This window comes from Bacillus sp. ISL-47 (assembly GCF_018613175.1).
Classification (GTDB): domain Bacteria; phylum Bacillota; class Bacilli; order Bacillales; family Cytobacillaceae; genus Cytobacillus.
In genome coordinates this window covers 698-116,040 of record NZ_JAGGQS010000001.1, presented here as the reverse complement: position 1 = coordinate 116,040, position 115,343 = coordinate 698, and the positions used below count along the sequence as shown (strand labels likewise).

119 protein-coding genes, 1 other RNA gene and 1 pseudogene (1 of these 121 cut by a window edge) are annotated in these 115,343 nt (G+C 40.4%); 36 read left to right on the top strand and 85 right to left on the bottom strand.

Features of this window, described 5'->3' with window-relative positions; translation table 11 throughout:
* From J7I93_RS00605 to nagB, 4 genes are all read right to left on the bottom strand, one after another.
* Positions 1-591, bottom strand: partial view of an LbetaH domain-containing protein gene (locus J7I93_RS00605; RefSeq protein ID WP_214987772.1) — the 5' portion only. 108 nt of this gene lie to the left of the window's left edge; only the first 591 of its 699 coding nucleotides appear in the window; the start codon lies at positions 589-591; its stop codon lies beyond the left edge, outside the window.
* A 363-nt stretch (positions 592-954) separates the two neighbouring features.
* Positions 955-1,131 (bottom strand): aspartyl-phosphate phosphatase Spo0E family protein, encoded by a 177-nt coding sequence (locus J7I93_RS00600; protein WP_214722495.1) that lies wholly within the window; start codon positions 1,129-1,131, stop codon positions 955-957.
* 29 nt (positions 1,132-1,160) lie between these two features.
* Positions 1,161-1,898: an SIS domain-containing protein gene (locus J7I93_RS00595; RefSeq protein WP_214722494.1), complete on the bottom strand. Its 738-nt coding sequence runs from the start codon at positions 1,896-1,898 to the stop codon at positions 1,161-1,163.
* A gap of 17 nt (positions 1,899-1,915) precedes the next feature.
* Positions 1,916-2,653, bottom strand: coding sequence for a glucosamine-6-phosphate deaminase (nagB, locus tag J7I93_RS00590; protein WP_214722521.1), 738 nt, complete (start codon positions 2,651-2,653; stop codon positions 1,916-1,918).
* Between the two features lie 366 nt (positions 2,654-3,019).
* Here nagB and nagE point away from each other — a divergent pair, with 366 nt between their 5' ends.
* Positions 3,020-4,396, top strand: a complete 1,377-nt coding sequence (gene nagE, locus J7I93_RS00585; protein WP_214722493.1) for an N-acetylglucosamine-specific PTS transporter subunit IIBC — start codon at positions 3,020-3,022, stop codon at positions 4,394-4,396.
* A gap of 50 nt (positions 4,397-4,446) precedes the next feature.
* Here the strand turns inward: nagE and J7I93_RS00580 are convergent, their stop codons facing one another.
* Positions 4,447-5,145 (bottom strand): class I SAM-dependent methyltransferase, encoded by a 699-nt coding sequence (locus J7I93_RS00580; protein WP_214722492.1) that lies wholly within the window; start codon positions 5,143-5,145, stop codon positions 4,447-4,449.
* Positions 5,146-5,504: 359 nt separating this feature from the next.
* Here J7I93_RS00580 and J7I93_RS00575 point away from each other — a divergent pair, with 359 nt between their 5' ends.
* A complete protein-coding gene (locus tag J7I93_RS00575; protein ID WP_214722491.1) occupies positions 5,505-5,780 on the top strand; it encodes a YqhV family protein in 276 nt (91 codons plus the stop codon).
* 128 nt (positions 5,781-5,908) lie between these two features.
* On the opposite strand, the gene ssrS is transcribed toward J7I93_RS00575, so the two are convergent.
* Positions 5,909-6,105, bottom strand: a non-coding RNA gene (gene ssrS / locus J7I93_RS00570) — 6S RNA.
* Between the two features lie 141 nt (positions 6,106-6,246).
* Here ssrS and J7I93_RS00565 point away from each other — a divergent pair.
* Positions 6,247-6,744 carry a CBO0543 family protein gene (locus tag J7I93_RS00565; RefSeq protein ID WP_214722490.1) on the top strand — a complete coding sequence of 166 codons (498 nt, stop codon included), beginning with the start codon at positions 6,247-6,249 and terminating at the stop codon, positions 6,742-6,744.
* 214 nt (positions 6,745-6,958) lie between these two features.
* Here the strand turns inward: J7I93_RS00565 and J7I93_RS00560 are convergent, their stop codons facing one another.
* The 5 genes from J7I93_RS00560 to J7I93_RS00540 form a co-directional block, all read right to left on the bottom strand.
* Entirely contained in the window at positions 6,959-7,468 is a 510-nt protein-coding gene (locus J7I93_RS00560) for a hypothetical protein (protein ID WP_214722489.1), read from the bottom strand.
* A gap of 116 nt (positions 7,469-7,584) precedes the next feature.
* Positions 7,585-8,466, bottom strand: a complete 882-nt coding sequence (locus J7I93_RS00555) for a LysM peptidoglycan-binding domain-containing protein (protein WP_214722488.1) — start codon at positions 8,464-8,466, stop codon at positions 7,585-7,587.
* Positions 8,467-8,754: 288 nt separating this feature from the next.
* Positions 8,755-11,115, bottom strand: coding sequence for an FdhF/YdeP family oxidoreductase (locus J7I93_RS00550; protein WP_214722487.1), 2,361 nt, complete (start codon positions 11,113-11,115; stop codon positions 8,755-8,757).
* 544 nt (positions 11,116-11,659) lie between these two features.
* Positions 11,660-12,922, bottom strand: a complete 1,263-nt coding sequence (locus J7I93_RS00545; protein WP_214722486.1) for an L-lactate MFS transporter — start codon at positions 12,920-12,922, stop codon at positions 11,660-11,662.
* A 529-nt stretch (positions 12,923-13,451) separates the two neighbouring features.
* Positions 13,452-14,306 carry a glycerophosphodiester phosphodiesterase gene (locus tag J7I93_RS00540; protein WP_214987768.1) on the bottom strand — a complete coding sequence of 285 codons (855 nt, stop codon included), beginning with the start codon at positions 14,304-14,306 and terminating at the stop codon, positions 13,452-13,454.
* Positions 14,307-14,574: 268 nt separating this feature from the next.
* On the opposite strand from J7I93_RS00540, the gene J7I93_RS00535 reads away from it, so the two are divergent.
* The 4 genes and pseudogenes from J7I93_RS00535 to J7I93_RS00520 form a co-directional block, all read left to right on the top strand.
* Positions 14,575-14,748, top strand: a complete 174-nt coding sequence (locus J7I93_RS00535; protein WP_214722484.1) for an aspartyl-phosphate phosphatase Spo0E family protein — start codon at positions 14,575-14,577, stop codon at positions 14,746-14,748.
* Between the two features lie 79 nt (positions 14,749-14,827).
* Positions 14,828-15,289, top strand: a complete 462-nt coding sequence (locus J7I93_RS00530) for a CBO0543 family protein (RefSeq protein ID WP_214722483.1) — start codon at positions 14,828-14,830, stop codon at positions 15,287-15,289.
* A gap of 441 nt (positions 15,290-15,730) precedes the next feature.
* Entirely contained in the window at positions 15,731-15,898 is a 168-nt protein-coding gene (locus J7I93_RS00525; RefSeq protein WP_214722482.1) for a hypothetical protein, read from the top strand.
* A 15-nt stretch (positions 15,899-15,913) separates the two neighbouring features.
* Positions 15,914-16,243, top strand: a pseudogene (locus J7I93_RS00520) (thioredoxin domain-containing protein); the annotation flags it as partial.
* A gap of 41 nt (positions 16,244-16,284) precedes the next feature.
* Here J7I93_RS00520 and J7I93_RS25005 read toward each other — a convergent pair.
* The 11 genes from J7I93_RS25005 to proB form a co-directional block, all read right to left on the bottom strand.
* Complete coding sequence (locus J7I93_RS25005; RefSeq protein ID WP_222500599.1) at positions 16,285-16,377, bottom strand: putative holin-like toxin; 93 nt, start codon at positions 16,375-16,377, stop codon at positions 16,285-16,287.
* A gap of 238 nt (positions 16,378-16,615) precedes the next feature.
* Positions 16,616-17,077, bottom strand: coding sequence for a hypothetical protein (locus J7I93_RS00515; protein WP_214722480.1), 462 nt, complete (start codon positions 17,075-17,077; stop codon positions 16,616-16,618).
* Between the two features lie 12 nt (positions 17,078-17,089).
* Complete coding sequence (locus tag J7I93_RS00510; protein WP_214722479.1) at positions 17,090-17,872, bottom strand: hypothetical protein; 783 nt, start codon at positions 17,870-17,872, stop codon at positions 17,090-17,092.
* Positions 17,873-18,071: 199 nt separating this feature from the next.
* Positions 18,072-19,310, bottom strand: coding sequence for an ATP-binding protein (locus J7I93_RS00505; protein WP_214987765.1), 1,239 nt, complete (start codon positions 19,308-19,310; stop codon positions 18,072-18,074).
* A gap of 144 nt (positions 19,311-19,454) precedes the next feature.
* Positions 19,455-20,543 (bottom strand): TDT family transporter, encoded by a 1,089-nt coding sequence (locus J7I93_RS00500; protein ID WP_214987763.1) that lies wholly within the window; start codon positions 20,541-20,543, stop codon positions 19,455-19,457.
* 119 nt (positions 20,544-20,662) lie between these two features.
* Complete coding sequence (gene pdxA / locus J7I93_RS00495) at positions 20,663-21,667, bottom strand: 4-hydroxythreonine-4-phosphate dehydrogenase PdxA (RefSeq protein ID WP_214722476.1); 1,005 nt, start codon at positions 21,665-21,667, stop codon at positions 20,663-20,665.
* Positions 21,654-22,961, bottom strand: coding sequence for a four-carbon acid sugar kinase family protein (locus J7I93_RS00490; protein WP_214722475.1), 1,308 nt, complete (start codon positions 22,959-22,961; stop codon positions 21,654-21,656). The genes pdxA and J7I93_RS00490 overlap by 14 nt, the downstream gene beginning before the upstream one ends.
* Before the next feature lie 13 nt (positions 22,962-22,974).
* Positions 22,975-23,967, bottom strand: a complete 993-nt coding sequence (locus J7I93_RS00485; protein ID WP_214722474.1) for a 2-keto-3-deoxygluconate permease — start codon at positions 23,965-23,967, stop codon at positions 22,975-22,977.
* Positions 23,968-24,184: 217 nt separating this feature from the next.
* Complete coding sequence (locus tag J7I93_RS00480) at positions 24,185-25,882, bottom strand: sigma-54-dependent Fis family transcriptional regulator (RefSeq protein WP_214722473.1); 1,698 nt, start codon at positions 25,880-25,882, stop codon at positions 24,185-24,187.
* Positions 25,883-26,632: 750 nt separating this feature from the next.
* A complete protein-coding gene (locus J7I93_RS00475) occupies positions 26,633-27,862 on the bottom strand; it encodes a glutamate-5-semialdehyde dehydrogenase (protein ID WP_251025668.1) in 1,230 nt (409 codons plus the stop codon).
* Positions 27,862-28,983 carry a glutamate 5-kinase gene (gene proB / locus J7I93_RS00470; RefSeq protein ID WP_214722472.1) on the bottom strand — a complete coding sequence of 374 codons (1,122 nt, stop codon included), beginning with the start codon at positions 28,981-28,983 and terminating at the stop codon, positions 27,862-27,864. Before proB ends, J7I93_RS00475 begins: the two co-directional genes overlap by 1 nt.
* Before the next feature lie 493 nt (positions 28,984-29,476).
* On the opposite strand from proB, the gene J7I93_RS00465 reads away from it, so the two are divergent.
* Positions 29,477-31,150, top strand: coding sequence for a ribonuclease J (locus tag J7I93_RS00465; protein WP_214722471.1), 1,674 nt, complete (start codon positions 29,477-29,479; stop codon positions 31,148-31,150).
* Positions 31,151-31,204: 54 nt separating this feature from the next.
* On the opposite strand, the gene J7I93_RS00460 is transcribed toward J7I93_RS00465, so the two are convergent.
* The 8 genes from J7I93_RS00460 to J7I93_RS00425 form a co-directional block, all read right to left on the bottom strand.
* The gene (locus J7I93_RS00460) at positions 31,205-31,663 is read right to left on the bottom strand and encodes a S1 domain-containing RNA-binding protein (RefSeq protein ID WP_214722470.1); all 459 of its coding nucleotides are present in this window, start codon (positions 31,661-31,663) and stop codon (positions 31,205-31,207) included.
* Positions 31,664-32,130: 467 nt separating this feature from the next.
* Positions 32,131-33,096, bottom strand: a complete 966-nt coding sequence (locus J7I93_RS00455) for a bile acid:sodium symporter family protein (protein WP_214722469.1) — start codon at positions 33,094-33,096, stop codon at positions 32,131-32,133.
* A gap of 135 nt (positions 33,097-33,231) precedes the next feature.
* Complete coding sequence (locus J7I93_RS00450; RefSeq protein WP_214722468.1) at positions 33,232-34,848, bottom strand: ABC1 kinase family protein; 1,617 nt, start codon at positions 34,846-34,848, stop codon at positions 33,232-33,234.
* Positions 34,849-35,079: 231 nt separating this feature from the next.
* Positions 35,080-35,652: a hypothetical protein gene (locus tag J7I93_RS00445; protein ID WP_214722467.1), complete on the bottom strand. Its 573-nt coding sequence runs from the start codon at positions 35,650-35,652 to the stop codon at positions 35,080-35,082.
* Positions 35,653-35,963: 311 nt separating this feature from the next.
* Positions 35,964-36,722 carry an alpha/beta hydrolase gene (locus tag J7I93_RS00440; protein ID WP_214722466.1) on the bottom strand — a complete coding sequence of 253 codons (759 nt, stop codon included), beginning with the start codon at positions 36,720-36,722 and terminating at the stop codon, positions 35,964-35,966.
* A gap of 158 nt (positions 36,723-36,880) precedes the next feature.
* Positions 36,881-37,021, bottom strand: a complete 141-nt coding sequence (locus J7I93_RS00435) for a hypothetical protein (RefSeq protein WP_214722465.1) — start codon at positions 37,019-37,021, stop codon at positions 36,881-36,883.
* A 536-nt stretch (positions 37,022-37,557) separates the two neighbouring features.
* Entirely contained in the window at positions 37,558-38,370 is an 813-nt protein-coding gene (locus J7I93_RS00430) for a hypothetical protein (RefSeq protein ID WP_214722464.1), read from the bottom strand.
* A 35-nt stretch (positions 38,371-38,405) separates the two neighbouring features.
* The gene (locus tag J7I93_RS00425) at positions 38,406-38,750 is read right to left on the bottom strand and encodes an avidin-fold protein (RefSeq protein WP_214722463.1); all 345 of its coding nucleotides are present in this window, start codon (positions 38,748-38,750) and stop codon (positions 38,406-38,408) included.
* A 174-nt stretch (positions 38,751-38,924) separates the two neighbouring features.
* Here J7I93_RS00425 and J7I93_RS00420 point away from each other — a divergent pair, with 174 nt between their 5' ends.
* Genes J7I93_RS00420 through J7I93_RS00410 form a run of 3 tightly spaced genes read left to right on the top strand, consistent with a single transcriptional unit; the run spans position 38,925 to position 42,066 of the window.
* The gene (locus tag J7I93_RS00420; RefSeq protein WP_214722462.1) at positions 38,925-39,488 is read left to right on the top strand and encodes a biotin transporter BioY; all 564 of its coding nucleotides are present in this window, start codon (positions 38,925-38,927) and stop codon (positions 39,486-39,488) included.
* Positions 39,489-39,521: 33 nt separating this feature from the next.
* A complete protein-coding gene (locus J7I93_RS00415) occupies positions 39,522-40,976 on the top strand; it encodes an AMP-binding protein (RefSeq protein ID WP_214722461.1) in 1,455 nt (484 codons plus the stop codon).
* Positions 40,972-42,066, top strand: a complete 1,095-nt coding sequence (locus tag J7I93_RS00410) for an acetyl-CoA C-acyltransferase (protein WP_214722519.1) — start codon at positions 40,972-40,974, stop codon at positions 42,064-42,066. The genes J7I93_RS00415 and J7I93_RS00410 overlap by 5 nt, the downstream gene beginning before the upstream one ends.
* A gap of 501 nt (positions 42,067-42,567) precedes the next feature.
* Here the strand turns inward: J7I93_RS00410 and J7I93_RS00405 are convergent.
* The 6 genes from J7I93_RS00405 to J7I93_RS00380 all read right to left on the bottom strand — a co-directional run bounded on the left by J7I93_RS00405 (position 42,568) and on the right by J7I93_RS00380 (position 47,788).
* Positions 42,568-43,686 (bottom strand): NAD(P)/FAD-dependent oxidoreductase, encoded by a 1,119-nt coding sequence (locus J7I93_RS00405; protein WP_214722460.1) that lies wholly within the window; start codon positions 43,684-43,686, stop codon positions 42,568-42,570.
* Between the two features lie 152 nt (positions 43,687-43,838).
* Positions 43,839-44,423, bottom strand: coding sequence for a DUF6944 family repetitive protein (locus tag J7I93_RS00400; protein ID WP_214722459.1), 585 nt, complete (start codon positions 44,421-44,423; stop codon positions 43,839-43,841).
* A gap of 20 nt (positions 44,424-44,443) precedes the next feature.
* Positions 44,444-45,034, bottom strand: coding sequence for a DUF6944 family repetitive protein (locus tag J7I93_RS00395; protein ID WP_214722458.1), 591 nt, complete (start codon positions 45,032-45,034; stop codon positions 44,444-44,446).
* Between the two features lie 203 nt (positions 45,035-45,237).
* Entirely contained in the window at positions 45,238-45,783 is a 546-nt protein-coding gene (locus J7I93_RS00390; RefSeq protein ID WP_214722457.1) for a GNAT family N-acetyltransferase, read from the bottom strand.
* Positions 45,784-46,218: 435 nt separating this feature from the next.
* Positions 46,219-46,665 (bottom strand): hypothetical protein, encoded by a 447-nt coding sequence (locus tag J7I93_RS00385; RefSeq protein ID WP_214722456.1) that lies wholly within the window; start codon positions 46,663-46,665, stop codon positions 46,219-46,221.
* A gap of 34 nt (positions 46,666-46,699) precedes the next feature.
* Positions 46,700-47,788, bottom strand: a complete 1,089-nt coding sequence (locus tag J7I93_RS00380; protein ID WP_214722455.1) for a threonine aldolase family protein — start codon at positions 47,786-47,788, stop codon at positions 46,700-46,702.
* A gap of 153 nt (positions 47,789-47,941) precedes the next feature.
* Here J7I93_RS00380 and J7I93_RS00375 point away from each other — a divergent pair, with 153 nt between their 5' ends.
* Positions 47,942-48,160: a hypothetical protein gene (locus tag J7I93_RS00375; RefSeq protein WP_214722454.1), complete on the top strand. Its 219-nt coding sequence runs from the start codon at positions 47,942-47,944 to the stop codon at positions 48,158-48,160.
* 35 nt (positions 48,161-48,195) lie between these two features.
* Here J7I93_RS00375 and J7I93_RS00370 read toward each other — a convergent pair whose 3' ends face one another.
* Positions 48,196-49,200 carry a LysM peptidoglycan-binding domain-containing protein gene (locus tag J7I93_RS00370; protein WP_214722453.1) on the bottom strand — a complete coding sequence of 335 codons (1,005 nt, stop codon included), beginning with the start codon at positions 49,198-49,200 and terminating at the stop codon, positions 48,196-48,198.
* A 221-nt stretch (positions 49,201-49,421) separates the two neighbouring features.
* Between J7I93_RS00370 and J7I93_RS00365 the strand changes: the two genes are divergently transcribed.
* Together J7I93_RS00365 and J7I93_RS00360 are read left to right on the top strand one after the other, a co-directional pair.
* Positions 49,422-50,162: a hypothetical protein gene (locus J7I93_RS00365; protein ID WP_214722452.1), complete on the top strand. Its 741-nt coding sequence runs from the start codon at positions 49,422-49,424 to the stop codon at positions 50,160-50,162.
* A 94-nt stretch (positions 50,163-50,256) separates the two neighbouring features.
* Positions 50,257-50,640 (top strand): VOC family protein, encoded by a 384-nt coding sequence (locus J7I93_RS00360; protein ID WP_214722451.1) that lies wholly within the window; start codon positions 50,257-50,259, stop codon positions 50,638-50,640.
* 163 nt (positions 50,641-50,803) lie between these two features.
* Here the strand turns inward: J7I93_RS00360 and J7I93_RS00355 are convergent, their stop codons facing one another.
* The gene (locus J7I93_RS00355; RefSeq protein WP_214722450.1) at positions 50,804-51,805 is read right to left on the bottom strand and encodes an LLM class flavin-dependent oxidoreductase; all 1,002 of its coding nucleotides are present in this window, start codon (positions 51,803-51,805) and stop codon (positions 50,804-50,806) included.
* 212 nt (positions 51,806-52,017) lie between these two features.
* Between J7I93_RS00355 and J7I93_RS00350 the strand changes: the two genes are divergently transcribed.
* Complete coding sequence (locus J7I93_RS00350; RefSeq protein WP_214722449.1) at positions 52,018-52,485, top strand: hypothetical protein; 468 nt, start codon at positions 52,018-52,020, stop codon at positions 52,483-52,485.
* Between the two features lie 49 nt (positions 52,486-52,534).
* Here J7I93_RS00350 and J7I93_RS00345 read toward each other — a convergent pair whose 3' ends face one another.
* Positions 52,535-53,488 (bottom strand): DMT family transporter, encoded by a 954-nt coding sequence (locus J7I93_RS00345; RefSeq protein WP_214722448.1) that lies wholly within the window; start codon positions 53,486-53,488, stop codon positions 52,535-52,537.
* 278 nt (positions 53,489-53,766) lie between these two features.
* Here J7I93_RS00345 and J7I93_RS00340 point away from each other — a divergent pair, with 278 nt between their 5' ends.
* Positions 53,767-54,750, top strand: coding sequence for a polysaccharide deacetylase family protein (locus J7I93_RS00340; protein WP_214722447.1), 984 nt, complete (start codon positions 53,767-53,769; stop codon positions 54,748-54,750).
* Positions 54,751-54,992: 242 nt separating this feature from the next.
* On the opposite strand, the gene J7I93_RS00335 is transcribed toward J7I93_RS00340, so the two are convergent.
* The 5 genes from J7I93_RS00335 to J7I93_RS00315 all read right to left on the bottom strand — a co-directional run bounded on the left by J7I93_RS00335 (position 54,993) and on the right by J7I93_RS00315 (position 59,705).
* Positions 54,993-55,223, bottom strand: a complete 231-nt coding sequence (locus tag J7I93_RS00335; protein WP_214722446.1) for a hypothetical protein — start codon at positions 55,221-55,223, stop codon at positions 54,993-54,995.
* A gap of 229 nt (positions 55,224-55,452) precedes the next feature.
* On the bottom strand, positions 55,453-55,662 hold the full coding sequence (locus tag J7I93_RS00330; RefSeq protein ID WP_214722445.1) for a hypothetical protein: 210 nt from the start codon (positions 55,660-55,662) through the stop codon (positions 55,453-55,455).
* 36 nt (positions 55,663-55,698) lie between these two features.
* Positions 55,699-57,531, bottom strand: a complete 1,833-nt coding sequence (locus J7I93_RS00325; protein WP_214722444.1) for an LTA synthase family protein — start codon at positions 57,529-57,531, stop codon at positions 55,699-55,701.
* Entirely contained in the window at positions 57,518-59,116 is a 1,599-nt protein-coding gene (locus tag J7I93_RS00320; protein WP_214722443.1) for an aminotransferase class V-fold PLP-dependent enzyme, read from the bottom strand. Before J7I93_RS00320 ends, J7I93_RS00325 begins: the two co-directional genes overlap by 14 nt.
* Positions 59,117-59,126: 10 nt before the next feature.
* Positions 59,127-59,705 carry a glycerol-3-phosphate acyltransferase gene (locus J7I93_RS00315; RefSeq protein ID WP_214722442.1) on the bottom strand — a complete coding sequence of 193 codons (579 nt, stop codon included), beginning with the start codon at positions 59,703-59,705 and terminating at the stop codon, positions 59,127-59,129.
* Between the two features lie 539 nt (positions 59,706-60,244).
* Between J7I93_RS00315 and J7I93_RS00310 the strand changes: the two genes are divergently transcribed.
* The 3 genes from J7I93_RS00310 to J7I93_RS00300 are packed head-to-tail and all read left to right on the top strand — an operon-like array spanning position 60,245 to position 62,829.
* Positions 60,245-60,991, top strand: coding sequence for a metal ABC transporter ATP-binding protein (locus tag J7I93_RS00310; protein WP_214722441.1), 747 nt, complete (start codon positions 60,245-60,247; stop codon positions 60,989-60,991).
* Entirely contained in the window at positions 60,991-61,848 is an 858-nt protein-coding gene (locus tag J7I93_RS00305) for a metal ABC transporter permease (RefSeq protein ID WP_214722440.1), read from the top strand. The genes J7I93_RS00310 and J7I93_RS00305 overlap by 1 nt, the downstream gene beginning before the upstream one ends.
* Before the next feature lie 36 nt (positions 61,849-61,884).
* Entirely contained in the window at positions 61,885-62,829 is a 945-nt protein-coding gene (locus tag J7I93_RS00300) for a metal ABC transporter substrate-binding protein (RefSeq protein WP_214722439.1), read from the top strand.
* Positions 62,830-62,930: 101 nt separating this feature from the next.
* Here the strand turns inward: J7I93_RS00300 and J7I93_RS00295 are convergent, their stop codons facing one another.
* Complete coding sequence (locus tag J7I93_RS00295; RefSeq protein WP_214722438.1) at positions 62,931-63,656, bottom strand: ZIP family metal transporter; 726 nt, start codon at positions 63,654-63,656, stop codon at positions 62,931-62,933.
* A gap of 145 nt (positions 63,657-63,801) precedes the next feature.
* Here J7I93_RS00295 and J7I93_RS00290 point away from each other — a divergent pair, with 145 nt between their 5' ends.
* Complete coding sequence (locus tag J7I93_RS00290; RefSeq protein WP_353050244.1) at positions 63,802-64,185, top strand: metal-dependent transcriptional regulator; 384 nt, start codon at positions 63,802-63,804, stop codon at positions 64,183-64,185.
* A 397-nt stretch (positions 64,186-64,582) separates the two neighbouring features.
* On the opposite strand, the gene J7I93_RS00285 is transcribed toward J7I93_RS00290, so the two are convergent.
* Positions 64,583-64,987, bottom strand: coding sequence for a hypothetical protein (locus J7I93_RS00285; protein ID WP_214722436.1), 405 nt, complete (start codon positions 64,985-64,987; stop codon positions 64,583-64,585).
* 637 nt (positions 64,988-65,624) lie between these two features.
* Between J7I93_RS00285 and J7I93_RS00280 the strand changes: the two genes are divergently transcribed.
* From J7I93_RS00280 to J7I93_RS00260, 5 genes are all read left to right on the top strand, one after another.
* The gene (locus tag J7I93_RS00280) at positions 65,625-66,437 is read left to right on the top strand and encodes a hypothetical protein (RefSeq protein ID WP_214722435.1); all 813 of its coding nucleotides are present in this window, start codon (positions 65,625-65,627) and stop codon (positions 66,435-66,437) included.
* Between the two features lie 193 nt (positions 66,438-66,630).
* Positions 66,631-67,143: a sigma-70 family RNA polymerase sigma factor gene (locus tag J7I93_RS00275; protein WP_214722434.1), complete on the top strand. Its 513-nt coding sequence runs from the start codon at positions 66,631-66,633 to the stop codon at positions 67,141-67,143.
* Positions 67,144-67,226: 83 nt separating this feature from the next.
* Complete coding sequence (locus J7I93_RS00270) at positions 67,227-67,445, top strand: DUF1659 domain-containing protein (RefSeq protein WP_214722433.1); 219 nt, start codon at positions 67,227-67,229, stop codon at positions 67,443-67,445.
* A gap of 44 nt (positions 67,446-67,489) precedes the next feature.
* Positions 67,490-67,708 carry a DUF2922 domain-containing protein gene (locus tag J7I93_RS00265; RefSeq protein ID WP_214722432.1) on the top strand — a complete coding sequence of 73 codons (219 nt, stop codon included), beginning with the start codon at positions 67,490-67,492 and terminating at the stop codon, positions 67,706-67,708.
* 84 nt (positions 67,709-67,792) lie between these two features.
* Positions 67,793-67,930, top strand: coding sequence for a YvrJ family protein (locus tag J7I93_RS00260; RefSeq protein WP_048010265.1), 138 nt, complete (start codon positions 67,793-67,795; stop codon positions 67,928-67,930).
* Between the two features lie 79 nt (positions 67,931-68,009).
* Here the strand turns inward: J7I93_RS00260 and J7I93_RS00255 are convergent, their stop codons facing one another.
* A complete protein-coding gene (locus J7I93_RS00255) occupies positions 68,010-68,999 on the bottom strand; it encodes an ornithine cyclodeaminase family protein (RefSeq protein ID WP_214722431.1) in 990 nt (329 codons plus the stop codon).
* Positions 69,000-69,127: 128 nt separating this feature from the next.
* Complete coding sequence (locus tag J7I93_RS00250; protein ID WP_214722430.1) at positions 69,128-70,408, bottom strand: NAD(P)/FAD-dependent oxidoreductase; 1,281 nt, start codon at positions 70,406-70,408, stop codon at positions 69,128-69,130.
* Between the two features lie 462 nt (positions 70,409-70,870).
* Here J7I93_RS00250 and J7I93_RS00245 point away from each other — a divergent pair, with 462 nt between their 5' ends.
* Positions 70,871-72,388: a sodium-dependent transporter gene (locus J7I93_RS00245; protein ID WP_214722429.1), complete on the top strand. Its 1,518-nt coding sequence runs from the start codon at positions 70,871-70,873 to the stop codon at positions 72,386-72,388.
* Positions 72,388-72,495: a MetS family NSS transporter small subunit gene (locus tag J7I93_RS00240; RefSeq protein WP_214722428.1), complete on the top strand. Its 108-nt coding sequence runs from the start codon at positions 72,388-72,390 to the stop codon at positions 72,493-72,495. Before J7I93_RS00245 ends, J7I93_RS00240 begins: the two co-directional genes overlap by 1 nt.
* A 66-nt stretch (positions 72,496-72,561) precedes the next feature.
* Here J7I93_RS00240 and J7I93_RS00235 read toward each other — a convergent pair whose 3' ends face one another.
* The 3 genes from J7I93_RS00235 to J7I93_RS00225 form a co-directional block, all read right to left on the bottom strand.
* A complete protein-coding gene (locus J7I93_RS00235; RefSeq protein WP_214722427.1) occupies positions 72,562-73,884 on the bottom strand; it encodes a flavin monoamine oxidase family protein in 1,323 nt (440 codons plus the stop codon).
* Between the two features lie 114 nt (positions 73,885-73,998).
* Positions 73,999-75,417 carry an amino acid permease gene (locus J7I93_RS00230; RefSeq protein WP_214722426.1) on the bottom strand — a complete coding sequence of 473 codons (1,419 nt, stop codon included), beginning with the start codon at positions 75,415-75,417 and terminating at the stop codon, positions 73,999-74,001.
* 72 nt (positions 75,418-75,489) lie between these two features.
* A complete protein-coding gene (locus J7I93_RS00225; protein ID WP_214722425.1) occupies positions 75,490-76,587 on the bottom strand; it encodes an aromatic ring-hydroxylating oxygenase subunit alpha in 1,098 nt (365 codons plus the stop codon).
* 479 nt (positions 76,588-77,066) lie between these two features.
* Here J7I93_RS00225 and J7I93_RS00220 point away from each other — a divergent pair, with 479 nt between their 5' ends.
* Complete coding sequence (locus J7I93_RS00220; RefSeq protein WP_214722424.1) at positions 77,067-78,257, top strand: CdaR family transcriptional regulator; 1,191 nt, start codon at positions 77,067-77,069, stop codon at positions 78,255-78,257.
* Positions 78,258-78,326: 69 nt separating this feature from the next.
* Here the strand turns inward: J7I93_RS00220 and J7I93_RS00215 are convergent, their stop codons facing one another.
* Positions 78,327-79,493 (bottom strand): NAD(P)/FAD-dependent oxidoreductase, encoded by a 1,167-nt coding sequence (locus J7I93_RS00215; RefSeq protein ID WP_214722423.1) that lies wholly within the window; start codon positions 79,491-79,493, stop codon positions 78,327-78,329.
* 192 nt (positions 79,494-79,685) lie between these two features.
* On the opposite strand from J7I93_RS00215, the gene J7I93_RS00210 reads away from it, so the two are divergent.
* Entirely contained in the window at positions 79,686-80,948 is a 1,263-nt protein-coding gene (locus tag J7I93_RS00210) for a CdaR family transcriptional regulator (RefSeq protein ID WP_214722422.1), read from the top strand.
* A 169-nt stretch (positions 80,949-81,117) separates the two neighbouring features.
* On the opposite strand, the gene J7I93_RS00205 is transcribed toward J7I93_RS00210, so the two are convergent.
* From J7I93_RS00205 to J7I93_RS00165, 9 genes are all read right to left on the bottom strand, one after another.
* On the bottom strand, positions 81,118-81,414 hold the full coding sequence (locus J7I93_RS00205) for a hypothetical protein (protein WP_214722421.1): 297 nt from the start codon (positions 81,412-81,414) through the stop codon (positions 81,118-81,120).
* Positions 81,415-81,777: 363 nt separating this feature from the next.
* On the bottom strand, positions 81,778-82,035 hold the full coding sequence (locus J7I93_RS00200) for a hypothetical protein (RefSeq protein ID WP_214722420.1): 258 nt from the start codon (positions 82,033-82,035) through the stop codon (positions 81,778-81,780).
* A 72-nt stretch (positions 82,036-82,107) separates the two neighbouring features.
* Complete coding sequence (locus tag J7I93_RS00195) at positions 82,108-82,383, bottom strand: hypothetical protein (protein WP_214722419.1); 276 nt, start codon at positions 82,381-82,383, stop codon at positions 82,108-82,110.
* A gap of 486 nt (positions 82,384-82,869) precedes the next feature.
* A complete protein-coding gene (locus J7I93_RS00190) occupies positions 82,870-84,351 on the bottom strand; it encodes an aldehyde dehydrogenase family protein (RefSeq protein ID WP_214722418.1) in 1,482 nt (493 codons plus the stop codon).
* A 26-nt stretch (positions 84,352-84,377) separates the two neighbouring features.
* Positions 84,378-85,553: an LL-diaminopimelate aminotransferase gene (locus tag J7I93_RS00185; protein WP_214722417.1), complete on the bottom strand. Its 1,176-nt coding sequence runs from the start codon at positions 85,551-85,553 to the stop codon at positions 84,378-84,380.
* Positions 85,554-86,133: 580 nt separating this feature from the next.
* Positions 86,134-86,658, bottom strand: a complete 525-nt coding sequence (locus tag J7I93_RS00180; RefSeq protein WP_214722416.1) for an NAD(P)H-dependent oxidoreductase — start codon at positions 86,656-86,658, stop codon at positions 86,134-86,136.
* Between the two features lie 50 nt (positions 86,659-86,708).
* Complete coding sequence (locus tag J7I93_RS00175; RefSeq protein ID WP_214722415.1) at positions 86,709-87,356, bottom strand: SDR family oxidoreductase; 648 nt, start codon at positions 87,354-87,356, stop codon at positions 86,709-86,711.
* A 50-nt stretch (positions 87,357-87,406) separates the two neighbouring features.
* Positions 87,407-87,841, bottom strand: a complete 435-nt coding sequence (locus tag J7I93_RS00170; protein ID WP_214722414.1) for a MarR family winged helix-turn-helix transcriptional regulator — start codon at positions 87,839-87,841, stop codon at positions 87,407-87,409.
* Positions 87,842-87,996: 155 nt separating this feature from the next.
* On the bottom strand, positions 87,997-88,326 hold the full coding sequence (locus J7I93_RS00165) for a winged helix-turn-helix transcriptional regulator (RefSeq protein WP_214722413.1): 330 nt from the start codon (positions 88,324-88,326) through the stop codon (positions 87,997-87,999).
* A 165-nt stretch (positions 88,327-88,491) separates the two neighbouring features.
* Here J7I93_RS00165 and J7I93_RS00160 point away from each other — a divergent pair, with 165 nt between their 5' ends.
* The 3 genes from J7I93_RS00160 (at position 88,492) to J7I93_RS00150 (ending at position 90,608) form a co-directional block, all read left to right on the top strand.
* On the top strand, positions 88,492-88,989 hold the full coding sequence (locus J7I93_RS00160; protein WP_214722412.1) for a lactoylglutathione lyase family protein: 498 nt from the start codon (positions 88,492-88,494) through the stop codon (positions 88,987-88,989).
* 15 nt (positions 88,990-89,004) lie between these two features.
* Positions 89,005-89,985 (top strand): zinc-binding dehydrogenase, encoded by a 981-nt coding sequence (locus tag J7I93_RS00155; RefSeq protein WP_214722411.1) that lies wholly within the window; start codon positions 89,005-89,007, stop codon positions 89,983-89,985.
* A 464-nt stretch (positions 89,986-90,449) separates the two neighbouring features.
* Positions 90,450-90,608 (top strand): hypothetical protein, encoded by a 159-nt coding sequence (locus J7I93_RS00150; protein WP_214722410.1) that lies wholly within the window; start codon positions 90,450-90,452, stop codon positions 90,606-90,608.
* Between the two features lie 329 nt (positions 90,609-90,937).
* Here J7I93_RS00150 and J7I93_RS00145 read toward each other — a convergent pair whose 3' ends face one another.
* The 15 genes from J7I93_RS00145 to J7I93_RS00075 all read right to left on the bottom strand — a co-directional run bounded on the left by J7I93_RS00145 (position 90,938) and on the right by J7I93_RS00075 (position 104,980).
* Complete coding sequence (locus tag J7I93_RS00145) at positions 90,938-92,578, bottom strand: thiamine pyrophosphate-dependent enzyme (RefSeq protein WP_214987755.1); 1,641 nt, start codon at positions 92,576-92,578, stop codon at positions 90,938-90,940.
* 252 nt (positions 92,579-92,830) lie between these two features.
* Positions 92,831-93,598 (bottom strand): IclR family transcriptional regulator, encoded by a 768-nt coding sequence (locus tag J7I93_RS00140; protein ID WP_214722409.1) that lies wholly within the window; start codon positions 93,596-93,598, stop codon positions 92,831-92,833.
* A gap of 482 nt (positions 93,599-94,080) precedes the next feature.
* Complete coding sequence (locus tag J7I93_RS00135) at positions 94,081-94,416, bottom strand: DUF1904 family protein (RefSeq protein WP_214722408.1); 336 nt, start codon at positions 94,414-94,416, stop codon at positions 94,081-94,083.
* 137 nt (positions 94,417-94,553) lie between these two features.
* On the bottom strand, positions 94,554-95,627 hold the full coding sequence (locus tag J7I93_RS00130; protein WP_214722407.1) for an NAD(P)/FAD-dependent oxidoreductase: 1,074 nt from the start codon (positions 95,625-95,627) through the stop codon (positions 94,554-94,556).
* Complete coding sequence (locus J7I93_RS00125) at positions 95,628-95,966, bottom strand: (2Fe-2S)-binding protein (RefSeq protein WP_353050243.1); 339 nt, start codon at positions 95,964-95,966, stop codon at positions 95,628-95,630. It abuts the gene before it with no gap.
* A gap of 24 nt (positions 95,967-95,990) precedes the next feature.
* Positions 95,991-97,070 carry an NAD(P)/FAD-dependent oxidoreductase gene (locus J7I93_RS00120; RefSeq protein WP_214722406.1) on the bottom strand — a complete coding sequence of 360 codons (1,080 nt, stop codon included), beginning with the start codon at positions 97,068-97,070 and terminating at the stop codon, positions 95,991-95,993.
* The gene (locus J7I93_RS00115) at positions 97,060-97,383 is read right to left on the bottom strand and encodes a (2Fe-2S)-binding protein (RefSeq protein WP_214722405.1); all 324 of its coding nucleotides are present in this window, start codon (positions 97,381-97,383) and stop codon (positions 97,060-97,062) included. Before J7I93_RS00115 ends, J7I93_RS00120 begins: the two co-directional genes overlap by 11 nt.
* A gap of 16 nt (positions 97,384-97,399) precedes the next feature.
* Positions 97,400-98,200 (bottom strand): ABC transporter permease, encoded by an 801-nt coding sequence (locus J7I93_RS00110; RefSeq protein WP_214722404.1) that lies wholly within the window; start codon positions 98,198-98,200, stop codon positions 97,400-97,402.
* On the bottom strand, positions 98,197-99,114 hold the full coding sequence (locus J7I93_RS00105; RefSeq protein ID WP_214722403.1) for an ABC transporter permease: 918 nt from the start codon (positions 99,112-99,114) through the stop codon (positions 98,197-98,199). Before J7I93_RS00105 ends, J7I93_RS00110 begins: the two co-directional genes overlap by 4 nt.
* A 6-nt stretch (positions 99,115-99,120) precedes the next feature.
* Positions 99,121-100,197 carry an ABC transporter ATP-binding protein gene (locus J7I93_RS00100; protein ID WP_214722516.1) on the bottom strand — a complete coding sequence of 359 codons (1,077 nt, stop codon included), beginning with the start codon at positions 100,195-100,197 and terminating at the stop codon, positions 99,121-99,123.
* A 15-nt stretch (positions 100,198-100,212) separates the two neighbouring features.
* Positions 100,213-101,298, bottom strand: coding sequence for an ABC transporter substrate-binding protein (locus tag J7I93_RS00095; protein ID WP_214722402.1), 1,086 nt, complete (start codon positions 101,296-101,298; stop codon positions 100,213-100,215).
* 220 nt (positions 101,299-101,518) lie between these two features.
* Positions 101,519-102,238, bottom strand: a complete 720-nt coding sequence (locus J7I93_RS00090) for a GntR family transcriptional regulator (RefSeq protein ID WP_214722401.1) — start codon at positions 102,236-102,238, stop codon at positions 101,519-101,521.
* Between the two features lie 336 nt (positions 102,239-102,574).
* The gene (locus J7I93_RS00085) at positions 102,575-103,084 is read right to left on the bottom strand and encodes a hypothetical protein (protein ID WP_214987752.1); all 510 of its coding nucleotides are present in this window, start codon (positions 103,082-103,084) and stop codon (positions 102,575-102,577) included.
* Between the two features lie 263 nt (positions 103,085-103,347).
* Complete coding sequence (locus tag J7I93_RS00080) at positions 103,348-103,869, bottom strand: MarR family winged helix-turn-helix transcriptional regulator (RefSeq protein WP_214722400.1); 522 nt, start codon at positions 103,867-103,869, stop codon at positions 103,348-103,350.
* A 232-nt stretch (positions 103,870-104,101) separates the two neighbouring features.
* Positions 104,102-104,980 carry an endonuclease/exonuclease/phosphatase family protein gene (locus J7I93_RS00075; RefSeq protein WP_214722399.1) on the bottom strand — a complete coding sequence of 293 codons (879 nt, stop codon included), beginning with the start codon at positions 104,978-104,980 and terminating at the stop codon, positions 104,102-104,104.
* A gap of 589 nt (positions 104,981-105,569) precedes the next feature.
* Between J7I93_RS00075 and J7I93_RS00070 the strand changes: the two genes are divergently transcribed.
* Positions 105,570-105,770, top strand: a complete 201-nt coding sequence (locus tag J7I93_RS00070; protein WP_110063125.1) for a cold-shock protein — start codon at positions 105,570-105,572, stop codon at positions 105,768-105,770.
* 202 nt (positions 105,771-105,972) lie between these two features.
* Here J7I93_RS00070 and J7I93_RS00065 read toward each other — a convergent pair whose 3' ends face one another.
* From J7I93_RS00065 to J7I93_RS00040, 6 genes are all read right to left on the bottom strand, one after another.
* Positions 105,973-106,743 carry an alpha/beta hydrolase gene (locus J7I93_RS00065; RefSeq protein ID WP_214722398.1) on the bottom strand — a complete coding sequence of 257 codons (771 nt, stop codon included), beginning with the start codon at positions 106,741-106,743 and terminating at the stop codon, positions 105,973-105,975.
* A gap of 416 nt (positions 106,744-107,159) precedes the next feature.
* Positions 107,160-107,852, bottom strand: coding sequence for an LrgB family protein (locus J7I93_RS00060; protein WP_214722397.1), 693 nt, complete (start codon positions 107,850-107,852; stop codon positions 107,160-107,162).
* Positions 107,824-108,222: a CidA/LrgA family protein gene (locus tag J7I93_RS00055; RefSeq protein WP_214987751.1), complete on the bottom strand. Its 399-nt coding sequence runs from the start codon at positions 108,220-108,222 to the stop codon at positions 107,824-107,826. The genes J7I93_RS00060 and J7I93_RS00055 overlap by 29 nt, the downstream gene beginning before the upstream one ends.
* A gap of 226 nt (positions 108,223-108,448) precedes the next feature.
* Positions 108,449-108,796 carry a hypothetical protein gene (locus J7I93_RS00050; RefSeq protein ID WP_214722395.1) on the bottom strand — a complete coding sequence of 116 codons (348 nt, stop codon included), beginning with the start codon at positions 108,794-108,796 and terminating at the stop codon, positions 108,449-108,451.
* 362 nt (positions 108,797-109,158) lie between these two features.
* A complete protein-coding gene (locus J7I93_RS00045) occupies positions 109,159-109,611 on the bottom strand; it encodes a hypothetical protein (protein ID WP_214722394.1) in 453 nt (150 codons plus the stop codon).
* Between the two features lie 25 nt (positions 109,612-109,636).
* The gene (locus J7I93_RS00040; protein ID WP_214722393.1) at positions 109,637-110,080 is read right to left on the bottom strand and encodes a DUF2243 domain-containing protein; all 444 of its coding nucleotides are present in this window, start codon (positions 110,078-110,080) and stop codon (positions 109,637-109,639) included.
* Positions 110,081-110,410: 330 nt separating this feature from the next.
* On the opposite strand from J7I93_RS00040, the gene J7I93_RS00035 reads away from it, so the two are divergent.
* From J7I93_RS00035 to J7I93_RS00025, 3 genes are read left to right on the top strand one after another with little or no spacing between them, the layout of a single operon-like run.
* Positions 110,411-111,064, top strand: a complete 654-nt coding sequence (locus J7I93_RS00035) for an ArsR/SmtB family transcription factor (RefSeq protein WP_214722392.1) — start codon at positions 110,411-110,413, stop codon at positions 111,062-111,064.
* A gap of 20 nt (positions 111,065-111,084) precedes the next feature.
* Positions 111,085-111,813 carry an MBL fold metallo-hydrolase gene (locus J7I93_RS00030; protein ID WP_214722391.1) on the top strand — a complete coding sequence of 243 codons (729 nt, stop codon included), beginning with the start codon at positions 111,085-111,087 and terminating at the stop codon, positions 111,811-111,813.
* A 48-nt stretch (positions 111,814-111,861) separates the two neighbouring features.
* A complete protein-coding gene (locus tag J7I93_RS00025) occupies positions 111,862-113,103 on the top strand; it encodes an MFS transporter (protein ID WP_214722390.1) in 1,242 nt (413 codons plus the stop codon).
* 88 nt (positions 113,104-113,191) lie between these two features.
* Here J7I93_RS00025 and J7I93_RS00020 read toward each other — a convergent pair whose 3' ends face one another.
* The 3 genes from J7I93_RS00020 to J7I93_RS00010 all read right to left on the bottom strand — a co-directional run bounded on the left by J7I93_RS00020 (position 113,192) and on the right by J7I93_RS00010 (position 114,972).
* Positions 113,192-113,371, bottom strand: coding sequence for a hypothetical protein (locus J7I93_RS00020; protein ID WP_214722523.1), 180 nt, complete (start codon positions 113,369-113,371; stop codon positions 113,192-113,194).
* A 104-nt stretch (positions 113,372-113,475) separates the two neighbouring features.
* On the bottom strand, positions 113,476-113,739 hold the full coding sequence (locus tag J7I93_RS00015; RefSeq protein ID WP_214722389.1) for a hypothetical protein: 264 nt from the start codon (positions 113,737-113,739) through the stop codon (positions 113,476-113,478).
* A gap of 372 nt (positions 113,740-114,111) precedes the next feature.
* Complete coding sequence (locus J7I93_RS00010; protein ID WP_251025666.1) at positions 114,112-114,972, bottom strand: cupin domain-containing protein; 861 nt, start codon at positions 114,970-114,972, stop codon at positions 114,112-114,114.
* Between the last annotated feature and the right edge of the window lie 371 nt (positions 114,973-115,343).

Here is a 115,343-nt window from a genome sequence, read left to right as displayed (position 1 = left end):
TCTCTGCACTTCTTTTGCGAATTCAGCATCATTTTTTGGAACACCTGAAAGAGAATCGGCCTTAACTTGGGTATCAATGGTGGCTCCCGGCGGAACGAAACTATGTGGCCTTAATTGGACTCCATTCGTCACCACAGCATTCGTTGAGATAAATGACCCTTCCCCTATAACGGCGGAATAAACGATTGCTTGAAAACCGATAAAAACGTTATCCTCTATTAAACAAGGACCATGTATTAACGAGCCATGCGTACAGCTCACATTTTTTCCTATATAAATAGAATATTTACTAGCGTCTTTTTCTACATATCGGTTTTTCAAGCCATGGACAATGACACCGTCCTGAAGATTTGTCCCTTCACCAATGTAAAAAGGACTCCCTTCGTCCGCGCGAATGCTGACAAATGGTGCAACAAATACATTTCTTTGTATGGTTACATCACCCGCCACATAGCTGTACGGACTTAAGTAAGAGCGTTTGGAAATCCGTGGCCAAACCTGATTTGGATTAAATGCTGTTGAGGGGTTTGAGCTGATGAAATAACTATATAAATTCATTGGCCCGGCTGGCGGATGAACATGATAGGACATACAACCACTCCTTTCAGACATCTTTAGAAAAGATATGCAGAAAAACACCTTCTAAGCACCTTGCTGATTGGGCGGCGACTAGTATACCAGTTCGTTAGAAACACACCTGGAGGAAGGTCCGCACATGACAAAATGGTCCCGAACTTGAAGTTTGAGACCATTTTCAGGTTAAAATATTGGGAATATCTTCACTGATTTGATCGTTTCATTGATTTGTTCGTAAGTTTCTTCACTTTGTTCGTAAGCTTCAGACTTTTATTCGCAAAACTTCACAAGTTCTTTTGCAAGTTTTTACCGTTTATTCGTAAAGTTCACAAAGGCAGCAACATCTGCATGCCGTTTATACAGGTAATGCGTCTCCTTTTATTTTGGAAATGCAGATGGAGTGTTCTCCTTATGAGTTGCATTTTTTTGTGCATAAAAAATTAGCTCATCCAGCTTCTGGCTTAGTTTCAAGGTTTGTCGATCTGCCATGCCATTAGAATTTATACTCTCAATCATTGCTTGCCTGGCTTCTTCAATGGCTTGAATTATGTTCATATTCGTTATCATCCAATCACCAGCCACAGTTAACCTTCCAGAATTGGAATCCTCTTTTTATACTTTTCAACCAGTTTCCGATTATGGTCTTCCGCTCCATCGACATTTCCGCTTTTGAAGATAGGTGGATCAAAATTATTTTTAAGCATAATCTCAACCGCTTCCACCATTACGCTATTCACAATTGCCAGGCCGGCAATCGAGGAAGCGGATCCAAATCGGGTTCCCATGGAAGGATCCTTCAATAGTGCATCTCCGGCTTCAATATGATTGTCAATGACAAGGTCTGCCGTATTATATAAGTATTTTCCGCTGCTGTGGCGAGAGGCTTGAGTTTCAGCATAGCGCGGGGAGGTTACAGTAATCACAAAAGCTCCCTTCGCTTTTGATCGTTCTGCCACATCGATTGGAACTGGATTTCTGCCTGATGTAGAGGCAACGATTATCACATCATTGGCTTGTATATCAACATTTTGCATAAAATGTTCGGCAAAATCATTCTGTTTTTCCAGAGTAGAGGACCGGACTGCGCCTTTATGAAGCATTAAATCCTCAATTAAAATAGGGTTGATGGGAGCAAGACCTCCTGCCCGGTAAAACAGCTCTTCCCCGAGCATATGGGAATGCCCGCAGCCAAAGACATGGACAATCCCATTGTTTTGGATGCATTCCGCAATAGCCTTTGCAGCTTTCTTCAAGCTTTGTTCTTCATCTATTTCAATTACATCCAATAGCCCTCTAATTTCCTTCAGATATTGTTCAAGCATAATCAAAAACCCCCTGTTTACACTTTCACTCTAGAAGCAGAAAGTGCGGCTTCATCGGCGATCAATTTTACATTGGGATGCAGCATAAGAACAGACGCCGGAAATTGTTCATCTATATCTCCATACAAAAGCTGCTGGACTGCTTCACTTTTTGATTCTCCGGATACAAGCAGAAGGATCTCCCTGCTTTTCATAATTGTTGAGATTCCCATTGTAATCGCCTGGGTTGGTACCTCGGTTATATCTGAAAAAAATCTTGCGTTCGCTTCCCTTGTGGAAGGAGCTAAATCAACAATATGAGTTTTAGTGGAGAACGGTGTTCCTGGTTCGTTAAAGCCGATATGGCCATTGCTTCCAATACCCAAAATTTGAAAGTCAATGCCGCCATGGCTTTCGAGCAGCTTTTCATAGTTTAGGCATTCCTCTTCCATATCTTTGGCAATTCCGCTTGGAATGTTCGTTTTTTGCTTTTGGATATCCAAATGGCCGAATAGATTCGAGTTCATAAAATGGCGATAGCTGTTGCGATTTTCACCACTCAGGCCGATATATTCATCCAAATTAAATGTAGTAACCTTCTTGTAGGATGTACCGTTATGAAGGTGGTCTTGTATCAGGTTCTTATATGTTCCAACAGGGGTTCCCCCGGTTGCCAAGCCCAGCGTAATTTCAGGATTTTGGCGGATTTTATTAATGATATGATCCGCTGCTGCTTTGCTCATTTCTTCATAGTTTTTCACTTTTAATATGTTCATCATTCATTTTCCTCCTTGCTAAGCCTGTTTAAACTATCTTCTGTCCAAGTTGTATGGTTAATCCCTTTAAAAACTTTTCAAATTACTCTGGCTTTTGTATATATCTCCATATTTTTAAACAAGATAAAAAGATATCATCCTTTTACGATATGTATCGTATCATCATTCAGTATAGTTGTCTATACCAATAATGCGTTTATTAGTAAAGCCGACAAACTGTTTTTATATGTTAATGAAATTTTTCTCTAAATTTAATAAATAATTTCTTTAGAATTGGTATAGACAACTATATTAATATTTTGGTATGATAACGACAGTTCGATAAAACGCTTTCTTCATTTTACTTTTAATAAAGGAGAGATACACATGTTAGGATTCTTGCAACGAATTGGTAAGGCACTGATGCTACCTATCGCTGTTTTGCCTGCTGCTGGCCTTTTGCTTCGTTTTGGACAAGAAGATTTATTAGGCATAGAATTCATCGCTAATGCCGGTAATGCTATATTTGCCAATCTGGCATTAATTTTCGCAATAGGGGTTGCAATGGGATTTGCAAAAGACAATAACGGCGCTGCCGCCCTATCTGGAGCGATCGGCTTTCTAGTTTTAACAGAAGGTGCAGCTGCGATTGATGAAAATATCAATATGGGTGTGCTTGGCGGGATTATTGCTGGTATTATTGCTGGATTATTATACAACCGCTTTCACGATATTAAGCTTCCTGAATGGCTTGGATTCTTCAGCGGACGAAGATTTGTGCCGATTATCACATCTGTTACGATGATTCTTCTGGCAGCCATTGCCGGCTTTGCCTGGCCTCCTATCCAGGGTGCCATTGATGCATTGGGGAACTGGATTATTGGATTGGGTGCTGTAGGATCAGGACTTTTCGGATTCTTAAACCGTCTGCTTATCCCTTTAGGCCTTCACCATGTATTAAACAGTCTGTTTTGGTTCCAATTTGGGGAATTTGAAGGGGTTAATGGGGATATCGCCCGTTTCTTTGCTGGAGACCCATCAGCGGGTGCCTATATGACTGGATTCTTCCCTGTTATGATGTTTGGACTGCCGGCAGCTGCTTTTGCCATTATCGCTGCGGCAAAGCCGGAAAGAAGAAAAGCAGTCTCCGGGATGTTTATCGGTCTGGCCTTAACCTCTTTCCTTACAGGGATCACAGAACCGATTGAATTTTCATTTATGTTTATAGCTCCCCTGCTTTATGGAGTTCATGCCGTGTTAACGGGATTATCCATGTGGGTTACCACGTTATTGGGAATTCGCGATGGGTTCACCTTCTCGGCTGGAGCGATCGATTTTGCCTTGAACTTTAATATTGCCGAAAAGCCTGTTTTACTGCTCGGAATCGGTGCCATCTATGCGGTCCTGTATTTCGTCATTTTCTATGGATTAATTAAAGCGCTTAACCTGAAAACACCTGGCCGCGAAGAAGAAACAGAGGACGAAGTGGTTCCAGAAGCAGCCGCTCCTGAAGGAAGTAATAAATATGAACGAATGGCAGCCCATTTTATTAATGACCTTGGCGGAAATGAAAATATTACTTCTATTGATAACTGTGCGACTCGCTTGCGCCTGAACATTAAGGACATGGAAAAAGTTCAAGAAAATGCTCTGAAATCTCATGGTGCAAAAGGCATAATGAAACTTAGCAAAACGAATTTACAAATCATTGTCGGAACAGAAGTTGAATTTGTTGCCGATGCTATGAAGAGGAAAAAAGACTAAAGGCTTTCATTAAAAAACAGTGTCCATTTCCGGACACTGTTTTTATGTTCTCATTTAATTCGCATCAAACAGGCCCATAAGAAATCTTCACCGAACACTTCACTAGGCTGCTGGATTTTTTTCATCCGCCTAAACTGCATGATATCAAACTCCTCCATAAAATTAGCTTTGAGCCTCTCTTCTGAATAGCCAATGCCTCTCTTTAGGCTGCCGATCCGGTAAACATCCCAGTCCGAAGTACCCAATGCCCCATCTGTGTTAAAGCAAACCAATCCAAACTGTCCACCTGGTTTCAGTGCTCTTTTTAGGATTGCCCGATACGTCAGGCGGCGGTGCGGCGGCAAATGATGAAACATTCCGCAGTCATAAATAAAATCATATGTATGAGGCTCATATTTGAAGTCAAACAAAGAGGTGCAGACAAAGTTAACATCAATTTCCGCCTCAAATGCCCTTTCTCGAGCCCAATCTATTGCTTTTGCCGAAAGATCAATGGCATCAACCCTGGCTCCATTTTGGGCCATAAAGATAGCATTCCTGCCCGGCCCGCGTCCTAACTCCAGCACTCTTTGCGGCTTCAGTCCATTTTCCACATACTCAGCCAGGTTCTCATCAGGCCCTTTCACCTTGAAAAAAGGAATGTCTCTCTTGCGATCTTCATAAAAACTCTCCCAAAAGGGCTTTGGCTCTCTTAAAAAATCATCCAGCATATCCAATAAATCATCATAACTCAAAATATCTTTCTCCATCGCGTAACCCCCTTGCCTTTTATTGTACTAAAAACGGCAGAACCACTGATTACAGCCAGGTTAAAAGCAGGTTATTTTTGGAAAAAAACAGACGCCAAATAACTAAAATTTTCCTCCTAGACATCATCCAAGCAGGAAAATTCTTGTTTGAAAAAGTTTCGAAAGGAATAGCTCCACTTTGATTCAGAATGTCTTCAGGAGCATCTCATGCTGTTTTAGACTTTCCTGCAAATTACACCTTGTAACATTTGTAACATGTTTGAAATATAAGGAATTTTTCAAAGATTTTACGGAAACTTGTCCTTTGAATGAGTGGTGGGACATATAATGATTGACAGGATGGTCTAGGAGGTAAAAATATGTTTATTTTTCTCGATAAGGCGATTCTGGCCATGGCGCTTTTGCGTCTGGTTTCAGGAAGCCTTGAAATCTTTGTTGCCCTTTTAATATTAAGAATAAATGATATAGAAAAAGCTTTAATCATGAACAGCTCACTTGCCCTGATTGGTCCGCCTGTTCTCCTTTTAACGACTGTAATCGGGCTTACCGGAATGGCTGACAAAGTTTCACTTGCAAAAATATTGTGGGTGCTGGGTGGAGTCGGCTGCATCATCTATGGGGTAAAAGGAAATTAATCAAGGTTTGCTTCTCTAAATCAGAACAGAGGAAAAGGAATGGAAATGGGAAGTATGATCTCAACAATTATCAATTGATAAATACTAAAAAACCAGCCCCCGATTGGAAACTGGTTTGAGAACAATTGTATGTAGCCGCTCTTGCCGTAACTGGTTATAAGAAAGTTTTAAACCACCACTTCTCAAAGTGGGTGTTTGCAAAAACATTCCTGCCTGTCCTCCTTGTCGTATAGACGGAGGCTTGTCATTCCTGTTTCGATGTTAAACTCCCTATTACAGCTTAAAGGTTAAAACTTTATTATGATTACGTACAATGCAGCTTGTTTTATTATAATAAAATAATTTTATCATTAATTCAATAGTAATAATTTCCTGAATTTGTTTCACTTAAGCTAATTAAAAAATTTCCTACAAAATCTCCTTAAAATGGGACAGAATAACCCTTATAAGATAAGGGGGATTTAATTTGGGCAGGAAATTTGAAAGAAGTGTTTTGCGGTCATTACTCGTTATTGGGATAGCATTGTTTTTTAACCTTATCAGAAAACCCCCAATAAAGGACTGGCTTCTAATCTTCTTTTTAAAAAGCTATATCGCCACATTTCTTGATAATCTACTGGTACGTAAAGGATATCTGAAATATCCGGTCAATTTGTTTAAAACATTTGATGTCAGCGTATTGTTCAGTTATCTAATTTTCCCTATAACATGTGTTTATTTCAATCAGATAACCCGACATTCCGGCATCAAGGATATTTTGATAAAATGCCTGCTTTTCAGTGCTCCGTCTGCGATAGCAGAACACTTCCTTGAGAAAAAAACACAATTAATTACATACAAAAAATCTTGGAATTCCTTTTATAGCTTTACATCCATTGCAGCCACATTCTTAATGACGCGTGGAATAATGGGGCTGATCCGGAAATCTTCTGAAAAAGAAAGCAGCAGCAAAATGAGAGAATAAAAAAAGCTCCAGGATCTTTGTTTTCTGGAGCTTTGGCCGTTAAGAAGAGATATATGAGAATCACGTTGCCGGTGATGCCGGAAGCGAGGGGCTTAATTCCTTTATCTGTTAACGGCAGGGTTTGGGTTCAATATCTCCGGAAAGAATCAATTTCATGGTGTATATGAATATGCAGCCAATAATAAATTGTGTGTTTCAGAAAAATGCTTTTTCCCTATGAGGTCTTCGTATCTTTCCCGAAAGCTGGCGGTGTGGCCTTCCTAGCCAGCACACCTCCATCATAAAACTTGCCGTATTCTTTTACAATTTTTGTTGCCTCCGAAACTGTGGGGATTGTTCCGTTTGTTGAATAAGTCAGGTAATAGGTTTTTGTATTTTTCCGGTGAATCACCCAGCCGAAAAATTTCATCGCAAAACCGTGGTTATTCCTATTACGGAATTGCGGCATAGACTTTCCATCCCAAACGGTCATCGTCTGGCCGGTGCCTCTGCCTTTTTTCAGCTCCCCGATCAACTCTGCATAAAGAAGCCCTGGCGCTTTTTTCATCTGGTTCATCACCATCAGCGTTAAAATATTATTGATCGCTAGCTGTACAAAATTTAATCCCTCGCCTCTTGTGAGGGAAATAAATGTTTTCTCCGGAAGCTGTTCCGGCTTTTCGCCCAAAATTAAAGTGCCAAATCCCCCGTCTTCCTTGTTGGATGTCCATTTTTTTGGTTTCATTTAAAATGCCTCCCATTAGTAAAAAAGACCTAAGTTTATTAATATTCTTGAAGGAGGAGCCGTATTCCTTTTTTTACAAAAGAAAAGTCGGAGGCTCTGGTACCTCCGACTGGCTATTAGCGATAAATTAGATTGGTTAACTCCAAAAATTGAACTGTTGAGCCATCGCGATCTATTCGCACTTTAAGTTCATGATTATCAAGCTGGTAGGTTAACTCCTCGCACTTTGCTGATTCGTAGCAAATGACAGCCTCCGTTTTGTTTACCTGGCCATATTCCTCTATAACCTGTTCCTTCGTAAATGGCATGGCCGGAAACATCCGTTCGCTTAGATATTCCGGATAAACGGCCAGACTGCCAATGGTGCCATCCTTCATATTCTTGGTCACCCTGACTCCGGCTCCATCATTTTGGTAATAATAACTTTCAATATTCAAATGAGTTTCCGTCTTTTTCGGCTCGCCCATTCTGAATTTTATGTCTTCATAAGCATCACCAGGTGCTAAGCCAAAAATTTGAAGCGGCTTTTCAGCGAGAATGTAAGCATCTTTAATGCCTGCTGTCTTCACTGCCTTTAATTGCTTCTCGGCATTCTTTTTATTCTTAAAAGCACCTGCCTGTACGCGGTAATGCGTTTTGCCTTTTATGACTATCGTGCTTAAGCCTGCTGGGAGCTCTTTTTTCTGCAGTTGAGAAACCCGGTTTACTGCATTTTCTTTTTTACTAAAAGAGCCAGCCATAATCTTATGGTATACATCCTCATCCTCTGAAAGAATCAGGCGCTGCCCCGGATAAATGGTGGTGCCATCAAGATGATTAAGCTCTAAAATACGGGCTACACTCATATGATACTTTCTTGCAAGTGCATAAAGAGTATCTCCTTTCTCAACCACAACCATCTCTTTATCTGGGCTGTGATCCGCCATAACTGCTCCCCCTGAAAAAATAACCGCCAGAGAAATAATACCTGCTGAAAAAATCTGTTTGATTTTCTTCATTATTTTCACCTCACTACAATAGACGAAGGGAAATATGCGATGTCGCAGAAGGACAAGCCTATTTTTGGATATTGTTGGATTTTTGGGTTAACGCCTAAATACGTTGAATTGGATATTTGCAATATGGATTCTGGAAAAGAGCAAACTTTTATGCGTGCTCTTTCGGATAACTGGATAATACCGTATAAACAAACCGATTTAGAGAATTCACACTAAAGCAGATTAAAAATATATAATGCAGATAAAATCCCATAAAAAAAGAGATGGCCCAAAGCCATCTCTCCTCACTTATGCAGGTGCATCAATGTCGTCATCAGCAATATGTTTTTCATTATATTGAACATCTTTCCGGGCATTGTATCGGTCTGCTTTTTCCAGGGTTACAGTGATATTGTAGTCTGGAATTCCGGCGAACTTTTCGTAGCGTCCTCTTGGCAGTAGGAAGTTTCCTTCCGGGAAGTGGACTTCGACGTTGCCGCGGGCGATGTCGACGAACTTGGCTCTTCCCTGGAATACGCCAAAGCCATTATAGAGCACAATTCCTTCGCCTTCAGCGATGCTTAGATCCTGTGCATCTTCCTCGTTCATCAATACGTCATAGCGGCCGGCACCATTCAGCGGGTCTACCTCTTTGTACACCATAGAGTTAAATTGCTTTCCGCGGCGTGATGTAACGATGAACTGGCCTTCTTTTTTGCCAAGGTCAGGAATATCTACCGTAATCAAATGGCCTTTTCCATCCGGAGTCGGGCATATCCCATCCTCACATAACCAGGCGCCGCCCCATTGGAAGACATCCCCCGCTTTCTTCAGATGCTGAATGCCATCATAGCTTGGATTGGCCAGCGCAATTTCTTCTCGGATTTCCTGTGCATTTTTAAAATCAACCAAATGGGCTGTCTCAGGCTTTACGCGTTTTGCCAGATCAATATAAATCTTCCACTCTTCACGGGCTTCTTCCACCTTGTTCTTATTCCCCTCAATTTCAGGGCTAAAGTACACCATTCGCTCTGTCGAGGTAGAAGTACCGCCGCCCTCTTGCTCATATCGGGTTTTCGCAGGAAGAACGATAACGGCTTCCTTAGCGTCAACCAAAGTGGAAGTATTTAATATAATATCCTGGTGGACACGGATATCCAGTTCTGACAATGCTTTTTCAATAAAGTCCGGATCCGGCATCGTTTCAAGGAAATTACCGCCGGAAAGATAGTAAAGCTTAATTTTGCGCTCATGATCTTCAGGCAGCATAATGTTTTCCAATGTTACTCCAACAATATCCCCCTGCCATTTTTGCAGCTCAAAGCCCCAAAGGTTTTGGATGCGGGTAAAATTGTCTCCGTAGAAGTCTCCGCCAGGAAGAACGAACGGATCCGCACCCATTTCTCCGCTGCCCTGTACAGATGAATGGCCACGGAATGGCATTAATCCGTTATGCTTTCTGCCAAGATGGCCGCGAAGTAATGCAAGGTTGGCAACCTGTGAAATATTATCTGTTGCAAAAGAATGCATGGTCAAGCCAAGTGCCCAGGCATAAACAGCATTTTTACTATTTGCCAATAGCTCCGCAAGCTCAATAATGCGCTCTCTGCTTACTCCGGATGATTCCACAATGTCATCCCATGATTGTTCCTTCACCTTCTGCTTTAAATCCTGATAGCCGTTCACATGCTCATTCACAAACGTATGATTAATCGCAGAGCCGTACTGCTGCCTTTCCATGTCAAACCAGTGCTTCATGATCCCGTGCATGAACGCAATATCTCCGCCAATGTTTACCTGATAAAAGTCATCCGCAATTTTGGTGCCGAATAACGCGGACTCCGGGTTCGAAGGAATCCAGTATTTATCCATCGCAGGCTCTTTATAGGGATTTACGACAATGATTTTAGTGCCGTTTTTCTTCGCCTCAAGCATGTACTTGGATGAAACAGGCGAGCTGTTGGATGCTACGCTTCCCCAGAATAAGAGGACGTCCGTTCCAATCCAGTCCAGGTAGTTTGCTGTTGAAGCTCCTACCCCGATTGAACGCTTCAAAGCCGTTTTTGAAGGAGAATGGCAGATGCGGCTCGCGTTATCTATATGGTTAGTGCCAAGGAAGCGAGCTACTTTTCCGGCCACATAATACGACTCATTCGTGATTCCGCGGCTTGTCAGGTAAAATGCATACTGCTTCGGATCAAGCACCTTCATTTTTTCGGCGATCATAATCATCGCATCATCCCACGTAATTCTTGAGAATTTACGCTCGCCTTTCCTGCGGATCATAGGATACGGAATGCGCCCCAATTTACGAAGTTCCGTGCTGTCATATTTTCTTAACTCATCAATATCCGCATGCAGAATTTCAGGTTTGATTGCACCAGCTGTATTCAACCGAAGAACGTTCAATCTAGTCGTACAAACATGCGGCCCTTTCAAAGTTTGATCATAAAGTCCGGAAACGCCAAGCGCACAGCCGTCGCAAACACCTTTTGTTAAAATATTGGTGGCATAGCCGAGGTTATCTTTGTTTTCCCAAAGGATTTTTGCTGTGTCTCTCATATGCTTTGGCTTAATTTTACCGAGCCCAAATGGCACAGGGCTTACCCAATGCTTTGGATCTGGCATAGCCTTTTTCTTCTGTGGCCCTGGATGTATCGTCTTTCCCACGCGTAACACTCCTTAGATTTAATGCTAGTCCTACTATTTTTATAGAGAAAACTCTCTCTGAATTCTCGATGGTTAAATTAGCTTTTTACTATTGTATATGGGCTAATAGTGCAAAAATAACCCATCTGCCCTGATTAAAAAGAAAAACCACCGCGAAACAGCCTCTAAAAGAGATGCGGATTCTTCGGTGGTTAGTCTTTAGCAGGATCGCTGCCAAGTGCCAGACCTGGTTGTGTAATCATAAAAGGCTGTTTTCTAAAAGAGTGTTGTTTTTGAATAGTTTATAAGACATAAACAAGGTTGGGTGATTGGAGCGGAAGGGGCTCGATCCTCGAAAATGCATTCGCATTTTCTTCGTGCGGTGAATATTCGAGGATGCTTATTCAAAGTCCTGCGGGAGCAGCGGGACAGGTGAGACCCCACAGGCGCGTGCGCCGAGGAGGCTCACCGCCCGCCCCGCGGAAAGCGAGCGCCCTGTAGCGGAAATCAACCACTACTCTATTTTTATTAAATACAACAAAGTTTGCGAAAACAGCCTTGCAAATTAACTTGCTAATCGCTCATTAGCTTCATTTTGCTTGCGCAATTTTTTAATATCAAATCGAATTAGAATGGAAACGACTAATGCTACAACAAAAAGTCCAGCAAAGGTTGTTAAGCTTGAAGCATAGCTTCCTGTTGAATCCTTCATCCATGCAGCGAACATTGGACCTGCCAACCCGGCTGCAGCCCATGCTGTAAGGATGTATCCGTGGATCGCGCCAAGCTGCTTCGTTCCAAAAACATCCCCGATGAAGGCCGGGATGGACGAAAACCCTCCACCGTACATCGTGTATACAATGGCCAGCATAATTTGGAACAGCATGGCTTCTTTTGTGTGAGGCAATAGCAGAAATAAAGCAATCTGTGATACGAAGAAAATCGTATACGTGTTCGGGCGGCCAATATAATCGGAGATGGATGCCCATGCCAGGCGTCCCAATCCGTTGAATATGCCCAGCACACCAACAAGTGTTGCTGCTTCTGCTGTTGTTAATCCAATGCTTTCCTGTGCCAAAGGCTTCGCGGCTGATAAGATGGCAATCCCGCAAGTTACGTTAATAAATAGCATAATCCATAAATAGTAGAAGCGGGATGTTTTGACAGCTTCATTCGCTGTTAACTGTGCCAAATCCTGTTTGATTTTGATTTTTCCAGCTTTGGCTTTTTCCTTCATGCCCTCTGGTGCCCAATCGGCAGGCGGCCGTTCTAAGTATAAAGAAGATAATGCCATGATGATTAGGTACGCGGCACCTAGAATATAGAATGTATTAGCCGTACCGACAGATTTAATAAGTGTGTCCATAATTGGGCTTGCTACCGCTGCGGCGAAACCAAATCCCATAATCGCTAGGCCCGTTGCAAATCCGCGGCGGTCAGGGAACCATTTTACCAGTGTGGATACTGGAGCAATATAGCCCACTCCCAAACCGATTCCACCCAGTACGCCATAGGTTATGTACAAAAATGGCAAGGAACCAAGGTTGACTGCAAGACCGGCGCCCAGCATACCTGCTCCGAAAAATCCTGCTGCCAGCAGTCCCGCTTTTCTTGGACCATGTTTTTCGACGAAATGCCCCAGAAAGGCTGCAGACAAGCCTAGAAATAAAATCGCCAAACTAAATGTTAATTGTACCTGCTTGGATGTCCAGCCAAATTCCTCAATCAATGGATTGGTGAAGTTGCTCCAAGCGTAGACGGATCCGATTGAAATGTGGATCCCCACGGCGGAAGCGGCAATCAGCCACCGATTTTTTGTCTTTTTCACTTCTCTTCCCCCTCAATAAATAGGCTCTCCCCTTTAAAAAGAACCTTGTGAAGCTCAATCCCTGTGGTTATGTATGTAAAACGATTACAGGAAAAGTTTCTTGAAATAAAAAAACCGCCAATCTCTCCGGCATTCACACTTTTGTGTGTGCAGAAGAAAGATTGACGGTTAGGATCAAGCAGGATTCGCTACTTAAGGACCAACAGTTAATCGTTTTCATATCTTGTGACACTTTAACCGACGACAGGTTCGCTATCTCAAATCAAAATGTGACAGATTTATGAACTTAACTTCAAAAAAATCATATCACTTTAAAAAAACTTGTTCAAGCCCTTTTTAAAACTTTGCTATATCAATTTTACACTATTATGGTGTTGGGAAAAGAGTTTCATACTTTTATACCGCGAAGGAGCTTATATTCTGTGTATTTTATTTGCAACTTCCTGGACCTATAAGACTGGAACTCTTTCTCATAAGCACTATTTAAGTGCCAATAACCCCGGAGAAAAATCCCCGGGGCCATTCTCTATTATTTCCCTTTCTTCACTTCATGAAGCAAATCAGGATAGTTTGTAAACATACCCGTTACTCCCCAGTCAATTAGCTGCTTCATTCTTTCCTTTTCATTGACTGTGTAAGGGTGCAATTCAAGTCCGCTGTTCACGACCTTTTGTACATATACTTCATTCAGGTAAGTATGGTTCGGTCCAACACCCATTGCATATTGCTTTATTTCCTCAATTTCTGCGTCGGTAATCGCTGCATTCGTTTTATAAGAGATTAATTGAACAAGTTTAATAGATGGATCTAAATCATGCGTCACTTTTAGGCTTTCAGCACTGAATGACTGAACAAGAAGTTTTTCTTTGTTAATATCATACTTGTCGACAAGGCGGATAAGCTCTTTTTCCATGCCTGGGTACACATCCGGCGACTTTGTTTCTATGTAATAGCTCTTATTTTTGCCGAACTTCTGAAAAACCTCCTCAAGTGTTGGCACCTTTAACCCTTCATATTCCGGTTTAGCAAATGACGGATATTTTTCATTAAACCAGCTGCCTGCATCCAGCTCCCGGATTTCTTCAAGGGTAAAATCTTTTACGAGCCCCGTACCATTTGTAGTGCGGTCAAGCTTCACATCATGCATCGCAATGAGCTGTCCATCTTTCGTCATTTGCAGGTCAATTTCGATATAATTACCATGCATTTTTTCACCCATTTCGTAGGAAGGCAATGTATGTTCTGGTGCATAAGCAGACGCCCCGCGGTGCGAAACATTCACGATTTCTTTATACTTATCTTTTGCCATCACCGCTCCTCCCCCAACAGTAGCACTAAGCCCAATTACAACTGTACCAATTACTGAAATCATTTTCTTCTTCAAATTCCCCATCTCCCGTCTCTTAATTTGCTACACATTAAGAATAGAGATGAAGTGTTAAGCCGGTTATAACTTATTGTAAAATGTGGAAGAATAATAGATTACAAGAATATTAATACAAACAAAAGGTCCTAGTGCATCCTTACCAAATGGCTTCTGTTGTTGAAAAATGTAATGTTTTTATAAGTTTTGTCGAATCCGTTTATTTGCTGGTTAATTTGTCGATAATAGAATATAGTAATTTATCAATCCCGGATTAGGAGCCGAATATATGACCACGACTTCGACTACTATTAAAAAACTTCATATTGAAATCGATGATCTGCGCAAAAAGATGATTTCTGTAGGAAAAAGAAAGGGATTGTCACATCCAGAAACGCTCATGTACAGTGAAAAGCTCGATCAGCTAATCTATAAAGTACAGCGAAGCAAATACATCCTCTAGAGAATCCCATCATTTACATAACCCATTGTAATAAATAAGCCCAAAAACGCACACTCTTATGATAAGGAGTGTGTTTGTTATGACTGCACGTATAATCGTGATAGCCGGCATTATTTTTGGAATCCTATCTTTTCCTACCTTGTTTAAAAAACCTTCTGCTAAAACGTGGCTGCCATTATTTTTAGCCAGCTGCCTGGTCAATTATTTTTTCGACAGTGTCCTTGTCAGAACAGGGAAAGTGAAATATCCGATCAGGCTATTTCCTCGTCTGACAAAAATAAATATTGCCTATGACTTTTTTGTCTGCCCCTATTTATCCATTTGGTATTGCCAGTCCACCTTGAAAGCCAGCTTTCCAGAAATTCTGAAAAAACTTATATTATTCAGCTTGCCTCAAGGACTTTATGAAATCTTCCTTGAAAAGAAAACGAATACACTGCAATTCCAAGAAAGCTGGAAATGGTTTCACTCTGTTCTGCTTGTATTTCTAGTTAAAATTATCACAAGAATCATGCTAATCCTCTTCGCGAAAAAAGTGTGAAGGTTCTGCGATTGAACTAAATTTGAGGAATTTTGGATCAAGTTTCTATTACCTATTACAAAGGCTGTTTTCGCAATCTTTGTTGCTTTTTAAATTAGTAGTGAGGAGTGGTTGATTTCCGCACCAGGATGCTCAAGCTTCCGCGGGGCGGGCGGTGAGCATCCTCGGCGCACAATGCCTGTGGGGTCTCACCTGTTCCACTCCTGCCGCTGGAGTCTCGCACCTTGCGCTCCAATCAACCAAATATATTCATCGATTTTTTTATTTGCAAAATCCATTTAATAACAACCAGAAGAGCCTTTACAAATTACCTTCTATTTATATCTAGTCAAGTACCCTCTTTACCCTTAAGGTAAAAGGCATCTTAGTTGAGAAATGTTAAAAAGATTGCCATAATGATAAGAGCATTTACATAAAACTTTACAAGGAAATGGAGATATTATGCGAAGAAAACTTATGCTTTTAATGGCAATCGTTCTTCTTGTCCTGACGGCCTGCGGCCAGGATCAGGCCGAAGATCCGATTACCTTAAAGGATCAGAACAGCAATGAAGTGACTTTTCCGCAGGACAAGCCAGCTCTTTTCTTTTTTATCACCACCTACACCTGAGGACTCTGCCAGCAGCAACTGGTCGAGTTGCATCAGAACATGGGTAAATTAGAAGGCATGGACGTGAACATGTATATCGTCAGCAATGATCAGCCCGAGCAGCAGCTTGAGCTATATAATGCGCTTGAAGAAGAAATGGGCCACAGTCTTCCATTCGTATCAGATCCTAATATGGAATTGATTGAACGGACGGATATGAAAAATGGCGACACCGCTTTCAGAGGATACGCCTTAATGGATACCAAAGGCAACATCGTGTTCAATACGGTCAATGACCATTGGGGAGAAGAAATCGACAAAACCGCTAAAGAAATAAAAGAGGAATACGAGGAGCTTTCAAAATAATGAAGGCACGGAAGAAGAAAAAACACGCTTAGGCAGCGTGTTCAAGAATCCCTGTCTCTATCTGTAAATTGAAGCATGGCGATTACAAACATACCGAAACTGATCATCAGAGATAACACTTCAAAGGTACCCATTTATACATCGCCTCCTTACCTTCAGCCTTCCCGGAACCAAACTTGTCCTATACTCAGGAAAAGTTCCTAATTGGAAATCCGTACGAAAGGCCTATAGGAAACGAAAAGAGCCTAATGAAAAGGGAACGCATTTAAATACAATTAGAAAAGGGTTTAGAATTTAATCTAAGCCCTTTTTTAATTTCATAATTCCGATACCCAGCTCTTGGACTTTGGATCTTCCTCCTAAAGGCACTGATCAACCTGTTACTCTTGCCACTCCTAAGGCCAAATGCTGCCACAATATTTCTTCTACTTTTTCTGCTAGCTCATTTGGGCACTCAATCACTAACACGACTTCTGAACTTTTTCCTTTTACAACCCCAGTTCTTTTATGTACGACTTTAAAAATAATATAATCGATGATAAAACCAAGAATAAAGCCAGCTGCCGCTCCAATTAAACCCCAAATAACCGGACCCCAGTCCAAAATGAAACCAACACTAGCACCAACTACAGAAAAAGCAGTTCCTAAAGCTGCACCCTTATCAAACAAACTAATTCCATCTGCCCGATGAAGCGTATCAAATAGCCTTCTTTCTTCGACTCGATTAATCAGTGGGACTGCAAGAATCTTCTCCTTTGTAATCCCTATTTTTTCTATATGTGTAATGGCTAACTCCAGATACCCTGAGTGCTCAAAAGTGGAAAAGATCTGCAAGTTTTTTTCACCTCAACGGCTGTTTTCCGGGATTTTGACACGATACTGCTGATAATGTTCTCTAAGATACTTTCTTTGTTCTCCCTCGAATAGTTTATTGTTTTCTACTGTATTCACGTAAGAATCATATATGGAAAATCCAAAATGTGAAGGGATAAACATAAACCATTGCGGGTCAATCACCTTCGTAGCTTGGCTAACATCTCCTAAAAAAAGCAGCTGAATAGCGACTAATACTTTAGAAAAATAGACAAAAACCACCATAAAGCCCATAGTGAAGATCGCAGTCAATACACGGTGAATATAAAGCTGACCCAGTCCTGGCGTAAAAAGTGACCATAATACAGCCATAATGGGTCTTCGTTTATCTAAGTAATTAATTTCAAATGCACCGATTGCATACGAATTAAAAGATGCATTTTCCCGTTCAGCCAGCATGAATACCTTGTTCATATCAACCGAAGTTCGATAGCTGTCCCAGATCGCAAAAATATACACAGGAATGTACAATAGGAGCCATCTTGGTTCCAGAACCTCCTTGGTCATCTCAAATTTCCCGGTAAAAGAATAAACCATAGCGAGATTTAATTTAGCCATACTATTAACGAGAATTTCCCAGAGGAAAAGTGCATACCCTCTTAAATATTTCGATAAAAGGAGATGGCCAAATCCAGGAAATGCAGCTGACCACCAAGCAATAATATAAGGATTTCGCAAATGCAGCTGAGTAGTTCCAAAAGCACTTACATGTGCCTTAAATCGGCGTTCCTTATTGGTCGAATGAAAATTATCCATTAGGTTCTTCCTCAATTGTTTCTCTTTGACTTTTTATTATCTTCTGCTATTTTAGTGGAAATATGTAACAAAGAGAGATTCTGGAACATGACGAATATACAAATAAAGCGCCTGCCCCAAACTGTGTTGCTAGCTCCACAGCAGGATTAGACGCTTGATTTTGTATTTCCTTAACCGATTTTATAAATTTACTATCTTGTTAAATTTGAACTTGTATCGCATTCCCATCATTGAAAGACCGCTGCTCCCCAGGCAAAACAATTTCAATTTTTGTCCCTTTCCCCACTTCGCTGTCTATTGTCAAGCGGCCATTATGGTTTTCGATTATTTTATAGCAAATCATGAGACCCAGCCCAGTGCCCTTCTCTTTTGTGGTATAAAAAGGTTCACCAAGGCTTGAAATTCGGTCTTCTGGAATGCCAACGCCCTGATCAGTAAATTGAATGGAAACGGTGCCGTCTGTTTTTTTCTTAACTTTGATTTCTATTTGTCCGCCAGCAGGCATAGCTTCTAGCGCATTTTTAATGATGTTAAGAAAGACTTGTTTTAGCTGGTTTTTTTCACAAAGGATCAATGGCAATTCCTCATCATATTCAGCAAAGATTTGGACATTGTTCATGATTGATTGGGTATTGCTCAGCGTAATTACTTCGCTGATTAGTATTCTTATATTTTGGGCTGAAAAGATATCTGCCGTCGGTTTGGCCAATACAAGAAATTCACCAACAATTTCATTTATCCGGTCCAGTTCTGATAGCACAATATCAAAGTATTCTTCTTTTTGGCTGCTGGACTTAAAAAGCTGTACAAAGCCTTTAATCGAAGTTAGCGGATTTCGGATTTCATGTGCGATGCCAGCAGCCATTTGACCCAGTAGCGCAGTTTTCTCTGATTTTTGAAGAAGCTTTTCTGTTTGCTCTTTTTTATCAGAAATATCTGTCCCTATGGATAGCACAGCCTGGTTCCCTTCAAAATCTACATATAAGGAAGAAACCTCAACATATCTCATTTTTCCATCTAACCGCTTAATCCTATATTCTGTATCGTTCAGGAGGTTTTTTTCTGTTTTTATGTGCCGGTATCTCTCCTGAAAGCGGGATAAATAATCAGGTTCAATAAAGTCCATAATCGGCCTTCCGATTAATTGGTCCTTCTTTTCAACTCCAAGCATAGAAACGGCATCCGAATTTGCATATAAAATGTTAAAATCCTTATGTATAAGAACGGCAACCGGCATGGATTCCAATAACAATTTATAGCTATTTTCACTTTCTCTGGCTTTTTTCCCATAGTATCTGCTTTTGTCAAATTGCCATCCTACAAACCAGGCAATGACGGTGAAGATGAAAAAGTCGATCGTTACAAATGCTTTACCAGAAAAAATGGATTGATAGGAAGTAAACAATATAGAAATAAGCACAAGTAAAATTTGACCCATTCGATTCCTCATAAAGTTCATTAAGTCCTTTTTTATCATTTTCCTATTATATTAGCATCAAATCACCTAGAAGAATATAAATTCTGAAAAAATCCCCTCCAAATAAAAAGAACCTGCCCGGTTAAATAGCGGGAAGGGTCTTTTTCACATAGATGAATTGCTTTCATTCGAGATTTGACCAGTAGTTTGATTGGGGCTTTTCTTTAAGTTTTGTAAACTCAGAAATAGCTCGATTAGGAAAAGTGCAAGGATCATCCAAATTCCCAGATGTAAAACAGCTTCCTTCATACTTAATAGAGTGTTGCTTTCGATAAAATAGGTAAAGGTAAAGAACATGGCAAAAGTAAAAATCCGGCTCCATTGGGTGACATCATACGTGAAGACACCTTTTTTTAAGCCATAGAGCCTGATCCGTTTCATTAACCTTATGCTTTCAATGGATTCGACAAATAGGAAAACAATCAAAGTACCTATCCAGAACCCCGCCGCCGTTTGCCCGCTTACCAGACCGGACTTAATCATGGCAAGCCCGGTTATGGATAATGCCCCATGAAGAATACAATTCGTATTATTCCAATCTTCAGTCACTGACCAATGGCTTGTTGAATAGCGCTTGAACAAGCACAAGGCACTAATGATATAAAAACTAAACCCAACTATGATGAGTAGGCCATTCATGTATGCAGGTACATGATCGTTAATAGTATTAAATAGAAGAACGAGAGATTGTGTGCTTACTGTAGTTAGAAGCAAGATTCCGTGAACGCGGTTGATCATTCCAGAACTTAAGATCTCAAAAATACTTTTAATGCTGATTCCCACATAATACATCCATAACCCAACATTCAAAAAGGCAAGAGTATCAACCAAAAAACTACTCCCAAATTGCTTAAAAACAATGATTCCGCAAATAGAGGTCCCTCCCACCCAGGTTCCTATGCCAAATCGATTAATCGGATTGGCATAGTGGATATTTTTAAATTCCCCTTTTATAATCGTCATGCTAAAAGAAAATAGAAAGGCTATCCACAAAGCCAAATCCAACATGCTAAGCAGTTTGCCAAATCCGCTCAAAAAGAAAGAGACACCAAAAAAATTCAGCAATACACCCTGGGTCACAATCCCTAGAGCCATTACAGCTGCCATGGTCGAGGTACTGATATACATTTTTCTGGATACGATAAACAAAACAGCCAATAGGCAAAAAAGAGCCATTAAAGAAAAATAAAACACTATTATCACCGTAAAAAACAGACTTTTATACCATTATATCACTTACGCAAACTATTGCGCCAACTCCCAAAGGTATACGAAAAACCCATCCAAAATGGATGGGTTTCTTTAAAATCCGATTACTTCTTAGGAGCGAGTTCTACTGCCTGACGCATCGCTTCCATTAAGCTTTTTTCGTCTGCTATCCCTTTTCCAGCAATATCAAAGGCTGTACCGTGGTCCACACTTGTACGGATGATCGGCAGCCCAACTGTGATATTCACACCTGCATCCAAACCTAAAACTTTAACAGGTCCATGGCCTTGATCGTGGTACATCGCTACAACAATATCAAAGTCTCCGCGGACAGCTCTAAAAAACAGTGTATCTGCTGGAAGCGGCCCGATTGCATGAATGCCTTCTGCCTGTGCTTTTTCCACACCAGGTACTACTTTTTCTTCCTCTTCCCCATATCCAAACAGGCCATTTTCACCTGCATGAGGATTGATTCCGCAAACAGCGATTTTAGGTGATTCGATCCCTGCTTTTTTCAGCGTGTCATGTGCCAGCTTAAGGACATGGTAGACTCTTTCAGGGTTAATCATTTTAACAGCATCAAGGATGCCAACATGTGTTGTCACATGGATGACCCTTAAGTTCGGTGCAGAAAGCATCATGGAATAATCTTTTGTATTGGTCAAATCCGCTAAAATTTCTGTATGGCCCGGATACATATGGCCGCCCTTTTGCAATGCTTCTTTGTTTAAAGGTGCTGTACAGATAGCATCGATACGGTTTTCCTTCGCCATTTCGATCGCTGTTGCCAAGTATTCAAAAGCAGCATGTCCGGCTTCCGGAGATACCTGGCCAATTGGAAGATCGGCAGGCAGAAGGTTTAAATCAAGGCAATGTACAACCCCATGTTTATAGGAGAGCTCATCCAGCTGCTCTGCCTTTACTGCTTCAATATGAAGCTCGCTGTTAACAAAAGACTTAGCACGCTCCAGAATTTTACGATCACCAATGACAAGCGGGTTGCTGATTTCATACATTTCAGCGTATGCAAGGCTTTTTAAAATAATTTCCGGTCCGACACCTGCTGCGTCCCCCATTGTGATGCCTACTACTGGTTTAGTTTGACTCATTGTACTCAACCTTTCTTGTCATGTAATGTATAGCGTTCACCAGGGATTGCTCGTTTCCAAATCCGCCGGCTTTTGTTACTGCCCAATAATTTTTATCCTTACTGCACAATCGTCCAAAAGGAAGTCCCGGTTCCACTTCCGAATGAAGCTCCATTTCATGTATACCCAATTCCAGACAAGCTGCTTTTGCTATATCTCCGCCTGTTAAAATCAGTCCGTTCATTTCCGGGAAGCGAGTTACCAGTTCGTTTGCAATTTGCCCCAGTCCTGTGGCAATTCTTTCGCCTATCTCTTTTCCCGATAAACAAAGTGCTTCACCGGCTGCCCTTGCTGCCTGGCGATTTCGATCAGATGAATCCACATAGACAACAAAATGGTCTTTATCCAAGTTCTGTTTCATGCCGCCAATGAATTCTTTCATATCAATTGTATTATTCACCAATTGAACAGGATCGATTTCTGCAAAATAGGACTGTTCAAGTTCTTTTATTTGCGAAAGCTGTTTTTTTGTTACCTGAGATAAACTTCCAGAGATCGTTAGAGTTTTTTCAACGGTTACTTCGACCTGATCACTTTCGCACTGGGAAGTTAGTTCAAGTGCTTCCGGTAAATATTCAACTAAAGCGCCAGATCCAGTCCATATGATTTTTTTCTGCAAACTTGAGAAAATCTCAGCGATTGCTTGCAGATCCTCTTCCCTTTCACTGTCGCACACAATCCACTTTTTCCCCTCAGAAATGGCTTTTTCAATAAATTCTAAAATCAGGTTTTTTTCACCGCGAAGCAATTGAAGGTCAAGCAAAGCTGAATCTTTTCCTGCACGTTTTTTTAACATATCAGGCAAATAGCTTTCCGTTACAGGTGTCTTCGGATCTCTTCCAAATTCTGTGTCAGTGATCAGTACGCCATTTACATAGTGATGGCCTGAAACCGTCGTTCGATTCATTTTTGGAAATGCCGGAGCAATCACGATGATGTCTGGAAGATATACCTTTTCAAGCGCTGCAAGCTCTGCGGGAATATTTCCTCTCAATGTTGAATCCACCTTTTTATAAACATGGCCATAGCCCTGTTCAAAAAGAAGAGAAGCAGCTTTTTCCACTGCTTCATATGCTTCTTCCTGTGTTTTAGCGCGGCTATCGGTATCAACAATTAAGACGTCAGGATTGGATTGTATATTTTTCTCTGTAATATCCATTACCACAGTTGCAGTCAGCCCTTTTTTCGCCAGCTGTACTCCTGAATCATTTGCACCCGTTAAATCATCCGCAATGATGCCAAATTTTTTCAACACAAGAACCACATCCTTAGCCATTAACTTTCATTATGTTACCTTCTTTAAATTCGTAGCCTTTTCTCTCTAGACGTTTAACCAGGAACGCTATATATAGAGGAAGCAGGATCGCTGTTGTAACAGTGGATGCCGCTACTTGGACTGTCGCCAGGTCCGCATACTGAGCAAAACCTGCACTTGCTGCCGCAATGGCCGCTGGTGTTGCTACAGCATTTCCGGCAGTTGACCCTTCAGCTGCACCTACGATTGGGTTCCACTTAAGCGCTTTGAACACTAGATATCCAGCAGTACCTGTTACGAATACGGTTAATAGACCAAGAATAATACCTGATAATCCGCCTTCAACAATTGCACCAAAGTCAATTCCCATACCCAGGGCAAAAGCGAAGAAAGGAATTAGCATGGAACTTCCTTTATCAAGGAACACGCGCATTTCTTCATCCAAGTTACCTAAAACCATCCCAACTAAAATGGGAAGCAATACAGCGATAAATGATTGAAATGAGAACATTCCATCAACAAAGCCCATTGCACCAAAGATCGATAGGGCTACCATTGTCAAGAAAGGTCCGTCATTTAGAGCAAGCAGTGAATAGGCTGCGCGGTCTTCCTTGCTTCCGTACTGTCCTACAAGTGCAACGAACAAGCCTCCATTACTGTTTGTCATGGCGGCAATGATCGCAATCGGGGCCAATCCCAGCCATAACCCATTCTCGCCTGCGAACATGTAAGCGATTAAACCAAAGGCCGCACCAACTACCCATTTAGTGGCTAAAAGAGTTGCCCCTTTTCCAACTGAAACCCCAAAAGATTTCACGTTAATTTGAGCACCAGTACATAATAGGAATAAAGCAATTAACGTAGAGGCACCGTTTACAAACAGTGCTTCAGTGAAGTTACCTATGCGAAGTAAATTAGGAGCAAAGGTATTTAGTATTGCTGCAATTAGCAACGGCACAACCATCATGCCGCCAGGAATTCGCTCAAGAGTTGCTTTGATCTTCATAATTTTAACATCCCCTTTATTTATGTTTCAATTTTAAACATTACTGAAAACGATTACAGTTTTATATTAAACGCTTTCAATGCAAAATTCAACACTTTTTTCAGGGTGATAGTTTGGTATTTTTTATCACTCTTAAAATTGTTGCATTTTAAAACAATTATATCTGGACAATTCCATTAATTCATTAGTTATAACTCCATAAAAAAGAAGCTGAACATTATTGTTTCAGCTTCCTCCATAATGTAGAACGGTTGATGCCAAGCCGTTTAGACACCTTTGTTTGATTTTGGTTTTCCTCTTCCATCACGGCTTCAATAATACGTTTTTCAATTTGATCAAGAGTCCCCGATAACAATCCTTCTTCAAATTGAGCTGGACGCTGCTGCTTTCGTTCCAGCTGCTTAGCAACTGAATCCTTCCGAATCGTATATTCCTTTTCAGCTTTTACAACGTCATACAGAAAGGTTTTTAATTCTGCAGCGTTCCCGGGCCAGTGATATTGTTCCAAAAGTTCAAAGGCTTCTTCCTTAATCTTTATAGCAGATGTTCCTAATTGCTGATGAAATCCTGCGATAAAATAAGCAGTCATTGGTCTAATATCCTCCTTGCGTTCGGTTAATGAAGGGATATAGACACGATTCACTTCGTCATCAAAAATGATGGCATGAAAATCTTCAGTTTCACCATAAAGGGAAAGAATGACATCTTTTCCCTCCTGAGTCCATTGTTTACATTGCTTTAGCAATTCTGCCCGTTCTTTGAGTGAGATTTCTTCGGCGCCATCAATAAAAATGGTTCGGGTGTCTTCATCAAATGCAACAGGCATCTTCACATTTTCCTCTGCATGGATGGACGCGAATAACCCGTTTCCCTGGTATCTTAAGTAATGAATATACCGCGCTATTAAACCTTTTCCTGTACCCGCGGATCCAATTAAAACCCAAAAATTGCGGGAACTGCCTGCAGAAACTGACGCCAGACAATCCTTCATGGCCTCACTTTCTTGAATGATCATAGGCAGCTGCGGCACCGCCTCGATCTTCAGGTTAGAAGAAGCCTGTTTCTCACTTTCAAGCTCTGAAATAAGGAACTGAGTAAAGCTATCCTCTCCTATTTTCAAATGACAAACCCTTATTTTTAGATCTTCTCCATTTGTGCCCTTCATTGTCACAACAGAGTCAGGGCTCTCTCTCCGATGAACCAAGGCTCCTAACTGGCTGATTTGGATCGGAGGCGAGGAGAAAGTATTCCATTGCTCAAATACTTTTTCTCCCTGGCTGTCTGTTACTAAAATGTTTTCTGTGTTTACCTTAAGGAGTGTCTTAAGTAGCTCGTTTTCCATTTGCTTTTTTCTAAAAGAATGATATACCGACTCCACTTTATAAAACGCATCAAAAATAGCTTCTCTGCCTGACTGAATAAGAATTCCCTCAAGCCCAAATTTAGCTGCGGCTTCTACTGTAACCACATCACCCATAATTAGTTCAAAGCCCTTGGATTTCAGATCAAAGACCAGTGATTCAACTTCCTCTTCCTTCGCTACCGTGAAGACCTCAATTCCGATCTCCAGAATATCAGTTATCGTTTTTGCACCGAGCGTAATGTTTGAGAACCCCACAATGGCCTTTTTGCCTGGAAAATCATTGGCCAGCGTTAACACGCGGAGCATATCATATCCGGATAACTGGACATCAATAACAGGAATATTTGTCTCCTGCTCAATAAGTTTTGCTGTACCGCCGCGGCTGATAATCATTTCAGTACCATCTGTCTCAGCATTTTTTACATATGGAAGAGCATCTCTTAGATTTCCAATTTCAATTTTAATATCCAAATCATCTTCTTTTCCTCTGCATTCCTCTATTAAAGGAATCATAGCGGGATAAGGAGCAATAAATAACGTTTTTATCTTCATCACATTCACCTGAATTTATCTTACCATTCATTTATAGGACACACCAATAAAAATAGGAGAGACTTCTTTAAGCTTTATTGCAAGGCTCTGTAAAATGGGCCTGTTGATTTCCGCTGCAGGATGCTCAGCGCCTGTGGGGTCTCACCTGTCCCGCAGCTCCCGCAGGGCTTTTAATAATCAACCTCAAATAATCAACTCACGAAGGAAATGCAAATGCATTTTCGCAGGATTAGCACCTTCAGTTCCATTCAACTTCTTTATTAACTATCTACAACCTTTTAGAAAGACTGTTTTTAATAGATTTGTTTCACTACAAACTTTGCCCGTTGATTTCCGCTCCAGGCACTTGCTTTCCGCGGGGAGGAATGAGAGCCTCCTCGGCTTCGCCTGTGGGGTCTCTCACTTCCCTCACTTCCCGCAGGAGTCAAGCGCCCTACGCTACAATCAACTCAGTTGGTTAAACTTAGTTAGCAGTTGAAAAGCAACAAACTTTTTACGAAAAGAGCCAAAACGAAAAGGCCCAGAAGAGAAATCAATCTTGACCCTAGACCTAATGTTAAAAAAAATCCGTTAAAAGGCAAATATATGTCCATATCCTCACTACCAGCCTGGAAACATTTCTTACAAGCTGCGAAATTATATGTCTGCATTAAAAATTTTAACCGCATTATAAAATTTTAATAATGATTCTACCTCTCTAGCTCTTCTATTTGCCACAGCCAATACTTTTTTCTAAAAAGCAAAAGGCATTTACTTCACTTGCCCGTTCCCCTTGATGATATACTTGGTCGATGTTAAGGCCTGCAGTCCCATTGGTCCGCGGGCATGGAGCTTCTGGGTACTGATGCCGATTTCCGCGCCGAATCCGAACTCGAATCCATCTGTGAAGCGGGTTGAGGCATTGTGATAAACGGCGGCAGCGTCTACTTCATTTAAGAATCTATCAACATTCTCCAGGTTAGAAGACACGATGGCTTCAGAGTGCTTGGTACCGTACCGGTTAATATGCGAAATGGCCTCATCTACATTGTTCACCACTTTTAAAGCGACTTCCAAGCCAAGATATTCTGTCGCCCAGTCTTCTTCGGTGGCCGGAATGATCCGCTTTCCCTGAACTCTCTCATCACCATGAATGGATACTCCTTTTTCCTGCAGGGCAGCCACAAGCTCAGGCAAGGCTCCCCATTCTTTTTGAACCAGAATCGTCTCACATGCATTGCACACTGACGGACGCTGTGTTTTCGCATTAAGCGCAATGTTAATGGCCATCTCCTTATCAGCACTTTCATCAATAAAAACATGGCAGTTGCCTGCACCTGTTTCCAAAACAGGCACGGTCGAGTTTTCCACGACTGTTTTAATCAGCTTTGCACCGCCGCGCGGAATCAGCACATCAAGATATTCATTCAGCTTGAACATTTGGGACGCTGTTTCCCGGCTGGTATCCTCAATCAGCTGGACTGCATCAACAGGGAGATCGCTTTTTTCTAATGCATGATGAATGACCTTAACAATGGCTTTATTAGAATGAATCGCCGTTGAACTGCCGCGCAGCATCACAGCATTTCCGGTTTTTAGACATAAACTTGATGCATCGACCGTTACATTGGGACGCGCTTCATAAATCATGCCGATGACACCAAGCGGAACGCGGACTTGTGAAATCGAAAGTCCATTCGGCCGCTCCCACTCTGTCAAAACCTCTCCAACGGGATCATTCAGTTCTGTCAATTGAATCAATGCATCAGCCATATCCTGCAATCTCGCTACATCCAATCTCAGCCGATCGAGCAAGGAATCATTCATGCCGCTTGCTCTTCCACCAGCAAGGTCCTTTTCATTTTCCTCTAAAATAAAATCCTTCTCCTTCATCAGCTGGCTGGATATCAGCTTAAGTGCATGATTTTTCTGCGAGGTTGTCATTTTCGCCAGTAAAGCTGCTGCTTTCTGTGCTTTTTCCCCTTTTTGAATTAATTCCATTATCTCGTCTCCCTCCTTTGTTGGCTTACCCATTGGTCGCGGTGGATGACCACACTGCGGTGACTATTGGCAATCTGCATGGCTTCAGCACTCGGCAGCCCTTTAATCTCGCTTAATTCATCTGATGAAAAATTAACCTGGCCTCTTCCGATGATATCTCCCTTCGGACCAACAACCTCCACCACATCATTAACCAAAAAATGGCCAGTAATGTTCGTGACACCGGCAGGCAGAAGGCTTTTTCCCTGTCTTAAAATTGCTTGCGCAGCACCCTGATCGACTTCAATTTTTCCGCTTGGAACTGAATGCAGCGCCAGCCACTGCTTTGATGTCTTTACACTCGCCTGTGCAGGATTGCCGATATAGGTTCCATCCCCTTTTCCATTAAGAATTTCTTCCAGCTTATCTGGTCCGCTTCCTACCCCGATAAACACCTGCACACCCAAAGCCAATGCTGTACGAGCTGCTTCAAGCTTCGTCGCCATCCCGCCGGTTCCCACTTTTGAATCTGATCCCGAAGCAGCCTTCATCATATCCTCCGAAATTTCAGCGATAAAGTTGTATTTTTTGGCCTGTGGGTTATTGCGGGGATTTGAATCATAAATGCCATTCACATCAGTCAAGATCATTAAATGCTGTGCCTGAACCAGACCGCTGACCAAAGCCGACAGCATATCATTGTCCCCGAACGCTAATTCTTCCACTGAAACAGAATCATTCTCATTGATAATCGGCAGGACATGACGCTTCAAAAGCTCAGACAATGTGGCATTGGCATTTTGATATTGCTCCTTATGAAGGAAATTCTGTCTAGTCAGCAATAATTGCGCGGCAACAATGCCATGTTTTTTAAATTCCTCTGTATAACCCTGCAGCAAAAGTCCCTGACCGACTGCAGCTGCTGCCTGCTTTCCGGCAATGGTTACCGGGCGCGACGGATAGCCAAGGTCGGCAAAGCCTGCCGCAACAGCTCCTGATGAAATTAAGATCACTTCATGCCCGAGTTTCTTAAGCTGGGCAAGTGCTGCCACATGCTCCTGAAGCTTCTCAATGCAAAGACCGCCATTCGTATTCGTCAGTGAACTGCTTCCTATTTTGACCACTATTCTTTTCTTTTTCATCTTTTTCCACCACCCAATCAAATAAAAAAGCCCTCCTATCCCTGTAAAAAGGACGGAAGAGCTTTGTCTTTCGCGGTACCACCTTGATTGGCACTTAACACACGAGTGCCCGCTTTAAAACTCCTTTAACGCAGGAGAACGGCCAGGTTTTCCAGGCAGCTCTAGGGGTAGGTTCAATAGTTTTGCAGGCTGCAGGATCTTTCAGCCGGTGAATCCTGCTCTCTTCTTGCCTGAGTTCTACTTACTGGTTCCCTGTCATGACTTTTTCTTTATTCATGCGTTCCATATAATTAGAAATATTATGCATCCTGGTGACTTTTATGTCAATAAAAACTTTAGCACTTCAACGTAAGTTATCTTTTTAATATTTTGTGAAAGGGTTAGCGAATATAAGTAATAATAGTTGCAGAGACCTCCCAATCTAATCAATTTCTTATAAACCTCCCCTAATCGGGAATGCTAAGAAAAATCATTCGAGTGGGAGGACCTGCATATGAAGTCAAACGGAAAACAATTATCCATATTTTCTCTTGGCGGCATTAATGAAATTGGTAAGAACATGTATGTGATTGAATATGGCGACGATATCATTGTGATTGATGCCGGGGGAAAATTTCCGGATGAAAGCTTGCTGGGAATCGATTTAATTATCCCTGATATTACCTATCTGGAGGAAAACAGGGACAAGATCCGCGCTTTGATCGTTACGCACGGACATGAAGATCATATCGGCGGGGTTCCTTATTTGCTGAAAAAGATTAATATGCCGATTTATGCGACCCGTTTTACGCTTGGTTTGATTGAATTAAAGCTGACAGAGCACCGGCTGATTGGAGATTCAGACCTTGTCAGCATCGATTCAGAATCCAATCTCACCTTTGGCGAAATCGGCGTGAGCTTTTTTAAAGTAAACCATAGCATTCCCGATTGCCTCGGAATTGTTTTTCAAACACCAGAAGGCAGTGTCGTGCACACCGGGGACTTTAAATTTGATTTAACTCCTGTGAATCAGGAGCATTCGGATATTCATAAAATGGCGGAGATTGGCCGAAGTGGCGTCCTGGCTCTTTTATCTGAAAGCACCAATGCGGAGCGGACGGGATCGACACCAACTGAACAGATAGTCGGGGAAAATATTGAAGAGGCCTTCATGAAAGCTCCCCGAAAAATCATCATCTCTACTTTCGCTTCCAATGTGAGCCGTGTTCAGCAGGTGGTAGAAGCTGCGATTAAAACAAACCGCAAGCTGGTGCTGCTTGGCCGCAGTATGGTGAATGTGGTGGATGTGGCCATTGAGCGCGGGTACTTAAATGTTCCCGATGGAATGCTGGTCGACCCTAAAGCAGCCATGCATTTGCCCCCTGAAAAAGTATGTATTCTTTGTACAGGAAGCCAGGGAGAGCCGATGGCTGCGTTATCGCGTCTATCAACTGGAAATTACCGCGATGCAGAGATTCATCCTGAGGATACGGTTATTTTAGCCGCATCTCCTATTCCAGGAAATGAGCGGGATGTTTCGAAAATCATTGATAACCTCTTCCAGCTTGGCGCAAGAGTGATTTACGGTTCCGGAAGCTCTACGGGCATGCACGTTTCAGGCCATGGCTACCAGGAGGATTTAAAGCTGATGCTTACCTTGATGATGCCAAAATATTTTATTCCCATTCACGGGGAATACAGAATGCTGCATCACCACCGTTTGCTGGCGGAGTCTGTGGGCGTGGAAAAAGGCCATACTTTTATCATAAAAAATGGCGATGTTGTTGATATCGTAAACGGAGCTGCCCGGCAAACCCGGAGGATCCCTGCAGGAGATACCTATGTAGATGGTGTGGGGGTTGGAGATATTGGAAGCATTGTGCTGCGCGACCGCAAGCAGCTTTCCGAGGATGGCATGATTGTCATTGTGTTAACGATGAGTAAAAGTGAGCGGAAAATGATTTCGAGGCCTGACACCATTTCGCGCGGCTTCGTGTATGCAAGAGAATCAGAAGACCTGTTAAGAGAAATTAACCGGCTTGTCGAAAAAACAGTGAACGAACTGCCGGAACAGGATAAAAGCCAGTGGAATGTCATCAAGCAAAGCATCAAAAAATCATTGGGCCAGTATTTGTTTACCCAAACAAAACGGAAGCCCATGATCCTGCCTATCATCATAGAAATCTAAACGACAAAGAAGGCAAGCCTGTAAACGGGCTTGCCTTTATCTAAAGGGAGCTGACTAGCCGCGTCTTCCGCCTCGGCCGCCCCGCTTTGATTCAGTGTTGCGCTTCAATGAAGAAATATTTTCTTCACTCGCTTTTAAAAACTTAGCCATCTTATCTTCAAAGCTTTCTTTCGGTTTGAAGTTTCCCTTTGACCGGAAATCTCTGGAACCGCCGCCGCGGCGATCATCTCTTCCCTGGCGCGGAGGGCGCTGTGAATAAGATGAAGTTTGTCCTTCAGGTCTGTCTACTGCTTTTTTGATGGAAAGGGCAATTTTCCCTTCCTTCTCACTAAGCACCTTTACAGTAACCTCGTCGCCTACTTTCAAATGGTCATTTACATCTTTAACATAGCTGTCCGCTACTTCACTGATGTGAACAAGACCTGTTGTACCTCCAGGCAATTCAACGAAAGCTCCAAAATTTGTAATGCCTGTTACTTTTCCTTGTACTTTACTGCCTATTTCGATTGACAAAAAACTTCCCCCTCAGTAATGTTAACAACGACTTATTATAACTTTTTTTCGAGATAATTTCAAATTCCGAAAATAAGCCTATTTGCTTAATAATACTCCATATCTCCTCGATATTCTACCCGCTTAAATTATAGATAAATCATATTTTCGCCCTATTTTTATTCAAAATAACGAAAAAAAGCATATTTGTTCTTCTTTTTGGCATGCAAAATGGCTGTTTTGGATAAAAATCGTTATTTATGTGCTGAAAGCTCCCATTTAATTACAAATAAAAAAATTTTTTATGCGGAAAGCAAGGATTTATGTGCGGATAAAAAAATTTATGTGCGGATAGCACTTTTTTGAGGCCAATACCAAATTTTCTGTGCCGATTTTACTTCTCATCTGTGAACGGAACAAGAGCCAGTTTGCCTGGCTCCTTCCCGCCTTCCCTGCCCCTTAATAGAAAATTGATAGATGATTGCTTATTAAACGGAATGCCCTTCCTGCAGCAGTTCTCTGCTAAAATGCCGCTTGATGATCACACCAAAAAGAGAGGCCAGTACTTGCTGAAATAACATGCCGAGTACGACCGGAACGGCAACGGCCGGCGGAAAATATGTGACCGCCACTACTGCACCTATGCTGATATTCCTCATTCCTCCATTAAATGTGACAGCCACTGTGGTTTCACGGTCATACTTTAACAGATTACCGATCATAAAGGATAGTAAGTAACCCATGAAGGCAACAAAAAAGACAGTGATGGCGATTAGGATTAATTTCAAGTTAACCTCTATTAAATTAGGGGCAACGACTGCTCCGTTAAGCATGACTACAATGGCCATTCCCAGTTTTGAAAATGGGGCGAGACGGCTGCTTAAAATTAAAGCACCCTTCCCTTTCGTAACCTGGTTTAAAATCATACCCAGGAAAGAAGGCAGCACCACCATCCAGAAAAGTCCAGTCATCATCGGTAGCACATCAATGTTTACTGTGGTCTGAAAAAATACCGATAGGGTCAGCGGAACAATAAACGGAGATAAAAAAGTATCTATTAATATGATAGATAACGTTAACGGAATGTTTCCTTTATAAATAGACACCCAAATGAAACTCGAAATTCCTGTTGGAATCGCCATTGCCAGCACCAGGCCGGTAATGGTGTAGGGATCATCTCCAAAGGCCAAGTGACCCGTGCTCCATGCGAAAAGCGGCATCAGGATATGCAGCGTAAAGACGATGAGAAAGAGCGGTTTCGGATGATGAAGTATTTGTTTTAGTGAACTGAAATTGGAGTTTAGACTGCCGGAAAACGTCATAAAAGCAAAAACCCATGGAATGATATAGGAATAATCCTTAAGATACCCAGCCAGCAAAACACCAAAAAACACACTTGTTGGAGTGATCAACGGCATCATTTTTTCCAGTTGTTTATTTAATTTATATAGCACGATGATGACTCCCTTCTTCTCTGCCGATGCCATAAAAAAAGTTTAATGACTTAACTAATTATTTTACCATAATATACAGCTGGATTCATCATGCAAAAAAAGAGCCAGAATACCTGACTCTGGCAAATTCCGCTGTTAACGCCGTTTTTCCGGCATATATTTAAGCCATTTTCCCAACTTATAACTGAACACCCCATAGCCAGCCGCAGCAAATACCGTTACCCCCAACGAAAGCTGCAATATCAGCCCGTCTGTCAAATAGTAGCCCGCACCCGCTCCGGCTGCTCCCAGCATCATTAGTTGAAAAAGCTGCTTCTTGCGATTTTCATAGATTGTAAATTGAAACGCTCTTCTCTGCTCGATTTCCTTCAGCTGCTCCATTTTTCGCGGTGCGTCTAAAAATTCTGCAGCAGTGTGAAAAAATTTAAATAGTGGCTGCGACTGAATAACCCTCCAAATAAAGGACCATTTGTTTCCCTGTGTATTCAGCCATTCCATGAAGACAGGTTTCCCTGAATGAAGCAGTTCTTCCTCCGGTGCGAGATTTCGAACAATTCCTTCGATCGTGATAAAAGAACGTCCGAGGAAAACAAATCGGGTTGGCACTTGGACCGGAAGTGCAGCAATTAAATCATTTAGTTCCAATTTTAGTGCAACTAAGTCCATCTCTTTTAATTGGGCAGAATCAAATGCCGTCCATTCAGCCAAAAGTTTTTCAATCGTTCCTGTATTTGCTTCAGGCAGCAAGAATCCTAATTGGGATAAGCACTCGACAGCTTTAGAATGGTTCTTGGCGAGAAAGCTTTCGATCAAGCTTTGAAAAGCCGCAGCATCCTTTTTGGAGATTTCACCTGCCATTCCAAAATCAAGGAGAACAATGCGCCCCTCCCTTGATACAAGGACATTGCCTGGATGTGGATCGGCATGAAACATACCGGGCTCAAGCCATTGCGGCAGAAACACTTCCAGGAGACGGCGTGCCAAACCCTGCCGTGATATCTCCAGCTGTTCTACTGCGTGTTGATCCATGAGCCTTTTTCCTTCCACCCATTCCATTACAAGCACTTTGGACGTGCATAATTCAGGATAAACGGCAGGAATCCTTACAATATCCCTGTCTTTATAGCGTTCCTTAAAATAAAGGAGCGTTTCTTTTTCCTTTGTAAAATCAAGCTCCCGCTCAATGACCTGCTTTAACTCCTGAAACAGCATCTTCAGATTTATAAACCCTTTTGGAATCGGTACAAAATGATCTGCAAACCAAATCAGTATGCTTAAAGTCCGAAAGTCTGTCTGCACGATTGATTGAATCTCCGGACGCTGAACCTTGATGGCTACAGCTGAACCATCCTGCAGAACCCCTTTATAAACCTCTCCAATCGAAGCTGATGCAATGGCATCTTTTTCGATGGCCAGCACCTTCCTGGAAAGCTCTGATCCCCATTCATTGTTCAAAATCCCGTGGATCTTGCTCCATTCAGAAGCTGGCACCTGATCTGTCAGATCTTGAATTTCCTTAATAAATGCATCTGGAAGCAGGTCAGAACGAATACTAATGAACTGGCCAACCTTAATAAGCAGCCCTTCCAATTCGAAAAGCGTATGCCGAACTCTTTTCCCAATGCTGGACCACAGCTGTTCCCATTGTGTCTCAGGCTTCCGTGTCCACTTATACCAATAAATTTGCACAAAAATACGGAATGCCAAAGAAAGCACTTTATACATGCGAGACAATTTATTCTTCGTTTTCATCCGATCATCTCATTCCCCGTAAATGATGAGTGTTATATTCTGCAAAAACGTGATTTATTCCTTTATACGAAGGTACGGGTATTAAGTTTCAAATCTAATCCAGCCTTGATAGTGGATTTAGGCAGCTTAAAAAGCTTTATCTATCTTATAAATCCGTCCCCAAAAGGATTTATCCGTGCTTTTGATCTTTCTATAGAAAAAAACATGCCCTTATAATAGGACAAGCTATTATTAATACCCCGACATGACATAAACTATGGTAAATATAAATAGGATGATTCCAAATAAACTGCCTATCACAATGCTCTTAAGATTCATTTTCCTGGTATATCCCTTAAAATCAGATTTGGCTCGGGCATCATCCACCTTCCGGCTATGCAGAATATAGCTTATGTTCATGACCACCAGCATGCCTGCAGCAAGAAAAAATAGATAAGTAAGATCAAATTTAACAAATTCACCTGTTCGATTCAGAACGTATGCATTAAAAAATAGTAAGACACTCATGATAAAACTCCAAATACTCCTAGACTTCCGCTGTTTTTCCCATTCACTGCCCATTCTTTCTTTTTCGTATATGGCAATCTGCTCAACGACTGAAAAGAAGGATTTAGTGGAATTGCGTTTTACCCATCCCACAATAGCTTGAATCAATATGATAACTCCGAGGAAAAGAAACATTTGGGTGAATGTGATATCTATGAAACTCGTTACAAAGTAACCAATTGTTAAGAAAAACAGCAGGGATCCATTTAAAAAGTGGATCTGCTTGATTCTCAGACTCTTTGATTCAGATACATTCATAAGCCATCCCTCCCTCTGTTAAAAAAATAAATAATGGAGCTTGCCATTTTCAGCCCGATTTTATCAGGAACAATATAGTATTATTTTACAATTAAGAAAGGAATGAATGCTACCCTGAATACCAGATCCGCCATATTCAACAAACTCCCATCTCGAGCTGGTTATTCACACGCTGATTAAATTCAAACAGAGCGGTGAGGATATTTAGAAAAGCAAATCCGTCTCAGTGACCGATATTATATAAAGTTCATCTGTACGATTAATTTTCACCTACAAAAAAAGCCTGCCATAAAAAGGACAAGCCGGTTGCTTTAAGTAAAAACTTCTATTCGCATTTTCTGAATATACTTGTGCGTCTTTTCAATAATTTTCTCCTTATCATAATCCATTGATGCAACATGATAGGAGTTGTGAAGCGGTACAACTTCCTTCTGATCAGATCCAATATGCTCAGCAATGTAATCCGTACATGCTGCAGGAACCACATGATCTTCAATGGATTTAAAGCAAAGCACCGGATTTTTAATAGCGGGCAAAATGGCGGAGGTTTTTGCCATTATCTCCTGCAATTCATGAATCGAGCGAATGGAAACTTTCCCGTACGTTACTTCCTTTACCCCTTCACGTTTAATATCAGGTGTTCCCTCATTTAGATATCGCGGACTTGTCTTTCCAATAAGATCGTCATAGGAGGGTACTTTTAAGGCAGCATTTATTAATACCAGGCCCTTTATTTCAGGATATTTTTTCGCCAGCCAAAGGGCAAGGGCACCGCCCATCGATTGTCCCGCTACATAGACAGCTGAACACCGTTCTTTTAAAAATAGATAACCCTTTTCCATTTCAGCAAACCATTCCTGATGGGTCGTCTTTTCCATATCCTTATAATGGGTGCCATGGCCTTTAAGCCTTGGGGCAAAAACCGAATACCCAAGCTTTGCAAATGACTCTCCTAAATAACGGACACTCTGGGGAGTCCCAAGAAAACCATGTGTGAGTAAGAGACCGACCTCATTGCCTTCTAAATAAAATGACTCCGCACCGTCCATAACTGGGTAAAATTCTCTCATCACATTGTTCCTCCCTCAAAAAAATTATTAGATACATTATATTACCTACTATTCCGACCTGTCAACTTGTATTTATATTAAAAAAATTGTACCGCCAACACTTCCTTTGGCGATACAAAAGGGTAAAAACGAATTGAGCTCGCTAACTACCTAAAGAGTTATTGTCCTTGTGCACCATTAGAGGTCACTCTTCGTACATGATCCTCTTCAAAGTTGTTTTTTCTGGCAGCTTCCACTTTGTCTTCTACTAATTTCTTCTGGTCCACTTGACCTGATGGTGTATTATTTTTCTTTGACACGGAAAAAACCCCCTCTATCGTTTTTTTATTACCCACTTATTTTGATTTATTTTGTTGAAAAATAAACATGAATTAAATTAAGGCTGTTTTCGCAAACTTTGTTGCTATAATAAGAGATTAACGGTTGATTTCCGCTCCAGGATGCTCGCTTTCCGCGGGGCGGGCGGTGAGTCTCCTCGGCGCGCAGCACCTGTGGGGTCTCACCTGTCCCACTCCTCCCGCTGGAGTCTCGCACCTTCCGCTCCAATCAACCAACCTTGGTTATCTCTTATCCCCCTGTTCAAAACAACAATCTTTTAGAAAAGAGCCTTCATAAAAAAACCTGCCCTAAACTGGACAGGTTTTCAAATCGCCTTCGATCCCTTCATATTAAAAGGTTTAACATAATATTCCTTGATTTCTTGCCTATACTACTAAGGAACAATTGCTTACAATCAATAGAAAGGCATTGTTTGTTAATGCTCTTTGCAGATTATCAATGATAAAAGCACCATATTTCTCTTTTGTTCTAAAATACGGTGTCCATCTGATCTTATTTATTCATAAAATACAGCTTCACTGATTTCCAAAAAGTCTTCAATTATTTTCAATACCTCTATAATTTTTATCCAAGCTAGTCCATTCCCCAATTCATTTGCATGAGCGAGTTCATCCCGCAAGCTGCGGATTTCTTTTGCAATCGTTCTTCCGGCTGTCTTGGATGGAACAGAGAAAATGGTTCTTAATTTCTCATCCTCCACGAATACTAAATCAAGCTTATCGCTAATCTGCAAACATTCGACCAAATTTAAGTCCTCATTCTTCTCCACTTTGTTCTTATAAAGCTCCACGGCTTTTTCCAATCTTCCCGGGCTTATAAGCTTTTTCCAGCTCTGACCAGGATAGTGAATAGTAATGATTTCACCAAGCTTCATTTCCAATAAAGTAATATAGCCAAAAATAATCATTCTTACGGGCGCTTTTTGCAAATCAGAATACGTAACAAGCTTGGTTACCCTGGCTTTCTCAAGGATGAAAACACGTCTGCTGTTCTTTAATATATGAAGCAGATGAATGAGAGGCGTAGAATCAGAAATCAGATCCTTTGAGGTAAAGCTTTTCATATATTCCTTTACAGGGCCGGCCGACAATGTATCACGTTCAATAAAGCCGGCGATCTCATTGCCTCTTTTTACACCCAGTACATCAAAATGAGTTCTGAACATTTCTTCCTTAATGGAGATGGCATCATCTTCCTCTTCACAAAACTGTATAGATTCTGCAATGCTGCTTACAGTGATGTTTGTCTCAAATAGATCCTTTAAGCTTTTGTATGAACTGAATTGAGCTGCTTGAAATAGGTTATTCATCTTACCCCTGCCTTTCTGTTATAAGCTGGACCCTTTTAATTGACCGTTTCTTCAATAACGGAACTTCCTTCAGCAGCGTCAGCATCTAACCATTGCCACTTCTCGTACAGTCTAATTCGCCCGTCTGGTAGAACTTCAGGGGCAGAAATGCATTTTCCGCCTCTAATTTCATGCTTGTTGTTCACGTGGTTGTATCTAAACTCAAGGCAGCCATCCTCTTTTGCGATGCCAATCAAAGTACCTTGGATAATATCGCCCCCACTATAAGTTGCTGAGATAATCTGTCCTTCTTGTTTATAAGTAAAAAAAGTCTTGGAAGATACTTCTCCATTAGCTGTATTTTCTATAGAAACAAATTTTCGGCCATTGTAATTGATCATTTTTATTTTCCTTTCTCCCGCTAAATTTTACTAAATTATATCATTTTTTAAAGAATTTTAACCGCCTGTACCTTTTGGATTATAGTAAACTCATTTTTTTATCAGGTTGACAATTAGTTGTGTTAACCATAAAATAAAAACAGTTAACCTACTATTCTGAATGGGAGAGGTATTATGAAAGTTAAAGAGATTACATATGTAGCTTTATTTGCAGCTGTGATGGGAGCGCTTGGTCTGGTTCCGCCGATCATGCTATCATTCACACCCGTTCCGATTACATTGCAAACACTGGGCGTGCTTTTGGCAGGAGGTATTCTAGGCGCCAGACTCGGCGGGATCAGCATGGCTGTCTTTCTTCTGCTTGTGGCTGTTGGCGCTCCGCTGTTATCAGGCGGCCGCGGTGGAATTGGTGTTTTCTTTGGTCCAAGTGCCGGCTATTTAATTGCCTATCCGCTAACTGCATACTGTGTAGGATATTTGCTGACGCGCTTCCGTACGTTAAAATTGAAGAATGTGTTGCTAGTTAACCTGACTGTCGGCATTTTCCTTATCTATGTTTTTGGGATTCCTGTACAAGCATTCATGATGAATATTCCGGTGCTTGATGCTGTAAAACTGAGCCTCGTTTACATTCCAGGTGATGTGTTAAAAGCGACACTCGCATCCCTGCTAGTGTATAGACTGCAAAAGCATCCAGTCATTAACAAGCAATTTTCAAAATCTTTAGAGACACTATAAGTGTCTCTTTTTCATAAGGAGAGGAAAAGATCTTTGGCAAACATCACATCTTCAATGAAAGAATTTGCACAGCAATTCCCGGAAAAAACGGCGATCAACACGAAAAACCAAACACTCACCTATAGAGATTGGCATATGCTAGTATCCAAAACGGCTAACTGGCTTTACTCCTTTTCCTTTGCAAAGAAAACAATCAGCTTTCTTTTGCCAAATGGGATTCCGTTCTTGCAGTTATTCGCCGGGGCTTCCATGGCTGGCTGGACAGCGGTGCCTTTCGATATTAAATGGAAGACTGCAGAACTGGAAAAACGATTGGCGATTTCGTGCCCTTCCATAGTGGTAACAACCAGGGACTTTTACCATCAGGTTGCACACCTGCACCCGTTTGTCCTGATTTGGGAGGATTGCCTGGAGGAACTCAGCAAAAAATCTCCTGCTTTGCATACTCCAAAAGATGATAACACCCCTTTTTATATGGGCTTTACTTCTGGAACTACGGGAGATCCAAAAGCGTTTATCCGCTCCCATAAATCCTGGGCTGCCAGCTTCCTTGTGAATCAGCATGATTTTAAAATGAACGAAGAGGAACACGTCCTGATACCAGGCTCTCTCATACACTCTCACTTTCTGTATGGAGCAATCAGCACGCTTTGTACAGGCGGAACTGTTCATCTGCTTGAAAAATTCCATGCAGCACAGACACTATTACTGATTGAAGAGAGGGAAATCACAGCACTTTATGTGGTTCCTACCATGATTGCCGCCATTTTAAAAGAAGATAGAGTAATAGAAAAGCCAATTAAGATCATCTCCTCCGGTGCGAAGTGGGATAAAAATTCCAAGCAAGCCATCGGCAATGTTTTCGATCAATTGACGATGATTGAATTTTACGGTGCCAGCGAACTCAGTTATGTAACCTATTTAACAGACGATCATAAAGCTGAATCAGTCGGCAAGCCCTGCCACGGAGTCGAAATTGAAATAAGAGGCGCAAGCGAAAAGCTGGAACCCTATGAAATTGGCAAAATATTTGTAAGAAGTGACCTGATTTTCGACGGTTATCTCCATCCGGAAACAAAGACGGCCCAAACCATACAGGATGAAGAGGGCTGGGCAACGGTTGATGATATGGGTTATCTGGATGAAGAAGGCTATCTATACATTAGCGGCCGGGAAAAAAATATGATTTTGTACGGAGCCATTAATATTTTTCCGGAAGAAATAGAAAAAGTACTTGCACAGCACCCCTCTGTTGAAGAAGTGGCCGTCATAGGTCTCTTCGACCCTTACTGGGGACAAATTCCAGCAGCTGTTATAAAAGGGAAAGCTTCCACTCTTGAGTTAAAAAGGTTATGCAAAAACCATTTAGCAGCCTATAAACTCCCGCGCAAATGGTTTTTCGTGGATGAAATGCCCTACACAACAAGCGGAAAAATTGCGCGAGCCAAGCTTAAGGACTCGATTGAAAGCAAGGTGATTACCCATTAAGAGAGCCGTCATTGTAAAAGCAAAAAGAACGCCGATTGGAAAAATCAACGGTATATTCAAGGGCTGCCAGCCACATGAGCTGGCTGCACCTCTTCTGAAACATTTAGCACAAGGGCTGGAAGAAAAAATAAATGACGTCATTTTAGGAAACGTAGTCGGCCCGGGAGGAAATATTGCCAGACTATCTGCGCTGCAGGCAGGACTGCCGGTTTCTGTTCCCGGTTTGACATTGGACCGCCAATGCAGTGCAGGGCTTGAAGCCATCCGAATGGCGTGCTATTACATACAGGGAGGCGCCGGTACATGCTACATCGCCGGCGGAACTGAAAGCACAAGCACCTCCCCATATCCTTCCAGGTCCCGTTTTTCTCCTGATCAAATCGGTGATCCCGACATGGGTGTGGCTGCAGAATACGTAGCAGAAAAATATAGAGCCTCCAGAGAATCTCAGGATGAATATGCACTCTTAACTTATGAACGGAGCTGGGATGCTTTTGAACAAGGGCAGCTTGCCGAGGAGATCTGCCCTATAGAAAATTTCATCCTGGATGAGGAGTTTTACAAGAAAAGGAAGATGGAAGCACTGATAAAAAGAGCAAAGCCCATTTTCAAGAAAGACGGTACAGTTACCGCCGCCAATAGCTGTGGAATCCATGATGGTGCCTCAGCTGTTCTGGTCATGGAGGAAGAAGCCGCACGAAGACATGGGTTAAAACCTATTTTACGGTTTGCAGACAGTGAAGTCGCAGGTGTACATCCCCATTACCCGGGATCTGCACCTGTCCCTGCGATACAAGCTATTTTAGAGAGAAATTACTTAACTATCGATGATATTGATTTGATCGAAATCAACGAAGCCTTCGCATCAAAAATCGTTGCGTGCTCAAGCGAGCTTTCAATTTCATATGAAAAGCTAAATGTAAACGGAGGCGCTTTAACAATTGGCCATCCTTATGGGGCTTCAGGTGCCATTATGGTCACTAGATTGTTCTATGAGATTCAAAGGAGAAAATCAGCAAAATACGTACTTGCTGCAATTGGCAGCGGGGGCGGAATTGGTGTGGCTTTGTTGTTTGAAGTGGCAGATTGAACACGAACGAATACATTACCTGACACTTTTCAAAAAACTGTAACAGCTATTTAACCAGGAATAAAAGCTTTAACGTCAAAACGTTATGGCTTTTTTCCTGGTTTTTATCTTGTCATTAAAATGGCCTGTCTCTTGTTATATTGTTTGAAGGGGAAATAATATTGAAAGCAGCCTTCAAACTGGATTAACAGGCCGCTTTCGCAGATGGAATAATTTAATTAAATTGTGAACTTTACGAAGAAACCATTCAAACTTGCGAACAAATTCGGGAATTTGCGAAGAAATCATAAAAACTAGCGAATAAATCTCGGCAGGCTTTCAATTTTAACTAGCGCTTTGTTTTCTAAGCAAAAGGCTTACTCTCTGCACATTAAAGTGCGCATTAAGACAAAATAGCACAATATTAGCAACTGCTAGCACTATGCTATTCGACAGATATCATCCTCCATCAACAAGATATCACGTATTCTTGCCTATATCGCACCATTCGATCCTCCGGCGTTAGCTATACTTAAACATATAGTATTTTTCAAACGCTCGTTTCAACAGATGCGGGAAAATACCGCTTATGGTTCCTTTTAAAATCCCATTATCGTTTAGTTTATTTAAGATAAGCATAGCACCTTCATTTCCAAGCTCTGTTAAAAAGAGCTGTTCATGCTGATAGGATAGCAATGGTTCATGATTTAATTGTTTAACAATATTTTCTGCAGCAAGTATGCCTTGCTGTTCAGCAGCCCTTCCAGTTTTTGCACCCTTTATATCATTTGCATCGCCTACAACAAAAACATTGTCCCATTGAACGGACTGAAGGGTTTCCTTTACAGGGAGAATTCCATGATCATGCTTGAACCCTTTGGATGAAAAGACGAACTCTTTCCCTTTATAGGGCGGAAGTATGTGAGTAAAAGAATAAGGCAGATGTTTCCCATTATTCAAATATACGTGGCCCCCTCTGATCTTCTTAACAGAAACATCGCAATACCACTTGATTTGTTTTTTAGCCATCAACTCTTCAATCCTTGCTGTTCCCTTTTTGCCTTTTCCTTCAAATAACTTCTTTTCATATGTAAAAAACGTAATCGGGCATTTAATATCCTGCTTATTTAAAAAAGCATCTAACTCAAAGAGAAACTCATAGGCAATCCCTTGGTTAGGGTTCCCTTGCGCAATGCCTATAACAATGGGTTCATTCTCTGTAAGCTCTTCTACCTTTTTTCTGGTCTTAAGAGCAGATGAAATCGTATAAACAGAGGAACTCTCGCCTTCTAAACCTTTTATTCTCCTCCAATCAGGAGAAGCGCCTGAAGCAAGAATTAAGAAATCGTAATGAATTATCTCGCCATTCTTACATAAAATATAATTTTTTTTTGGCTTAATGGCTTGTACACGATTTTCTATAAACGTTATATCCATCTTTTCAAACGTTGGGCGGAGCGGGAAGGTGAACCTGTCAATAGAGTGTTTATGAAATGGCAGCCATATCAGGGATGGGCGAAAAACAAATTGAGGGTTGTCAGAAATTATGAGGATTTCATGTTGAGAAGGATTTAACTTTTTTTGAAGCGTCACTGCTGCATTAAGCCCTCCAAAACCGGCTCCAATTATAACAATTCGCAAAAGAATCACTTCCAGCTTTTTATATAGAAACAGTTGAGGTATTTGAATGCCTTTGAATCCAGAAATATTAATTCACATGTTCGTTCAAGTTTTATTATGAACATCTTCCAGAATAAGTATGACGCCTAATTGAAAAAGTCATATCGGTTGAATTAATCAGCATCTCTTTTGTTTATGGCATAAGCCCCAATAGATGCCCCAATAAATTCTAACCAGCCGCCGGTCGCAAGGAAAAGCCTTTTGTGTAAGCTCATCTCATCTCTGATAAGAATACCCGCCGAATCAAGCATGGTTGCAATCGAAATGAGACTGCTTCCAAGCACCTCAAGATTATTAAAATAATCGCCTTCCCTGTTTGCTGCCCCCTCTGCCTCCAATGCTGCTCCGATTGATTGGACAGAGCTCCCTAATGCATTAATTCTGGTTGCCGAAGCAGAAGGGTTAACGATCTCTAAATTGACTGCAGCACTGTTCATTGTATTCCCGCCTGCTTGGATAAAAGAGCCAATGATACCATAAAAATGTGATTCCTCTTCTGTATTCTCAGTTAATTTTATTCTCCCAAAGCCTTGAAGGCTGTTTCCCAGTGCTTGCACTGCATTCCCATCACGTATTAACTTTTTATTGAAATCATTTAAATCAGAACCTTGCACCGTTTCTCCTAGTGCTGATATGAGGGTGCCTATAACCAAAAAATAAGAGCCAATTGAAAGGTATTCTTCTCCCTTAAAATCCATGTAACTCTCCTTTCATATGGCTAAGGTACTGATGGCGCATCCTTTTCTTGACTTTCTTCCTTAAGCTGGCCAATGACGGATAAAACAGATCCGACTGCCTGAATCCAGCTCCCGATAATAATCACTTGATCAGCGCTTCCTCCTGAATCGTCAGTCCGCTTTTCCCTGAGATTTATCGTACCGCCAATCGCTTGAAGTGAATTTCCGATCGATTGAAGTAAATTTCCATATATATTATAGAGCTGCCCAGCAGCAGTCGGATCTTCAAACTCATCACCCAGGGCAACCGCCCCGCCCAGGGCTTGAAGCCAATTACCCGTAATGACTAACTTCTCTTCATTCTCATCCTCTAAATTCAAAACTAATCCCGCAATCACTGTACTATTTCCTGCAGCCTGTATTTCATTGCCGAGTTTCTCAAGAGATGGCTCACCTTGCCCGCTTGCTTCAAGTGCGTTTCCTGTGGCTTGCAGAGTGTTCCCAACGATATCCAGCCCTTTAAAAAAGTCCACAATTCTTACTGACTGAGCTGGGGTGCTTGCGATAGCTGAAAGGATTGTGCCTATCGCAGCAATAACGGAACCAACTATCTCTTGTATTTGATTATCCATAACATACTCCTTAGTTTTGTATGTTAAATTATATTCAAGACCGTTACGCGCCGATACGAACGGAAAAACCATAATCAACACAATCGTTATTCGCTGTCATAATATTGATCCATATAGAGGGAGTTCCAACCTTGGAAAAATGAAAGGAATTATACCAGTAAATGCAATGAAAAAAGCTGCTTATGGCAGCTCTTAGATTTTCATTATTCAATCAACCTTCCCATTAAAATCGTATGATAATAATTTCCATCAGAAAGCTTCTTATCATTTTTTAAAATGCCTTCAACCTCAAAACCCAATTTTTTATAAAGCTTAATAGCCTTATCATTTGTTTCGAGAACATTCAAAGTCATCTTCTTCGTTTCATTTGAGTCTGCCCAATGAATAGATTCTTTTAAAAGGTTCTTGCCAATCCCGTAACCCCAGAATTCTTTTAATACACAAACGCCAAATTCCACTTTATGCGCACTTCTTTTTAGCCTGCTCCCTTCACATCTTGAAAAACCTGCAATTCTTCCATCCGCTTCAGCAACCAGAAATAGATTCACATTACTCTCTGTATCAGCATTGATGATCTGTTTAAAACCTGCTTCATCTATGTATGCCTCGCCTGCTTCTCTGTCCATGTTTTCCGTTTCCCCATCGATTTGCACCCTTACTTCAGATAAACTCTGGGCATCTTCCTGAGTGGCAGACCTTATCTTGTAATGCAGATTATGAATATAGTATTCTTTTTCATTTATGATCATTTTAATTCCCTTTCCCCTTCAAACATCCTAAGTCAAAGGCTCTTGTCTTTAACGTCTTACTGTGTATTTCCTGCACTTTGATATGATAAAAACCGCTATTTTTTATAAATAAATAATGGTTATTCATATATTAACCTTTTAGCCCTTTTCATCAGAAGGGTATAATAATAGCTTAAAGAGCATTATATCCAACTAAAGGTATGGCACTAGGCAATGAAAAAACTATTTTTTAAGAAGGCTGTTTTCGTATAGTCTTTTGCTTTTAAACTAGGAGTGAGTATGGTTGATTTCCGCTCCAGGATGCTCGCTTTCCGCGGGGCGGGCGGTGAGCCTCCTCGGCGCACTGCGCCTGTGGGGTCTCACCTGTCCCACTCCTCCCGCAGGAGTCTCGCACCTTCCGCTCCAATCAACCAACCTTGTTTATCTCTTATACCCCTATTCAGAACAGAATCTTTTATAAAGGCCCTTTCTAATAACAAGCATCGTTTTTTCATTAATCTCCACTTCATTTATATCAAAATTATTTATAAAGATGGTTTGTTCGTGCTCTTTATCTTCTGATTCTTCCCCTACCCAGCATGTGTACAATTCGCAATATTCTTCTTCTGTCAGATAACGGTCCAGGAATTCGCATAATGCCAGGAATGCTTCTTGACCTTCAATATGTCCCTTTGGGCAATCTTTTTTGTAATATCGATTAAACCATATGGTTCCGTATTTATTTGAGGTTACCTCAAACACATACTTCGTAGAAAAGTGTTTTTTTACCAGATCTCTCATCTCTTTATCTGAAAAGAAGTCCCCTATTTGGATGTCATCATCATTTTTTTCTGCATTAATTGGCAATTTAAAATTGCAGCCCAAATAATTGACTAAACTCATTTTTGTTACTCCTTTTTTAGAAATGATCACAGGTTTACAATTGCTTCATCACTTCATCAAGCTGCTGGAATAATGTATTAAGCATTTCCTTTGGCACATTTTCATAAAGATCACCCAAGCTTACTTCAAAATAACATGTATGTTCATCAATTTCTCTTAAATAACCTGAGATGCCAACACCCGTTCTCTCATGAATTTGAATGAGGGCATCCTCCACCTTCTCTTTCGGATGATGGAAATGAACATGAAACATGTTAGAAACAGGTATCATCGGTAATGTAGTGATATCATGGCAAGAATTGTAGAGCTTGGCGAGCTCCTTAGCCGCTTCATAATACTGTCCCATTTTATTTTTGCGTTTTTCATAATAGTAATCTGCTGAAAGGATGTACGGATACAAGCTAATCAAATCACCGCCATACCGCCTTTTCCAGATTTTCGATTGGCCAATAAAATCTTTATTTCCAGCGAGTATGGCACCAGCAATGCCCCCAACCCCTTTATAAAACGACATATAGACGCTGTCAAAAAGAGCACTGATTTCAGCTGCCGTTTTCTGGTAATAAGGCAGTACCTCCAGCAAACGGGCTCCATCAAGATGCAGCTTGATTCCTTTTTCACGGCAAAGCTTCGAAATTTGTTCCAGCGTTTCAAAGCTCGGCAAATGTCCGCCGATTTCCCGCTGAGGCAATTCAAGCAGCAAGCAGGCGATGTTTTCCCCCATTTCCTCTACATCCTTCAGCTCAATCACACGTGTTTTGTCAGCAAGCAAAATCGTTTCAATGTTATGTAATTTTTTCAAACCATCTTCTTCGTGAATTTCTAAATGACTTAATGGATGATACGCTACTTTAGCTGCCCCCATTTCATCACACCAAATACGCAAAGCAATCTGCTGGGCCATAGTTCCGCTTGGGAAAAAAACAGCCGACTCCTTTCCAAGCAAAACAGCCATCTTTTTTTGAAATTCTTCAATGACTTTTCCTTCTCCATATAAATCACTTTCCAAATTTTCTTCAATATCTCGAAAAGCGGTTTTCAGTACTCCAACATTACGTGTTCCATGGCCGGCCAATTGATAGTTTGTTTCCTTAAAGGACATGAATAATTTTGTACTGGTCATTATGTATGCACCTGTCTTCTTTGAGAATTATTAGATAGATAATTTAACTATATCATTTTTTCGTTTTATCAATAGGTCTAATTTTCACCCCCTTCCTATATTTTATAGAAAGGATACATTTTCCTTATTCTATAAGAAATAGGTGAGATTAGTATGTTTATCGTTTATTACTTAGAAGGCAAAAATATCTTATTAAATCAATTGCGGAAAAATGTGCCAGCTGAAGGAGAAGAAGTTAAAATTAAAGGACGAAAAGGGAAAGTTACAAGCGTTAAAACCACAGATGATCATAAAGTCCATGTGCAAGTGATATTGGAAAGCGTTAATAAAAATAAAGTGGTACTGGATAATTCCAAAAAGAAAAAGAGATAAGCAAAAAACCCGCATATGCATGCGGGTTTTGCTTTTTAACGCATAGTTGCTCTGATTTCCTGCATTTTTTGTCTTACTAATGGATAAAAGTTACTCTTGGCGCTAGCAGTAGAGTTTCCACCGAAAAAATCAGTGCCAGGACAAGTTTTAACAGCATGTCCGTGACTGTTGTCCAATATTCTTTCACCGGAATTAATATCCCACCAATGATGGTAAGTGATACTATCAACTGAAGGAGTTAATCCATACTTCAGCATAAGCAAAGCTGTGACCGTAATAATGGTTTCTCTTTGTTCTGCCGTCATATGGCTCTCATCAAAATTCCCAAGATTTTCTATAGATAAAGCATCGGCTTCATTTTTATGCATCGCCTCTTTATTTTGCAGACCAAACGAACCTTCTGGAGCAATGTTAAAAGGCCTTCCCACTGCCACTTTTCCATCTGGGAACGTGGTTAACTGCTGGCTGATCATACTCCAGCCCATTCCTTCAACATGATATTCTTCCATACCCTTCATAAGGTTAAAATGATTGGAACCATTAAATTGCTTGTATGATGGCTGATACGTATGGTGCTGCTGTATTTTTGCCACTTTCCTCGTGAATTTTTGATTAAAAATCCAATCTCTGAATTCCTCTCTTGTCATAAGAACATATTTGCCTTGCATCGCAAGCTTCTTCGGTGGAATTTTTAATTTTTGACCGACATACAACTGATTTGATGTCAGCGTATTCGCTGATTTGATTAACTGAACAGTAGAACTAAAGGATTGTGCAAGATTCCAAAGTGTATCCCCGGGAGCAACCTGGTACATAATTGGAACTCTTAACTTCTGGCCTGCTAATAGAAAATCAGACTGCAGCCCGTTCATTAATTTAAGGTCATTAGCCGTAGTTCCATAGGTATGAGCAATTTTCCATAAATAATCCCCTGCCTTTACTTCGTAAATATTCCGGGGATTATTTTGTGCATGAACAGGCGACAAATTTATTTGAAATAATAACATCAAACTAAATAAAAGAATCGGGAATCTCTTCATTTTTCAAATCCTTTCATTAGCATCAAAAGTTAGCACTCATTTTCTTTATATTTCAACATTATTATTTTTTTAATACGAACGGAAAATATTCTCGTTATTTATTGTTAATTTTCAGTCGAAAAATTTTCATTACCCTGAACCTGATGGTTATCATGCATGATTTCCCCTGCCATTGGGTATCCCTGAATTAATAACTTAAAAATGCTAAAAGGTGTGGGTTTATGTATAACAAGTACTACTCAGAAATAGCGGTTCCAATCAAACCGCCCTATGGATTTCAGCCAACTGACAATAATGAAACAGACTTTACCTTCGACCGCGAAGACCGGTTCACCGATTATCAGATCGAGAAAAATAACAAGTCCTATGAAATCAGCTTGGATGATCAGGGACAGTGGTATTTTTTCAAATCCTTTGTCTGCAACTCGCTTGATGAGCTGAAGCTTTCAAGGCAAATATTCAGGCCGTCTTATTTAAAAAACGAGGATTTACAGCTTGTGGATTTGATGCAGGATTTGGATATTTCCCCATTTTACGAGGGACATGATAAAGCATATGGGCATGTACTCTCCCTGGTGCCTGAACTTGATTCCGTTCCGGCATTCCGTCAGGCCAGGCTTGCCAACTATGATGGTACAGACGATCCGACCATTATCAAAAAGATTCACTATATCCAAAACGAATATAAAGGTGAATGCACACGGTTTATTTCCGGCTTTGAAACCCGCTCTTTTGCGACGATTACTGAAAATGAGTATTATGCAAAGGAGATTCACCAGCCATACAATGCCCGGAATTACCTGAAGCTGTTCATCTATTTTTCCAGATATAGCATTCTTCCTTCACAGCAAATGATGCCTCGATTCCTTGCGAATCTTTGGGCCTCGACACAGAGCATGAATACCAATGCGAACCCTGCTCTATACAAAGAAGAGTTTATTAAAGAAGAAATATCAGAGTAATGTAATAATTCTACAGAAAAAAATGTTATAATCACTGTGGCAGCAGGAATTATACATACTTACAAAATTTTAAATGAAAAATGGAGTGAGGAAAATGATTCAAAACGTCGGCCAAATCATGTTATACGTTAATGACCAGGATCAAGCAGTAAGATTTTGGACTGAAAAAGCGGGCTTTGTTGTTATTTCCGAAGAAGATAATGGCGAAGGAATGAGATGGATTGAAATTGCTCCTGCAAAGGAAGCAGAAACCACCTTCGTTCTGCACAACAAGGAACTCATTGCAAAGATGGAGCCTGAACTAAACCTTGGTACACCTTCCCTCATGTTTTTCACAGATGACCTTGATACACTTTATCATAACTTTAAAAAACAAAATGTCACAGTCGGCGATATTGTTAAGATGCCTGGTGGCAGAGTCTTTAATTTTGCAGACAGCGAGGAGAATTATTTTGCTGTCATGGAAAAGAATAATTAATAATATGCACCGCTCCTAGCCGGGGTGGTGCTTTTTCCGGTCAGTTTTACAGAGTTCGTCAAATTCTGCTATAAATGCGAAATAAAAGTCTAATCCTGCGCTTTCCCGAGAAATGATGGACCAAAAAAAGAGCGGGGACTGCTCTCATCCCTGCTCTCCTTCCTTATTTTCCATCTGCAATTTCTTTAAAGATTTCATAGGAACGCTTTTGTTTATCTTCGTCATAAATATAGGACACAGCCATAATTTCATCGACATTGTACATGTCCTGGAACTGCGCTAATTGCCCCTTTACTGTTTCCTTGCTTCCCATTAGAGTTACACTGGACATCCCTTCGGCCGCTTCTTTTTCCATCGGATTCCAAAGAGAATCCAAGTCTTTAACCGGCGGGCTTAGCTTCATTTGTGTTCCCCTAACGACATTCAAGAAAAACTGTTTCATGGTTGTTGATAAAAATTCTGCTTCTTCATCGGTCTCAGCTGCAATGACATTCAGGCAAATCATCATATATGGCTTTTCCAAATACTGCGACGGCTTGAATCGTGCGCGGTAAATCCGGATGGCATCTTCCATATACCTTGGTGCAAAGTGTGAAGCAAATACATATGGAAGTCCTAGCTCTGCTGCCAAATAAGCAGAATCTGTAGAAGACCCAAGAATATAAATCGGAATATTCGTTTCCACTCCTGGATAAGCTTTCACATAGCTTTGACCCTCTAATGGACCAAAGTATGTAAGCAATTGCTGAACATCCTCGGGAAACGTATAAACCGAGTCATTTTTCGAACGGCGAAGTGCACTGGCCGTCATCATATCGGTACCAGGTGCCCTTCCAAGACCAAGATCCACACGATCCGGATAAATGGTCGCCATCGTGCCAAATTGCTCGGCAACCACCAGCGGAGCATGGTTCGGCAGCATGATTCCGCCTGAGCCCACACGGATTGTATTCGTATGTTCCAATGTATGTTTAATTAAAAGAGACGTCGCGGAACTGACTAGCGTCGGCGTATTATGATGCTCCGCAATCCAATAGCGCTTATAGCCCATTTCCTCCGTTGCCTGTGCAAGATCCACAAGGTCTTCAATCGCCTGTTTGCTATCCTTCCCCTCCCGGATCGGGGCAAGGTTTAAAACCGAAACAGGTATTTGTCTATTAGTCATTTGATTATCCCCTTCGTAAAGAATTGATTTTATTTTAACAACCGAAATAAATAAAACAAAGTATAATGCTTACTTTGTCTTTATTTTCCCTTACCTTTGCATTTTTACATCAGACCAAACAGCAACTATGTCGATTGCATAAATGAATAAACATACTATAAGTTGTTCAATCTAGAGTAAGGTTACTGCTTTTATAAGAAAGGAATCATCTAATGATAAAATTGGTTGTTTGGTCTATATTTATTATTCCCTGGGTTTCTTTGTTCTTTTTAAACCAATCAGTTTTACGAAGATATATGCCTGTTGCCCTTCTGGCTACAGTGCTGAATACCATAGTGGCTCAGTTGGCTTGGACATACAATTGGTGGGAATTTAAAGAAACACTATTCAGCTGGGACAAAATAGCCCCATTGTTTACGGTATATAGTATTTTCCTAGCCGGTACCATTTGGATATTCTATTTTACATTCCGTAAGTTCTGGTTATATTTTATTGTAAATATAATCGTTGACCTTTTTTACGGGTTCGTTTTCACTAAATTTTTAAATAGCCTTCATATAAGAGAAAATGGCAGTTTTTCACCAATGGCCAATCTCTTGGCCATGACGATTCTGGCCGTCCTCCTCTATATTTACCAGCTATGGCAGGAAGGGAACACGGATAAAGTAGAGGTAACCTAAAGACAAGTTGACTTCATAATCAATTTTACACCTAAAAAACCCCTCAAAGTCAGCCGACTCTGAGGGATTTTTCATGATCCAAAGGATCTTTCGTTTTCGAGGTAGATTTTTTATTTAAAGCCAACAGTAAGATCATACCAAATATACACGCTGTACCAACCCATTGGAAGCTTCCAAACGGTTCTTTAAGCCAAATGACGGTTGTAAATACGGCAGCCAAAGGTTCCATACTGCTTAATAGGCTTGTTTCGGTTGGTGTAAGACTCTGCAAGCTTTCGATATAAAACCAGAAAGCAAGCATGGTTCCGAATACAATGACAAACACCAAATAAAGATAAGCTTCAGCCGTTAAGCTGGAGAAGTCCATTTTCCAAGGGGGATGGATAAAACCTAAAGAGAATCCGCCGATCACCATTGCCCAGCCGACAACCACCAGTGAATCGTATTGCTTTAATAATGGAACGGCATATAGCGTATAAAATGCTAAGGCTGCTCCGGATAAAACTCCCCATACAATCGCTGGAGCAGGGACTGAAAGCTGAGAAACAGAACCATTAGTCAGCAGAAAAAAGGATCCTGCTAAAGCAAGCGAAACCGTCACGAAATCGCGCCGTGTAAATACCGTCTGCTTCCGTAACACCAAGTAAATAATAATCATAGCTGGAGCCAAATATTGCAAAAGCGTAGCAACAGCCGCATTCCCATGGTGGATGGATGCCATATATGTGTATTGAACAGCCAGCATGCCGAGCAATCCAAAAACCACCAGCTGAAAAGCAACCCTTCTATTTTTCCAAACACCAAATACTTGTGACCGGTCTTTTAATAAGTATTGTACGGCTAAAAGCATAACACCGGCAAATAGCAGCCGGACCGTAACAAGCCAGTTGACATCGATCCCAAATTGCTGGAACAGCTTCTGCGCTACAGTGCCCCCAACACCCCAAAAAGTGGCTCCTGCTATAACAAGAAATAACCCAGTTCTTCTGGATCGCTCCTTCATATCCATACCACCTTAAATAGATTAATAATGTAATGATAATTGAAAACTTCTTTAAAGAATAGCTATATAAGTAAAATATTTTAATAACAGTAGCGGATGGCCGCCAATCATCAAACACCCCACTTGCCCACTCTTTAAAAATCAATATTAGCTTTTTCCAAACTTCACCCCCACTGGCCTGCACCGACACCCCAGCATAGGTTTTTCCAATATTTTAGGATTTAATGTTATCAATCTAGCCTTTATAATAACAGAGCAATTATAAGTAAGGAGGTGGAATGATGAAGAAAAAGTGGATCGGTTTTATAACAGCACTTTTCATTTCTATTCTATCATTTGGAAACTTTGCACAAGCTGCATCCTATACCGTTCAGTCCGGCGATACGCTTTGGAAAATTGCTACAAAGAATGGGATGACAGTTGATAAATTGGTCAATCATAACAAGTTAACCTCTACTATGCTAAGTGTAGGACAAGCTTTGGATATTCCTGAAAAAGGGTCCTACCAGGTAGTGTGGGGTGATACTTTTTATAAAATTTCTGTAAAGCTTGGGGTCTCAATAACTCAGCTGATACAAGCAAACCCGCAAATAAAGGATCCTAATCAGATTTATCCGGGACAAATTTTGAACATCCCTGAAAAACCTTATAAGGGTATGATCTATATGGGCGATAGCAGCAAAAAAGTCATTGCCCTGACATTTGATGATGGACCGGAGGATGTTTATACTCCGCAAATCCTGGAGATCTTAAAAGCTAAAAACGTTAAGGCTACCTTCTTTGTCATGGGACAGCAAGTCAGAGCATATCCTCATTTACTCAAACAGATTCATGCTGAAGGCCATGCCCTTGGTAATCACACTTGGTATCATCCTGACGTAAGAACCTTGTCGGATGCACAATTCATTCAAACGGTTCAAACGACAACAGATGAAATAAAGAAAGTGACAGGGGTCCAAGTGGACTTATTTAGACCTCCATATGGAGCAATAAATGAAAATCAAATTGAAACACTAAATCAGCATGGGTACCGCTCAATTTCATGGACGATTGACTCGAATGATTGGAGTGGAGCCTCTGCCAATGAGATCTTATCCAGGGTCAAACCGCGAGCAGCATCAGGTGGAATCGTCTTACTGCATAATTTCAAAGATGGCAGAAAGCTTGATGGAATGATTGAGGCTCTTCCTGAAATGATTGACTATCTGCGAGCACAGGGTTACGAGTTTGTTACGATACCTGAAATAATAGAGAACTACTAATGAAAATAACGCAGCAAATGCAAAAAACATTGCCTGTTCCCTCATGCTATCTGCACATCGGAACAGGCAATTTTTAATAGCATGGACCCGGAATCCAGTGTGATTGCCCGCGGTCTTTTACAATGGCAGTAAACTGTCCTTCTTGCACCAACATCTCCTGCTCTCTCTCCTAAAATATAAAATAGACTGTTGAAAAATCACTCTCAACAGTCTAAGTCATAAAGGTTTATTTGGTTGCTAGCTTAAAACCAACAACATCTATTTCTGCGTCTATTATCGCGATCAAAAGCTCCTTGAACATTGTCACGATCGCTTCTACGGCGGCGTTTTCTCTCATTCTCGACAACGATAACCCTATCTGCACGGATCAGCACTTCATCCACATCAAGAACTCTTCTTCTATCACGATCAAATACACCTGCTACATCATTGTTATCGTTATCAAATCTTCTTCTGCTCGACATCCCTCTCACCTCCTTGCCCCTTATACTTTTAAGATATGCTCGTCCTACAAAAAAGGAGTGGACAAGAATACTAATGAATTGGTTTGTTATAGAATCCATGAGAAGCTTCATTTTGATTAAGAGAATGTTTTATGTAAAAGTGATGAACCCATTATCTCCTGGTAAATCCTGCTTCGAAAATAATTCTTCAAAATAAGAGGGTGCTCCCAATAATCGGAGCACCCTGCATTCTATCGCTTTATTCTTTACCTTCTTCTTCCTCAATTTTTGCTGCCTTTTTATCTAACTCTTCTTCCAGCTTAGCCTTTTCACGGTCAGCTTCTTCTGTTGAGATTTGACCAGTTTTCGCTTCGATTTCCGCCATATTTTCTGCAAATTTAGCATCTGCTTCTTGCAGTTTCTTAAATTTCTTTTCCATCTTTTCAAAAGACTTATGCATATTTTTCAAGATGCTTCAAGGTATCAAAAAGTTGCTAGCTTCTCTTCATTCCAAAAACCGCAGCAAATCCCCATTCACAATATCATCCGACAACCCCAATTCTTTTCTGACGATTTCCATAGAAGGTTCACATTCATGTATATCCACTTCTTCTTCATTATCTTGTCTAAAGCATCTTCCCGCTTTATAAAGATAATCGGCCGCAATAAAGCTTCCATCCCGAAACACGACTGGATGATTGGGGTCGCGTGTGAACAGGTTATGTGCAAAGCTGAAGTTTTCCTCCGGTTCGATTCCAAGGAGGTGGAGTACCGTTGCTCTTATATCAACTTCTCCACCAATATTGGAAAAGGTATTGCCTTCCACCCCGGGTACATGGATAATGACTGGCACACTTTGCAGCTTCATCCGATTAACCAGCGTATCTTCCTGATTCAGCAGTTCCAGCACGCCATGTTCGTATTTATCTGAAATCCCGTAATGGTCCCCGTATAAAACAAACATCGTATTATCGTAGAGTCCTTTGTCTTTTAATTCCTGAAAAAAGGTCTTAATGGCTTCATCCTGGTATCTGACGGTTGTCACATAGCGATTGACCACCATTTCACTTGTGTTCGCTTCATAAATGAATTGATCTTTTTCCTCCAGCAAAAATGGGAAGTGGTTGGTCAATGTGATAAATCTTGCATAAAAAGGCTTCTGTATCTCCTCTAAATAAGGTAAGGACTGCTGGAAAAATGGGATATCCTTAATTCCATAGTTCACAGAATTCTCATTGGTGACCCAATAATCGGCTTTAGAAAAATAACGGTCATAGCCAAGAGATTCGTACATGGACTCCCGGTTCCAAAAGGAAGCGTCATTCCCATGGAAGACGGCTGCATAATAATTGTTCTCAGCAGATAAAATCTCCGGCAAGCTTTTATATGTATTATCTGTTTTCCTGACAAATGCCGAGCCGCTCGATAATGGATAGAGTCCTGTATCAATCATGAATTCCGAATCGGAGGTCTTGCCCTGTGCAGTCTGGTCATATACATTGCTGAAATAAAAGCTCTCTTTAATCAGCGAATTAAGGAATGGAGTAATCTCTTGCCCACCTGCCTTCTCGTTGATGACAAAGTTCTGCGTTGACTCCATACTAATAAGAACGACGTTCATGCCCTTCGCCGCACCAAAGTAATCAGAGGTCTTTTCCTCTTTAGCTTCCACATATTCTGCAGAAGCTTCAGCATCCGAGGCAGTTGCAAAAGCTCGATTTAGCGGCTGGGAAGCGGCCACTCCTATATCGAAGAGATGATATTGATATAATCCGATATTCTTAACCAGCTGCTGGCGATTATAAGACTCTGAGAATAGATGAGGAACCTTGATCATTCCTAAACCAACTGTTCCTGCAACTAAAATAGCCGCGACCCCTGCGTAAACTTTTTTCACCCTGTTTGAAACAGTAATCGGTTTTACATTCTCTTTCTTTGAAATCAGCAGGAATAAGATAAGGTCAGCAAATAAAAGAAGATCCCAGGGACTGATGAGTTCAAGCGTACTCGGCCCGAGCCCGCCCACATTTTTAAATTGAAAAAGAATCGGAACGGTTACAAAATCAGTATAAAACCGGTAGTAAAGCAAGTCTCCATATAGAATGCCGGTCAGGATAACCATTGTTAGAAAAATAGCAGCTGGCTTGATCTTTTTCTTGAAATAGAAACCCATGCCCAGAATGACCATGATTGTACCAATGGGACTAAAAATCATAAATAAAGCATCAAGCCAATTTTCAGCACTTAAGTTAAATCCGATAAAGGACACAAGCACTGTTTTGACCCAAATGAACATGACTGCAAACCAAATTGGTGAAAACTTTTTAAACATATTCATACCGATTTTCCTTGTGTTTTGTTAAAGTTTTGCTTAACACATCGAGAGCTTCCATAACCTCTTCTTCTCCCTGTTGTCCCATAAGTGCGACCTGGACCCAATTTCGTTCAAGAAGGTACCCGCTTTCATAGCTTAATAAAATACCCTTTTGTTTGCATCGGTCACCAAAGTTCCTGCTTGATCGATTCATAGGTAATTGGATGGTTAGGATGCCAGGTGAATAAGAGTCATCGCCGAGCAGTTCAAAACCGGTTTCTTTCAATTTGCACCTTACCTTTTTAGCAAGCTTTCTCGTTTTTTCATAATCAACTAAATTTATGCTCTCATTTAGAGCCGAAATCAGGTTGGATGAATGAGTATATGGAATGCTTTCGTGGTTTTCATACATTTTTAAATCCAGGTACCTTGGAACAGCATGATTTTGCTTAATTTTTTCCCGATGGAACACAATGGCCAGCCCCGGGTAGGATCCAAGCCCTTTTCCGCTTACGGCCGATGCAAAGTATATGTTTTTAAGATCCAACGGAACAGTGCCTGCTGTGCTGCACGCATCCACACAAAGCTCGATACTATTTTGTTCGCACAATTCCTGAATAGCATGAATGTCATACAGATAACCTGTGGAGGTTTCACAGTGCACAGTCCAGATCCATTTGATTGTAGGGTTTTTTCTTATTTCCAGATCGATCTCATGCAGCGTAATCGGTTCATTCCACTCTTTTTCAATCGTGTGAAAAGAGAGCTGAAACCTTTTGGCATGATCAATCAAACGGTAGCCAAATTCCCCATTGGCAAGGATCAGACCGTCGCCTTTTAGCTGTGCGGCAACAAGGTCATTGGCTAGTGTCCCAGTCCCGACGATCACTTCAGCAAACGCAGACCCAGTCATCCCACATAATCGGTAACGCAGATTTTTTAAGCTATAAATAAAATCTTCGCTTCGGTGAGAAATGGCATCTTCTGAAAAACCTCTTTTTACTTTCGGATGAATGGGTACAGGTCCTGGCAGAAAAGAGTGGTATCTTGCGGGCTTTGTTTTTTTGTCCATAAGCCGTTCAAACACCTTGGTGGAACGTACAAAATTCTCTTTTGTCAAATACATAGGCTGAAACTGAGCATCTTCCTCTCCAGTTAACGGCCCAAAAGGCAAAAAGCCGATCCGCCTATACAATTTCAGCTGCCTGACAGTACCCGAGATAAGTGCCATTGTATAATTTTTTTCCAGGCAATACGCTACAAGCTTTTCACACAGCTGAAAAAAAACACGTGTGCTTCGGTATTGCTTTTTAACTGAAAGCAATCTCACTTCACATGGCACGCCTTTAAGGGGCAGATAGTCTTCCAGATTCTCAAGTTTATAGTCGAGGGAAAAAGGCCGTTTAGCCCGAATAGCGATCATTCCTATGAGCTCTTCGCCAGCCTTTGCAATTACATATGTATTTTCATCATGGAATTTATCTATCAAATGCTGATCCGGGTTTCCCTGATGCTGAGGAATTTCTTCTACAAACGTTTGATAGTTTAACTCATGGATTTGTTTAAATTCATCCTGTTCGAATGCAATTTTATAGATGATGCTCTTCACGGTTTACCTCCTATGATTGGGGTTGGCGGGAGAAAAAATGAGTATGTGAAATGAAAACAATCAAAAGCAGAAGCAATAGCCCGGCTGGGACAATGAATGAGTCCCCAGTCATCCAGGCAGTCAATGGAATGGCTGCCATAGAAATAAAGCCTGCTAGAGTATATTTTCTTAAAACCATATAGGTAACTCCCATTGTGATCCCCATTATGAGAATTGCGATCGGCTCGAGAAATAACGCAGCAGCCAAATAAGCGACTACCCCTTTACCTCCATGAAAGCGCAGCTGTAAGGGAAATAGATGTCCTAATAGCACGAACAGCGAACTGAGAATTAAAAAGACATCACTGCCGCCAGCCAAAAGATTAGTAAATAATAAAGCTACCCAAACTTTACAGGCATCGATCGCCAAAGAAAGCAAAAACCCCTTCTTTCCCAAGGCTCTTCCGGCATTGGTAGCCCCGACATTCCCGCTCCCCATATACCGAATATCGTCTTTTAAAAAGAATTTCACCACATAATAAGCCCCTGTTATGCTGCCCATTGAGTAAGAAACAATCATAACCAAAAGGGCGGTTATAACATCATTCATCCTTCACACCTGCCCCTCTTCTATTAAATAAACGAACAAAAAGGGTAAAAAGTTTCATATTTTTACAAATTAACATAAAACTGGCCTTTAATGTAATGCAATTATACTTGCTCTTCAATGCCGATTAAGCAATGGACTCGCTTTAGCCGTTATATTAAGCAGCTTGGGCGATTCTTCCAAGATGGAAAAGCACTAAAAATATTTATAACTATCTTCCTTAAAAAACTGCCAGCCCTCCTAATTTTACCATCAAACGAATCGAAGCTAGAAAATGGTGCATCTAAATTTTCTTTCTTCCCTCCCAACTCCTTTAAAAAGGTATGTCCATTCCTTCTCCCAGCTCAAAATAAGCCCATTTAAAATTCAGTCAATTAAAAAAATAACTTTTCAGTGTTGACATTGTTTATCAATCGCATATAATTTGCATTAAGGCAAAACTTTTTTATTAGTCTATAAAACTTGTCCAAAGGACGATTACTTGATTATACGCAATTAAAATGACCGCCTGAAAAAATGGAAAAATAAAGGAGAGAAGAAAAATGAAGGGTCCAGCTATCTCCATACAAGATTTGCATGTTTCCTATTATGGAAATGAAGCTGTAAAAGGAGTAAGCCTGTCCGTTGATACTGGTAATTTGGTGGGCATTATCGGGCCAAACGGTGCAGGAAAATCGACTTTTTTAAAAGCCATGCTGAATCTCATCCCAAAGGATAAAGGCGATGTAAAAGTGATGGGTAGAACGATCAAAGAAGTGCGCAAAAGAATCGCCTATGTTCCACAGCGAAATGACATAGATTGGGATTTTCCAATCACCGTACTTGATGCGGTTCTCCTGGGAACTTATCCACACTTAAAACTGTTTCGCCGCCCAAAGAAAAAAGATAAAGAATGGGCGCTGGAATGTCTTCAGCGGGTAGGAATGCAAGAATTCAGCAAGAGGCAAATTGGAGAATTATCTGGCGGACAGCAGCAGCGTGTCTTTCTTGCTAGAGCACTTGCCCAACAAGCAGATCTGTTTTTCCTCGATGAGCCTTTTGTGGGAGTTGATGTTTCCAGTGAAGAAACCATTGTTACCATTTTAAAAGAACTTTGCAGGCAAGGAAAAACGGTTATTGTGGTTCATCATGATCTAAGTAAAGCGAATGACTATTTTCATCAGCTAATCTTACTTAACAAAGAACTAATCTGTTTCGGTACGGTCGATGAAGTATTCAAGCCTGAGGTCATCGAAAAAGCTTACAAAGGGCAATTTGCGTTTATGAATGAGATTGGGGTGTCGTTATAATGGCTTTTATTGAAGCGGTAATGCAGTATGGATTTCTGCAAAAAGCATTATTAACCTCGATAATGGTTGGAATTATCTGTGGAGTCATTGGATGCTTCATCATCCTCAGAGGAATGGCTCTCATGGGGGATGCAATCTCACATGCAGTACTGCCAGGTGTCGCCATCTCCTATATGCTGGGTATTAACTTCTTTTTTGGGGCCGTTTTTAGTGGAGTTTTAACGGCGATTGCCATTGGATTTGTATCCCAGAACAGCCGTATAAAGCATGATACCTCTATCGGGATCATGTTTACAGCGGCATTTGCTTCAGGAATTATTATTATTACGATGTTAAAAAGCAGCACTGACTTATACCATATTTTATTTGGAAATGTGCTGGCTGTAAGGTCTTCAGATATGTGGATCACATTGGGGATTGGCGTTATTGTTTTAGCGGCTGTTTATCTCTTTTACAAAGAATTACTGGTTACATCGTTTGATGAAACGATGGGAGCAGCATATGGCCTGCCAGTACGTTTAATACATTATTTCCTCATGACCCTTTTGACAATGGTAACCGTCGCCTCCCTGCAGACCGTTGGAATTATTTTGGTTGTTGCCATGTTAATTACCCCTGCTGCCGCTGCCTATTTGCTGACAGAGCGTCTATGGGTCATGATTTTTCTCGCGGCAGGCATTGGTGTAGTTTCATCCATCGTGGGACTTTACTTCAGCTTCACGTACAACTTAGCTTCAGGAGCAACCATTGTCATGGCGGCGACAGCTATTTTCGTTCTCGTTTTCTTATTCTCTCCTAAGCATGGATTGATCTGGAAGACGCTGAAAGTAAAGAAGAAAAGAGCTTCATTAGTTTAATTTAATAAAATCAAAAATACTAAGGGGGAAAAAGAAATGGTAAGAAAAGGATTTCTTTTATTAGCAGCATCCCTTCTCTCCATGTTTTTATTGTCAGCGTGCAGCGGTGAAAAAAGCAGCAGCACTTCTGCCAGCGAAGATGGGAAAGTTCAAGTTGTTACTACCTACTCGATTGTGTATGACATCGTTAAAAATGTAGGCGGAGATTTAGTTGAGATTCATAGTTTAGCACCCATTGGTTCCAACCCGCACGAATATGACCCGCTCCCTGAAGATGTGCAAAAAACGACTGATGCTGATGCTGTTTTTTACAACGGCTTAAATCTGGAAGCCGGTAACTCATGGTTTGATAACCTGATGGAAACTGCCGGCAAAGACGGAGAAGATGCTCCTGTCTTCCTAATGAGTGAAGGTGTTGAGGCGATGCACTTAACAACAAAGGGCAAAGAAAGCGAAGAAGATCCCCATGCATGGCTGGATATTCAAAATGGAATCAAATACGCAGAAAATGCCAGAGATGGACTAATCAAGGTGGATCCTGACAATAAAGACGTTTACGAGAAAAACGCCGAAGAATATATCGGTAAGCTTCAAAAACTGCATGACGAGGCCGTTGAACAATTTAATGAAATTCCAGAAAATGAACGGGTTCTTGTCACAAGTGAAGGTGCTTTTAAATATTTCAGTGAAGCCTATGGATTCCAGGCAGAATATATCTGGGAGATCAATCAGGAAAACCAGGGAACGCCTGAACAAATTACAAGAATTGTAGATATTATCAATGAAAAAGGAATTACAGGACTATTCCTGGAAACAAGCATTGACGCTCGAAGCATGGAAGCCGTATCCGATGAAACCAATGTTCCGATCATGGGTAAAGTGTTCACAGACTCAATAGCAAAGCCGGGTGAAGACGGTGATACGTATATCTCCATGATGGAATGGAATATAAAGACGATTAAAGAAGGCTTGTCTAAGTAACCATTTGAAAAACAAAACTGTATAAAACCAAAGACACCTCTTCCATTAGGAGAGGTGTCAATTTTCATAATAAAAAGAATATGCCAGAAGAACTACATGAATTATCGGAACCATTCTGTTAAAATCACCATGGATAGAAACCCAATAATAAACGCCAATGTCGACGCTCTCTCATTCCCATCTCCATGGCTTTCAGGGATTAATTCTTTATAGACCACAAAAAGCATTGAACCTGCCGCAAAAGCAAGTCCATAAGGAATGATGTGTTCAAATGATCCGCCAAATAACACTCCTATTAATCCTGCACATAATTCAATCATACCTGTCAGGGCTGCAAATAGAATGGCTTTTACCCTGCTGACATTCTGTGTAACTAAAAATAACGCCACCAAAAAACCGTCTGGTATATTCTGAAGTCCTATTGCAAAAGAAACAAGCGGGCCAAGATCCTGGCTGCTGCTTACATTGCTTATTCCAACTGACAGACCTTCCGGCAAATTATGCAGGGACATCGCTATTAAAAACAATATGATCACATTTGAATTCCCTGCTGAAGGTCTCGAATTGTCCAAATCCACATGCGGAATAAAAATTTCCAGCACGGTTAAAACCAGAGTTCCAATTAAAATTCCAATGACCAGAACAGTAAGATTCGATAGCTTAATAGCAGATGGAATTAAGCCATATGCCGACGCTGCAACCATAATCCCTGCCGTATAAGCCAGCAAAACGTCCTTCCCTTTATGGGAAACACTTTTTATTAACAGAATAGGCAGTGCTCCTAAGCCTGTACAAAGTGATGATAAAAGAATAGGCAACAATGACATGAAAATCCTCCGGAATCTTATTATTTCATCATATGTTTGAATTCAATGAACATGCATCTCGTTCCCCAAACTTCTCTGTAAATATTAATGCAATTAATAGTTAAAAAATGCTCTCCCTGCCACTCTTTTAATACTTGAAATGAAGGTGATTGTATTGGAGCCAAAGAGTATAAAAAAATATATTATTGAGATCTATAAATTTGAAAAAAAATATGGACATGCGACCATATCAGATATTGCTGGATCACTTAATGTGACCGTTTCGTCTGCTTCAAAAATGGTTGTAAAACTAAAAAAATTGAGTTTTGTCCACTTCCAGCCATACAGAACGGTGACTTTGACAGAAAAAGGTTTAAAAATCGGAAAACAGCTGGAAAATACCCATCAAACATTAGTTGAGTTTTATAAATATATTGGGATTGAAGAAGAGAAACTTGCACAGGAAGTGAAAGAAATGGAAGTTCATATTAATCCTGAGGTAGTGACAAAGATTAAAAGATTCCTGGAGACAAAAGTAAAAAACACTTGAGACAAGAGTCTTATCCAAGCGTTTTTTCTTTCGGCAATAATTTAGTTACATAAAGGTCAATTTGAACGCATCGATTACATCATTATCCATGCGTTTTTGTCTGCTGGTTGTTTTTATGGTTTTGGCTGTTTTCGTAAAGTTTGTTGCTTTTGGGCAAGCTAACTTAGTTTGGCCTCTAAGTTGACTGTAGCGGAGGTGCTACCGCATTTCCTTCGTGCGGTGTTTATTCAAAGAAGCAATTTCAATATCCTGCGGGAAGTGAGGGAGCGTGAGAGCCCACAGGCGAAGCCGATTAGGCTTCCACTCCTCCCCGCGGGTTCGCTGAGTGCCCGCAACGGAAATCAACGGGCTGAATTTATAAGTAAAAACAACAATCTTTGAGAAAAGAGCCTACCTATTAGCCCACAGTAATAGTACTTAAATGATTTGCCAGTTCCACTTTAAGCTTGCGTAATTCATTTAACAAGTTAGTGTGGATTGCAAAAGATGATTCATCACCTCTTTCAAGGTCCTGATCGATCTTAAATTGCAGAAAGTTTATTTTAAGGTCTAGATCCATCGAAGATAAGATGTTTTCGTTCTTTATATACTGCTCCAAATCTTCAATGGCCATATAGAAGGCATGTTGTTCATTAATTACAACAAAAACATACCAGCCTTTTGCCATCGTAAATTTACGTTCAGGAGTGACTTCGATTAGATTTCCTTTTGGGATCGTGATCGAGAATGCATGATAAGCATCCGGACAAAAGCAATCAATATCATGTTGAAATGTGTTTATAGCTATATAATGTTCATTCATTTTCTTCTCTCCTATTTTCAATCTTATTAAGTGAACCTGTATCTGAAGTATGTATTTTAATGACTATTAACCTAAACAGCTTCGATATCTTCTAATCCGCAACAAGGGCAGTGACAGTGGTAACTTTCATCCTCAGCCTCTTCAATAAAACCACACCATTCACAAATATAGATTATGCTCGTCATATACCCCTCCCCGATTCAATTGTTCAAGGTATCCCTTTAAAATTTTTTAATATATCAATTTTTTATAAATGATAATGATTATCAATGCTTAAGAACAGTTTAAGTGAAAATGATTATCATTGTCAAGAATGTTGAGAAGAAAACTTTTGCTCTATTAATCGTCAACTTAGACGACTTTTTTTCACATGCCCGTCCAGTAATTGTCGCCACGAACCCTTTATGACGACCTTTTCTTCTCAATCTTCCCATCAACGTCGTCATGAACTTTATGACGGCCTTTTTTCCTCTGTCTCCCCATTGTCGTTGCTTTGAGCTTCTTTTTACTTTGGTCTGCTTCTCTTTGAATCCCGAAAACCCCGCTCGTTCACCATTTCGACACATTTCCCTAAAATTCACCCTGACCTTTCCCTTCCCTCAACTGTATATAGAAGGTGAAAGGGTGGTGCATTTATATGAATTTAAAATCAGGCAATGTTGATCAGTTTGAACAGTTTTCCCAGTTTAAGAACCTTCAGGAGTTTAATAGTCATTTAGAGATGTGGCTTGCGGTGAATAAGGACAAGTTTTCGAAGGGGGAGCTTGTAGGATTAAAAAGGCTGGCTCGTTTTGCAGCAAAGGTTCCCGGCGTGTCCAATGCAAAGATCGGTACCGTTCTTAAAGCAATCCACGAGGAATACAACGGCAATGGAATTTCCCGTTCTACTTTTAAGAGGATGATTGTAAAAGCAACAGAGTTAGGTATCTTTACAGTCCGTGAAACAGAAAGAAAGAATGGTTCACAGTCCAGCAACTTATATATTTTCAATTGCTTTCCCAAGAGTGAACCACCTGAGGAGAAAAAAATGAACCACCATAATAAAACCATTAATCTTTCTAAAACTAATAAAAATCAAAAGAATAAAAAACGTAGCGATACCGGGCTCGACTACACTTATACTAGCGATCGAGTTCCTACATCATTCGCAGATGCTGTGAAATACTTTTTCCCAGAAGCAAAACAAATCGAAGAGTTTTGGAGAATGACCGCAATTGCAGCTTATAGAAACGACCGCGAGCAAGATAGCACCGGGGTGCTTAACACGGCCATTCATTCTTTCAAACAACTGATCCGCAAAATGAAAACCAGCAAGGTTGCAAAACCGATTGCATACTTTTACGGCATTTTGAACAGAAAACTGGAGGAACTTTACTTTGAAGACCTGTTCGAAATGGGCTTTGCGGGGAATCAAGACGACTTCTCCCTAACCTTTTTTTACAAAAAATAAAAAAAGTGAATTTTTCCCGAAAATCGGCGAGTTAGACCCTTCTTTCGGGGAGTTTGGTACCTAAACTCAGGAGTTTAGGTGGTAAACTCTCCAAAACTCGACTTTTTTTCGATTCGCAAAAAAATCTTAATCCCGCTATGTTTAAGCTACCCGGGAATACTTTGAGAGCGCGCTTTCCTGAAGGGATACTAACTTGGAAAGCTTTGAGCAAGTGGCAGCACAATATGAACCGATGATCCATAGAATTATGAATGACCTTAGCATTTATAAAAACAGAGATGAATTCTACCAGCTTGGGCTCATTAGCCTTTGGCAGGGATGGGAGAATTACAATTCAGAAAAAGGGAATTTTATTTCCTATGCTTTCGGTTACGTGAAAGGGAAAATGCAAAATGAATTAACGAGACAATCAGCATATTTAGAACGCTATGTATATCCCGATGAAGAATTCTGGGAAGTCATAGAGGATCATCTGCATGAAAGCCCGTCCACATTTCTCCATGATCTTTTATCAATCTGCGGTACCTTGACGGCAAACCAGAAAAAATGGTTGATTTATACACTCGAAAATCACCTGACTGTACAGGAAATTGCCGTTCAAGAACACGTCTCCCTTTCTGCTGTCAAAGCCTGGCGCCAGGGAGCCCGGGATAAATTAAAAGTATTCAACTTTAAAGGCGGAAGATTGGAAGACTTACTGTTCTAACATGCATTTCTTAAATCTTTTAAAATCACCCTGTCCATATTGCCCGCCAAAACGTATATAGAAAGTGAAAGGAGGTGAACAACATGGCACAAGCAAATATCATCGATACGAAGCTTCGCCTGGTTTTTGAAACGGGTCTGGATGAAAAAGGGAAACCTATTCATAAGTCAAAAACCTACAGCAGCCTAAAGCAATCAGCTTCACCTGACCAGCTCTATACGGTGGGACAAGCTGTTGCTTCACTATCTAACTACCCGTTGGCAGCAATTAATAAAAATGACAGCTTCGATATCGTAGGCTAATCTTTTCTATTACAATCTTAAACTTGCAGGGGAGGTGAAATAGAATGGCGAAAACGTTAGAATTGACTTTCCTTTCCGATATGGGAAAGCCGTCCAAATTAACGATTGATAACCCAAAGGAGCCAATTGATCCAATTGCTGTCAAGGCAGCTATGGACCAAATTATTGCAGCCAATGCCTTTGATGGCAATGGCGGTGACTTTGTTCAGGCACAAGGAGCCAGATTGCTTGAGCGCAATGTAACCGAATATGAATTAGTATAATCCGAAGAGGCCGGTTTCTTTCTGAACCGGCCTCTTTTATAAATGTATTATAGGGTGCCTGGCACCCAGAAAGGAGCAGACATCATGGAACAGATGGTCACATTAATCAGCGAACTTGGCTTCCCAATCGTTGTCACGCTTTTTCTGCTGAACAGAATCGAAGCCAAACTCGATGTTGTGGTGTCATCGATCCAGGGATTGCCGGATCGGCTGAGGGAATAAAGCCAGCTTATGCCTACGGAAGGGACTCCCTTGATTTAACTTAATTTCAGGGGAGGTTCTTTCGGAAAGAAATCCGATTTCAAAGCGTAAAGTTCTCTCCTCTCCCCTCACTAATGGCTTTTTTATAAACTGCCGAAGCAACCATGGTATCGAGATAGCCGATGCCAACCGATTTGTATAAGGTGATTTCGCCTGGCCCACCCCGCCCGGCTATCTCTCCACAAATAATTTCACCGATTTCACCGTAAATGGAATCGGTACTCCATAAGCCCTCATTGTGTGGAACAAGGAAATCGCCCGCTTCGTGAAGAGCCCCTTCCATCGTATCGACCACAATTTTATTGCTCCGCATAAGTGTTAGAACGTCAACCTCCTGCATATGCGGCTGATAGGAGCCAATTGCATTTATATGTGTCCCTTCTTTTAGGAAAGAACCATCAAAGAGTGGAGTTGAACTCTTCGTACTGCAAATCACAATGTCTGCTTTGCTAACTGCGATATTAGGATCTGCTTGTATAGAAATGGTTCCTCTCCATTCCGGATATAAAGAAAGGAGCTCATTTTTGAATGCTTCGGCCTTCTTTATTGTCCGATTAAACAATATGATATGTTCCAGATCAGCAACCGCCATTACTGCTTGTATTTGCCCGATGGCTTGGGCACCACACCCTAAAAGCGTACAGGTTTTGGAGTCTTTTCGAGCTAAATATTTAGTGGCTACACCGCTGGACGCACCTGTTCTTAATACCGTTAAGCAGCTGGCATTCATAACAGCAACATGTTCACCAGTGTTGGCATCTGTCAGTAAAATCACACCTTGAAGAACTGGTCTGCCTTCTTTTGCATTGTGCGGAAAAATGCTTACAACTTTAATAGCTGTATAATTTTCCGGCTCAATATAGGATGGCATATATAACGTTTCCGCTTTAAATTTTTCATGTGGAACGGACATTCTTATCGGTGTCTGCGTTTTATTGCCATACCCATATCCAAATGCTTTCTCAACATCTTCTATACAATCTTTCATTGAATACAGCTCTTTAATCATTTCCTCATTTAACATCAACAATGGTCCCACTCCCAACACGCTTAGTGAACTTCAACAAATGCAATCTGGTTATTTAGATGAGGACTCTATAGGAATCGTCCGATTGACGGCATTTCATATTAATCTCGTTATTTATAAATATTCCCCTGCTATACTGTAACTTTACTCACCTTATTACTTGAACGTTGTGTTTTGAATCGGTCTGGTGCAAAAGGAGATAGATTGATATCAGATTTACCGCTTGCTATTAAATCAGACATGACACTGCCTGTTGAAAGAGCCATAGATATTCCGCTCATAGCATGGCCGGATGCAATGAATAAATTCGAAAATGAAGGAACAATACCCATAACGGGCAAGCCATCCGGTGTCATAGGCCTCATACCGCACCAAGCCCTCTCTTTTCCATGAATCGGAGACCGTAAATACTGGGCAGCAGAGCTTCTCAAACTATCGATTCTTCTCTGGTCAAGGTCGGAATTTAACCCCGACAATTCCATTGTTCCTCCAATTCTAACAGAATGATCAAACGGACTGATTGTCACCCTTGAATCTCCAAGGTATAGAGGCTGCTGAAACTGAATGGATGGAGAAGATATAGTCAGGCTGTACCCTTTTCCTGCAGTCATGGGGATTGGTATTCCTGCTTGGTTTAAAATCTGACCCGTCCAAGCACCCGCAGTAACAAGAAAATGATCCCCTTCAATTGTTTTCTCTCCGATGCTGGCACCAACGATCTGATCACCTTCCCGAATTAAGCCCTTAACTTCTGTTCGGGACAGGATTTCAGTCCCATTCGCAACAAGCCAGTCTGTTAGTGCGCCAGTTAGCGATTCGGGGCGAACATGACGCTCAGCAGAGAGATAGATTCCACCTGCCACAGCATCAGATAGTGCAGGTTCCATTTGTAAAACTTCATTTTTCGATTTTGCAGCCGGTGCCGGCAGCCCAAACTCTTCAACAATCCGGTATGCATCCAGCTTTTCTTCTATATAGCTTTCTTTTAAAAATACAAAAAGCAGGCCTTTCCGATGACTTTCAAACTCAAGCCCGCTTTCCTGTTCTAACTCATCGAACAATCTTAAGGTATTCCTGCTCAATTCCAAACCGGCCTTATACCCTTTTTGGTAGGCATCTTCACTGCAAAACTTCCAAAATTGCAAAAGCCAAGGGGACAAGGACGGTACGATTGAGGGTTTAATATAGAGAGGGCTATCGCGCTTTAACATCCACTTAAGACTTGTCTTCACCAAACCCGGAGCAGGAACCGGGTCCGATAAACTGGGGCAAACCCATCCCATATTTCCGCTGGAACATTCGGCACCAGGCTCTCCTTTGTCAATTAATACAACCTCCATGCCCTTTTTCCTAAGAAAAAAAGCGCTTGCAAGGCCAATAATTCCTCCGCCAATAACCATCGCTTTCGTCATTTCATTCCCCGCCTTATTGCAGATTTAAATAGATATTTTCCAATAGCCGAGTATCATGAACTCTTACCCAATAAGGAATCATATTGAAATCATTATATAGTAAAAATTTTCTGAATTAAATGTGTAAAATATATGATAATCCATTCATTTAGAAAAAAATTTTTGTGTCTTTTTACAATTAAATAACAAAGATAAAAATAACCCTACTCCTCAATATGGTAAAAATACTCTAATAGTCTTAGCGTTTATCTGTATTTTTTGTGAAAAATGCACATAGATATAGGATTCCAAAAAGAATATATTTAAAATACAGAATTTTTAAAATATATCGAATAATATTTTGGAGATAAGGAGGAATATCTGAAAAACACTTTCCGTTCGTGTTCGATATATTCTAACATGTGCCCTATCCAGATTAGATCCTATGATTGAAAAGGCTTGATAACAAAGGGGTTGGTTTATTTGAAGGATAACCAAGTAGTTTGGGGATCAAGGATTGGATTTATTTTAGCTGCAATGGGGATGGCTGTTGGTACAGGCAATATTTGGAGGTTCCCGCGGATGGTTGCTGAGCATGGCGGCGGTTCTTTCTTAATTGGCTGGGCAGTATTTTTGTTCCTATGGTCATTGCCGCTCATTATGGTTGAAGTGTTTATTGGAAGAAAAACCAGGATGGGAACAATGGGATCCTTCGGAGAGTTTATCGGCAAAAAATTTGCCTGGTTCGGTCCCATTATCACCATCGTTTTAGCAGGAATTACTTTTTACTATTCTGTTGTAGTAGGCTGGACTTTTAAATATTTCATCTTAGCTTTACAAGGAACTTTTACAGAAAAAATTGATTCTGCTGCTCAGTGGGAAAATTTTGTTGGCCATTCAGCGGAACCTGTCATCTATCATTTTATTGCCGCCGCACTTTGTGGTGTTGTTGTATTTATCGGGGTTACAAAGGGTATTGAAAGAATGTCAAAACTTTTCCTTCCGCTTTTATTCCTCTTGCTTATCTTTACAGCTATCCGTTCCGTTACCCTGCCTGGTGCAATGGAAGGACTTTCTTATATGTTTACACCACAGTGGGAATATTTAGGAAAAGCCTCAACTTGGCTTCAAGCATTATCGCAGTCTGCCTGGTCAGTTGGCGCCGGTTGGGGGTTGTATGCTACCTATGCCATTTACACAAAGAAACGTGATGATATTGCTCAAAATTCATTAACAGCTGGACTCGGAAACAACTCTGTCGAATTGCTTGCAGGTTTAACGATCATACCAGCTATCTTTGCTCTGGCACCTTCACAAGAATATATTACTCAAGCAACAAGTTCCGGGAATACGGGTCTAACCTTTATTTATATGGTAGAGCTGCTAAATGTCATGCCGCAGACTTACATCTTTGGAATCGCCTTTTTTGGAGCCTTGGCTTTTGCTGCCTTTACTTCATTAGTGGCAATGGTAGAACTAATCACAAGAAACCTATCAGATTATGGAATTCGCAGAAACAAAGCAATCGTGCTTACCGTTGCTTTAATATTTATTGGCGGTATCCCTTCAGCTTTAAATATGAAGGTATTCAATAATCAGGACTGGGTTTGGGGAGTAGGCCTGCTGCTTTCTTGTTTCTTATATGCATTCGCCGCGATTAAGTACGGTGTGGAAAATATGCGAGATGAAATAAATGAAGTCAGCTTCATTAAAGTGAACAAGTGGTGGGTTTATTCTATTAAATATTTTATCCCCTCCTTATTTGTCATAGTGACTGGATGGTGGCTATACCAAGGTGTGACATGGTATCCGGACACTTGGTGGAAGCCGTTCGAAGAATTCAATGTCGGAACAATTGTGCTTCAGCTCGGAATTGCTTTCCTGCTTGCCTTTTTGCTCCTTCGATTTAATAACAAATTACGAAGCTCTGTGAAGGAAGAAGGACTCAATGATCAAGAGTTGACACTGCCTTCAAATACAGATATCAAGGAGGAATTATAATGTCTGCTTCCTCAATAATTATGATGGTCCTAACCTTGGGTTTATTCTGGGGAGGCTTCTCCTATATGGTGTATAGAACCTTAACGACAGACTACGACGATAAGTAAAATGCAAACCAAAAAGGTGCCAGGTTCCATCAAGCTTTTGATGGTTCACCTGGCACCTTCTTTTAGTTATTCTGCCTTTACATAATCATGTTTCAATAAATAATGATGCACGTTCCTGCTTACGGTTATTCCGTTTTCAATCGCGCCGTCAATAAAGCCAGCCCAGCCATTTGCATAAGTAGTTCCTGCTAAAAACACCGAATCTTCAGGGGTGTTCCACTCATTCTGATAGGTGGTTAACTGCTGAGGTTTCAGCATAGGCCACGTTTCCTTTGAAAACTCGTCATTCACCCAATCATGGCCTGTGCTTTCAATGACTTGTATGTCAGGAATCCAGCATTTCAAAGCGTCTTCTACGGCTGCCCTGTCATTAGAATCCAGTCTTTCCGCAATTGGCCCAAAACCAACCAGGATGCTTTCGCCATCAACATATCGATCTAAATGCACTGAATTTAAGGGGTAGCTGCCAGGTGCTAATGCATCGAACGGTTCTAATTCCCCTTTTACTTTAGCCCAAACTTTAACACCTTTTGATGTTTGTCCCAGCTTAGAAGATTCCTGCTTGGCTGCAGAAAGCGGAGGCTCGAAATGAATATGATTAAGAGTTGTCAAGGGTACGGTTACCATTACCGCCTTTGCAGTAAAACATTCCCCTTCTGCAGTAAAAACTTTTGCAGCCCCTTCTTCATGCTCAATCCGCCCAACAATAGTCGATAACCTTATGTCTGCAGCGCTGTCTTCAGCAATTGCTTCTATTAATTTCCGGGTCCCCTGTTTTAAACGGTAACTCGAAACCATTGCACTATGGGTATCCCAATTTCCTTGTGAGAAGGCCCACCAGCGAAAGATTTGCGTTACGGCCCCTTCAGCTGGATCACCGCAGAAATCCGATGCAATCCAGCCATGTAAAACGTCATATTCCTCTTTTGTTAAACCGAAATTCCGCAAAAATTGTTCTGCAGAAACGTTGTCCAACTCACGAAAACTTTGAGTTTTCAGAGGTTCAAATGGCATAGGCATATGTTTATTGCTTTCTCTCATTAGTTTTTCAACCGTACTTCTTAGCCTATCTTTAAACTCCGCTGCTGGTGATGAATAAGTTTTTCCATCAGCAATCCAATATACTTTTTCGGTTTTGGGTCCGGAGGCAAGCTCAAGGCCGTATCTGGTAATTTCCGCCCACACATGCGGCTGATGCCAATGTACATACGTTCCTCCCATTTCGAGCTCTGTTCCTAAACGACGATCCACCCATGTCCGGCCTCCAATCCTGTCACGAGCCTCCAATACTAATACTTTATTGCCTAACAGCCTTAATTCCCTCGCAGCTGTCAATCCAGAAAACCCGGCTCCCACAATTATGACATCATAATTTTGCTTATTCTCCATTGTAAGTCCCCCTTCTGTTTCATTAAAGAAACTGCAGCACCCGTAAAGTGTACTGCAGTTTTTTTGCTCTTTTAAATTTGCCTGGTGGTTTCCTCTCCTGGCACTCGCTTTCCGTTAGATTTCATCACCCACAGCAGGGTTTGCTGCACTCTCAGTATTAATAGGCAAGGTGATGTTCTTGCGTGTATACATGAAGTAATAATAGACATAGCATAGGCCAATGAAGCCAAAGCCCCAATATAGCGATGATCTCTGCGTCGGATCAAAAGCCATAACTGCGAATATGAGCACGCACATAGCAATACATAAAATCGGAACAAAAGGATATAACGGAACTCTATATTTTAAATCCTCCACTTTCCCGCCATTTTTGGTATATTGTCTGCGGAATCCGATTTGTGCAGCGGCGATTGCTAACCATGTAAGTGTTCCGCCAATGCCGCTGACGGCGAGCAGAACTACAAATAATGTATCTGCTGCTACATAACTAGTTAGAAGAGATAATAAAGCAAAGCCAAGTGTCACTAAAAGGGCATATGAAGGAACACCGCGTTTATTCAGCTTTCCAAAGACTTTTGGTGCCATTCCGGTTTCAGACAGAGAGTACATGATTCTCGTACAGGCATAAAGCCCAGTGTTGCCGACAGAGAGGATCGCTGTCAAAATGACAAAGTTCATAATATCGGCTGCGTATGGAATACCTACCATATCAAAAACAGTTACAAACGGACTCTCCAGAACCCCCGCTTCCTGCCAAGGAACAATTGCTGATAAAACAAAGATGGCTAAAACATAAAATAACAGGATTCGGAAAACGATGGTGCGAATCGCTTTTGGGATATTCTTTTCCGGTTCTTCCGTTTCTCCAGCGGCCACACCCATAATTTCGGATCCTTGAAACGCATAGATTACGGACATCATCGAAATGAAAACACCAACAATCCCTGCAGGAAATAGTCCGTCACCGAAGAAATTGGATACATAAGGAGCAGGTGTGTTTTCCATGGATATACCTCCAAAAATAGCTCCTAACCCGATAATGATGAAAAGGATAACAGTGAGAACCTTAATTCCCGCAAACCAATACTCCGTTTCAGCAAAGGCTTTTGTTGTAAGGGAATTTATCGAAAACAGGAGGGCTATAAAGATTGCACACCAAATCCATGTTTGAACATCCGGAAACCACCTCTTCATTAGTAATCCTGCAGCAACAAACTCAAGCCCGACATACATAGCCCAGCTTAACCAATAAACCCAGCCGATGACAAAGCCTGTTGCGGGACCTATGAACTTGGTTGCATGCGCCTGAAAGGAACCTGAAACAGGCATCACAACGGATAATTCTCCTAAACAGACCATTGCTAAATACATGAGCAAGCCGCCAACAAGGTAAGCTAGAATGGCACCCGCTGGACCAGCTTCACCGATTGCATACCCCGAACCAAGAAATAATCCAGTGCCAATAATTCCGCCTAAGGACATCATAAATAGATGGCGGCTTTTCATTTGCCTTTTTAATTTTGTTTGACCCATTCATTTCACCCTGCCTTCCATTTAAAAATGAATACAACCCGTAAGCGCTTACAATTTAATGTGTAAAGGTTTTTAATCAATGGCTGTGACTGTGTCCTGAGGTAATCGTATTACCTTTTCAAGGTCCCTTTGAATAAGTAAATGGAAATGATGAACGAGATTTTCTGTCAGTGAAAATCTTCCTTGTGAATAAGCGCCAGTCTCTATACCCTTTTGAACCATTTCACAAATATCGAGATCTTCTTTTCTAACAAGCTCATCCATTGCCATAAGCTCTTGTTCTTCTTCCGTAATCTCATCGGTCAGGAAAAACGTGGTATAGACATACTTTGTGGTCTTGTGGTCAATGGGTATGGATTGGTGAATAGAAAGATTGGCTGGCCCTGGATCGAATGAAAACCATGTATTTGGATAAAGCCAATAATACCTTCCGCCTTGTCCCAGCATGAAGTCCAGCTTTTTTCCCTTTAAGGGTGTCCCTTGATAGGAGTAATAATCGTACATGGACATCTCATATTGTTTCATGTCAAGCTTGGAAACTAGTGTCTTATGTACAATGGAACAATGGTCACACTCAAGATAATTATCGATCCCTATCTTCCAATTTGATTGGCAAATGGTTTCTTTTACGCGTACCCTTTTTAGGCTTCCTAAGTCATATTTTGCAACATGCTGGAAAAGATCAGGATACTGCACCTTCATAGAAATTGCATCCGGATTCAGGTTTACAAATATGAAGGAATGAATCATTTCAAGTTTAATAGTTTTTAAGCAAAAATCCTGATGGTCAAAATGATCGCAGCCTTTCATATTCGGCGCTTTAAGCAAAGACCCATCTGTCCGGTAGGTCCATGCATGATAAGGGCATGTAAAAACCGGCTTATTGCCCTCTCCCTCTGCAAGCTTTGATGCCCGATGAGAACAAACATTATAAAACGCCCGAATATCTCCGTCCTGACCGCGGCTGATGATGATTGGACGGTCAGCCACTTCTGTTGTAAAATAGTCGCCTGGATTGCTAATCTGGCTCAAGTGCCCGACATATTGCCATGTCTTGCAAAAAATCTCTCTTTTCTCCGCTTCAAGAACCTTTGGATCTGTATAAAGCCATGCTGGCAATGTATGTGCTTCACTTAACGTATTGCTGACTCGCACTTCCTTCAAAGACATTCCCTCCCTATTTAAAAATCCATATACATAAACACTATAATGAGTGTTGATAAAGTAATTTTAAATTAAAAATATTCTGAATAATATGTTTAAATTAAACAAAATTAAGGATTCTTCAAAATTAATTTTTAGTTTTTTTATCTAAAGAACTGCGGATTTAAAAAAGCCTTCAGTTCTTTTTACTCTATATTCTAATGATAGATTGGGTATTCATTTAATTGCAAAAAGGATATTTTTCTTATTTTCCCTTTGGAATAATAAAGAATTACAGAAAGCCCTCTTCCTCTTCACCCTAAGAATCACATCTTCATGATGTTAGTAGACAATCAAAAAAAAAGGTGTAAACTTATGATTACACATTATAATTTTTTGAATTTTTAAAATTATCATTAGAGGAACTGGAACCTCATTTGGTATCCTAAAAATAATTTACATATTCGTTAATGGGTCTTGAACACAAGAAGAAAGGAAAATCAAAAATGAAAATCCTTGAAAATATCGCCCAAGACATTGTTGAAAAAACCAGTGAGATTTTACAATACCCGATTAGCATTACGGATAATGAAGGGTATATCATCGGCTCTACCGATCAAAGCAGAATCGGTATTTTCCATCGCCCTTCCCTTGAGGTTATTCAAAAAAACTCGACGGTCTATTGCAAGAAGGAAATGGATAAAAAAGTCCTCCCTGGGGTGTCCGCTCCCTTAAAGTTTAATAACAAAGTCATCGGTGTTCTGGGAATTGTCGGAAATCCCACAGAGGTAGAAAAATACGTGCAGCTTGTTAAAAATCAGGTCGAGATGATGTGCCAGGATGCCTTTCGAAAAGAAATGGCGGAACTTAAAGAGAAAATGGCAGAAATGCTGGTCCATCAGCTTATACACTATAAGGAATCAACACAGGAAGAAAAAGAGCATATATTTCAATACTCAAAATGGCTGGAGTTCGATATGCAGACAGATCGGGTGTGTATCATCATAGATATCGCCAATCCCGCATCGGGAGAACGGAACCTTTTCGATGACCTTTCTTTTCAGTATTTTCAAAGAGAGGTTTTAAGTTTCCTAAAGTTAATCTTCCAGGATAATGGTAATGATATTGTTTCTTTTCTTGATTTTAAACGGTTCATTATTTTTAAATCCATGCCCTTTCCTCAGTCTTTCCCTGCTTTACTGGAAAAATTGGATGGGAAACTGGCAAAAATCAATTCATTCCTGGAGGCTAAATACAGTGTTTCAGCAAAAATGGGTGTGGGAGATGTGCAAAATGGCCCAAGCGGATATTGTGATTCCTACCAAAACGCCATGAAAGCCATGAGCATAGGGCTGGGATTTCAGGACCAATCCAATATCCATTTATATAATGAGCGGGAAGCGATGTTAAGTCTTTTGCCGAGGGAACTTGCTCAAGACTATAAGAAGAAACTATTAAAAATGGTATCGCCCTTAATAGAGCAGGACAATTATGAGGTTTTAGCTTCTACCTTTCTCGGCTTTTGCAAGTACAATATGAATTTAAGCGAAGCATCAAGGAATATGTTTATCCACCGAAATACGATCATTTACAGGCTTGAAAAAATAAGTGAAATTACTTCCTTGAACACAAGCAGTTTCGAACATTGCATGCTCCTGTTTACAGCCATCCAATGCTATGAGGAAATAAGATCATAGAGGGTAAACCCTCTGTTACTTCAAGAGCCACCTTCGTTAAGAGCCCATCCCCTTACGAAGGTGTTTTTTTCAGTAAATAGCATCTTCAATAATAAGGTCCCTCTCAGCAAAACGCTCCACTCTTAATGGACTTAAATCCAGCGTTTCGTATTTGCCGGTCCGAATCAGTTCAGATAGACATTTGCCCACAGCGGGGGCTTGCTGCATTCCATGGCCGCTGAAGCCAAAAGCTACATAATAGCCCTTCATGGTTGGATATTCTCCCAGGATCGCATTATGATCTTTTGTGTTGAAATCATACAAACCTGACCAGCCTCTTTCGATTTTCGCATGTTCGAAGTTTTTAATCCGATTGGCAAGCACTGGCCAAATATGTTCTTCAAAAGCTGATCTTCGCCATTTAAAATTAATTCCAGGCTCAATTTCTTCTGCATATCCTGATATGAATTTTTCACCTTCATGGCGGAAATAGACCCCTGTCGGATCCATTGTTAATGGAAGATAATTTTCTAAAGGTTTCTTTATATCAAATTGAAAGATTTGTCTTGGGAGTGGTACAACAGGAAGCGGCAAACCTGCTTTTCCCCCCAATATAGAGGCCCAGGCACCAGCACAATTCACCACAACAGGAGCATGATATTCCCGTCCATTCAAAAGCCTGATTCCCTTTACTTGATCCTGCTCTGTCATAAGGCTTTCCACTTCATCATATATATACTCCGCTCCAAGTTTTTTAGCATTCTTCACATACCCCAGCATAACAGAGTAAGGATCTAAGTATCCGCTTTCACTGCAGAATAACCCTCCTGCAAGATCGCCAATATTCAACTCGGGTATGATGCTTAACAGTTTCTCGCCTTCTAAAAGCTGAGAATTAATCCCGTTTTCATTCTGAAGCATTAAATGTTTTTCAAAGCGGGGCATCATTTCTTCAGTAGCTAAAAACAGGTACCCTCTTTGCTTAAAGTCGATCTCAACGGCTTCACCATCGATTTCCATATCCTGGGAAAAATTTTTATATATTTGCAGGCTGTATTTACTTAGCTGCATATTGACGACGGTTGTATATAGCTGCCTGAATCCCCCGGCACTTCTTGGAGTAGAAGCAAATTCGTACAGCCCGTCTTTTTCAAAAACAATAATCTTGCCTGTAAACCCATCTTTTAATAAATGATAAGCAATACTCGAACCAATGACTCCGCCGCCAATAATGATAATATCTGCCTGGATTGACATTTGCTTCCCTTCCTTCCTATGTTGGTTTCTATATTCATAATGTTACTCATTTGAATGCCGGGATGCTATGTGCATTTTACACAGAAAAAGAATATTTTGAAAATTTTTAATTGTTTATTTTAACAAGGGATTTTACACTTCAGGGAGAAACTATTAATAATCAATAAAATATCGGGTAAAGGGGTTATCATTTTGGGCTTTTTAAAAGATATTTCTCAATTAATTGTTGAGAATACCTCAAAAATTATCGAATACCCAATCAGTATCAGTGACAATAAAGGCTTTATTATTGGTTCAAGTGATATCAGCCGATTAGGGAGTTTTCATCCGGCCTCCCTCGAAGTAGTAAAACGGAAGAAAACCATTTCCTATGAGTTAGATGAGGTAAAAAGTCTACATAATGTTTTGCCTGGAGTTGCTTCTCCTATCATTATTAACCACGAACCAATTGGAGTCCTTGGGATTGTCGGAAAGCCTGCGGAAGTTCAAAAATATGCGCAGCTCGTGAAAAGCCATGTAGAATTAATGTGCCACGAATACCTGAAGAAGGAAATGAGTGCGCTTGAATCAAAGACGCTTGACAACCTGTTTCGTTACCTACTAAACTCCCAGAAACCCGAGGATTTGGAATACTGTGTAAGATATGCAAAAATGCTCGGATACCATCTTGATTCTTCTCATAGCAGGATCTGCTTTTTAATAGAAATAAATTTTGAAATAGAATCCAGTCATTCATTGGAAATGGAGGTCCAAATGCCAGATAAATATTCATGGCACTTCCTGCAAAATAACATTTCCGAAATACTGCAATACTATTTAATTGATAATCCGGAAGATATCCTATCCCCCTTAACACTAGATCAATTTATCTTAATTAAAGCAATCGATAAGGAAGAAGCGCATGAGCTCTTCATGAAAAGGATGGACCACAAGATTCATAGGCTGTTACAATATTTAAAGACGGAAAATAGCTGCTCCGCAAGTATTTCGATTGGAAGTGCCAATAATGGAATACACGGAATAAAGGATTCCTATCAAGCTGCCTTAAAAGCATTAACAGCCGGAAAAAAAATCAGCAAATCTCCAAGGGTATTCCATTATAATGATTGGAATATCATTTTTGAGCTTGCAGGAAATGGATTAAATCAGTATGTAAAAGACACGCTAAAGGAAAAACTGCATGATTTTATCAATCATGTGAATTACCCGACACTTGCGCAAACTTTTATGGCTTATTGCAGCTGCAACATGAACATGAGCGAAACGGCACGGATCTTGTTTCTCCACCGAAACTCCCTGGTATACCGTATGGAAAAAATCAATGAACTCACGAAATTGGATATTTCACGATTTGACCACTGCATGCTTTTATACTTTGCAATAAAAAGTTCAGGGAATAGCGAAACTCAGGAGTCTTTGAAAATGGACAAAACGGAGGAAAGCTTCTTGCCATAATAGTTCAGCAGCGTTTTTAAAAAACGATAAATGCCAAAAAATATAAAAAGGGAAGGCTAAGCCCCTCCCTTTCAAATTGTAAAGATGGTATCACAATAGAAGAGGCATTCTGCTAATCCCTTGTCCTGTTTAAACTTATTGATAGATATGTCTGGTGGCTTTATTCACCCTAAGATGACTGATCACCTAGAACACCGTCAGTTTTAGCGGTTCCATCTTCTCCTACATTTGCTGCGTTTGGATTTTCTCCAGCCGCTGCAGCGCCATCTTTACCAACTATAGCGACACTTGCAAATTCCCCTGCTGCCACTCCGCACTTTCCAATTGCTACCTCGCGTGCTGTGTCATTTACGATATTATTACAGCTGCAAGCTGCATTTTTCACCTTTTTCTTTTCCTTCTCCTCACAAATTACCGACGCATTCCAATCTTTATTATGATTGGTGCCGTAAAAATTACTAAGCATTTACCTTCACCATCCTTCCTTCCTAATAACTATTAATTCGGACAAGATTTGACACAGCTATTTACATTCATAAGGAAAACGGTATGAGAATATGTGCTAAATCCATGAGCATATGATTGATTTCTTTAGCTAATGAAGAGGACAAATTTCAAAAGGTGATATGGAGCCTCCCCTGTTATTGTGAGGGGCGGCTGCCTTTACGAGGCATAATGGTTGAGTTCATGTTATCTGGGTGAATTAGAGAGGATATTATAAAAAAGGTAGGTATAGCCCGTCCTTTTCAGATTGCTATAGATGCGATTGTCTCAATGGATTCATAAATCTGCTAAGATCATTTGTCCTTTTTTAAACTTTGAATAAATATTAATCATTTGACTGAGAAGCTTTATTGCCTCTTGAAGTTGACTGCGCACATAGGGCGCCATCAGTTTTAGCGGTTCCATCTTCTCCTACATTTGCTGCATTTGGATTTTCTCCGGCTGCTGCTGCACCATTCTTGCCAACTATAGCTACATTTGCAAATTCGCCTGCAGCCACTCCGCACTTTCCAATTGCCACCTCGCGTGTTGTGTCGTTTACGATATTGACACAGCCGCATGAATTCTTTTTCTCATTACACATAAAATACCCATCCCTTTCTTTCATATTATTGAAAAACATTTTGGTTAAATCCTAAAATTACCTGGACAGTAATCAAGTGGTTTGAGCTGTACCATCATCCCCGACACTTGCTGCTTCTGGATTTTCACCAGCTGCAGATGAGCCATTTGCACCTACAATGCCAATATTGGTATTTTCACCAGCACCAACTCCTTGTTCCCCAATAGCCACTTCACGTTGTGTATCATTAATTACATTTATTTGTGGTTTAAAATCAATATTTATTACTAAGCCTTTAAGTGCTTCTTCAACTTCTTTTCGAACGAGTTGGTTAATATTAGTATCACTGCCGTAAAAATTACTCAACATATGGTTTTCATCCTCCTTTCCTACCTAATATAATTTATTTATTGGGACAAGATTTGACTTGGCATTTGACCTAGAGAAGATGAAATTTTTTATGAAAAGTGCACATGTTGTGCTAAAACCTATCAGCATAAGGCCAGCTTTATATATATGCGTTCCACCCAGGAAGCTTCTTAAGGCCACTGAGACCAAACCGTTCGTATTTACCGATCCATTCAGATAATTTCTTATGAAGCAATTGCCCTTACAGAAAGTTTCTTTATTTTATATACCAATACAATTCTGTATTTTTCATTTTTCAGTGTATCTTTGCCAAGCATAAAGAAACTCCCCTCCAAGCAGGCAGATTTTTGTTCTCAATCTGTCTGCATAAAGGGGAGCATATCATTCTTATAACGAGTGTTGCATTTTTTTTAGACTATGATTCAAGCTACTAAGTTTTCATCCTGGTGCTTTTTAACCCTTTTGGATAAAAGCATGTAAACTTTATTAATAATTATCAATTTGCGCTCTCTGCAATTTTCCGCTGTAATCTACATAAATGGACTTCCATTCTGTATATACATCCAATGACGCTACCCCAGAATCTCGATGGCCATTGCCGGTTCCTTTTGTTCCCCCAAATGGCAGGTGGATTTCTGCTCCAGTTGTTCCTGCATTCACATAGACAATTCCAGTATCCAAATCCCTCATGGCTTCGAAGGCCTGATTGACATCTTTTGTATAGATGGCACTGGAAAGCCCAAATTCTACTTTGTTATTAATTTCAATGGCTTCTTCCATAGTTTGAATGGGAATGATCGAAACAACTGGCCCAAAGATTTCTTCCATCGCAATTCTCATATCCGGTTTTACATCTGTAAAAATGGTAGGCATGTAGAAATTCCCGTTCTCTAATCCTTCTCCAGCAGCGATTTTACCGCCTGCAAGCAGTTTTGCTCCTTCTTCCTGGCCAATTTTTACATACTCATCAATTCTCTCAAGGGAGGAACGGTTGATGACTGGTCCTACTTTTACCGTTTCATCCAAACCATTGCCAAGCTTTAATTCTCCTATCCGATCTAGAAGCTTTCCTTCCAATTCTTCCTTTACATCCACATGGACAAGGACACGGCTTGTTGCCGTACATCTTTGCCCGCTCGTTCCAAAAGCCCCCCAAAGAATCCCTTCTACTGCAAGATCAACATCCGCATCCTCCAATACGGTGATGGCATTTTTACCGCCCATTTCAAGCGAGGTTCTCTTTAGAAGAGCACCTGCTTTCCCGTTGATATCCTTCCCTACTTCATTGGAACCTGTAAATGAGATTATATCGATGCCCGGATGCTCGACCATCGCATTTCCGACAACGCTTCCCGAACCGTGGACAAGATTAATAAGTCCTTTAGGAAGCCCAGCCTCTTCATAAATCTTTACAAACTCAGCAGCAAGGATTGGCGTTTCTGTTGCAGGCTTCCACACGATCGCATTCCCGGTTACCAGAGCAGGAAGCGACTTCCAGGATGCAATGGCAATCGGAAAGTTCCAAGGGGTGATCAATCCTGCAACCCCAACCGGAACCCGGACGCTCATGGCAAATTTATTGCGGAGCTCAGACGGGACAGTATCCCCAAACATTCTGCGGCCTTCCCCCGCCATGTAATAGGCCATATCGATGGCTTCCTGCACTTCTCCCCGGCCTTCGTCAATGACTTTTCCCATTTCACTTGTTAGGATCTGTGCCAGCTCTTCTTTTCTTTGCTTTAATAGAAAAGCAACCTCATAGAGGATTTCGGCCCGTTCTGGAGCAGGCACTAACCGCCAGGACTTCTGCGCAGCTTTTGCTGCTTCAACTGCTCTGTCAACCTCCTCTTTAGAGGATTGGGTTACTTCAGCAAGGACTTCGCCAGTTGCCGGATTTAGAACAGAAACATATTTTCCAGTTGAGGATTCGCACCATTCACCGTTAATAAAATTTAAAACCTTTTTCATTTAATAGCCCTCCATTAACAATTTATTTAACCTATAACAATTTTTAGTTTTTCTTTTATTCTATTTACAGCTTCATATAATCTCTCATTAGGAACTGAGAGAGACACACGGAAATATCCTTCTCCCGATGGCCCGAAAGCATTTCCTGGAGTAAGAATCACACCAGTCTGCTCCATGACACTTGTTACAAAGGCTGTGGAAGTGTATCCGCCTGGCACAGGTGCCCATATGAAAAAGCTCCCTTTGGGCGGCTCGACTTCAACCCCAATTTTTCTAAGGCCTTCCAGCATGGCAGCCATGCGCTGCTTATAGATTTCGTTGTGTCTGGCAATGCAGCTTTGGTCACTGTTTAAGGCAAACGCTGCAGCTTTCTGGGTGGGAGTAAATTGACCCGTGTCAGTATTGCTTTTATAAACGGAAAGCGCTTTAATAATACTCTTGTTGCCAACCACATATCCAATTCTGAAACCTGTCATGTTATAGGTTTTTGAAAGAGAACCGAACTCTACAGCGATTTCCTTCGCGCCGTCCACTTCCAGGATACTGGGGGCCTTGTAGGAATCAAAGGTAACCATATTATAGGCTGAGTCATGGGCAATCGGAATTTGGTGCTGTTGGGCAAATGCTACAGCTTCTTGGAAAAATTCAATACCAACTGTAGCTGAAGTAGGGTTTCCTGGGTAGTTCAAAAACATAAGCTTTGACTGCCTCAGGATGTCTTCAGGAATAGCATGGAAATCAGGCTTGAAATCAGTTTCTTTTGTCATTGGCATATTATGATAGCGCCCATTCGCCAAAAGCGCGGCCATCCGGTAAACCGGATAGCTTGGATCTGGGACGAGCACATACTCACCGGGATCAATGAGGGTTGGAACGATATGAGCAATCCCCTCTTTAGAACCAATTAAGGCCAGCACTTCCGTTTCAGGATCGAGCTTGACTTGATACTGCCTCCAGTAAAATTCTGCCACAGCCTGTCTAAATTCCATACAGCCTACAAAACTGGGATACTTTAAATTTCCAGGTTTTTGAGCTTCCTCAACAAACTTTTCAATAATATGACCAGGGGTCGGCAAATCAGGATCACCAATGCCCAAATCAATAATATCTACCCCTGCTTCCTTAAGTTTTTCCTTTTTTTTATTAATCTCTGCAAATAAATAGGGAGGAATTTGACCAATTCTATCCGATTGAAAATGCACGAAGTCACCGCCTAACCTTATTAATTTTTATATATTCTTAAAATTATTATTCCATATTTATAATTTACTGGTTTTGTAGGTGAATCACTATGGTTGAATTGAACAAAAATAAATCGCTTTTTCTAATACATTCCGTATGATTTTTACAAAATAGGATTTTATAATGTTAAGTTGGTGTTTTAAAACATATAAAAAGACCATCACATTTCGATGGCCTTCTTATAATAGATAGGTAAGGGTTTGGGTTATCGCCCGTACATGGGACTTTCACCGCATACGGCGTTTCACTAATCCACTTCATTCAATTCTATGTACACAGTTTCATTTCCTTGCGTGATCACATTCTTCTGGAATGTCTTCGCTTTTTGATTGTATTTTTTCTTTGACTAGCCTCTTACTCCTTAAGGTTGACATTTTTCATTTTTTCACCTATATATAAATGTTCTGATCCTGCTTATCATGTGATATCTGCATAAGCAGGAAGCCATTTTACCTCCTCTATAAGTTCAACCATTAATTTAATTTGTTTAATTAAAAATATTGGTGCTGATGAAAAAAGAATGACAAGAACTCTTTTCTCCTAATAGTTATTTTTCAGATGAAGTACCAGCTCTTCAGCACTTTCAAGGACTTGTTCGTTCGTTAAGAAGCGTACTCCCTGCTTCGTAAAAATGGGCAAGAAACGCATACCGGTCAAGTTAGCTGTTGCGTGGAATGGTTTGGTTAATTCGCTCATGCTAAATTGATTGTATCCACCAGCTTGATAGGCTTCTGCAGGTCCGCCTGTTGAAATGGCTAACATAAATTCTTTGCCGCGCAATTTTGTTCCTTCCGATCCATATGCCCAACCGTAAGTAAGAACAACATCCTGCCACTCCTTTAATAAAGAAGGACTGCTGTACCAGTAGAATGGGAATTGAAAAACAATCCGGTCGTGATCGAGCAGTAATTGTTGTTCATAAGCTACATCAATATTCCCATCAGGATATTTGGCATATAGATCATGAACAGTAATATCGGTTTCTTGGATCAACCGCTCCTTCCATGTTTTGTTGATGACTGAAGTTGCTAAATTGGGATGTGCAACAATAACTATAGTTTTCATGATTTCTTCTCCTTTATATTTGTATATACAAATGATAGGGTAAAAATAATTTATTTTTCTTCAAAAGTAACTTCTACATCTTTTCGGTTTTCATACATGTGATAAAAGGTTTCAGCAATATTTTCTGATGAGAAGTAAGTTCCCTCATTAACAAAGCCTTTGATAGTTAAAGTCCCAACATAAATCCCTTTTGGGCTAAGTTCTTGATTCAAGCTATATGCTAGATTGCGAATACCTGCTTTTCCAATCGCTAATGAAGCATAGTCAGCATATGGATAAAGGGCAAACCCGCCGCCTGTTAACAAAATGGTTCCATTTTGCATATAGGGAATCACTTCTTTTACGCTTGTAAGAGCTCCAGCTACACTGACTTTAAAATCTTCCACTAATTGATCAACGCTTAAGGTGGTTGGTTTGCCTGGTCTTCCTGCAGCAGCATTAAATAAAAGCACATCAATTTTTCCGTAAGTATTAATTACTTTATCAATGGCTGTTTTTAAAGATTCTACTGAAGAGACATCCCCTGGAAATCCTTTTGCTGGTATCCCATCATTTTTAAGTTCATTTTCATATTTCTCTAATGAATCCTTACTGCGGGAAATCAGGGCAACTTTAAATCCTTCTTTTCCGAATTTTTTTGCTGTATTTAAGCTAATCCCTGGTCCAGCACCTACAATTAGCAATATCTTTTCTGACATAGCAACTTCCTCCTAAGTTATTTGTATATGCAAATGAATGGGTAAAAAAATTACATGTCTCTTTCTAACTTATTGCTCGCTTCGTGAAGCATTTTACTTAAATCTTTACTGAACTCCGGTCCTAAGACTGCGGAATAACTGGTAAACAGTTCTTTTAATGAAACCCGAAACTGCTGGTACACTTTTTCTCCATCAACAGTTAAAGAGATTAGTGTCTGTTTTCCATCCATTTTTCTAGTAACCAGTTTTAATTTCTCAAGTTTATCAATAAACCTTGTACTTGTGGAAGGTGCAATAGATAACTTGTGACACAGTTCCTTCTGTGTGATTTCCGGATGGAACTTCACAATCATAATCATATAAAGATATGAAGGTGCAAGGTCACCAAAATCAAATGTGTTTTCAGCTAATTTTGTAATGTTACGGGCAAACCGGCTTGCTGTAAAGTAAAGACAATGAATTAATACCTGTTCCTCTTCATTCATGTAATCATTCCTTTTATTCATTTGCATGTACAAATTAACATGATTAATCCTGATAGTCAATTTTTATTAATGTTATTTCTTATAAAAAGACTTAGTGTAAACGAACTGCTTTTTAAGAAAGTCCCCATTAGAATATTTAAAGGCAACCTTCTAAATCAACTGCAATCCGGCTGATTCCCCATTCTTCTGTCTCCCCATGCACACATCAAGTTTAAAATTTCTCGTAAACTCTCTCCTTCTTCACTAAGTGAATATTCCACTTTAGGTGGAACTTCACCGTAGACTTTCCGATTAATGATTCCGTCTTTCTCTAATTCCCGCAGCTGCTGAGAAAGCATTTTTTTGGTAATGGCAGGCATGGCTCGCTGAAGTTCACTGAAGCGTTTTTCTCCTTCTTTTAACAAGCACAGTATGACAACTTTCCATTTTCCACCGATCACTTCAAGAGTTGCTTCAACAGGCACATTGTATTTTGTCGTTTTCAACGTTCATCCTCCATTTTAAAGGAATTTAATATGGTCATAATAGTTAAGTATACATAAATTGCGGTTACTGCAAGGGTACCTGGTTACATGAAAGTGCCGTCTTTTATTTACAACCTGTCATTATTATACTGAAAAAGACCATTTAATAAAAAGGAGAAGATCAAAATGACTAAAACATATCCTCGTTCATTTTCACATATTGGATTATCTGTACCGAATGTAAAGAAGGCTGTCGAGTTTTATACAGAAGTATTAGGATGGTATGTAATCATGGAACCATCTGAAATTATAGAAGACGAAAGCCCTATTGGACAAATGTGCACTGATGTATTTGGAAAGGGATGGGGAAAATTTAAAATCGCTCACTTAGCTACATCTGATAAAGTTGGTGTGGAAATATTTGAATTTCCAGCAAACGAGACTCCAGAAAATAACTTTGAATTTTGGAAAACGGGAATTTTTCATTTTTGTGTACAGGATCCTGATATTGAAGGGCTTGTTGAAAAAATTGTGGCTCACGGAGGTAAGAAGCGCATGCCAATTCGTGAATATTATCCAAATGAAAAGCCTTATAAAATGGTGTATTGCGAAGACCCATTCGGTAATTTAATCGAAATTTATACACATAGTTATGAGTTAACTTATTCACAAGGTGCTTATTAAAAAGGAGAGTCCATCATGAAGGCATTATTGCTGGAAGGGAAAGCAAAAGTATTTGAAATGAAAGTAGGCAATCTAGAAAAACCGACTCCTGCTGAAGGTGAAGTCTTGGTCAAAATTAAATCCACTGCCTTAAACCCTGTAGACTATAAAACAGGAAACGGAGGAAATCCAAATTGGACCTACCCTCATGTTCTGGGGCTGGATTCAGCTGGGGTAGTTGAAGAATTAGGCGCAAATGTCACGAATATCAGGGTTGGGGACAGAGTTGTTTACCACAGTGATTTAACAAAAAGAGGCGGATTTGCTGAATATGGTGTGACAACAGCTCATACAGTATCCCTGATTCCTGAAGGAGTTTCTTTTGAAGATGCTGCTGCACTTCCATGTGCTGGCTATACTGCATACCAAGCCCTATTTCATAAAATGAATGCTTCCAAAGGGCAAACGATTTTAGTTCATGCCGGAGCTGGCGGAGTTGGCGGTTTTGCTATTCAGTTAGCGAAAAATGCCGGGCTAACAGTTTTAACAACGGCTTCTTATAATAACCACAAATATGTTAAAAGCTTAGGAGCCGATTATGCAATCGACTACCGCGAAGAAGACTTTGCAGAAAAAGCTTTGGAAGTCACTAATGGGCTGGGTGTAGATTTGGTCCTGGATACAGTAGGACGCGAGAATGCTGACAAGTCATTGAAGGCTCTTGCTTTTAATGGACAAATTGCGTTTATTGCAGGACCTCCTAATGTGAATGATGCGATTTCATTTGCACATCCCCTATCCTTTCACCAAATAGCTCTTGGAAGCGTACATCAGTCCGGTAATGTAAATGAACAGCGAAAACTCTCAGAAATGGGAAATCATATGCTTTCACTTCTTCAAGAGGGCAAACTACATGCTCTTGTAGAGAAAGTTGTTGCATTAGAAGAAGTGCCAGCAGCATTAGCTGAACTGGCGACCCGCCGAGTTAAAGGAAAAATTGTAGCAAAATTAAGCTGATTAAAAAGGGACAAACCCCCGATCGAATCACTGATTAAGTCATTCGGAAAGTCAGAGGCTCTTTATGTGACTGGTGCCTTCATGACAATGGTGGATATGACCTTGTAGAAGAAACACTTGATGTAATGAAACATATACTATTTGGATTAAAAAATTCCTAGCTGCCTAAATAATTAAACCTTGCCTCTGCACGTAAAAGAGACAAGGTTTAAATTTTTTTGTTGAGACTAATTAAATACTATATTTAAAAATCATTCTTAAGATAATGTTAATGAAACTGTTTTTCTTTTTTGGGTCAATTTCTCTTTAATGATATTCAGTTTTTTGGGTCTGATGCTGTTTCTTAATAAAACTTTTCCATAAACCTCTCCCTTTAGGTGAAATCCGCTCGAACCCTCCGGATATTCCGAGTGTTTTTTTGTAAATAATATGATTGGTAAAACAATAAATTGAGGAGGATTTGTATGCAACAGGATCAACAAGCTAAAGAGAATTTCGGTTCTATTATGAAACCACAATTTTCCGGAACTGATGCACAAAAAGTAAAACAAGAAATTCAAAAAGATGTAAGCGAAGGACAAGGTGCAATGATTTCCAGAGAGGCAGGAGCAATGAAAGATTGAAAAACCACTCAGAGTGTTTCAAAGCCAATAATGTTTCAATGCTCTTCAATTAACAACCGTCAGTTGAACAAGAAAATCATAGTAACCTTTAACAGAGTAAATCGAAGAAATATATATCAGTTTAGAGAAATACCTCAAACAATTTTTGATTCCAACTCTTAAAGACTGGTTCACAAAAGTTTTTTGGAAATGAAGGAAAATTAATCACTTTAGCTTTTTTTCTCCCCTTAGCATTAGTAAATAGTAAATAATGAAAGTGGATAACTATTGGGAATTACGCTTTTCATAAAAAAGCGGCTGTCCCATTTGATGGGGCAGCCGCAAAAGTTCTATATTTTCATTCCTATTGAAACCTGTTTTGGATTCATTTTCATTTCTATAATGGTTGGCCGTTCATTTTCTCTAAGAGCTTCCTTAAAAGCTGAACGGAAAGCTGCGGCTGAATCTGCAGTAACGCCACTGGCCCCCATGGCTTCAGCCAGCTTCGTATAGTTGACATCTGAAAGTTCGGTTCCGATCACACGATCAGGATAAACTCTTTCCTGATGCATCCGAATGGTTCCATAAGAGGAGTTATTAAATAAAAGGACAATGACAGGTATTTTATTTCGCACTGCCGTTTCGATCTCCTGCAGGGTCATCATAAACCCTCCATCTCCCGCAAAAACAACCACCGGCCGCTCAGGATCTGCAATCTTTGCTCCAACTCCTGCAGGAAGTCCGTATCCCATTGCACCTGATGTAGGAGCAGCATAAGATTTTTCACCCGTAAAGGTATGAAAATTTTGCAGCCATGTGGCAAAGTTTCCTGCATCATTCGTGATAATCGCTTCTTTTGGACAAAGTTCATTAAACATCTGGATGACCTCTTTATACCCGATTGACCAAGGCGCTTCCTCAATCTCATCCATTCGCGATGATTGAATAAATACCTCTCTTCGATCTTTGCTCCATGCCGACCAGCAGGAAGAGCCCCACTTCTCCACTTCCTTATTCAGTGAGTCCAAGGCTGTTTTAGCATCAGCAACAAGCCCGAGTGTTGGAGGGTAAACTTTACCCAGGACATTTGCTTCAATATCAATGTGTACTAATGTTTGTTCGGGTTTTATTAAGGAATAATCCTGTGTGGTTACTTCAGAAAGCCTGGTTCCAACAGCCAGTATCACATCTGCTTTGCGAACTGTATCAATCTGGGACAGTGGTGTACCTAAGCCTAATTGGCCGCAATACATTGGATGGTCATTCGGCAGTACATCATGCCTCCTGAATGAAGCGACAACCGGAATGTTTGTTTTTTCACTAAAAGACTGCAATGCTTCTTCCCCATCAGATAATTTTACCCCTCCTCCGGCAATGATGACCGGACGTTCTGCCTTTTTTAAATGAGATAAAATCTCTTTGGTTTGTTCTTTTGAAAGTGCTGGTTTCGGAATCAGAGTGCCAGCTGCGAATTTCATGTCAGCCACCTTAGGCAAAACGTCCTCTGGCAATGAAACAACTACAGGTCCGGGGCGTCCTGTCTGTGCTATCCGAAATGCCCTCTGAACAAGCTCAGGTGTCCGTTCCGGATCTCGAATTTCCACTCCCCATTTGGTTACCTGCTCGAGAAAACGATCTAGCTCCATTTCCTGAAATCCTTCGCGCCCTCGAAATTTAGTATGAACCTGCCCAAGAAAAACCACCATGGGAGTAGAATCCTGGAAAGCTGTATGAATTCCTATGGAAAGATTGGCTGCACCAACTCCGCGGGTTGCCATCACAACTGCAGGCTTATTCGATGTTTTTCCATAACCCTCAGCCATGAATGAGGCTCCACCTTCATGACGATTTGAGATTAACTCGATATCTTTTTCGTCATAGATTGCATCCATTAATGGCAGGTAGCTTTCCCCGGGTACACAAAATACATGCTTGACATTTTCTCGCTTCATACATTCAACAATAGCCTGGGCACTCGTCATTTTAACCATTAATAACTCCACCTTTCAATTGGTAACCTATTAAGATATCAGTGAGCCTCCTCGGCTTCGCCTGTGGGGTCTCACACTTCCCTCTCTTCCCGCAGGAGTCAAGTGCCCTCCGCTACAATCAACTCAGTTATATAAACTAAGTTTGCCGGTAAAAGCAACAAACTTTGAAAACAGCAATTTCTATTATCTTTTCACATACCGGAATAACATTTCAGTATATGAAAATATTTAATTAAACAATGACTGTCCTATTCACAAATATCCCCTAAAACCTAAGTCCTCGGAAATAGCCTGAGCGGCTTTTTGTGTTTTTTGAAGAATTTCACCTCTTCTTCCATCTGAGAACCTCATGCTTGGACCCGTTACGCCAAGAGCTCCGACTACCTCTCCGGAGAAATCCCGAATAGGAAAGGAAAAGCCCACTGTATCAGGATCCTGCTCACCTAAACTCACTGCATAACCTTGCCGTCTTATCGTGTCAAGTTCCTGGTATAGCTTCTTTTCATTAGTGATCGTATGTGGTGTGAATTCTTCAAACTTCATACGGCTGATAATTTCTTGTTGCCTCGTTTTTGGGAGGTAAGCCAGTAAAAGCTTGGGTCCTGAACCAACGAATAAAGGAAATCTTTTGCCAACTCTCGTATAAAGTCTTATGGCCTGGCTGCTTTCTACCTTTTCAATGTAAATGGCCTCTTCTCCCTCGCATACTGAAAGGTGGACGACTTCATTGATTTCTTTGCTCAAAGCTTTCATATGCTCATAAGCAGCCTGACGAAGTTCTAAGTCCTCACTAACAAGATTCCCCAGTTCGAGAAGCTTGAGGCCCAGACGGTAGCGTATATCATGTTCTGAGTACTTTATTTTGCGGATAAATCCCCCCTCTTCAAGTGAAGCAAGCAGACGAAAAGCAGTAGCCTTTGGCATTCCAGTCATTTCATAAATTTCTTGAAGGGAGATCTCCCGCTTTTCTTCGGAAAAAAGAGAAAGTAATTTTAATGCTTTTGTTACACTCTGGTTCATAGTATTCATCCTTCTTTCCAGGCTGTAAGAGGTAAAGATTTTACATTTCGCATATTGAAATGACATTTTATTTTATATTCTTTAAGTAAAGCATAGTCGCAAATTTCGAAAAAATCAATATTATTAACAGAATTTTTACAAAATTATAAACTCTTTATTGAAATACTATTTTTAATAGACTCAAAAGGCTCATTTCACATAGGTTGTTGTTTTTGTTTATGAATTCTGCCCGTTGATTTCCGCTGCGAGCACTTGCTTTCCTCGGGGAGGGTTGCGAGCCTCCTCGGCTTCGCCTGTGGGGTCTCGCACTTCCCTCTCTTCCCGTAGGAGTCAAGTGCTCTCCGCTCCAATCAACTCAGTTAGTTAAAAATAAGTTTGCCTTCAAAAGCAACAAACTTTACGAAAACAGAACTTATAAAAAAAAGAACCTTATTAATTCTTCAGCCAGAATAACAAGGTCTCTTATATACTTATTTAGGTCTTTATTCTTCCGCAAAGCTCTTCCCATTTAAATAATAGTCAGCCTCCAAAAATGCAGTAAATGCTACTTCTACTTCTGGAACACCAAGTGACTGGACATGTTTCGTAACAGCCTTCGCAAATTGGTTTTGCACACCTTTACCTCTATCGAACCACTTTACTTCTATAAATGGATAAGCTGGCACTTCATTTTGGTTAAACACGAAAGTGGACTGTACGACTTCCAAAGTAAAGTTTTCTTCTTCACATGCACATACTTCTGCTAACTCTTTTACTAGAGGGACACTAATTTCCTTTGTCTGCTCAACTGTAATTCCCCTAATGAATAAATGCGGCATTTTATTTTCCTCCAAGTTGTGACAATTTAGCTTTGTTAAAGGAAAGCTTTTATATCAATTCTTTCTGCTTTCAGCGAGTTTCCTTCCCTTAACTGATCATCTAAAGTTATAATATTATAACTTAATAATCTTCCATCCTAACCAAACCTGCTCAGCGAATACCGGTCTATTGGGATAGATGTTTCCCCATCCATGATCAATTCAGTCATCAGTGTCCCTATTAAAGGGGAAAGTGTTACACCGCTATGGGTGGCTGCCACATATAGGTTTTCAAAGCCAGGCACTTTCCCGAGGATCGGAAAGCCGTCTTCAGGCATGACGCGAATACCGGAGAAGGCACGAACAATTTTGGCCTTTCCTAGTGCAGGAACATAGCGAACGGCCATATTGGCAGTTTCCTGGATAACATCAAGCGTTGTCGCTCGGTTAAACCCTGCCTGCTCCATGGAGTAGCCCATTAGCACCTCACCATTGTTCGCCTGCCTTAGCCCGCTGATTGTAAAATTCAAGAATGGCTTTAATGGTTCGGAAACAAGAATTTGCCCTCTTAACTGATTAACCGGAATCTCAATCCCAAGCATTTCTCCTAATTCCCGTGACCAGGTTCCGCCAGCCAGGATGAGATTTTTGCATACATATGTTTCTTGATCAGAAACAACTATATATTTACCATCCTGCTTCTGAATCTCAGTTACTTTATTGTATGTTGAATAATGCACACCATTTTTTTTGGCAGCCCTCATATACATATCAATCAGCCGGAAGGGATTTACATTCCCATCGATGGAGCTGTATGTGGCTCCAGCGACTTCAGGGTTCATGAAGGGTTCTTTTTCTAGAACCTCTTCCCTTGATAGCACTTTAATTTTTATGCCGATTTTACGGTAGGATTCAGCAAGCTGCTTTGCTTTTTCCCGATCGCTTTCATTGAAAAATGGCGAAAGTCCTCCAGTGCGCTTGTATTCAACATCACCTATTTTTTTAGACAAATATGGATAAAGTTCAGCGCTGTACATATTGAATTCCGCATACCAGGATGGAGTTTTATTATGAACCCACACCCAGGCCTGGGTCGAGCCGGAGGTGCCTGACATGGGGTATTTTTTATCGAGCACAAGCACGCCCTCTCTGTATCGTTCGGAAAGATGAAAGGCAATCCCGTTGCCTACTACGCCTCCTCCAATCACAATCGTTTCATAGCTTGTTTCCACTTATCTCACCTTCCCGTCCTCTATTTCCACCTCATCCAACACCGATTTGACGGTGGAGAAGGCTGTGCTGTTCGTTGCCAGTGTTTCAAGCTTAATCGGCGATAGCGGCATCCGCATCCTTGGCAAAGGAATCTCAGAAAGGGGCAAGGATGTTTGTTCATGAATGATGTTTGCTACAAGTCCCGTACAGATCTTTGCCTGGCAGGGACCCATTCCGCACCGAGTCAGCCTTTTAACGTCATCAAAGGTTCTGCCTCCATGCCCGATGACTTCTTCTACCTCTTCATAGCTGATTTCTTCACATCGACATATGATCGTTGTTTTATCCAATTTGTTCACCTTCTAGTCTCTTTTTCTATTAAACTAAGAGATAAATTGATCCTTCAGCACCGGAGCTGCAAAGTTTTTAATGTGTTTCGTTCTTCCTTCCCACACAACTTTATGCTCTAAAAGCTGGAGCTCTTTCCACAGTGCATCTCGGATTTCCTCTGCCTCTCCACTTCTGAGTGCCTGCAGTTCTTCACATACACTGATTCCGGCTATCATGCCTGTGAGAAGCAATGCACCCTGTTCGCTGATGCCCGCCGCATTTCCGGCTAAAAATATATTTTCTTTGTCCGTTTTAAACTCACGATTATATTGCGGGACCCATCCGCCAAGCTCTTCCTCGTAGCCAAAGGAACAGCCCAGCTGGTAAAACGAATCAAGTATCGGCGATCTTCCACCATCGATGCATACAACATCCGCAGTTACCGTTAAGATATCTCTGGTCACTTCAATATCGATTTCCTCCACCTGTCCATTTCCTCTTGCCTCTTTTATAAAGCTATTTAAATAAAATGGAATACCTCTTCCTATTAACGCATCTATTTTTTCTTTTTCTCTTGCAGCCGCTGCAGGGTTTTTTTCAATAATTCCTTTAACCTCCACGCCAACCTCCAAAAGCTGACTTGCAACATCCAGGGCAAAATCGCTTGAACCCACAATCACTGCTTCCTTCCCTGGCATCACAAAATCCCGGTTAACCAGTGTCTGGGCGGCACCAATCGTTATAATGCCCGGAAGCGTCCATTTTGGAAAAGCCACTGCCTTTTCAGCGGCACCAGTGGCCACGATGATCTTTTTCGCTTTAACAGGAAACACATTTTCTTCATCAGAAAGTCCCACACTTCCATCAGCATACAGCCCGATCACGCGATGATTTAAAAGCGTACCTGCTCTAAAATCATGAATTTGCTCTGTTAAGATCTTAGCCAATTCAAACCCCCGCATCGGCTGATAGACGGAAGGCAGCGGCCGGAGCAGCTGTGTTTGCTGGCATAGCTGGCCGCCAAGAGAGGAGGATTCATCGACAACCGTGACATCCAATCCTCTTGATGCTATTTCAATCGCAGCAGCAAGGCCAGCCGGTCCGCCCCCTATGATGAGAACGTCAGTCTCCATACTGTTCCCTCCTTATCTCGGGGTCTTCCAGATTCGGATATACGGTCATTCCTTCTTTAACCTTTGTCATGCAAGTGCGTACATGATCTTCACCGTTAACAGTCATATAGCAGCTGCAGCATCGTCCGCGCGAGCAGAAAAGACCTCTTGATTGGACCAGCTTTCGGCTTAATCCAAATTTCTTTACTCCATTAGCCATTAAAGCAGCTGCAACCGTCTGCTGCTTATAAGCTTTATAGGGCTGGCCTTTGAAGTAAAAGGTTACAGGCTCTTGAAGCTGCTTCCCAAGAATGGGATGAGTCTCTATATGCATAAAAGCCACCTCTTCGTTAATTTTTGGAGGAAAACACTTTCCCTACCCCAAGTATTCTTTCAATTACAAGCATGAGCACTACTGTAAAAAGAATCATAATACTCGATACAGATGTAATGATCGGATCATACTGATATTGCATGTAAGTATAGATGCGCACCGGCAGGGTGACAACATCGGTGCTGACAATAAATAAAGCAACTGTTAAATCATCGAAGGAGGTAATAAAAGCGAAAATGGCACCCGCTATGACACCTGATTTAATGATCGGCAGGGTAATTTGAAAGAAAACCTTTATAGGTCCTGCTCCAAGGTTCAAGGCTGCCTGTTCAATCGAACGGTCAAACCCTACTAAACTGGCAACAACGAGACGCATCACAAAGGGGACGGTTAGAATAATATGCCCCAGAATTAACGCCAGCGGGCTCGCAGCCAATCCAATCCACGAGTAAAACTGCAAAAGGGCAATCCCAAACACAACTGATGGTATCAATAGAGGTGATCCCACTAATTGAACGATCGCTGTTTTCCCTTTAAACTGGCGCCGGACAACCGCAATTGATGCCAGTGTGCCGATAGCTGTGGAGATGGCCGCTGTTCCGAATGCCACAATGATACTTAGCGTAAAAGACTGCATGAATTCCGGATGTTCGATCAGTTCTGTATACCATCTGAGGGTCACTCCCTTTGGCGGGAAAACAATATATTCTGTTGTTGTTAAAGAAGACAGCAATACAACTACGATGGGTGCCAGCAAGAAGACATACACTAAAAAGCAAACAAAGTTAAAGAAAAATTTCGGCAAGTTCTTTTTCATTGTATCGCCACTCCTTTTTCCGACCTGGCAAGTATTTTGCTGTAGGCGATAATCGTAATCGTCGCAATCAGGATTAATAGGAACCCAATGGCGCCACCATAAGGCCAGTTCAGCATCACAGCTACCTGTTCATAAGTTAAGTAGGACATGACCTTTACCTGCGGGCCTCCTAAAATGGCCGGTGTCACAAACGAACTAACGCTTAGACTGAATACCATAACAGATCCGGCAAAAACGCCTGGCAAGGTTAGCGGAAGCAGGATGGAAAAGAAGGTTCTGAAGGAGCTGGCCCCGAGATTTTGCGAGGCTCTGATGACGGAAGGATCTATTTTTTCAAGCGATCCCATGATGCTTAGCACCATGTATGGAAAAAGAACATGCACCATGCCAATAACGACACTCAATTCAGTGTACAAAAGGGTTAACGGCTGATCAATCCAGCCTAGCTTTAAAAGAGTATTGTTGACCACCCCATTATTGTTAAGCAGAATGACCCATCCATAGCAGCGGATTACCATGCTAATCAAGAGAGGCGACAGCACAAGCAAGGTTAAGTAATTCCTTGCTCTCCCCTTTGACCTTGAAATCTGAAAAGCTACCGGATAGGAAATAATGATGGTAATCAATGTGGTTAAAAGTGCGATTTTAACAGTCCGCCAGACAACTCCCAGATAAAATGGATCTGACATGAACTTTATGTAATTCTGAAGCGTCCACTCATCCCCTATCCCAGTGCTGGCATCAAAGGTTTTAAAGCTTGTGATAAACAGGAAAAACAAAGGAAGCAAGAAGAAAAAGATAAAAATGGCGAGAGTTGGAAGCAGCAGCAGCCAAGTATCAATCCGTTTCCTATTTAAATTCTTTTTCTTCTGCTGAAGCAATAAATCATGTTCCGTTCCGATTCCGGCTTGCATTTATTCTCACCTCACCATTCTTGAAGGCAGCAGATCCTCCGGATTCCAATACGTATAGACGCTGTTTCCTTCTTTTACCTGAGTTGGATTCAGGACGGTATTGGATATATCAGCAACAAGATGCTTATCCTGTACGCTCAAGATATATCGAGTCTTGGCACCCAAAAACATTTTCCTTTCGACTTTCGTTTGGAAGGCCTCATTTCTTTCATTTGACTCGGCTAGCGAGATTTGAATTTTTTCAGGCCTGATGAAAAAGTGAACCTCTGAATTCTTTGCTGATGGTACGGAAACAATCTGTTCATTTCCAAAAAAGTGCATTTTACATTTTTTATTTTCATAGGCTTCCAGCACTTTTCCCTGAATGTGATTCACTTCCCCAATAAACTGGGACACAAAGTCTGTCTTCGGATGATTATAGATGGAAGCTGGATCATCCACCTGTTCAATCCTTCCCTCATACATGACGGCGATCCGGTCTGATATCGCCAAGGCTTCCTCCTGATCATGTGTAACAAAAATGGTGGTAATGCCGACTTGCTTTTGAATATCGACGATTTCCTCGCGCATTTCCTGGCGCAGCTTTGCGTCAAGATTGCTCAGGGGTTCATCGAGGAGGAGTACTTTCGGTTTAATGACCAGTGCCCTTGCAAGTGAGACCCGCTGCTGCTGTCCGCCCGATAGCTCCTTTGGATAGCGTTTTTCATAGCCTGATAATCGGACCATTTCCAGGGCTTCAAGCACGCGCGTGTTCATTTCACTTTTCGGCACCTTGCGAAGCTTCAGCCCATAGGCCACATTCTCAAAAACAGTCATATGCGGAAACAATGCGTAGTTCTGAAACACCATGCCCATTTCTCTTTTATTGGGAGGAAGCAGGTGAACGGGCTTGCCGTCCACCTCAATCTTCCCGCCATCCACTTCCAGAAATCCGGCTATCATGTTTAGTGTCGTCGTTTTGCCGCAGCCTGATGGCCCCAAAAAAGAGACCAGCTCCCCTTTTTGAATCTCAAGGCTCAGCTTTTTAACGACTTCTGTTTTATTAAAGGTCTTAACCACATTTTCAAGGCTTAAGTAACTCATCATTTCACCTCTTCCTTAATGGGCCACTTCTATTTCTTTATTAGCCCGCTCTGTCCATTCAGCTCGTTTTGCATTGACAACTTCCCAATTCACTTTGATTAATTTCGCAATTTCGTCTTCACCATAAACCACCTTATCCACAATATCTCCCTCAAGCTTCACGTTCTTATTAACCGGTCCGTCAAAAAGAGAGTTTGCAAATAAAAGCTGGGCTTCCTCATCCAGAACAAAATTAACAAATTCCTGTGCAAGATCGGCATTTGGTGCATCCTTTATGACACTAACAGTTGGCATTAAAGCAGGAACACCTTCTTCAGGGATAACATACTCAATTGGGAATCCAGTATCCTGAAGAGTGAACACACGGCTGCTTCCCCATGCACTTGCTACGGTCTGGCCTTGCATGAAGTAGTTGGAAACGTCAGCTGTTTTATCAAATGTCACAGCATTTCCGGCAATTTCTTTTAGCTTTTCAAATCCAGGCTCAATATTTTCTTCACTGCCACCGTTTGCAATGGCCGTCATGAGAAGAAAGTGGACACCATACGTATTGGCAATGGACGGCAGTACAAGCTTCCCTTTGAATTTCGGGTCGGCCAGATCATTCCATGATGTCAGCGGCTCCCAGCCATTCTGTTCAAAGACTTCTTTGTTATAAGCCAATCCGGTTGAAATGATTCCAAAACCTACGCCCACATTGTCTTTATCCTTCGCGATATCATATACATTCGCCAGGTTTGTAACAACACTCTCATCTAATGGTGCCAGCAGTCCAAAAGCTTTTGCCTGTGCTTGCGGACCATCATCCAAAAAGGCAACATCAATTTGCGGATTGTCCTTTTGGGCTTGAAGCTTAGATAAAGTATCAACAGAGCTCCCGGTAATGTACTTAACCTTAACACCATGCTCTTTCTCAAATTCTGGTATCAGAACCTCTTTCATCTTTTGCTCATAGCTTCCTCCATATGCTGCTAAAACAAGGGTTTTTTCAGGACTTTTTCCTGATCCTTCATCTGAAGAACCTCCAGTTTGGCCGCTGCATCCAGCCGCAGTAACAAGTAATAAACAAAGTAAAAGTATAAGAGATGCTTTTCTTTTCATTCTTATTTCCCCCTCGTCAATTTAGGTGTTTCATACCTGCACAATAGGAGCTGATCTAAGATGAAGATTGAACAGACTAATGGATTCCCCCTTTCATTGAATGAAAATATCTATTTAATTTAATGTTGCTAATTTTCAGTATTTTAAATTTAAAAATATAATATTATAACTTTATATCTTTTATGCTAAAAGATTGTCCATTCTAGGACGATCATTTTTTTTATAATCGGACTTCCGTATAGTAAACCTCTTTATCTGTGCGAATATAGAATTTGGAGTATTCAATAATCTCCTCTTGCTTCGTATAGGTAAACCGCTCCCATTCAAACACAGCGGTCCCCGTTTCAACGTGCAGCAGTTTGGACTGTTTTTTAGGGAGTATATAGGGTCTAATAAATGCTTTAGCTCTTCCCAGTGAAATATGAAATCTGTTTTTTAGGATGTTAAATATGAGTTCATTATTAATATCATCAGATGTAAGGCCTGGGCATTTTTCTGCCGGCAAATAGGTATATTCAAGTGCGATCGGGTCATTCTTTTCGGTTTTCAATCTCTCAATCTTTATTATCTCATCCTCCGGATCAAGTCTTAACTTCTCACCGATCTCTTTGCCTGCTGCTTCATAAGTGAAACTGATTAATTCATGTGGATGTTCCTGGTCTGAATTCGTGCTAAGTGAGATAAGGGAAATGAGATCTTGTTCTTTTGCTTCTCCGGAAACGAAAGTTCCCTTGCCTCTTTGCCTAAAAAGGTACCCTTTGTTCACAAGCTCAATCACCGCTCTTTTTACGGTAATGGTGCTGACCTCAAAAAGGTCTGACAATTCTTGTTCAGTTGGAAGCTGGCTCCCAATTTCCCATTGTCCCGAAATGATTTTCTCTTCTAAAATCTTTTCTACTTGTCTATAAAGAGGTATATGTAAACTTTTATCTAACTGCATTTAGTATTCTCCCTCTAATAAATATAATGTTATAACTTTATAATTATTAATAATTTAACTGTTTTATATCTAATTGTCAATATTTTTTGAATATTTAATACAAAGTAAAAAGCCATTAAATTGCAGGCTAATTGCAGAACATTTAAATACTTGATTGTGTTGGATTTACTCTGCTGTATTTTCTCTTTTTCACTTGATCATTGACAACATTTCAAAGGTTTTATCAAAGGTTTTATCAAAGGTTTTATCAAATCTTTCTAAATTTAGCCTAAACGAGTATGCAAAAAAATTTAAACCCGCTGCTCACCTAATTATCAATGATTTTTTCAAAAACTCTTAGCTTCTTTCAACTTCCCCCTCAGTACGCCCAAAATTTAGATTCTCTTTTACGAATTGAAAACTATATAAAAGAACCGCTCGAATCAGAAGAATAAAAAATAATTGGATGGAGTTTATACGAACTAAAGAAACGATTCCTAATTTCTTCAAAAGTTTTCCTCCTGGAAATACAAATAAGAAATGAAGAATTGCGTTTGTAATTAAAAATAACGAAAACTTACCATAGGTCATTTTTAAAACCCAGAGAGAACAAATAAAGTAGGGACCTAAAATGAAAGGAATATCTCCTTTTATCTTTGAATGGATACTTGTGTAAAACCACCACCATTTTCGTTTCTCAGCGATTATATTCATTACTTTTACGACTAAACAAATAAATACAGTTGCCGGAAGAAACCGTTTTATTGTCTTTCGTCCCAATAATGGAAGCGAAATCCAGGGAATAATCATCATTATTATTAATAATAATCTTGAGTTCTTAGCATTTACACACTTTGAAAGCTTCAAATTGTAATCCCCCTCTTCTTTATTGAAATTTAAACTTATTCATCTATAATGTCGTTTGTCTTGATATACATGATTGCCGGGTACTCCATTTAGTAACTGTTTATAGTATGGTACATAAAAAACATAATTATTTGCGAATGCAAATATTTGAAGGAGATGAACCTCGGTCATCAGCGATTTTAAATAGAAATGAAAAAAAGCCGATAGAAACAAGGTTCAGATGAACCTGTTTTTACCGGCTGGAAATATCAACAACTTACCCTCTAAGGTGTATTTATTGATTTCTTTAATATTGCGTTTGAAGATTTGGTTAAAAAGTCACTGTATTGTTTTCCAAGTAATTCATCACTTAACAAAGTAAAAACTTCAATAAATTTCGAATAATCCTCTTTGGAGATTTTGGCGATTGATTCGACAATCTGTAAGTTTGAGTTTGTCGTATTCTCTTCTATAAATTCCTGAACAAGCTTCCGGCCGCCTTCCGTTAAGCATACTTCTTTCGTTCGGGCATCATGGCCATTTTCAATAATGACTAACCCTTCTTCTTTTAGCTTGGTTAATTGCCGGAAAACATTGGAAATATTTGTTTGAGCCAGATAGGAAAGATCGGACATGTTTATGTGGTTTGAATCAAAATATAAAATCCATAAAATACGAAAGGCAGGAAACGATAAATCGTAATTTTTCAACGATTTTCTTATATCGTTTTCAATTACTAAATTTATGCCTCTAATAAATGCAAACGCTAAATAACTATTATGAAACTGTTCGCTCGATAATTTCATTTTTCCTCCTAAAATCATCATAGATCATAGTATGTACATTATTTCCAACCAATTGGCCTTTAAACTTATACGGAACAACATGCTCAAAATTTATTCTTAATCTGCTTAAGTTAACGGCGCCAACCCATTAAAAAAAGACAACTCACTTTTCTTAATAAATCTAGGAGCTAAAAAAAAGTGCAATAAAAAAAGTCTTACCAATTCATTCTTGGTAAGACTATGGATTCAATTATTATTTATTGCCATTATAATATGGCTGATCACGATCCAATACAAGATCCGCAGTGATAGGCAAATGGTCTGAAGCCAAGCTCTTAATCACTTCAACATCTGCTGTTTCAATGTTTTTTGATGTAAAGATATAATCAATCCGCTTTGCAGGATTTTGGGCAGGATAAGTATTTGCATCCGGAGGACCTGCAAATACATCCAGGTAATTAGCGTACATAGGTTTCATTTCATTGCTCTCTGGAGTAGCGTTTAAATCGCCTAGAATCACTTTTGGACCCTTTGATTGGCTGGCAATTTCAACGATCTCCTTAATCTGCAGCTCCCGTTCGGCAGGAGTTAGTGCTAAATGCGTGTTATAAACATTCAAGTGATTTCCACTTATATTGATTGTAGCTTCTAAGAGACCCCGTTGCTCAGTGTTCCCTATTTGGGACAGAAAATGATTTTCTGATTCAATGATTGGATATTCACTTAAAATAGCTGTTCCATATTGACGGCGTTCACCTCCATTGTTTAATGGCTCACGGTCCAGGTTTGCTGCATATGTATAAAACATTCCAAGACTCTCTGCAAGCCATTTTGCCTGGTCCTGGAAATCACTGCGCTCAGACCAATGATTGTCCACCTCCTGCAAAGCAACAATATCCGTATCTTCCTCTTCTATTATCCTTGCAATCCGTTCTAAATCTAAAATTCCGTCTTCCCCTTCAGCATGATGAATGTTATAGGACATTATTTTCACGTTTACCGTTTGGCCACGGCCAAAACTGGTTTGATCTGCAAATGCGCTATTTCCCAAACCTAAAATGACCAACAACAACACCAAAAGAGAACTAACTGCCTTCCTAATTCGATTTTTACTCCGCTTTACACTTTTCATGTTATGCCTCCTTAAGTAAATCTGATTTCTCTTAGAGGATAACAAATGAACAAAAAGACTTTATTGATGCTATGTAAAAAAGGAGTTTAGGTTTTGTTACATACTTGTTAATCCGAATCATTTATCCTATATATTTACGCCTATTCTAGAGAGCTGAAGAAAGTTATAGTTCAAGCTTATCTCATTTATAAAGAAAAACTGGTCAATCAAACTCAAATAATTAAAAAAGGACAATTTCTCTATTTAAACCTAATAAATGAGCTTCCACTTTTCACGTAACGTGATGAAAATCCTTTATAGACTCTGGGGCTCCATAGCCAATGGGATCTTTCACCTAAATTTTTTAATCTTTTTGAGATGGAGAAATCAGAACCTTTTCCTAAAAAAACGTCTGTTTTTTTTGAATACCTGGAATTTAAAAAATAAAAATTCTTAAATAAAATTTGCTTTTCCAGACTTTAGCTGTTATTCTTAAGAAGAATTATTTTTGTTCGGTCAAAGAATAAGTGTTTAAACTTTTCGCCTTTGATATCTAATGAGCAATAATAGTATTAAAATGTGGAATAGATCCACGCAGGAGGAAACACACATGCAAACAGGTACAGTAAAATGGTTTAACGCAGAAAAAGGTTTTGGTTTCATCGAGGTTGAAGGTGGAGAAGACGTATTCGTACATTTCTCAGCTATCCAAGGCGAAGGATTTAAATCTTTAGACGAAGGCCAAAAAGTGACATTTGACACTGAGCAAGGTCAACGTGGACTTCAAGCTACTAACGTTAACAAAGCGTAATGATGAAAGGACTCTATTATAGAGTCCTTTTTTTGTTTGGAAAAAACGTTGTATCAGGAAACTGCGTTGACTCCCCCATAATTGCAAAGTTTAGGAGCCCAACGGCCTTAAATTAAGTGCCCACACATTGACCTCTTCATCTAAAATAAACTTTTCCACTAATATTATCTTAAATAGAAGAATAATCCTGTTTCCGGTTCTTTTACTTATCGGAAATAAAAAATTCAATTAATGAATGAACTCTTTTTTTAAATGCTAAATAATGATGCTCCGCCCCATCAATTATAGAAAAGTTTATATTCATTCCTTTATTTTTTAAGATTTCATATACAGATTTATTAGACAGTAAAAAAAGCTCGCTAATTTGGTTGTTTGTTGGCACTTCTGCCGTTCCACAGTCTAAGTACAACTTCTCTATATGTGAGAGTGAGGTGCTTTTCAACATTTCCTCTATCTTTTCTTGATTCCGGTAAAATGCAGGAGACAGGGCAGCTGCCCTTTTAAATATATGGGGGTAACAGGAAGCTGCATAGATTGAAATAAGACCGCCCAATGAGATTCCTGCCATGAAAGATTTTTCTTCTAAAGTTCGGTACTTTCCGTCTATGAATGGCTTTAAATCATTTACAATAAAATCTACATATTTCGCTCCCTTCCCACCCGATTCACTTTTAGAACCTAACAGCCTTTCACTGAATTCTCCATTCCTCCAAGGACAATACTCATTAATCCGTTCATCCCCTGCCGTATTTTGATCAATGGCAACCACAATTAAATCCACGTTATTTTTTTCAAGGTATGCATGCAATTCCAGCGATTCTCCGCCAATCGCCTCTTCCCGCCCAAAAACGTTCTGCCCGTCATGCATGTATAAAACGGGGTATTTTATCGTGCTTCCATCATAGTTGTTTGGTAAGTAAACCCGGATGTTTCTTTCCTGATTAAATAAACGAACAGTAAAGATTTCCAGCATCCCTAGTCACCTCTGACCTCTCTCATTTGGAAAAACATAGTATAAATTTTTAATAGTATACTAGATCTCTCTTACTAATCAAAGTTATGGCGAAAAATGGCTTTTAAAATTTACACCCTGTTATCACTATAGAAGTGCAGGAATGTTGATCTAACGCCAACTGACTGATATATCGAAAAAGTGACTGATATATCCAAAAAGTGACCGATAAAATATAAATCTGACCGATATATTGAAAATCTGACCGATAAACTTGTGAAGGTGACCGATATATCCCGATCCATACTCTTATTCACAAAAAAATTCGTTTAAGCATGTCTTTATTTAGCCTATTACGTAAAATTTAGTAAGAAAATTACTTGTTTGACATGCTTTCCTTTAAAAAAACGCAATCCCACTAAAAGGATTGCGCTGCACTATAATTGGATAAACGGATAAACCCAAGGAAGAATCATAGAGGTAATAATGGCCGAAGCTCCCATGGCAACGCTTGATACAGCGCCTGTAATCGGTCCTTCCACCACTGCCTGGCTGGTGCCAATCCCATGTGAAACGGTTCCGATGCCAAGTCCTCGTGAAAACGGATCATGAATGTTCGCAACGGATAAAAGAGCAGGTGCAAAAACAGCTCCAAATATGCCTGATGTGATAACAAAAGCTGCTGCTAGCGCTGGATCCCCGCCAATGAGGGCGACCGCTTCAATGGCCACAGGGGTTGTGACTGCTTTAACAGCAGATGTTGCCTGGATGGTCTCAGACAAACCCAATGCTTTTGATATCCAAACAGCTGAAAGAATGGTAGATAGTGTTCCAATCACTAGCCCAAATGTGGCAGGCATTAATTTTTCCATTATGATCTCTCTATTTTTATATAGAGGTACTGCCAGGGCAACGGTAGCTGGACCCAATAAAGATGTAATCCATTCCTTGGCAGAGGAATATTGCTCATAACTGATATCCAATGAGCTAAGTATCATAATCATAACAATCGTCGCAGTCAAAATGGGGGTTGTGAATGGAGATACCACCCGTCTTGATAGAGCAGTAGCCCCAAAATACACAGCGATTGTAAGAGCAATACTAATGAGAGTGAGAATGAGACTGTTCATGATGTGTTCGTTCCTTTTCCCGTTTTGATAAGGATTGTGTTAATCCGGCCGTGATCAGTAATCCAATGATTGTGCTTCCCGCAATCATTAACATCAGCTGTACTCCGCTCGTTTTGATAAGCCCTGTATAATTCATTAATCCTATTGCAAACGGTACAAAAAATAAGGCAAGATGCTTGATTAAAAAGTTTGCCCCCTTCTCGATGAACCGTACCTGAATGACTCCTCTTGTTAAAAGGAGATATAATAGGATCATCCCCAGCACACTGGATGGTATCGGCAGATGGAGGATCCCTACTATTAAACTAGAAAATTGATAAATAGCCCAGAGCAGAACTAATTGAGATAAAAATAACAAAACGTTTTTCACGTATAACATTCCTTTCGATACTCAAAATAAAAGTATAGCATCGAACATACGGAATGAAAACCTATTCTATTTAGGTCTGTTACTTCGTACAGTTTCAACTGCTTGGATTTTGTATGAATGCACAAAAACATCAATTTATGTAGCTGCCAGGCAAATGCACCTTTATGCAAGAATGATTGGTGAATAAAGAAAGGCCTTATGACAAGGCCTTTGAACCGAACAAAGATTATTGAACTGGTATTGGAGTAAGAGCGCAGATGCAACGGCAATCAACGATAAACTCAAGTGTTCCCGCCGGTACAGGAGCAACTGCTGGAGCTGGAACAGGTGGTCCCTGTTCAATAAAAGTAAAAGTGGCACAGCAAGTTTCACGGTTAAATCGAACAAATGAAAATTCGGTGGCCTGTGGACTTTCGCCTGGCCCTAACGCCAGGAATTCACCAGTTCCTTTCATCAAAATAAAAAATCTCTGATCTCTGCTCGCCCTTCTTAAAAGACTGCACACGCAGCCTTCGCAATTCCCTTCTCTATCAGGGCTTACGTCATTACAACCATATCTTTTAGATCCCATCATACAATCACCCCCTTTACTACTATAATATTTCAGAATATTCATTTGGACAGGATAATTACATTTGTTTATAAAAATGAACAGTTTGCCTATTTCCTGATGTTAAGCTTCTATGTTTGCCGATTCCGCCGTCCGGCAGAGACCTATAGAGGTTTAATGAAATCTATAAATGCAAAAAGACACTCAGAATTGTGTTTTTTGAAATTCTGAGTGTTTCCGTAAGGCATACCTTTACTAGCATTTACAGACTGTAACTTTCGGTTTGAAAGGAAAAATGGCGAAGTGGTGAAAGCTTGTAAGTTTGAAGAGGTTTTCTAGAATGTCTACAAAAAAAAGGACTATTGCAGTCCTAATAAAATATCTATTTAAGAGGTTACATCCACGATCGTGCTGTTTTGTATTGGTTTTCCCTTATATACTAAAGCCCCATGATTATTAGAATGGAGAGTGACTTTTATTTCATTTTGTCCTTCCTTTAATGAACCCAAATTATAATATTGTCCATATAAACGATTTATTTTTTCACCATTTACATATAAATGAGCATGTCCTTCATTATAGCTGGGTTCCTTTTGCCCGACCTTTTCAGGGGCAAAGGTAAAGTGGTTAGGCTGGACCTTTAGCAGCCATGTCCCTGACTGTTCTTGCGTCACGGAGATGTTCACATCCGGAACCTCATATCCTTGTGGAATTTCTACATAACTATGATTCATATGATTCTTGGCACCGGCATGATTGTGCGGATTCTGGCTTGTATAATAGTAAAAAAATCCTAAGAAGAGTATGAAGAATAATAAAAAACTCCTTAATCTTTTCATGTAATACCTCACTAATAAAATTTTCTTATGCTGCTTTTTCCATGCGCTTGATCATGAAACCAATGATAACAAGTAAAAGGCCGATCGCTAGAAAGGCTAAATCATATAATAAAGGATTTTCAGCCAATGGTTTAACTCGATGGACTTGCAGGATATGATGGTCTACAATCCCTTCTACGAGATTGAAAGTTCCGCCGCCAATAAAAATACCGCCCAAGAAAATTTTCCAGCTATCTCCGAGCTCATTTTTTCGGGAATCTTGAAAAATTTTTACCCCGCCCCAAATGAGCTTAGCTGAAAATAACGCAGTAAATAGCCCATCCGTAAAAATCTCAAGCCGGATATTAGGGCTTAAGATCATATGATGCCATTGCAGCAGCTGATGAAATAGGATCCCATCTATCGCACCCAATAAACCTAATCCAAGTATAAAACCGGCTATAAATAAGTTTTTGTTTTCTTTTTTCAACTATAGCACCCTCTGCAGAAAAATTAATTTTACTACGAGTAGTGCCCAGGAATAATAAAAATTATACATTGAGAGCTCTTTTATGTTAGATACTGGAATAAAGCGGAATCCCGGTTATGTTTCCGGCTTCTATTTTGGAAAAGATAACATTAAGTAAATATTTATTCAGCTTTCTTTCTGCATACGTCTGATGCGCTTGTTCGATATTTAACCTCGTTTTTCTTTAATTACCTAATGTTTCACTATATTTAGCAACCCTTTACAAATCAGCATATATATAATACAATTCGACTATTCAACTAATTAGTTGAATAGTTAAGAGGTGATGATTTGGAACCTAGAGAATTTAAAGACCTTGTATACGGTCAATTCGCTCGAATTAGTAAAGCACTTTCTAGTCCCAAACGCTTTGAGTTATTAGATTATTTATCTCAAGGACCCAAAACAGTGGATAGATTATCTAAAGAAGCAAAGATGTCTGTAGCAAATACGTCGAAACACCTACAATCACTGCTAGAGGCTAAATTAGTTAAATTTAGTAAGGATAAAAACTTTGTATTTTACTCTTTAGCAGATGATAACGTGGTTGAACTCCTGCATTCGATTAAAAACCTGGCTGAAATGCAGTTCAGTGATATTACACACGTAAGGAAAGGTTATATAGGAAGAGACGATAAGATTAAAATGGTCCAACTTAAAGATATTTTGAAAGAGATACAAGATGGTGAGGCTGTTCTAATTGATGTAAGACCAGAAGATGAATATAAAGATCAACATATTTCAGGAGCAATATCTGTACCAGTTCAGAACTTGGAAGAGCATATTTCCTCTCTTCCAAGAGATAAAAAAATTATTGCTTATTGTCGTGGACCATACTGTGCTTTTGCCACACAGGCTGTAGAAACTTTAAACTCCCTTGGATACGAAGCATATCGCATGGAAGAAGGAGTTCATGAGTGGAAACAAGCTGAATATATTCATTAACTTTATGGAGGAATTTAAAAATGTTATTTCGTCAATATTTACACACTAATCCGGTAGCAGCATCATACTTCTTTGGTTGTGGAAGTCAATCACAAGGAGTAGTGGTAGACCCACTAGAAGACCAAGTTGATTTTTACGTAGCGGAAGCTGAAAAGTTAGGCATGAATATTGTTTATGTAATTGATACACATCTTCACGCTGACCATGTATCAGGAGCTAGAAAATTAGCTGAAAAAACAGGTGCAAAATATGTCCTTCATTCTTCTGCAGATACAAGTTATGAATTTACCCCAGTTGAAGATGGGGAGGAATTATTAGCAGGTAATACACTTTTAACATTTTTGCATACTCCGGGTCATACACCAGAACACATTTCTATTGTGGTTTCAGATAAGCGCAGAGCGGATGAACCTTGGTTTGTCTTAACAGGTCATACCTTAATGGTTGGTGATGCAGGAAGAACTGAATTAGCTTCTTCTATCGAAGAGGGTGCAAAAAATTTATATCAAAGCTTACAAAAGATTACTCAATTAGAAGACCACATTGAAGTATATCCGGGAGCATTTTCTGGCTCAGTTTGTGGACGTGGTTTAAGTGGTAAACCTTCTTCAACCATTGGATTTGAAAAACGTCACAATGAAGCAATGAAATTCGATAAAGAGAAGGAATTTGTTGATTTTATGACAACGAATGTACCGCCACAACCAGAAGGTTTTATTGAGATGAGAAAAACGAATCAAGGAAAATAATAAAGTGGAGAACCACTATTTGGTTCTCCCTTTTTGGAGGTGAGTGGATTGAGTAAAGTACAAATTGGAATTAAAGAGAATATAATAAATTTCATACTTTTAGTTGTTACGAACTTCTTTGTTGGTTCAATGGTTGGTCTAGAAAGAACCATTCTCCCTATTATTGGTGAAGAAGACTTTGGTTTAGCATCAGCAAGTGCGGCATTATCTTTTATTATTAGTTTCGGATTTTCAAAGGCAATTGTGAATTACTTCGCAGGTGCTTTCGCAGACCGATTAGGGAGAAAGAAAGTTCTTCTCATCGGATGGGGTATCGGTTTATTAGTTCCTCTACTTGTTATATTTGCAACCTCATGGTGGATGATTGTTGTGGCGAATATCTTCTTAGGCATCAATCAAGGATTAGCTTGGTCCATGACTGTAAATATGAAAATTGATATATCTAAACCTACTCAAAGAGGATTGGCTGTTGGGTTAAATGAATTTGCAGGGTATATAGGAGTAGCTGTAATGGCTGCTGTCTCTGGCTTTGTTGCCACAAATTTCTCTAACCGCCCCGAACCATTTTATTTAGGAATTTTTATTGTGATAATCGGTTTTATCTTATCATTATTTGTAAGAGATACAGAAAAACATATAAAGCTTCAAACAAAATCATCCAGCAATAATGGACCGACTTTATCTGCAAAAGACGTTTTCAAAACGACTACATTTAAGAATAAAAGTTTATCTAGTGTCACTTTTGCAGGGTTAAGCACAAACTTTAAAGATGGTATGGCTTGGGGACTATTCCCGTTATTCTTTACGGGAGTTGGCTTAACCGTATCTGAAATCGGAGTATTAGTGGCCATTTATCCAGCTTCATGGGGATTCTTCCAACTGTTCACCGGAGCGTTGAGTGATAAAATTGGACGAAAGTGGTTCATTGTTGGCGGGATGTGGCTTCAAGCCCTTTCTCTATGGATGATTTTATTTGTAAACCAATATAGCCTATGGTTCACAGCAGCCATTTTACTAGGGCTTGGAACCGCAATGGTATATCCCACCTTACAAGCTTCAATTAGTGATGTTGCGCAACCAGAATGGAGAGCCTCATCAATGGGGGTTTATCGTTTTTGGAGAGATAGTGGATATGCATTTGGAGCATTATTTGCAGGAATGTTAACAGACATACTAAACGTTAATTGGGCAATTGGATTAGTAGCTCTGTTGCCATTGAGTGCAGGTCTATTATCAGCTATTAGATTAAATGAAACTTTGCCAGCCCTCAAAAAACAACCCCAAAAGTAACACTATAAATATCACGTAAAAACGCTTGGATTGCACCCAAGCGTTTTCGTCCTGTTAATGGATTATACCTGTCAGCTGGAGCAGGAAATTATTGAAATCCTCCAGTGTCTTTATTATCCCCCATCATATAGTTCGAACGATCTCCTGGCTTAGCATTCGGATTTGTTGGTGTATGAGGGTTATTATTATTCTTCCTTCGTCTCCAATCAATAAATAAAGCAAATGTAAAAATCAAAAGGATAAAAATGAATAAAAACCAAATCATCATGCCCGCTCTCCTTTAAATTTTCAATTCACAAGATGTACTTCCAACTCTTTTTTCATTCATAGCTACGCATTCATACCGTTAATGAACAAAATTATGTAAAAAAGCTAAAAAGGCAAATCATCCTTTATAACCGGCTGAATCTTTTTCACCTCTTCCGTAATATCATGCTGATTATTCCAGGTAACCTTTTCAATGATGGTTTCTCTGAAGCCGGTCTCCTTCCGCTGCTGCTGAATCCATTCATAAGCAACGATACTAACAGCAAAATCTGCATGGTCTTTATAGTCTTGATCACGAACGTAAAACTCGCCTCGCCGCATCCCCCTGCTTCCTTCAATGTTAAGAATTGTTTCAATGACTACCTTCATGACACACCTCGAAAATATGATTTACCCTTATTATAGAACAAACATTCGCCTCTAATGCAATAAAATCCTCCTGCAGACTTGCTGATTAATAAAAATGGCTGCTCAAGCCAAATAAAAATGATTGCAAGGATTCTGTTTTTCACTTCCTTAAAAGGATATAACATAAAAAGAAAAAGCCAATTGCAAAAGCCAATAAGGTAAGTGGTACGATTATATTGGCAATCATTTTTCAGCCCCCTTAAGAAAATTTGCATTCATTCAATAGTGTTCAAGCACGAAGGATTTATCGAGATGTTTGACTAACTCAGACACATTGCAGTTAAAATCAAAAAGCCTCAATATGACTCATGAGGCTTTTTGATTTTGCCCATTTTAGTTTGAATGGTGTTCTTCTTCCGCAGCCAATGCTTCCGCTTTCGTTTTATGAACGGTTCCAAATGGATGCTGAGGCGGTGCATAGATTGAGTAGAGCTTAAGCGGCTGGTAGCCTGAATTAATGAGATTATGCCATTTGCCTGCAGGGATGATGATGGCGAAGTCTTCAGACACTTTTTCTTCAAAATCTAATTGATCCTTGCTATCTCCCATTCGAATAATCCCTTGGCCTTCTTCTACACGTAAAAATTGATCCAGTTCCGGATGAATTTCCAAACCAATGTCTTCTCCAACACCGATACTCATCAAGGTCAACTGCAAATGTTCTCCAGTCCATAGAGCGGTGCGGAAATTATTGTTTTTCGTAGTCGCATCCTCGATATCCACCACAAACGGTTCTGGTCCAAAGTCTGTTTGCCTCTTTGCTATTTCCTCATTTAAAGAACAAAAACGAACAGCATTTTCCTGTTCACCACTTAAAGCCCATAAAAATACATTTCTGATTTGCGGGTGTTCTGTAAGTATACTGCTCTTGTGATATTCCTGATATCCTTCCACTTCTGATTGATAAGCTTTTTGCAAGCCCTCTCTATAGTTTTGAAATGGAACTTGATCGATTTGATAGTCTGGCTGAGTTCCCGTTAAGCTGATAAAAAGATTCGTAAATTGTGTCAAATGTGCTACTTTACCTGCTATAGCTTGGTGAATTTCATTAAAATGCTGCTGGTTTGGAGCTTCATTTGCTAATTGTCGACAAAGCTCAATGGCTGAAGCTTCTCTTTTTATCGCTCCAAGTATCGCTTCACATACTTGTTGATGATCTTGTTGATTTCTTGGCATATAGTTTGTGTAATACATGTGTGTGTTCACCTGGGGATAATATGGATAGGAATACGATTTAGGATCATGATGCATTTTAGTCATTCCTTTCACAGGTTTCTAAAAGCATCATATGCCTATGTGCTGAGAATGTACGTTGGTTTATATAGCCTATCAAAAGATGGGCTTATAGCACCGAAAAAAACTGCAAAAATCAGCAGCTTTTTCTTAAAGCTATTCTCTTGCCTGTGACTGTTTAACCTTCTTTATATTATATTTAAAGGCTCTGTTAAAGGTTAATGTTGTTTTGTAGCACCCTGTTGATTGGAGCGGAAGGCACGAGATCCTCGAAAATGCATTCGCATTTTCTTCGTGCGGTGTTTACTCAGAGAAGCTGATTCAAAGTCCTG

Bases quoted from the DNA above. Each gene is read 5' to 3' on its own strand.
- J7I93_RS00600 (WP_214722495.1), bottom strand. From the start codon at position 1,131: ATGAACATAATTCAAGCCATTGAAGAAGCCAGGCAAGCAATGATTGAG.
- J7I93_RS00595 (WP_214722494.1), bottom strand. From the start codon at position 1,898: ATGCTTGAACAATATCTGAAGGAAATTAGAGGGCTATTGGATGTAATT.
- nagB (WP_214722521.1), bottom strand. From the start codon at position 2,653: ATGAACATATTAAAAGTGAAAAACTATGAAGAAATGAGCAAAGCAGCA.
- nagE (WP_214722493.1), top strand. From the start codon at position 3,020: ATGTTAGGATTCTTGCAACGAATTGGTAAGGCACTGATGCTACCTATC.
- J7I93_RS00580 (WP_214722492.1), bottom strand. From the start codon at position 5,145: ATGGAGAAAGATATTTTGAGTTATGATGATTTATTGGATATGCTGGAT.
- J7I93_RS00575 (WP_214722491.1), top strand. From the start codon at position 5,505: ATGTTTATTTTTCTCGATAAGGCGATTCTGGCCATGGCGCTTTTGCGT.
- J7I93_RS00560 (WP_214722489.1), bottom strand. From the start codon at position 7,468: ATGAAACCAAAAAAATGGACATCCAACAAGGAAGACGGGGGATTTGGC.
- J7I93_RS00555 (WP_214722488.1), bottom strand. From the start codon at position 8,466: ATGAAGAAAATCAAACAGATTTTTTCAGCAGGTATTATTTCTCTGGCG.
- J7I93_RS00535 (WP_214722484.1), top strand. From the start codon at position 14,575: ATGACCACGACTTCGACTACTATTAAAAAACTTCATATTGAAATCGAT.
- J7I93_RS00530 (WP_214722483.1), top strand. From the start codon at position 14,828: ATGACTGCACGTATAATCGTGATAGCCGGCATTATTTTTGGAATCCTA.
- J7I93_RS00525 (WP_214722482.1), top strand. From the start codon at position 15,731: ATGCGAAGAAAACTTATGCTTTTAATGGCAATCGTTCTTCTTGTCCTG.
- J7I93_RS25005 (WP_222500599.1), bottom strand. From the start codon at position 16,377: ATGGGTACCTTTGAAGTGTTATCTCTGATGATCAGTTTCGGTATGTTT.
- J7I93_RS00510 (WP_214722479.1), bottom strand. From the start codon at position 17,872: ATGGATAATTTTCATTCGACCAATAAGGAACGCCGATTTAAGGCACAT.
- J7I93_RS00505 (WP_214987765.1), bottom strand. From the start codon at position 19,310: ATGGGTCAAATTTTACTTGTGCTTATTTCTATATTGTTTACTTCCTAT.
- pdxA (WP_214722476.1), bottom strand. From the start codon at position 21,667: ATGAGTCAAACTAAACCAGTAGTAGGCATCACAATGGGGGACGCAGCA.
- J7I93_RS00485 (WP_214722474.1), bottom strand. From the start codon at position 23,967: ATGAAGATCAAAGCAACTCTTGAGCGAATTCCTGGCGGCATGATGGTT.
- J7I93_RS00480 (WP_214722473.1), bottom strand. From the start codon at position 25,882: ATGAAGATAAAAACGTTATTTATTGCTCCTTATCCCGCTATGATTCCT.
- J7I93_RS00475 (WP_251025668.1), bottom strand. From the start codon at position 27,862: ATGGAATTAATTCAAAAAGGGGAAAAAGCACAGAAAGCAGCAGCTTTA.
- proB (WP_214722472.1), bottom strand. From the start codon at position 28,983: ATGAAAAAGAAAAGAATAGTGGTCAAAATAGGAAGCAGTTCACTGACG.
- J7I93_RS00465 (WP_214722471.1), top strand. From the start codon at position 29,477: ATGAAGTCAAACGGAAAACAATTATCCATATTTTCTCTTGGCGGCATT.
- J7I93_RS00450 (WP_214722468.1), bottom strand. From the start codon at position 34,848: ATGAAAACGAAGAATAAATTGTCTCGCATGTATAAAGTGCTTTCTTTG.
- J7I93_RS00445 (WP_214722467.1), bottom strand. From the start codon at position 35,652: ATGAATGTATCTGAATCAAAGAGTCTGAGAATCAAGCAGATCCACTTT.
- J7I93_RS00440 (WP_214722466.1), bottom strand. From the start codon at position 36,722: ATGAGAGAATTTTACCCAGTTATGGACGGTGCGGAGTCATTTTATTTA.
- J7I93_RS00430 (WP_214722464.1), bottom strand. From the start codon at position 38,370: ATGAATAACCTATTTCAAGCAGCTCAATTCAGTTCATACAAAAGCTTA.
- J7I93_RS00425 (WP_214722463.1), bottom strand. From the start codon at position 38,750: ATGATCAATTACAATGGCCGAAAATTTGTTTCTATAGAAAATACAGCT.
- J7I93_RS00420 (WP_214722462.1), top strand. From the start codon at position 38,925: ATGAAAGTTAAAGAGATTACATATGTAGCTTTATTTGCAGCTGTGATG.
- J7I93_RS00400 (WP_214722459.1), bottom strand. From the start codon at position 44,423: ATGGATTTTAAGGGAGAAGAATACCTTTCAATTGGCTCTTATTTTTTG.
- J7I93_RS00395 (WP_214722458.1), bottom strand. From the start codon at position 45,034: ATGGATAATCAAATACAAGAGATAGTTGGTTCCGTTATTGCTGCGATA.
- J7I93_RS00390 (WP_214722457.1), bottom strand. From the start codon at position 45,783: ATGATCATAAATGAAAAAGAATACTATATTCATAATCTGCATTACAAG.
- J7I93_RS00385 (WP_214722456.1), bottom strand. From the start codon at position 46,665: ATGAGTTTAGTCAATTATTTGGGCTGCAATTTTAAATTGCCAATTAAT.
- J7I93_RS00380 (WP_214722455.1), bottom strand. From the start codon at position 47,788: ATGACCAGTACAAAATTATTCATGTCCTTTAAGGAAACAAACTATCAA.
- J7I93_RS00375 (WP_214722454.1), top strand. From the start codon at position 47,942: ATGTTTATCGTTTATTACTTAGAAGGCAAAAATATCTTATTAAATCAA.
- J7I93_RS00370 (WP_214722453.1), bottom strand. From the start codon at position 49,200: ATGAAGAGATTCCCGATTCTTTTATTTAGTTTGATGTTATTATTTCAA.
- J7I93_RS00365 (WP_214722452.1), top strand. From the start codon at position 49,422: ATGTATAACAAGTACTACTCAGAAATAGCGGTTCCAATCAAACCGCCC.
- J7I93_RS00360 (WP_214722451.1), top strand. From the start codon at position 50,257: ATGATTCAAAACGTCGGCCAAATCATGTTATACGTTAATGACCAGGAT.
- J7I93_RS00355 (WP_214722450.1), bottom strand. From the start codon at position 51,805: ATGACTAATAGACAAATACCTGTTTCGGTTTTAAACCTTGCCCCGATC.
- J7I93_RS00350 (WP_214722449.1), top strand. From the start codon at position 52,018: ATGATAAAATTGGTTGTTTGGTCTATATTTATTATTCCCTGGGTTTCT.
- J7I93_RS00345 (WP_214722448.1), bottom strand. From the start codon at position 53,488: ATGAAGGAGCGATCCAGAAGAACTGGGTTATTTCTTGTTATAGCAGGA.
- J7I93_RS00340 (WP_214722447.1), top strand. From the start codon at position 53,767: ATGATGAAGAAAAAGTGGATCGGTTTTATAACAGCACTTTTCATTTCT.
- J7I93_RS00325 (WP_214722444.1), bottom strand. From the start codon at position 57,531: ATGAATATGTTTAAAAAGTTTTCACCAATTTGGTTTGCAGTCATGTTC.
- J7I93_RS00315 (WP_214722442.1), bottom strand. From the start codon at position 59,705: ATGAATGATGTTATAACCGCCCTTTTGGTTATGATTGTTTCTTACTCA.
- J7I93_RS00310 (WP_214722441.1), top strand. From the start codon at position 60,245: ATGAAGGGTCCAGCTATCTCCATACAAGATTTGCATGTTTCCTATTAT.
- J7I93_RS00305 (WP_214722440.1), top strand. From the start codon at position 60,991: ATGGCTTTTATTGAAGCGGTAATGCAGTATGGATTTCTGCAAAAAGCA.
- J7I93_RS00300 (WP_214722439.1), top strand. From the start codon at position 61,885: ATGGTAAGAAAAGGATTTCTTTTATTAGCAGCATCCCTTCTCTCCATG.
- J7I93_RS00295 (WP_214722438.1), bottom strand. From the start codon at position 63,656: ATGTCATTGTTGCCTATTCTTTTATCATCACTTTGTACAGGCTTAGGA.
- J7I93_RS00285 (WP_214722436.1), bottom strand. From the start codon at position 64,987: ATGAATGAACATTATATAGCTATAAACACATTTCAACATGATATTGAT.
- J7I93_RS00280 (WP_214722435.1), top strand. From the start codon at position 65,625: ATGAATTTAAAATCAGGCAATGTTGATCAGTTTGAACAGTTTTCCCAG.
- J7I93_RS00270 (WP_214722433.1), top strand. From the start codon at position 67,227: ATGGCACAAGCAAATATCATCGATACGAAGCTTCGCCTGGTTTTTGAA.
- J7I93_RS00265 (WP_214722432.1), top strand. From the start codon at position 67,490: ATGGCGAAAACGTTAGAATTGACTTTCCTTTCCGATATGGGAAAGCCG.
- J7I93_RS00260 (WP_048010265.1), top strand. From the start codon at position 67,793: ATGGAACAGATGGTCACATTAATCAGCGAACTTGGCTTCCCAATCGTT.
- J7I93_RS00250 (WP_214722430.1), bottom strand. From the start codon at position 70,408: ATGACGAAAGCGATGGTTATTGGCGGAGGAATTATTGGCCTTGCAAGC.
- J7I93_RS00240 (WP_214722428.1), top strand. From the start codon at position 72,388: ATGTCTGCTTCCTCAATAATTATGATGGTCCTAACCTTGGGTTTATTC.
- J7I93_RS00235 (WP_214722427.1), bottom strand. From the start codon at position 73,884: ATGGAGAATAAGCAAAATTATGATGTCATAATTGTGGGAGCCGGGTTT.
- J7I93_RS00230 (WP_214722426.1), bottom strand. From the start codon at position 75,417: ATGGGTCAAACAAAATTAAAAAGGCAAATGAAAAGCCGCCATCTATTT.
- J7I93_RS00225 (WP_214722425.1), bottom strand. From the start codon at position 76,587: ATGTCTTTGAAGGAAGTGCGAGTCAGCAATACGTTAAGTGAAGCACAT.
- J7I93_RS00220 (WP_214722424.1), top strand. From the start codon at position 77,067: ATGAAAATCCTTGAAAATATCGCCCAAGACATTGTTGAAAAAACCAGT.
- J7I93_RS00215 (WP_214722423.1), bottom strand. From the start codon at position 79,493: ATGTCAATCCAGGCAGATATTATCATTATTGGCGGCGGAGTCATTGGT.
- J7I93_RS00205 (WP_214722421.1), bottom strand. From the start codon at position 81,414: ATGCTTAGTAATTTTTACGGCACCAATCATAATAAAGATTGGAATGCG.
- J7I93_RS00200 (WP_214722420.1), bottom strand. From the start codon at position 82,035: ATGTGTAATGAGAAAAAGAATTCATGCGGCTGTGTCAATATCGTAAAC.
- J7I93_RS00195 (WP_214722419.1), bottom strand. From the start codon at position 82,383: ATGTTGAGTAATTTTTACGGCAGTGATACTAATATTAACCAACTCGTT.
- J7I93_RS00190 (WP_214722418.1), bottom strand. From the start codon at position 84,351: ATGAAAAAGGTTTTAAATTTTATTAACGGTGAATGGTGCGAATCCTCA.
- J7I93_RS00180 (WP_214722416.1), bottom strand. From the start codon at position 86,658: ATGAAAACTATAGTTATTGTTGCACATCCCAATTTAGCAACTTCAGTC.
- J7I93_RS00175 (WP_214722415.1), bottom strand. From the start codon at position 87,356: ATGTCAGAAAAGATATTGCTAATTGTAGGTGCTGGACCAGGGATTAGC.
- J7I93_RS00170 (WP_214722414.1), bottom strand. From the start codon at position 87,841: ATGAATGAAGAGGAACAGGTATTAATTCATTGTCTTTACTTTACAGCA.
- J7I93_RS00160 (WP_214722412.1), top strand. From the start codon at position 88,492: ATGACTAAAACATATCCTCGTTCATTTTCACATATTGGATTATCTGTA.
- J7I93_RS00155 (WP_214722411.1), top strand. From the start codon at position 89,005: ATGAAGGCATTATTGCTGGAAGGGAAAGCAAAAGTATTTGAAATGAAA.
- J7I93_RS00150 (WP_214722410.1), top strand. From the start codon at position 90,450: ATGCAACAGGATCAACAAGCTAAAGAGAATTTCGGTTCTATTATGAAA.
- J7I93_RS00145 (WP_214987755.1), bottom strand. From the start codon at position 92,578: ATGGTTAAAATGACGAGTGCCCAGGCTATTGTTGAATGTATGAAGCGA.
- J7I93_RS00140 (WP_214722409.1), bottom strand. From the start codon at position 93,598: ATGAACCAGAGTGTAACAAAAGCATTAAAATTACTTTCTCTTTTTTCC.
- J7I93_RS00135 (WP_214722408.1), bottom strand. From the start codon at position 94,416: ATGCCGCATTTATTCATTAGGGGAATTACAGTTGAGCAGACAAAGGAA.
- J7I93_RS00120 (WP_214722406.1), bottom strand. From the start codon at position 97,070: ATGGAGACTGACGTTCTCATCATAGGGGGCGGACCGGCTGGCCTTGCT.
- J7I93_RS00115 (WP_214722405.1), bottom strand. From the start codon at position 97,383: ATGCATATAGAGACTCATCCCATTCTTGGGAAGCAGCTTCAAGAGCCT.
- J7I93_RS00110 (WP_214722404.1), bottom strand. From the start codon at position 98,200: ATGAAAAAGAACTTGCCGAAATTTTTCTTTAACTTTGTTTGCTTTTTA.
- J7I93_RS00105 (WP_214722403.1), bottom strand. From the start codon at position 99,114: ATGCAAGCCGGAATCGGAACGGAACATGATTTATTGCTTCAGCAGAAG.
- J7I93_RS00100 (WP_214722516.1), bottom strand. From the start codon at position 100,197: ATGAGTTACTTAAGCCTTGAAAATGTGGTTAAGACCTTTAATAAAACA.
- J7I93_RS00095 (WP_214722402.1), bottom strand. From the start codon at position 101,298: ATGAAAAGAAAAGCATCTCTTATACTTTTACTTTGTTTATTACTTGTT.
- J7I93_RS00090 (WP_214722401.1), bottom strand. From the start codon at position 102,238: ATGCAGTTAGATAAAAGTTTACATATACCTCTTTATAGACAAGTAGAA.
- J7I93_RS00080 (WP_214722400.1), bottom strand. From the start codon at position 103,869: ATGAAATTATCGAGCGAACAGTTTCATAATAGTTATTTAGCGTTTGCA.
- J7I93_RS00075 (WP_214722399.1), bottom strand. From the start codon at position 104,980: ATGAAAAGTGTAAAGCGGAGTAAAAATCGAATTAGGAAGGCAGTTAGT.
- J7I93_RS00070 (WP_110063125.1), top strand. From the start codon at position 105,570: ATGCAAACAGGTACAGTAAAATGGTTTAACGCAGAAAAAGGTTTTGGT.
- J7I93_RS00065 (WP_214722398.1), bottom strand. From the start codon at position 106,743: ATGCTGGAAATCTTTACTGTTCGTTTATTTAATCAGGAAAGAAACATC.
- J7I93_RS00060 (WP_214722397.1), bottom strand. From the start codon at position 107,852: ATGAACAGTCTCATTCTCACTCTCATTAGTATTGCTCTTACAATCGCT.
- J7I93_RS00050 (WP_214722395.1), bottom strand. From the start codon at position 108,796: ATGATGGGATCTAAAAGATATGGTTGTAATGACGTAAGCCCTGATAGA.
- J7I93_RS00045 (WP_214722394.1), bottom strand. From the start codon at position 109,611: ATGAAAAGATTAAGGAGTTTTTTATTATTCTTCATACTCTTCTTAGGA.
- J7I93_RS00030 (WP_214722391.1), top strand. From the start codon at position 111,085: ATGTTATTTCGTCAATATTTACACACTAATCCGGTAGCAGCATCATAC.
- J7I93_RS00020 (WP_214722523.1), bottom strand. From the start codon at position 113,371: ATGATGATTTGGTTTTTATTCATTTTTATCCTTTTGATTTTTACATTT.
- J7I93_RS00015 (WP_214722389.1), bottom strand. From the start codon at position 113,739: ATGAAGGTAGTCATTGAAACAATTCTTAACATTGAAGGAAGCAGGGGG.
- J7I93_RS00010 (WP_251025666.1), bottom strand. From the start codon at position 114,972: ATGTATTACACAAACTATATGCCAAGAAATCAACAAGATCATCAACAA.